101 protein-coding genes and 3 tRNA genes (2 of these 104 cut by a window edge) are annotated in these 115,343 nt (G+C 62.0%); 65 read left to right on the plus strand and 39 right to left on the minus strand.

Annotation, left to right across the window (positions count from 1 at the left end; all coding sequences use genetic code 11):
• From M1E16_RS16085 to M1E16_RS16095, 3 genes are all read left to right on the plus strand, one after another.
• Positions 1-1,618, plus strand: partial view of an autotransporter family protein gene (locus M1E16_RS16085; protein ID WP_458127855.1) — the 3' portion only. It extends 806 nt beyond the left edge of the window; the window shows 1,618 of its 2,424 coding nt (coding positions 807-2,424); the start codon falls outside the window, past its left edge; it ends in the stop codon at positions 1,616-1,618.
• Positions 1,619-1,910: 292 nt separating this feature from the next.
• The gene (locus M1E16_RS16090; protein ID WP_458127856.1) at positions 1,911-2,813 is read left to right on the plus strand and encodes an autotransporter domain-containing protein; all 903 of its coding nucleotides are present in this window, start codon (positions 1,911-1,913) and stop codon (positions 2,811-2,813) included.
• A gap of 195 nt (positions 2,814-3,008) precedes the next feature.
• The gene (locus M1E16_RS16095; protein WP_458127857.1) at positions 3,009-4,634 is read left to right on the plus strand and encodes an NADP-dependent glyceraldehyde-3-phosphate dehydrogenase; all 1,626 of its coding nucleotides are present in this window, start codon (positions 3,009-3,011) and stop codon (positions 4,632-4,634) included.
• A gap of 13 nt (positions 4,635-4,647) precedes the next feature.
• Here M1E16_RS16095 and M1E16_RS16100 read toward each other — a convergent pair whose 3' ends face one another.
• The gene (locus M1E16_RS16100; RefSeq protein ID WP_434573777.1) at positions 4,648-5,541 is read right to left on the minus strand and encodes a DMT family transporter; all 894 of its coding nucleotides are present in this window, start codon (positions 5,539-5,541) and stop codon (positions 4,648-4,650) included.
• A gap of 133 nt (positions 5,542-5,674) precedes the next feature.
• Here M1E16_RS16100 and M1E16_RS16105 point away from each other — a divergent pair, with 133 nt between their 5' ends.
• Entirely contained in the window at positions 5,675-6,112 is a 438-nt protein-coding gene (locus M1E16_RS16105; RefSeq protein ID WP_434600994.1) for an Lrp/AsnC family transcriptional regulator, read from the plus strand.
• A 289-nt stretch (positions 6,113-6,401) separates the two neighbouring features.
• Here the strand turns inward: M1E16_RS16105 and M1E16_RS16110 are convergent, their stop codons facing one another.
• A complete protein-coding gene (locus tag M1E16_RS16110; protein WP_434630496.1) occupies positions 6,402-7,073 on the minus strand; it encodes a Bax inhibitor-1/YccA family protein in 672 nt (223 codons plus the stop codon).
• 124 nt (positions 7,074-7,197) lie between these two features.
• On the opposite strand from M1E16_RS16110, the gene M1E16_RS16115 reads away from it, so the two are divergent.
• From M1E16_RS16115 to M1E16_RS16125, 3 genes are all read left to right on the plus strand, one after another.
• Positions 7,198-7,285, plus strand: a tRNA-Ser gene (locus M1E16_RS16115).
• 122 nt (positions 7,286-7,407) lie between these two features.
• The gene (locus tag M1E16_RS16120) at positions 7,408-8,265 is read left to right on the plus strand and encodes an SPFH domain-containing protein (RefSeq protein WP_305501228.1); all 858 of its coding nucleotides are present in this window, start codon (positions 7,408-7,410) and stop codon (positions 8,263-8,265) included.
• 134 nt (positions 8,266-8,399) lie between these two features.
• Positions 8,400-10,226, plus strand: coding sequence for a DAHL domain-containing protein (locus M1E16_RS16125; RefSeq protein WP_458127858.1), 1,827 nt, complete (start codon positions 8,400-8,402; stop codon positions 10,224-10,226).
• A gap of 58 nt (positions 10,227-10,284) precedes the next feature.
• Here M1E16_RS16125 and M1E16_RS16130 read toward each other — a convergent pair whose 3' ends face one another.
• On the minus strand, positions 10,285-10,476 hold the full coding sequence (locus M1E16_RS16130) for a DUF2188 domain-containing protein (protein ID WP_305500606.1): 192 nt from the start codon (positions 10,474-10,476) through the stop codon (positions 10,285-10,287).
• Between the two features lie 102 nt (positions 10,477-10,578).
• The gene (locus tag M1E16_RS16135; protein ID WP_434698326.1) at positions 10,579-11,478 is read right to left on the minus strand and encodes a polysaccharide deacetylase family protein; all 900 of its coding nucleotides are present in this window, start codon (positions 11,476-11,478) and stop codon (positions 10,579-10,581) included.
• A 237-nt stretch (positions 11,479-11,715) separates the two neighbouring features.
• On the opposite strand from M1E16_RS16135, the gene M1E16_RS16140 reads away from it, so the two are divergent.
• The 3 genes from M1E16_RS16140 (at position 11,716) to M1E16_RS16150 (ending at position 12,899) form a co-directional block, all read left to right on the plus strand.
• Positions 11,716-11,970 (plus strand): DUF6555 family protein, encoded by a 255-nt coding sequence (locus M1E16_RS16140; protein WP_305500602.1) that lies wholly within the window; start codon positions 11,716-11,718, stop codon positions 11,968-11,970.
• Between the two features lie 153 nt (positions 11,971-12,123).
• Complete coding sequence (locus M1E16_RS16145; protein WP_305500600.1) at positions 12,124-12,354, plus strand: hypothetical protein; 231 nt, start codon at positions 12,124-12,126, stop codon at positions 12,352-12,354.
• Positions 12,355-12,473: 119 nt separating this feature from the next.
• Positions 12,474-12,899: a hypothetical protein gene (locus M1E16_RS16150; RefSeq protein WP_458127859.1), complete on the plus strand. Its 426-nt coding sequence runs from the start codon at positions 12,474-12,476 to the stop codon at positions 12,897-12,899.
• Between the two features lie 25 nt (positions 12,900-12,924).
• Here the strand turns inward: M1E16_RS16150 and M1E16_RS16155 are convergent, their stop codons facing one another.
• Complete coding sequence (locus tag M1E16_RS16155; RefSeq protein ID WP_434601000.1) at positions 12,925-13,152, minus strand: PLD nuclease N-terminal domain-containing protein; 228 nt, start codon at positions 13,150-13,152, stop codon at positions 12,925-12,927.
• Positions 13,153-13,245: 93 nt separating this feature from the next.
• Positions 13,246-13,431, minus strand: coding sequence for a hypothetical protein (locus M1E16_RS16160; RefSeq protein ID WP_434630485.1), 186 nt, complete (start codon positions 13,429-13,431; stop codon positions 13,246-13,248).
• 259 nt (positions 13,432-13,690) lie between these two features.
• On the opposite strand from M1E16_RS16160, the gene M1E16_RS16165 reads away from it, so the two are divergent.
• Complete coding sequence (locus M1E16_RS16165; RefSeq protein ID WP_434573765.1) at positions 13,691-14,053, plus strand: NUDIX hydrolase; 363 nt, start codon at positions 13,691-13,693, stop codon at positions 14,051-14,053.
• A gap of 42 nt (positions 14,054-14,095) precedes the next feature.
• Here M1E16_RS16165 and M1E16_RS16170 read toward each other — a convergent pair whose 3' ends face one another.
• From M1E16_RS16170 to M1E16_RS16190, 5 genes are all read right to left on the minus strand, one after another.
• Positions 14,096-14,311, minus strand: a complete 216-nt coding sequence (locus M1E16_RS16170; protein WP_305500591.1) for a hypothetical protein — start codon at positions 14,309-14,311, stop codon at positions 14,096-14,098.
• A gap of 491 nt (positions 14,312-14,802) precedes the next feature.
• Positions 14,803-15,240, minus strand: a complete 438-nt coding sequence (locus tag M1E16_RS16175) for a hypothetical protein (RefSeq protein ID WP_458127860.1) — start codon at positions 15,238-15,240, stop codon at positions 14,803-14,805.
• A 93-nt stretch (positions 15,241-15,333) separates the two neighbouring features.
• The gene (locus M1E16_RS16180; RefSeq protein WP_434573760.1) at positions 15,334-15,777 is read right to left on the minus strand and encodes a hypothetical protein; all 444 of its coding nucleotides are present in this window, start codon (positions 15,775-15,777) and stop codon (positions 15,334-15,336) included.
• A 378-nt stretch (positions 15,778-16,155) separates the two neighbouring features.
• A tRNA-Leu gene (locus M1E16_RS16185) sits at positions 16,156-16,242 on the minus strand.
• A 193-nt stretch (positions 16,243-16,435) separates the two neighbouring features.
• Positions 16,436-16,509, minus strand: a tRNA-Cys gene (locus tag M1E16_RS16190).
• Between the two features lie 340 nt (positions 16,510-16,849).
• Here M1E16_RS16190 and M1E16_RS16195 point away from each other — a divergent pair.
• The 10 genes from M1E16_RS16195 (at position 16,850) to M1E16_RS16240 (ending at position 29,082) form a co-directional block, all read left to right on the plus strand.
• Positions 16,850-17,689 (plus strand): SRPBCC family protein, encoded by an 840-nt coding sequence (locus M1E16_RS16195; protein WP_458127861.1) that lies wholly within the window; start codon positions 16,850-16,852, stop codon positions 17,687-17,689.
• Entirely contained in the window at positions 17,689-18,861 is a 1,173-nt protein-coding gene (locus tag M1E16_RS16200; protein WP_458127862.1) for a zinc-dependent alcohol dehydrogenase, read from the plus strand. The genes M1E16_RS16195 and M1E16_RS16200 overlap by 1 nt, the downstream gene beginning before the upstream one ends.
• 243 nt (positions 18,862-19,104) lie before the next feature.
• Complete coding sequence (locus tag M1E16_RS16205; protein ID WP_458127863.1) at positions 19,105-20,328, plus strand: MFS transporter; 1,224 nt, start codon at positions 19,105-19,107, stop codon at positions 20,326-20,328.
• 98 nt (positions 20,329-20,426) lie between these two features.
• The gene (locus M1E16_RS16210; RefSeq protein ID WP_305500585.1) at positions 20,427-20,942 is read left to right on the plus strand and encodes a sigma-70 family RNA polymerase sigma factor; all 516 of its coding nucleotides are present in this window, start codon (positions 20,427-20,429) and stop codon (positions 20,940-20,942) included.
• Complete coding sequence (locus M1E16_RS16215; RefSeq protein ID WP_458127864.1) at positions 20,943-21,908, plus strand: FecR domain-containing protein; 966 nt, start codon at positions 20,943-20,945, stop codon at positions 21,906-21,908. It begins immediately after the preceding gene.
• A gap of 88 nt (positions 21,909-21,996) precedes the next feature.
• On the plus strand, positions 21,997-24,432 hold the full coding sequence (locus M1E16_RS16220) for a TonB-dependent siderophore receptor (protein ID WP_458127865.1): 2,436 nt from the start codon (positions 21,997-21,999) through the stop codon (positions 24,430-24,432).
• Positions 24,433-24,494: 62 nt separating this feature from the next.
• Positions 24,495-25,667 carry an ABC transporter substrate-binding protein gene (locus M1E16_RS16225; protein WP_458127866.1) on the plus strand — a complete coding sequence of 391 codons (1,173 nt, stop codon included), beginning with the start codon at positions 24,495-24,497 and terminating at the stop codon, positions 25,665-25,667.
• Entirely contained in the window at positions 25,664-26,722 is a 1,059-nt protein-coding gene (locus M1E16_RS16230; protein ID WP_458127867.1) for a FecCD family ABC transporter permease, read from the plus strand. The genes M1E16_RS16225 and M1E16_RS16230 overlap by 4 nt, the downstream gene beginning before the upstream one ends.
• Positions 26,716-27,471: an ABC transporter ATP-binding protein gene (locus tag M1E16_RS16235; protein WP_458127868.1), complete on the plus strand. Its 756-nt coding sequence runs from the start codon at positions 26,716-26,718 to the stop codon at positions 27,469-27,471. The genes M1E16_RS16230 and M1E16_RS16235 overlap by 7 nt, the downstream gene beginning before the upstream one ends.
• 831 nt (positions 27,472-28,302) lie before the next feature.
• Positions 28,303-29,082, plus strand: coding sequence for a TSUP family transporter (locus M1E16_RS16240; RefSeq protein ID WP_305500574.1), 780 nt, complete (start codon positions 28,303-28,305; stop codon positions 29,080-29,082).
• On the opposite strand, the gene nudC is transcribed toward M1E16_RS16240, so the two are convergent.
• The 12 genes from nudC to M1E16_RS16300 all read right to left on the minus strand — a co-directional run bounded on the left by nudC (position 29,050) and on the right by M1E16_RS16300 (position 45,695).
• Complete coding sequence (gene nudC / locus M1E16_RS16245; protein ID WP_434573743.1) at positions 29,050-29,880, minus strand: NAD(+) diphosphatase; 831 nt, start codon at positions 29,878-29,880, stop codon at positions 29,050-29,052. The two genes, M1E16_RS16240 and nudC, sit on opposite strands and share 33 nt — an antisense overlap.
• Positions 29,881-29,886: 6 nt before the next feature.
• Entirely contained in the window at positions 29,887-30,699 is an 813-nt protein-coding gene (locus M1E16_RS16250) for a crotonase/enoyl-CoA hydratase family protein (RefSeq protein WP_434601012.1), read from the minus strand.
• A gap of 254 nt (positions 30,700-30,953) precedes the next feature.
• Positions 30,954-32,435, minus strand: coding sequence for an efflux transporter outer membrane subunit (locus tag M1E16_RS16255; RefSeq protein WP_434697526.1), 1,482 nt, complete (start codon positions 32,433-32,435; stop codon positions 30,954-30,956).
• Positions 32,432-35,536 (minus strand): efflux RND transporter permease subunit, encoded by a 3,105-nt coding sequence (locus M1E16_RS16260; protein ID WP_434630454.1) that lies wholly within the window; start codon positions 35,534-35,536, stop codon positions 32,432-32,434. Before M1E16_RS16260 ends, M1E16_RS16255 begins: the two co-directional genes overlap by 4 nt.
• 148 nt (positions 35,537-35,684) lie before the next feature.
• Positions 35,685-38,780, minus strand: coding sequence for an MdtB/MuxB family multidrug efflux RND transporter permease subunit (locus M1E16_RS16265; RefSeq protein ID WP_458127869.1), 3,096 nt, complete (start codon positions 38,778-38,780; stop codon positions 35,685-35,687).
• The gene (locus M1E16_RS16270) at positions 38,777-40,093 is read right to left on the minus strand and encodes an MdtA/MuxA family multidrug efflux RND transporter periplasmic adaptor subunit (RefSeq protein WP_458127870.1); all 1,317 of its coding nucleotides are present in this window, start codon (positions 40,091-40,093) and stop codon (positions 38,777-38,779) included. Before M1E16_RS16270 ends, M1E16_RS16265 begins: the two co-directional genes overlap by 4 nt.
• A 204-nt stretch (positions 40,094-40,297) precedes the next feature.
• Complete coding sequence (gene tpx / locus M1E16_RS16275; protein ID WP_434630446.1) at positions 40,298-40,798, minus strand: thiol peroxidase; 501 nt, start codon at positions 40,796-40,798, stop codon at positions 40,298-40,300.
• Positions 40,799-40,904: 106 nt separating this feature from the next.
• Complete coding sequence (locus M1E16_RS16280; protein ID WP_305500564.1) at positions 40,905-41,576, minus strand: DUF3313 domain-containing protein; 672 nt, start codon at positions 41,574-41,576, stop codon at positions 40,905-40,907.
• Positions 41,577-41,660: 84 nt separating this feature from the next.
• The gene (locus M1E16_RS16285) at positions 41,661-42,155 is read right to left on the minus strand and encodes a hypothetical protein (RefSeq protein WP_434573732.1); all 495 of its coding nucleotides are present in this window, start codon (positions 42,153-42,155) and stop codon (positions 41,661-41,663) included.
• A gap of 382 nt (positions 42,156-42,537) precedes the next feature.
• Positions 42,538-43,335, minus strand: coding sequence for a transglutaminase family protein (locus tag M1E16_RS16290; protein ID WP_434601019.1), 798 nt, complete (start codon positions 43,333-43,335; stop codon positions 42,538-42,540).
• Positions 43,332-44,282, minus strand: a complete 951-nt coding sequence (locus M1E16_RS16295) for an alpha-E domain-containing protein (RefSeq protein WP_305500558.1) — start codon at positions 44,280-44,282, stop codon at positions 43,332-43,334. The genes M1E16_RS16290 and M1E16_RS16295 overlap by 4 nt, the downstream gene beginning before the upstream one ends.
• Before the next feature lie 3 nt (positions 44,283-44,285).
• On the minus strand, positions 44,286-45,695 hold the full coding sequence (locus M1E16_RS16300; protein ID WP_305500557.1) for a circularly permuted type 2 ATP-grasp protein: 1,410 nt from the start codon (positions 45,693-45,695) through the stop codon (positions 44,286-44,288).
• A gap of 678 nt (positions 45,696-46,373) precedes the next feature.
• Between M1E16_RS16300 and M1E16_RS16305 the strand changes: the two genes are divergently transcribed.
• The 7 genes from M1E16_RS16305 (at position 46,374) to M1E16_RS16335 (ending at position 51,738) form a co-directional block, all read left to right on the plus strand.
• The gene (locus tag M1E16_RS16305) at positions 46,374-46,964 is read left to right on the plus strand and encodes an amino acid synthesis family protein (protein ID WP_305500555.1); all 591 of its coding nucleotides are present in this window, start codon (positions 46,374-46,376) and stop codon (positions 46,962-46,964) included.
• Positions 46,965-47,009: 45 nt separating this feature from the next.
• Positions 47,010-47,843, plus strand: a complete 834-nt coding sequence (locus M1E16_RS16310) for an alpha/beta fold hydrolase (RefSeq protein WP_434697520.1) — start codon at positions 47,010-47,012, stop codon at positions 47,841-47,843.
• Complete coding sequence (locus tag M1E16_RS16315) at positions 47,840-49,321, plus strand: aldehyde dehydrogenase (RefSeq protein ID WP_434573723.1); 1,482 nt, start codon at positions 47,840-47,842, stop codon at positions 49,319-49,321. Before M1E16_RS16310 ends, M1E16_RS16315 begins: the two co-directional genes overlap by 4 nt.
• Before the next feature lie 12 nt (positions 49,322-49,333).
• Positions 49,334-49,819 (plus strand): flavin reductase family protein, encoded by a 486-nt coding sequence (locus M1E16_RS16320; protein ID WP_305500551.1) that lies wholly within the window; start codon positions 49,334-49,336, stop codon positions 49,817-49,819.
• A 134-nt stretch (positions 49,820-49,953) separates the two neighbouring features.
• Positions 49,954-50,358, plus strand: coding sequence for a carboxymuconolactone decarboxylase family protein (locus tag M1E16_RS16325; RefSeq protein WP_305500549.1), 405 nt, complete (start codon positions 49,954-49,956; stop codon positions 50,356-50,358).
• A 61-nt stretch (positions 50,359-50,419) separates the two neighbouring features.
• Positions 50,420-51,172 (plus strand): GntR family transcriptional regulator, encoded by a 753-nt coding sequence (locus M1E16_RS16330; protein ID WP_305500548.1) that lies wholly within the window; start codon positions 50,420-50,422, stop codon positions 51,170-51,172.
• A gap of 2 nt (positions 51,173-51,174) precedes the next feature.
• Positions 51,175-51,738, plus strand: a complete 564-nt coding sequence (locus M1E16_RS16335) for an NUDIX hydrolase (RefSeq protein WP_305500547.1) — start codon at positions 51,175-51,177, stop codon at positions 51,736-51,738.
• A 9-nt stretch (positions 51,739-51,747) separates the two neighbouring features.
• Here M1E16_RS16335 and M1E16_RS16340 read toward each other — a convergent pair whose 3' ends face one another.
• The gene (locus tag M1E16_RS16340; RefSeq protein ID WP_434697516.1) at positions 51,748-52,041 is read right to left on the minus strand and encodes a DUF1330 domain-containing protein; all 294 of its coding nucleotides are present in this window, start codon (positions 52,039-52,041) and stop codon (positions 51,748-51,750) included.
• Positions 52,042-52,123: 82 nt separating this feature from the next.
• On the opposite strand from M1E16_RS16340, the gene ribBA reads away from it, so the two are divergent.
• The 7 genes from ribBA to M1E16_RS16375 all read left to right on the plus strand — a co-directional run bounded on the left by ribBA (position 52,124) and on the right by M1E16_RS16375 (position 59,082).
• Positions 52,124-53,233 carry a bifunctional 3,4-dihydroxy-2-butanone-4-phosphate synthase/GTP cyclohydrolase II gene (gene ribBA / locus M1E16_RS16345; RefSeq protein WP_458127871.1) on the plus strand — a complete coding sequence of 370 codons (1,110 nt, stop codon included), beginning with the start codon at positions 52,124-52,126 and terminating at the stop codon, positions 53,231-53,233.
• Positions 53,234-53,551: 318 nt separating this feature from the next.
• A complete protein-coding gene (locus M1E16_RS16350; protein WP_434573712.1) occupies positions 53,552-54,577 on the plus strand; it encodes an ABC transporter substrate-binding protein in 1,026 nt (341 codons plus the stop codon).
• Positions 54,574-55,497, plus strand: coding sequence for an ABC transporter permease (locus M1E16_RS16355; protein ID WP_458130339.1), 924 nt, complete (start codon positions 54,574-54,576; stop codon positions 55,495-55,497). The genes M1E16_RS16350 and M1E16_RS16355 overlap by 4 nt, the downstream gene beginning before the upstream one ends.
• A gap of 6 nt (positions 55,498-55,503) precedes the next feature.
• Entirely contained in the window at positions 55,504-56,313 is an 810-nt protein-coding gene (locus M1E16_RS16360) for an ABC transporter permease (protein WP_458127872.1), read from the plus strand.
• 17 nt (positions 56,314-56,330) lie between these two features.
• Complete coding sequence (locus M1E16_RS16365) at positions 56,331-57,482, plus strand: ABC transporter ATP-binding protein (RefSeq protein ID WP_434601026.1); 1,152 nt, start codon at positions 56,331-56,333, stop codon at positions 57,480-57,482.
• A gap of 40 nt (positions 57,483-57,522) precedes the next feature.
• The gene (locus M1E16_RS16370; RefSeq protein WP_458127873.1) at positions 57,523-58,008 is read left to right on the plus strand and encodes a flavin reductase family protein; all 486 of its coding nucleotides are present in this window, start codon (positions 57,523-57,525) and stop codon (positions 58,006-58,008) included.
• A 30-nt stretch (positions 58,009-58,038) separates the two neighbouring features.
• Entirely contained in the window at positions 58,039-59,082 is a 1,044-nt protein-coding gene (locus M1E16_RS16375; protein WP_434697512.1) for an LLM class flavin-dependent oxidoreductase, read from the plus strand.
• Between the two features lie 208 nt (positions 59,083-59,290).
• Here M1E16_RS16375 and M1E16_RS16380 read toward each other — a convergent pair whose 3' ends face one another.
• Complete coding sequence (locus M1E16_RS16380; protein ID WP_458127874.1) at positions 59,291-61,342, minus strand: TonB-dependent siderophore receptor; 2,052 nt, start codon at positions 61,340-61,342, stop codon at positions 59,291-59,293.
• 355 nt (positions 61,343-61,697) lie between these two features.
• On the opposite strand from M1E16_RS16380, the gene M1E16_RS16385 reads away from it, so the two are divergent.
• Positions 61,698-63,494, plus strand: coding sequence for a methyl-accepting chemotaxis protein (locus tag M1E16_RS16385; protein WP_458127875.1), 1,797 nt, complete (start codon positions 61,698-61,700; stop codon positions 63,492-63,494).
• 701 nt (positions 63,495-64,195) lie between these two features.
• Here M1E16_RS16385 and M1E16_RS16390 read toward each other — a convergent pair.
• Both M1E16_RS16390 and M1E16_RS16395 read right to left on the minus strand, forming a co-directional pair.
• Positions 64,196-64,393 carry a YbdD/YjiX family protein gene (locus M1E16_RS16390; protein ID WP_003201656.1) on the minus strand — a complete coding sequence of 66 codons (198 nt, stop codon included), beginning with the start codon at positions 64,391-64,393 and terminating at the stop codon, positions 64,196-64,198.
• 15 nt (positions 64,394-64,408) lie between these two features.
• On the minus strand, positions 64,409-66,469 hold the full coding sequence (locus M1E16_RS16395) for a carbon starvation CstA family protein (protein ID WP_458127876.1): 2,061 nt from the start codon (positions 66,467-66,469) through the stop codon (positions 64,409-64,411).
• 329 nt (positions 66,470-66,798) lie between these two features.
• On the opposite strand from M1E16_RS16395, the gene M1E16_RS16400 reads away from it, so the two are divergent.
• Together M1E16_RS16400 and M1E16_RS16405 are read left to right on the plus strand one after the other, a co-directional pair.
• A complete protein-coding gene (locus M1E16_RS16400) occupies positions 66,799-68,160 on the plus strand; it encodes a cache domain-containing protein (protein WP_434601032.1) in 1,362 nt (453 codons plus the stop codon).
• Positions 68,161-68,191: 31 nt separating this feature from the next.
• On the plus strand, positions 68,192-68,824 hold the full coding sequence (locus M1E16_RS16405) for a response regulator (protein WP_305500528.1): 633 nt from the start codon (positions 68,192-68,194) through the stop codon (positions 68,822-68,824).
• Here M1E16_RS16405 and M1E16_RS16410 read toward each other — a convergent pair.
• Entirely contained in the window at positions 68,821-70,044 is a 1,224-nt protein-coding gene (locus M1E16_RS16410; protein ID WP_458127877.1) for an arabinose transporter, read from the minus strand. The genes M1E16_RS16405 and M1E16_RS16410 overlap by 4 nt on opposite strands.
• Before the next feature lie 141 nt (positions 70,045-70,185).
• On the opposite strand from M1E16_RS16410, the gene M1E16_RS16415 reads away from it, so the two are divergent.
• Complete coding sequence (locus M1E16_RS16415; protein WP_458127878.1) at positions 70,186-70,839, plus strand: TetR family transcriptional regulator; 654 nt, start codon at positions 70,186-70,188, stop codon at positions 70,837-70,839.
• Positions 70,840-70,927: 88 nt separating this feature from the next.
• The gene (locus M1E16_RS16420; RefSeq protein ID WP_458127879.1) at positions 70,928-71,719 is read left to right on the plus strand and encodes a transporter substrate-binding domain-containing protein; all 792 of its coding nucleotides are present in this window, start codon (positions 70,928-70,930) and stop codon (positions 71,717-71,719) included.
• A gap of 505 nt (positions 71,720-72,224) precedes the next feature.
• Here the strand turns inward: M1E16_RS16420 and M1E16_RS16425 are convergent.
• Genes M1E16_RS16425 through M1E16_RS16435 form a run of 3 tightly spaced genes read right to left on the minus strand, consistent with a single transcriptional unit; the run spans position 72,225 to position 75,123 of the window.
• Positions 72,225-73,244: a TRAP transporter substrate-binding protein gene (locus M1E16_RS16425; protein ID WP_458127880.1), complete on the minus strand. Its 1,020-nt coding sequence runs from the start codon at positions 73,242-73,244 to the stop codon at positions 72,225-72,227.
• Between the two features lie 56 nt (positions 73,245-73,300).
• Positions 73,301-74,581: a TRAP transporter large permease subunit gene (locus M1E16_RS16430; RefSeq protein WP_434601037.1), complete on the minus strand. Its 1,281-nt coding sequence runs from the start codon at positions 74,579-74,581 to the stop codon at positions 73,301-73,303.
• Positions 74,578-75,123, minus strand: coding sequence for a TRAP transporter small permease (locus tag M1E16_RS16435; RefSeq protein WP_458127881.1), 546 nt, complete (start codon positions 75,121-75,123; stop codon positions 74,578-74,580). Before M1E16_RS16435 ends, M1E16_RS16430 begins: the two co-directional genes overlap by 4 nt.
• Before the next feature lie 501 nt (positions 75,124-75,624).
• Here M1E16_RS16435 and M1E16_RS16440 point away from each other — a divergent pair.
• On the plus strand, positions 75,625-75,840 hold the full coding sequence (locus tag M1E16_RS16440) for a phage infection protein (RefSeq protein WP_434657240.1): 216 nt from the start codon (positions 75,625-75,627) through the stop codon (positions 75,838-75,840).
• Between the two features lie 169 nt (positions 75,841-76,009).
• On the opposite strand, the gene hpaR (M1E16_RS16445) is transcribed toward M1E16_RS16440, so the two are convergent.
• Positions 76,010-76,432 carry a homoprotocatechuate degradation operon regulator HpaR gene (gene hpaR / locus M1E16_RS16445; protein ID WP_305500516.1) on the minus strand — a complete coding sequence of 141 codons (423 nt, stop codon included), beginning with the start codon at positions 76,430-76,432 and terminating at the stop codon, positions 76,010-76,012.
• Between the two features lie 111 nt (positions 76,433-76,543).
• Positions 76,544-77,455, minus strand: coding sequence for a 4-hydroxyphenylacetate catabolism regulatory protein HpaA (hpaA, locus tag M1E16_RS16450; protein WP_458127882.1), 912 nt, complete (start codon positions 77,453-77,455; stop codon positions 76,544-76,546).
• 184 nt (positions 77,456-77,639) lie between these two features.
• Here hpaA and M1E16_RS16455 point away from each other — a divergent pair, with 184 nt between their 5' ends.
• The 8 genes from M1E16_RS16455 (at position 77,640) to hpaI (ending at position 85,001) form a co-directional block, all read left to right on the plus strand.
• Complete coding sequence (locus tag M1E16_RS16455) at positions 77,640-78,317, plus strand: fumarylacetoacetate hydrolase family protein (protein WP_434697504.1); 678 nt, start codon at positions 77,640-77,642, stop codon at positions 78,315-78,317.
• A complete protein-coding gene (locus M1E16_RS16460; RefSeq protein WP_458127883.1) occupies positions 78,314-79,084 on the plus strand; it encodes a fumarylacetoacetate hydrolase family protein in 771 nt (256 codons plus the stop codon). The genes M1E16_RS16455 and M1E16_RS16460 overlap by 4 nt, the downstream gene beginning before the upstream one ends.
• Before the next feature lie 5 nt (positions 79,085-79,089).
• Positions 79,090-80,550 (plus strand): 5-carboxymethyl-2-hydroxymuconate semialdehyde dehydrogenase, encoded by a 1,461-nt coding sequence (hpaE, locus tag M1E16_RS16465; protein ID WP_434601046.1) that lies wholly within the window; start codon positions 79,090-79,092, stop codon positions 80,548-80,550.
• A gap of 205 nt (positions 80,551-80,755) precedes the next feature.
• Positions 80,756-81,613 (plus strand): 3,4-dihydroxyphenylacetate 2,3-dioxygenase, encoded by an 858-nt coding sequence (gene hpaD / locus M1E16_RS16470; RefSeq protein WP_434601047.1) that lies wholly within the window; start codon positions 80,756-80,758, stop codon positions 81,611-81,613.
• A 22-nt stretch (positions 81,614-81,635) separates the two neighbouring features.
• On the plus strand, positions 81,636-82,028 hold the full coding sequence (locus M1E16_RS16475) for a 5-carboxymethyl-2-hydroxymuconate isomerase (protein ID WP_458127884.1): 393 nt from the start codon (positions 81,636-81,638) through the stop codon (positions 82,026-82,028).
• 42 nt (positions 82,029-82,070) lie between these two features.
• Positions 82,071-83,375: an MFS transporter gene (locus tag M1E16_RS16480; protein ID WP_458127885.1), complete on the plus strand. Its 1,305-nt coding sequence runs from the start codon at positions 82,071-82,073 to the stop codon at positions 83,373-83,375.
• Positions 83,376-83,386: 11 nt separating this feature from the next.
• Complete coding sequence (gene hpaH / locus M1E16_RS16485) at positions 83,387-84,190, plus strand: 2-oxo-hept-4-ene-1,7-dioate hydratase (RefSeq protein ID WP_434573671.1); 804 nt, start codon at positions 83,387-83,389, stop codon at positions 84,188-84,190.
• Between the two features lie 13 nt (positions 84,191-84,203).
• The gene (gene hpaI / locus M1E16_RS16490) at positions 84,204-85,001 is read left to right on the plus strand and encodes a 4-hydroxy-2-oxoheptanedioate aldolase (protein WP_458127886.1); all 798 of its coding nucleotides are present in this window, start codon (positions 84,204-84,206) and stop codon (positions 84,999-85,001) included.
• A gap of 63 nt (positions 85,002-85,064) precedes the next feature.
• Here the strand turns inward: hpaI and hpaR (M1E16_RS16495) are convergent, their stop codons facing one another.
• Positions 85,065-85,487, minus strand: a complete 423-nt coding sequence (gene hpaR / locus M1E16_RS16495; RefSeq protein WP_458127887.1) for a homoprotocatechuate degradation operon regulator HpaR — start codon at positions 85,485-85,487, stop codon at positions 85,065-85,067.
• Between the two features lie 145 nt (positions 85,488-85,632).
• Positions 85,633-90,501 carry an NAD-glutamate dehydrogenase gene (locus tag M1E16_RS16500; protein ID WP_458127888.1) on the minus strand — a complete coding sequence of 1,623 codons (4,869 nt, stop codon included), beginning with the start codon at positions 90,499-90,501 and terminating at the stop codon, positions 85,633-85,635.
• Between the two features lie 431 nt (positions 90,502-90,932).
• Here M1E16_RS16500 and M1E16_RS16505 point away from each other — a divergent pair, with 431 nt between their 5' ends.
• The gene (locus M1E16_RS16505; protein ID WP_434630368.1) at positions 90,933-91,286 is read left to right on the plus strand and encodes a hypothetical protein; all 354 of its coding nucleotides are present in this window, start codon (positions 90,933-90,935) and stop codon (positions 91,284-91,286) included.
• Between the two features lie 150 nt (positions 91,287-91,436).
• Here M1E16_RS16505 and M1E16_RS16510 read toward each other — a convergent pair whose 3' ends face one another.
• Positions 91,437-93,590, minus strand: coding sequence for a WG repeat-containing protein (locus tag M1E16_RS16510; protein WP_458127889.1), 2,154 nt, complete (start codon positions 93,588-93,590; stop codon positions 91,437-91,439).
• A gap of 242 nt (positions 93,591-93,832) precedes the next feature.
• Between M1E16_RS16510 and M1E16_RS16515 the strand changes: the two genes are divergently transcribed.
• The 15 genes from M1E16_RS16515 (at position 93,833) to M1E16_RS16585 (ending at position 114,537) form a co-directional block, all read left to right on the plus strand.
• Positions 93,833-94,858, plus strand: coding sequence for a LacI family DNA-binding transcriptional regulator (locus M1E16_RS16515; RefSeq protein WP_458127890.1), 1,026 nt, complete (start codon positions 93,833-93,835; stop codon positions 94,856-94,858).
• A gap of 152 nt (positions 94,859-95,010) precedes the next feature.
• Positions 95,011-95,793 (plus strand): sugar phosphate isomerase/epimerase family protein, encoded by a 783-nt coding sequence (locus M1E16_RS16520; RefSeq protein WP_458127891.1) that lies wholly within the window; start codon positions 95,011-95,013, stop codon positions 95,791-95,793.
• The gene (locus M1E16_RS16525) at positions 95,786-96,766 is read left to right on the plus strand and encodes a sugar kinase (protein ID WP_458127892.1); all 981 of its coding nucleotides are present in this window, start codon (positions 95,786-95,788) and stop codon (positions 96,764-96,766) included. The genes M1E16_RS16520 and M1E16_RS16525 overlap by 8 nt, the downstream gene beginning before the upstream one ends.
• Before the next feature lie 83 nt (positions 96,767-96,849).
• The gene (locus M1E16_RS16530; protein ID WP_458127893.1) at positions 96,850-98,148 is read left to right on the plus strand and encodes an MFS transporter; all 1,299 of its coding nucleotides are present in this window, start codon (positions 96,850-96,852) and stop codon (positions 98,146-98,148) included.
• Between the two features lie 12 nt (positions 98,149-98,160).
• On the plus strand, positions 98,161-99,138 hold the full coding sequence (locus M1E16_RS16535) for a 2-hydroxyacid dehydrogenase (RefSeq protein ID WP_458127894.1): 978 nt from the start codon (positions 98,161-98,163) through the stop codon (positions 99,136-99,138).
• Positions 99,139-99,522: 384 nt separating this feature from the next.
• A complete protein-coding gene (locus M1E16_RS16540) occupies positions 99,523-101,307 on the plus strand; it encodes an ATP-binding cassette domain-containing protein (RefSeq protein ID WP_458127895.1) in 1,785 nt (594 codons plus the stop codon).
• 733 nt (positions 101,308-102,040) lie between these two features.
• Positions 102,041-103,000, plus strand: coding sequence for an AAA family ATPase (locus M1E16_RS16545; protein WP_039589986.1), 960 nt, complete (start codon positions 102,041-102,043; stop codon positions 102,998-103,000).
• A gap of 9 nt (positions 103,001-103,009) precedes the next feature.
• A complete protein-coding gene (locus tag M1E16_RS16550; protein WP_434573652.1) occupies positions 103,010-103,954 on the plus strand; it encodes a DUF58 domain-containing protein in 945 nt (314 codons plus the stop codon).
• Entirely contained in the window at positions 103,951-104,445 is a 495-nt protein-coding gene (locus M1E16_RS16555; RefSeq protein WP_458127896.1) for a DUF4381 domain-containing protein, read from the plus strand. The genes M1E16_RS16550 and M1E16_RS16555 overlap by 4 nt, the downstream gene beginning before the upstream one ends.
• Complete coding sequence (locus M1E16_RS16560; protein WP_458127897.1) at positions 104,438-105,517, plus strand: vWA domain-containing protein; 1,080 nt, start codon at positions 104,438-104,440, stop codon at positions 105,515-105,517. The genes M1E16_RS16555 and M1E16_RS16560 overlap by 8 nt, the downstream gene beginning before the upstream one ends.
• A complete protein-coding gene (locus tag M1E16_RS16565) occupies positions 105,514-107,247 on the plus strand; it encodes a tetratricopeptide repeat protein (protein WP_458127898.1) in 1,734 nt (577 codons plus the stop codon). The genes M1E16_RS16560 and M1E16_RS16565 overlap by 4 nt, the downstream gene beginning before the upstream one ends.
• A complete protein-coding gene (locus M1E16_RS16570; RefSeq protein WP_434573645.1) occupies positions 107,244-108,881 on the plus strand; it encodes a BatD family protein in 1,638 nt (545 codons plus the stop codon). The genes M1E16_RS16565 and M1E16_RS16570 overlap by 4 nt, the downstream gene beginning before the upstream one ends.
• A gap of 174 nt (positions 108,882-109,055) precedes the next feature.
• Positions 109,056-110,300 (plus strand): exonuclease SbcCD subunit D C-terminal domain-containing protein, encoded by a 1,245-nt coding sequence (locus M1E16_RS16575; protein ID WP_458127899.1) that lies wholly within the window; start codon positions 109,056-109,058, stop codon positions 110,298-110,300.
• Complete coding sequence (locus tag M1E16_RS16580) at positions 110,297-113,938, plus strand: AAA family ATPase (RefSeq protein ID WP_458127900.1); 3,642 nt, start codon at positions 110,297-110,299, stop codon at positions 113,936-113,938. The genes M1E16_RS16575 and M1E16_RS16580 overlap by 4 nt, the downstream gene beginning before the upstream one ends.
• Entirely contained in the window at positions 113,935-114,537 is a 603-nt protein-coding gene (locus M1E16_RS16585; protein ID WP_458127901.1) for a glutathione S-transferase, read from the plus strand. Before M1E16_RS16580 ends, M1E16_RS16585 begins: the two co-directional genes overlap by 4 nt.
• Positions 114,538-114,671: 134 nt before the next feature.
• Here M1E16_RS16585 and M1E16_RS16590 read toward each other — a convergent pair whose 3' ends face one another.
• From M1E16_RS16590 to M1E16_RS16600, 3 genes are all read right to left on the minus strand, one after another.
• Positions 114,672-114,929, minus strand: coding sequence for a hypothetical protein (locus tag M1E16_RS16590; RefSeq protein WP_458127902.1), 258 nt, complete (start codon positions 114,927-114,929; stop codon positions 114,672-114,674).
• On the minus strand, positions 114,926-115,111 hold the full coding sequence (locus M1E16_RS16595; RefSeq protein ID WP_434630333.1) for a hypothetical protein: 186 nt from the start codon (positions 115,109-115,111) through the stop codon (positions 114,926-114,928). The genes M1E16_RS16590 and M1E16_RS16595 overlap by 4 nt, the downstream gene beginning before the upstream one ends.
• Before the next feature lie 114 nt (positions 115,112-115,225).
• Positions 115,226-115,343, minus strand: partial view of a hypothetical protein gene (locus M1E16_RS16600; protein WP_305500469.1) — the 3' portion only. 8 nt of this gene lie beyond the right edge of the window; the window shows 118 of its 126 coding nt (coding positions 9-126); the start codon falls outside the window, past its right edge; its stop codon occupies positions 115,226-115,228.

Consider the following 115,343-nt stretch of genomic DNA (forward strand, 5'->3'; position numbering starts at 1 on the left):
GGCCAGCACGACCGGCGATGGCGCCCGTTACCTTAACTGGGAATCGGTCAGCCTCACCCAAGGCTCGCGCCTGGACTTGGGCGACACGCTGGTCTTGGGCGACGGTATCACCGGCACCGGCACGCTGAACATCGACGCAAGCAGCCTGTTGACGGCCAGCCAGGGCAGCATTCGCCCGTTCACCGCTGGCCAGATGGCGACGCTTGAAAATGCCGGAACCATCGACCTCGGCGCAGGCAACACCCGCACCAGCGACACCCTTACCGTACAAGGCAACTACGTCGGCAATGGCGGCCAGTTGCGCCTGCAGACGCTGCTTGGTGCAGACGACTCGCCGAGCGACAAGCTGATAGTCAACGCCGGCACGCTTGGCGGCAGCACGGCCATCACCGTCACGAACATCGGCGGTGCAGGTGCCTTGACTGCCCGCGACGGTATCGAGCTGGTCCAGGCTCAGGGCGGCGCCGTCAGCGACAGCGGGGCTTTTTCATTGGCGCGATCGGTGTCGGCCGGCGCGTTCGATTACCGTTTGTTCAAGGGCGGCGTGACCGGAAATGAAAACAGTTGGTATCTGCGCTCGACCGTGGTCGCCGGTCCGATCGCCGTGGCCAGCCCCACGCTGCCGGCCTTGCCCGTCGCCGTGCCGGGCGCAGCGCCCATTGCGCTGTACCGTCCGGAAGTACCCGTCTGGTCGGCGTTGCCTCCCGTCGCCGCCCAACTGACCCTGATGGCCCTGGGCACGTTCCATGATCGCCAGGGCGACCAACGCCTGCTGACGGAAACCGGCGCCTTCGGGGCCGGTTGGGGCCGAGTCTACGGCAAGGACCTCGATCAGACCTGGGCCGGCACGGTGACACCGAGGTTCGACGGCTCCATCAAGGGCTTCCAGGTGGGTAACGACCTTTACAGCGCGCCGGTCTTCGACGGCCAGACCCAGCGCATCGGTTTTTTCGTTGGCCATAGCGAATTGAACGGCAACGTCGACGGCTACAACCTGGGGTTCGAAGGGCGGCGCGCCGGCAAGGTTGAACTCGACGGCGACAGTTATGGCTTGTACTGGACGCTGACCGCTCCCTCCGGTGGTTACATCGACACGGTGGTCATGGGCACCCGGCTGCATGGGGACAACCGCTCCGAACGCGGCCTCAAGCTGGATAATCGCGGGCATGCGCTGACCCTTTCGGCGGAAGCCGGCTACCCATTTGCCGTGGGCAGTGGCTGGGTCGTCGAGCCACAGGCACAGATCATCCATCAGAAGATCTCCCTGGACACCCAGGATGATGGGATTTCCAAAGTCGAATTCGATTCCGACAGCGCCTGGACCGGCCGGCTCGGTGCCCGTCTCAAGGGTCGCTATCTGATCAGCGACACGCCGGTGGAGCCGTACCTGCGGGCCAATGTCTGGCACACTTTTTCCGGCACCGACACGGTGACATTCGACGACGCCCAACGGATCGAGACCCAACAACGCAGCTCAACCGCCGACCTGGGCGCGGGCGTCATCGTCAGCCTTGCGCCTGCGGTCAGCGCCTACGCCGGAGTGGACTACGGCAATAACCTCGACAGCAACCAGCAACGCAGCGTGGCCGGAAATGTCGGCGTGCGAATCAGTTGGTGATCGAGGATGGCGACTAATTGACGCCTGATAAGAGTCAAAAATAACCAACTGTAATCAACCATTTACTGAACACTGATTTCAGCGTGCCACTGGTCGGCCATTTTCTTGACGCACCCGCATCAGTCCTCTTGACTACAACGTACTACCCCCGGAAACACAGTCAGGGGCAGGCCTCTGGAATCCCGTTACGACGGGCTGCCAGAGGCTTGCCCCAACCCATTCGGTCGCCCCTCATTCGGGGTAGGAGAGACGCCCTGAGCGAGAGATACATGCGATTGCAAGGCAGGCCCCCATGAAAACGTCCCAGCGCCCCCAAGCTCTTCAAGCTACCCTCTGCACCGTCTCCACTTCGTTATTGCTGTGCTCCTCCATGGAGCTCCAGGCCGAGCCCGCCGGGCGGCCGGCTTCCCTTTGGTATGACCGAATGCCAGCCGACGGCCAGACGGACAACGACGCCGTAACGGGCAGGAGCCCCGCCCTGCTTACCCTGCGAAACGACAGCGGTCACACCCAACGGATGGGTTTGATCAGTGCTCGACACCAGATCACTGCCAACCATGGCGGACTGCTGGTGACACCGGCCATGAGCGATCCCGGCAAGGATGCGCTGAACCTGCAGGGCCCCAGCCTCGGCGCCTTCTGGAGCCTGACCGGTCCGGCAGGCTGGCACCTGGATTTGAGCGCGAGCGGCGGACGCGTCAATGGTTACAGCCTGACCGAACAAGGCCAGCGCCAGGCCACCGAGGGCAACGCCGTCACGCTGTCGGTCGAGGGCGGATTTCCCATCGGCATCAGCGATAACTGGATCGTCGAACCCCAGGCCCAACTGATCAACCAGCGCATCACACTCGACACACCGAATGCCGGCAATGGCAACAACAACAAACTCAACAGCTGGAGCGGCCGCGTCGGCGCCCAACTCAAAGGTACGTACCAGGTCAACGGCCTGGGCGTGGAGCCTTACGTGCGCACGAACCTGTGGCACACGGTCCAGAGCGCCGACACCCTGAGCCTGGACAAGGTCGAAAAAATCAGCAGCAGCCGCAAGTCTTCTACCGTTGAGGTGGGCCTGGGGCTGGTGGCCCGGGTGACGCCGGTGGTAAGCCTGTATGTCAGCGCTGACTACAGCAGCGACGTCGACGACAACGACCTCAATGGCGTCATTGCCAGCCTCGGCGTGCGGATGCGCTGGTAAGTGCTCGCCGTTCACACCCGCTCCCTCGTGGCGAGAAACCGGCATCCTCGCCACGCGGGCATTGCGCTCGGCGGAGTGAATGGCATGGCCTCGCGTCCCGGCACACTTAAAAAACACCTCCATTAAGGCGTATAACGCTAAAAGCGATTCATGCCTGCCGCAGCCCATGGCTCATTTCATTGATGGAGTAACGACATGACCACAGCCACCTTCCTTGCCAATCTGTTCCCCGGTGCCGCCGACATCCCGCCAGCCTACCGCCTCGAAGGCCAGGTGGAGCAGCGTGAATACCTGGTCGATGGCATCCTGAAGACCTGGCAGGGTCCGCTCGCCACGGTGCGCAGCCCGGTGTACCTGGCCGGCGCCGATGGCGATGAACAGGTCATTCTCGGCAGCACGCCATTGCTGGATGCCGAGACCGCCCTCACGGCCCTTGACGCTGCCGTCCGGGCCTATGATCGCGGCCAGGGCCAATGGCCGACCATGCGCGTCGCTGAACGCATCCGTCATGTCGAGACTTTCCTGGCGCGGATGCGCGAGCAGCGTGAGGCGGTGGTCAAGCTGCTGATGTGGGAGATCGGCAAAAACCTCAAGGATTCCCAGAAGGAATTCGACCGCACCTGCGACTACATCGTCGACACCATCAATGCCCTCAAGGAACTGGACCGTCGATCCAGCCGCTTCGAGCTGGAACAGGACACCCTCGGACAGATCCGTCGCGTGCCATTAGGCGTGGCCCTGTGCATGGGCCCTTACAACTATCCGCTGAACGAAACCTTCACCACGCTGATTCCGGCGCTGATCATGGGCAACACGGTGGTGTTCAAGCCGGCCAAGCTCGGCGTACTACTGGTTCGTCCGCTGCTGGAAGCCTTTCGCGACAGCTTCCCCGCCGGCGTGATCAACGTGATCTACGGCAGCGGTCGGGAAACCGTCAGCGCCCTGATGGCCAGCGGCAAGATCGACATATTCGCCTTCATCGGCACCAACAAGGCCGCCAGCGACCTGAAGAAACTCCATCCGCGCCCGCATCGCCTGCGTGCCGCGCTGGGGCTGGACGCGAAGAATCCTGGCCTGGTGCTGCCCGACGTCGACCTGGACAATGCCGTCAGCGAGGCGCTGACCGGTTCGCTGTCCTTCAACGGCCAACGCTGCACCGCGTTGAAGATCCTCTTCGTCCACGAAGATATCGCTCCGGCGTTCATCGAGAAATTCAATGCAAAGCTCGCTGCGCTGAAACCCGGCATGCCGTGGGAAGACGGCGTCGCACTGACGCCATTGCCCGAAGCGGGCAAGGTCGATTACCTGCATTCGCTGGTAGCCGATGCGATCGCCAAGGGTGCCGGCGTCATGAACCAGCACGGCGGCGAATCCCGGGCTTCGTTTTTCTACCCGGCGGTACTCTATCCGGTGAACACCGCCATGCGGGTCTATCACGAAGAACAGTTCGGCCCGGTCGTGCCCATCGTGCCGTACCGCGACGTCAATACCGTGATCGATTACGTCCTCGAATCCGATTTTGGCCAGCAACTGAGCATTTTCGGCACCCACCCGGCCGAAGTCGGCAGGCTGGTGGACACCTTCGCCAATCAGGTCGGACGCATCAATATCAACGCCCAATGCCAGCGTGGCCCGGACACCTTCCCGTTCAACGGCCGGAAAAACTCCGCCGAGGGCACATTGTCGGTTCACGACGCACTGCGGACCTTTTCGATCCGCACACTGGTTGCGACCAAGTTCCAGGACAACAACAAGGCGCTGATCAGCGACATCATTCGTGAGCGGGATTCGAATTTCCTGACCACCGATTACATTTTCTGATCAACACCGACCCTCAACTCAGGGCTGGGCGGCGCGACTTGATGCCCCAGCCCTGTTGCATGCCGGCAGCCGCCAGCAGGATCGCCGCCACACCCAGCCATTGCAGCGGCTCGAGGCGATGGCCGAAGGCAAACCAGTCAACGAAGATCGCCGCGATCGGGTAAATAAAGGATAGAGCGCCCGTCACGGCAGTCGGCAAGCGTTGGATCGCGCTGTACAGCAGTACGTACATCACGCCGGTGTGAATCATGCCGAGGGTCAGCAGGCTGGCCCAGGCCTCGGGTTGCTGCGGCAAGGCCGAGAAATTCGCCCATGGTGCCAACAAGAGAATGCCGGTGGCGACCTGGATCAACGCGATCAAGTGCGGCGGCGTGCCGGTCAGGCGCTTGATGATCAACGCCGCAACGGCGTACAGGAATGCCGCCCCCAGCGCCAGGGCGATGCCCACCAGATAATCCTCGCCTCCCTGCCCCTGCTCGCCGTGGGCGCTGACAATGGCCAGCATCCCGAGAAACGACACCGCCAGCCAGAACAGCTTCTGCGCAGTGATCTTCTCTCCCAGGAACAGCGCGGCCAGCCCCACCAGCATGAAGGGCTGGACGTTGTACACCGCCGTACCGATGGCGATCGAAGCGCGGGAGTATGAAGCGAACAACAACACCCAATTACCAACGATCGCAACACCACTGAGCACCGCCAGCAGGAAGGTCGTGCGGGTCAGGATATCCCGGCGCAGGAAACCGAAACCGGCGCAGATCAGCAACAACGTGCCGGCGCCAAACACGCAGCGCCAGAACACCACATCCAGCACCGGCAGGCCGGACACCAGCACGAACCAGCCGATGGTTCCGGAAATCAGCATGGCGGCGGTCATTTCGAGCGAACCGCGGCGTAGGGTCTTGTCCATCTTCAGGCTCCTTCAGTGAATGGACACAGTATGCCGACCCGCCTGGGTGCTTCTCCATGGTTTGAAAAAGGCTAGACTGGCTTTCGACCTTTTTTATCAAGGCAACTTCGCGCATTTGCCTAACGGAGCGAAAATGACTGACGACATCGACCAGATCCTCATCAGCGCCTTGATGGAAGACTCACGACGTTCCCTGAAGGCCTTGGCGAGCCTGAGCGGCCTTTCATCCCCCAGCGTTGCCGAACGCCTGCGCCGGCTGGAGGAACGTGGCGTGCTCAAGGGCTACACCGTCGAGGTCGATCCGAAGTGCTTTGGTTACCAACTTCAGGCCATCGTGCGCATCCGTCCGTTACCGGGGCAGTTGCAAGAAGTGGAGCGGCAGATCCAGGCCATCGGCGAATTCACCGAATGTGACAAGGTGACTGGGGAAGACTGTTTCATTGCGCGACTGCACGTGCGCTCGATGGAGCAGTTGGATGTGCTGCTGGACAAGTTGAATGTGCTTGCCGAAACCAATACGGCGATCGTCAAGAAGACACCGGTCAAGCGGCGTTTGCCGCCGATGGAGTAAGGGACTGGCTGTCAGTTGAATAGGTAGCGTGTCCGCTGTTGCGAGCCGGCCACTTTAAACTTGTGGGAGCGGGCTTGCCCGCGAAGGCGGCGTCACAGTCGATGAAGATGTTGAATGTGCTGGCCCTTTCGCGGGCAAGCCCGCTCCCACAGGGATTTGGTATGTACTTGAAATTCAGTAACTATTGTCGCTGTAAAGGCGAGCGCAAAAAAAAAACGGCGCCTTCCCTTTCGGGAAAGCGCCGTTTTTTACTTGAACAGCTCAGGCCATGACAGCCGTCACCGCCCTATCAGTCGTCGCGGCTCATCAACCCGAACAGTTGCAGCAGGCTGACAAACAGGTTGTAGATCGATACATACAGGCTGACGGTCGCCATGATGTAGTTGCGCTCGCCGCCATGGATGATGGCGCTGGTCTGGTAGAGGATGCAGACCGACGAGAACAGCACGAAGCCGGCGCTGATCGCCAGTTGCAGGCCGCTGATCTGGAAGAAGAAGCTGGCCACTACCGCACCCAGCAACACGAAGAAACCGGCGGTGATGAAACCGCTCAGGAAGCTCATGTCCTTACGCGAGATCAGCACGTAGGCCGACAGACCACCAAACACCAACGCCGTCATGGCGAAAGCCGAGCTGACCACTTCGGCGCCGCCCTGCATGCCCAGGTAGCGGTTGAGGATCGGGCCGAGCAAAAAGCCCATGAAACCGGTCAGGGCGAAGGCCGAAACCAGGCCCCAGGCCGAATCGCGGAGCTTGTTGGTGAGGAAGAAAAGGCCGTAGAAACCGATCAGCACGACAAAGATGTTCGGGTAGCCGACACGCATCTGTTGTGCGACGAAGGCCATCACACCGCTGAAAGCAAGCGTGAGAGCCAGCAGGCCATAAGTGTTGCGCAGGACGCGGCTAACCTCTAGCTGCTCAGCCTGCACGCTGTTGTTCACTGCGTAATCCTGTTCGCGCATGGCGACACTCCTCCGGGTTTGAAACATTCAGTGGCAAGGATAATAACAGACGCTCTGTAACAAGCTACGTAGAGAGTTTGACAGTGTGTTTCATTCGGGTATTATGGCGCCCGCAACGCAGTACGGAGGTGTGGCCGAGTGGTTTAAGGCAACGGTCTTGAAAACCGTCGACTGTAACAGGTCCATGAGTTCGAATCCCATCGCCTCCGCCATCTTCTAACGTTAAAGCCCTGATCATTCAGGGCTTTTTCGTGTCTGGCGTTTGAAAAAACAGTGACGGTCTTCACAAAGGAAACAGTGCATGCCATCCCCTACCCCACTCAAGGAAAGTAAAGTGACCAGCAAAACCATCGGTTCGATCGTCGCGGCAATTATCGGCGTGGTCCTGTTATGCGTGTTCTTTGGCAGCTGGTACACGGTTGATGAAACCGAGCGTGGCGTGCTTTTGCGCAACGGCGCGCTGGTTGGGGTGGTTGAGCCGGGCCTGTCGTTCAAGACGCCTTTCATCGAGTCGGTCCGCCTGATCAGCACACAGAGCCAGGTGACGTCCTATGACGACCTGCAGGCGTACAGCAAGGACCAGCAATCGGCCGAGCTCAAGGTGTCCGTGTCCTGGCATATCGCGCCTTCCGATGTGGCGAAGGTGTATACCCAGTTCAAGGACCTGGAAGGCATTCGCGACCGGATGATCAGCCGCCAGGTGCCGACTCAGGTGGAAAACGTGTTCGGCAAGTTCAACGCCGTCGCCGCCGTGCAGAACCGCGTGCAACTGGTCAATGATATTTCGGCGGCGATCAAGGCAACGATCACCGGGCCGGTGATCATCGACAGCGTCCAGGTTGAAAACATCGATTTCAGCGACGCCTACGAAAAAGCCATCGAAGCGCGCATGGCCGCTGAAGTGCAGGTCAAGACTCGTGAGCAGCAGCTCGCCACCGAGCAGGTCCAGGCTCAGATTCGGGTGACCCAGGCCCAGGCGGAAGCCGATTCGCAAGTTGCCCAGGCCAAGGCCGACGCGCTGGCCACCGAGCTGCGCGGCAAGGCTGAAGCCGAGGCGATCAAGGCGCGCGCCCAGGCGCTGGCCAGCAACCAGAACTTGGTTGAGCTGACCAAGGCCGAGCGTTGGAACGGTGAACTCCCCACCACCATGCTGCCCAACACCGCGCTGCCCTTCATCGATCTCAACAAGTAATGCCCCTCGGCGCGGCCAGTCCTGGCCGCGCCTCCTCGCAGCGCAGTGTGCCCGGAGCACATCCGTCCGCCTCGTTGACGCTACACTTTGCTCACTGACGCATCCGACGTTTGAACGTTAGCAGGGAGCTCTACGTGTACCCAGGCCAAAGCAGCTCGACGAAACACCCCGTCTCCCTTATCAAGAAATACAAATGGCCCGCCCTGTTGGCCACCGCGCTGGTTGTGTTTTCAGCCCTGATATTCTTCCTGATCAAGTCCTACACGGGCGACACCGCGACCTTCTTCGAATCACGCGACTTCATCCGCCAGCTCAAACAAGCCGACGCCAACTGGAACGTGAAGATTCTCAGGAAAAAAATAGGCGTCAGCAATAACCTGTCACTCGCTCCGCCAGCCGACGCGCAAAGCCGATGGGAGCAATTGGAGCAACTGAACAGTTCCGGTCCACTGGCTGCACTTTGGGCGTCGAGACGCAACGGTTACATGGACGCGGTCAGGAACAAGACCCTGTTGGTGGAACAGTTCGAGCAGCACAATGCCAATCTGCGCGCCTCTCTGGATGCACTTCCAACGGTAGAGGATGAAATTCAGACGCTGCTGCAACAGATGAAGGATGACGGAGAAATCGCTCGGCTGACGGCAGCCTCCAGCGTTCTCGACCTGGCGCTGACCACACTGGAATACGCGCTTTATGTCACCTCGGACAAAGCCAGCGAACTGCAAGAACAGCTAAGCGAACTCGAACATCGGATCGACCAGTTGCCCTCGTCCTATCGGCCGGCTTTCACCTCACTGACCCGGCACGTCAAGACCGTCATCCAGGAACAGCCGGTGGTCAACGATCTGCTGGATCGCATCAGCGTCATCCCCGTCGCCCAGGAACTGGACAGCATCAACGAGCTGCTCAACGAAACGCAGCGCAGGACGGCCGCGACCGATCGCAAATATCATATGTACCTGGCCGTCTGCGCCAGTCTGATGGCGCTCTTGATGATCTACCTCGCCGTACGGCTGGTGCGCAGTTCTTCGCTCATCAACCAGATCAACCATGAGCTGCAAACGTCCAACGACAAGCTGGAGCAACGCGTGGAGGAGCGTACGCGCGAGTTGAAGGAGGCCGAGCGTGAGCTGGTGGACGCCGCGCGCATGGCAGGCATGGCCGAGATCGCCACGAACGTGTTGCACAACGTTGGCAACGTCCTCAACAGCGTCAACATCTCAGCGGAGCTGGTGACGCGCAAGTTAAAGAACAGCAAGACGCAAGGGCTGGGCAAAGCGGTAAGGATGATGAATGAACATGCCACGGACTTGGGTCAGTTCATCACCGAGGATGAAAAAGGCAAGTTGTTGCCCCGGTATTTCAATGAACTGGTGGATTCCATCGCCACCGAACAGGGGTTGCTGATTGAAGAACTCGCGCAACTGACCAAAAGCATCGACCACATCAAGGAAATCGTCACGACTCAGCAGACCTATGCCGGGGCTGCGCGGCTGATCGAGCCGCTGAATGTGGCCGACCTGTTCGAAGATGCATTGCGCATGAATTCGGGGGCGCTCAGCCGACACCAGGTCACCGTGATCAAGGATTATCAGCACATTCCGATGATCATGGGCGACAAGCATCGCCTGCTGCTGATCCTGATCAATCTGATCAGCAATGCCAAGGCCGCCATGTCCAACGTCGAGCCGCCAAGGGAAATGACCCTGGGGGTCCGCATCGTCGATCAGACAACGCTCTGCGTCAGCGTCAGGGATCGTGGCGAAGGGATCGCGCCTGAAAATCAGGCGAGGATCTTCAACCACGGATTCACCACCCGCAAGGATGGCCACGGTTTTGGCCTGCACAGCTGTGCCCTGGCGGCGGTGGAGATGAACGGTCGCCTGCAGGTTCAAAGCGACGGACCGGGGCAAGGCGCCCTGTTCACTTTGGAAATCCCGTTGGAACTGGCAACTTCATGAGACAGGTTGACTTCGCGGCGAACGTCTACGCCCGCCGCGAAGTCAACGGAACGTCTGTCTACCTGACGTTCGCGGACGCAGCGCTGCGGCGTCTCCTGGCGGGCAACGCGGCGGCATAGGCCAACGCTTCCTCACGCGAAGCAAAGGAACCCAACCGGTCCGCCTGGGTGCAGACCCTCCAGGGCCCGCTGTTCACGCTGAGCACGTCATAGCCGTTGATGTGCATTTTGGTCAGCATCGCAGTACTCATGATCGTCACCTCCTCAAGAAAACGGGGTTACCGCGCCTACCTTACTCCCGGTGCGCCCATAAGGGCCAACCGAGCGTCGCCACGCTGGCTCGTCAACGCCCCTCAGTCAGGATCGCGCTTCCATAACCAATCCCACAGACCGGGCAGGCGCACCGGCTGGGTGGCGTCCTTCAGGGTCCGGGCCATCGCTGCGCGCTCCAGCGCCTGGCGATCGTCATAGAAAGGTTTCGCGTAGGTCTTCAATCCGGTGGCCTGGGCGCTGTCGATCAGGATCTGCAGATATTCCCGCGCATGACGGGCGGTATAGCGGTTGAGGTCATGGAAGGTCACCACCACCGGAATCACTCCATCCACCGCAGGCAACTGCCCGGCGGCGATGCGCTCACGCACCTCCGAGAGCTGGCGTAGCAGGTTTATCCGCCGGCGAGGACTCAGGGTAATGCCCCAGACCTTGCCATCGTTGGCGCTCAGGTCAGTCAGCAAAACGTGCATGCCATGCCGTTGGTAGGCGGCGAAGGTGCGCTGGTCGTAGCTCCAGAATGGCGGCCGGACCAGGGTCGGCGGTGCCCCGGTAACCGCGGCGATGTCGGCTGCACCGTGGGTAAGCGACAGCTCCAGCTCATCGGGATCGAGGGATCGATGGTTGGTGTGCCAATGGGTAGCCGTGTGAAAACCCAGGACATGCCCCTCGCGCTGCTCACGCTGCAGCACCGAGCGACCGATGTCGCTGCCACCGGCCCGTGGCGCTCGCGTCTGGACAAAAAACAGCGCCTTGATTCCCGGCTGCACCGGGTTGTCCGCAAGGGCGTCGAGCACGTCCAGGCTCGGGTTCCAGAAGGATGACGCGCTGGGACCGTCATCGAATGTCAGGAGGAAACGGATCGGCGGCTGGACGCGCAAGCGTTGCTCGGTTTGCGCGGTCAGCTCGATGGGCGGGCCGATACATCCCGACAGGCCGTTGGCAAGCAGCACCACAAGCAGTGCCTTGGCGATCTTATTCATGTCCTGCCTTTATTCAGTGCCAAACCTGCGTCGCCTTCGATCCCTGGCACCGGTGTTGAAGCCCACCTTGGAGAAGGTTAACCGGGTTTGGTTCCTCACCATAAGCGCCTTCATTCACGGTGTGTGATACATCTCACGCGGCAGCCCTGCCCGCCCCGATTTTGACCGTCCGGAAATTCGATGGAATTTTCCGAACGCCTCCGTATCCATCCGTATAGGATCAATTAGGGAGGATTTATGGGCGGTCCATCGCTTTACATCATCGACTACGTGCTCCATGGCGAGCCCAAGTCTTTCATCATTCGTGCAGAAGTGATGAATAACTCCGAAGCTTGGCACTGGGCCAGTTGCGATGCGGGTGTCGGACGTATACCCAAATTCGGCAGGGAAAAAGTCAAGCGGGTCTCCAAACCCATGGCGGAAAAATATGGCATTACCGATGTGCGCTGGCGAGCTTCCGTCGCGCCGTCCTGGGTCAGGGAGTCAGGCTGAAATAGACATGAACACGTCCGGCGTACCGATTGTCCAGTCGTGCGCCGGATATCGACCGATCAGAAATATCTCAACTACGCTTAACTGCAGCATGGCCCGCCGTCACTGGCGGGTTTTGTGCTGCCCCATCCTGACCTTTAACGGAGGTGTGACATGTCTGAAAAAGAGTCCATCACCACCCTGTTGACCTTACTGGAATCGCGCCAGGCGCGGCTGACAGCCGCCTGCAAGGAAATTGCCGACTGGGTCGACCACCAGGGCGGGCACCCCGCCGCCGTACGAATCCGCGACCGACTCAATGATATCGAGAAGGACGCCCCCACGATCCAGAGCGCGCTGTCCTCATTGAAGCCCGCGGAACCGCCACTGCCCAAGTTCCGTTAGCCATCGCCCCAGGCAGGCCTCCCCTGTTCCACGGTTGCAAAACCAATGGAACGAGCACGTCTTTTGCGCCTCGATATCGTTAGGTATCGGTGCAAAATCGTCTTGAAAGGGAGAACATCATGAATGCCAAGGTCCTGCTTCTGATCGCCTGTGCCAGCCCTGCGACTGTCCTGGCGCAAGGTTGTGACGTCATCACCCGGTCCCAGAGCCAAGCGGTGCCGGAAATCGAAACCCGCAGTTGCTATGAGTACAAGGGTGTTCCTGCCGAAGCCATCGGCTGGTCGTGCAGTAACGAAAGCAAAGGCACGCTAAGCACCGAGAAGAAACCCGTCGAACGCTGCGCCGAGGGTTATGTAGCCACCTGCCAGGCGAGGCTGACCCAGGAGGCCCTGGCCAATCCCCGTTCCACCAGCAAGGACCGCAGCGGCAGCTCGGCGAATCTTCCAGACAATGCGCAGGTCACCCGGTACTACTACGGCGCAGAACAGCTTCAGCAAGCGAAAAAGGACTGCGAAACCACCGGCGGCCAATGGAAAAACCGTTGACCGGGGTGGCCCGCATGTCCCGATGTCAGCCCTTGCTGTGCTCGGGCGACGAAGGCGGATTCTTCATGCCTCGCGGCCCGGCCACACCCCAGATAATCAAGCCCAGCACCGGCAGGATGACCAGCAGCAATGCCCAGCCCGCCTTGGTCCCGGCCGATTTGTCGCTGCGAAAGACGCTGACGATCGCCCACAGATCCAATAGCAACACGATTACCGCAACCGCGATCCAGAAATAACTGGCTAGTTCAGACATGGCCTTATCCTCTTGTCAGTCTATGGATTAGGCATGACCGCTGCGGGACCGTTCAAAGAATCTGCCTGTTACCTGCGGCGAGAGGCGATGCAGCTACGCGCGTTCATTCAGATAGGCGACCCATTGCTCATAGGCCTCATGTTGGCGCCGGACGGCCTCATCCCAGGCAGTCCCGGACATCTGATGGACACAGATCAGCGCCATCATTTCTGAGGTCGCTGTGTCGAGCTCGACTAAAAGTTCGTGGGATTTGATTTTGAAGTCTTCAACGGTGGTCATCTCTTCTCGCTCCCCCATTACCGGGACCGGATCGTCCACCCAACATTGATACGTTTTTCAGGCGCTGATTCATTTTTTGCGATGACCGGTCGATGCCGCGCAACACCGATAGCCATTGGAGAAATAAACGCAGCCTTTCATGGCAGCCCACGGTCCCAGCGGTATGAGCCGAAATACTTTTTGAACGTGCGGATGACGCAAGGCTCAAATATTGCAGTTATATTGCAATTTAATGACAGTCAGTAATTGGGCAACGTTTATGAAAATTCGAGCGACCGTCATTTGCGAAGAAAACCGCCACATCCTCCTGGTCCGTAAGCCCAAAAGCCGCTGGGCCTTGCCTGGCGGCACCGTCGAGCGTGGCGAGACGCATGCCGATGCTGCCTTGAGAGAACTGGCGGAAGAAACCGGACTGAGCGCCGAAAACCTGCTCTACCTGATGCGGGTCAGCGATGGCGACACCGAACATCACGTCTTTGAGGCTTCGGTCAACGACTCGAAGGGCGCCAGGCCGCAGAATGAAATCAGCGACTGCCTGTGGCACCCCCTGGATGCCCTCGCCCAATTGCAGATGAAAAAAGGCATGCGGGAAATACTCGAGGCGTTTCGGCGCAGGTTGTAAAAACCCGGCACAGCGGCCGGGTCCTGTGAAGCCCTTTGCAAACTACTTCGCCCCGCCATTCTGGCGGTTCGTCTGGGCGTCCTGATCGGATCCGGGGTTTCCCGGTGGAGGATTCCAGTCTTCCGGCCTCTCGCCAGTGCCCTGCTTTGGCTCGGATTCAGCTTGTTCAAGACCGGAATCATGACCTTCGCCAGTCTCAGGCGTCTTTTCATCAGGTCCCGGATATGGCGCTTCTGGACCGTTGTTGTCGATTACCATGATGTGTCTCCCGTTCTGGAGCGCAGGATCTGCGCCTACCTGTGAGAGGGCCCGCTCGGGCAGGAAGTGCTATGGCGTCGACGAGCGGATGAAAAACGGCTGGTCGGCCTGATGCTGCTCACTCTCAATGGAAACGACAGACCCGTGGCGAGGGAGCTTGCTCCCGCTCGGCTGCGAAGCAGTCGTAAGCCAGCGGATGCGGTGTCAGACGCTCCGTGCTTGGCAGGTTTTGGGGCCGCTTCGCGACCCAGCGGGAGCAAGCTCCCTCGCCACGGGTCTGTGGTGAACTTGGCTGGTACACGCCAAGCGCTTGCTGAGCTGATAGTGTGAAGTGGCATCGAGGAGATGGGCGGGGCGATCACGTTGATAATTCATCACCTGCACGGCCTTGGCCCAAGCGGCGCCCTCCCCTTACTGACACCTCACGATATCGCCGTCTGTGGCGCGGAAGCTTGAAAACTTAAGGGTGCGCGAGGTGCTACGGATCGGAACTAGCCGCAAGCCGGAATAGTTTGTTCCAGCACTTTTTTCAGAATGCCCATGAATGTTTTAACGCTCATCAGGCTATCGAAATCGCCGCTGGGAATCTCGTAGTTATCCGCTAAATCGCCGTTACGATCCACATTGAATCGGGATATCTCGCTCTCTTTGCCAGCAAGATTGGGAATGGTGACCACGACCTCAAGTCGTCCCCTGCCGTCGATTACAAGAGGGCTTATAAGCAACGAAAAAGGCTTACCCAACACCGATCCAACGAAGCCGCGCTGCTCAGGTAGATGATCGATAGTTACCAGTTGACCGTATTTACGATCCGCGAGATTCTTCCAGTGATCTAACCGATCAAGAAAGTTAGTTCTCGCATGAGTTATGTCTCTGGCAGCTTGCCCAAGGTAGCTGCCGAAACTGTCGGGGTCTTGCTGAAAATCCATTTTAAATCCTCCCGTTTAATTGTCTCGCTCGACTGGGCAAGAACGTAATCCCCCAACCCAAAAAAAATTGCCACTGGGCGCAGCATCAGGCGGTTAGGGGCGCGGAACGTCCTCATCCACTCGCTCCCCGGTGCTCGTGTCGACAATGATAATGTCCCACCAGGTGTCACTGGGGGCGGTTGTAAGCTTGTATGAGCGACCAGCGACAAGATCAACATCTCGGAGCTTTCGATCCAAAGAACTGGCAGTGCCTACCCAATACCTGAGTTCCAGTCGATGCCTACCCGCAGTGAGTCGATATTCTGTTTGGGTAGCGAGTGCGAAATTGGTTTTCCTGCCGTCAACAGTGGCAATGAACAGTGACTTGTTGGTTAGGCCGATACGCGCAACGTCAGAATCCGGCAACCCTTCAGCTGCTTTTTCGGTGTAGGAGATACAGCCACTGGTGGCAGTAACCATCAGGGCAATTGCTAAGACTCGTAATGCCCGTGCTTTTGACATCTCTGCATCCAGAACCATGTGGAATGAACGCAGCATTCAACCCCAAATCCAATCAAATTGCCATCACCGGTCACGGGAGGGCGGCGCCATCTCGACAACAAGCGCGAACTGAAACCTGATCGTGTTTTTGATGAATCCGCCGGCGCCACTGAAAACAATCGAGCCGCTCCACTTAAGGCAGTACCTTTCCTGGCGGAAGGCTGCGCCGATCAGAGCGAACCGTGAGAAGGCTTTGCTCAGTGCGATATGGAACTTCGCCAGGGATAAAGGCGGTCGTTATGACCGAACGATGCATCCACAACCGGATAGGCAAAAAGGTATCGCCACCAAGTAATTGCGGACCATCGTCAAATTGCGGACCAGAAACGAAAAAGGGCTTGCCTCAGCTTTCGCTCGCAAACCCTTGATCTTGGATGGTGCCCGAAGCCGGAATCGAACCGGCACGCCCTTACGAGCGGGGGATTTTAAGTCCCATGCGTCTACCAGTTTCGCCATTCGGGCGGTAGCGCGGTCAAGCCGGGTGAAACTGTAAGATATGCATCTGACAGGATCCAGGCTGGTGCAACAGAGCGGGAAATATATACATCCCTCCCCTGTGAAGCAAGGTTGGCATTGGCCTTTTCAAGACAAAACCTTTCCTTGCCTGGAAATAAAAAAGCTCTGTAGATCAATAATCTACAGAGCTTTTAAAAAGTGGAGGCCGAAGTCGGAATCGAACCGGCGTAGGTGGATTTGCAATCCACTGCATAACCATTTTGCTATTCGGCCTCAAGACGCCTGATGCACTACAACCACATCAACCGCATACAAACTGTATCGGAGCCCAGTTCGCTTACAGCGCTCTATCTCCTTGAAAACATTGAAGTTTTTTACGCTCCGATGCATTCGATGGGCGCAATTATGTACTCATTTGCCCAGGCTGACAACCCCTTGATTTCAAAAAAAATTTACCTGACGGCCAGGCCAAAGCGGCTTTTCCACGGGGTAGCGCAACGAGCTGGACCCTTGTCCTCCTGCTCATCGGGAAACCATCGACTTAAACGGAACAACCTCCTTCACCCTCGGTTCATTCGTTATGTCGTCCTTGAATCAGTAAAGGAGAACCATCATGACTGAACGCCCACAACTGGTGGCGAGCCGGGCTCCGGTGCCCACGCCTTCGCATCCCAATCTCGGCAAGCCGGAGCGCCTGATGTCGCTGGCGGCCGGTTCATTGTTGATCGCCAACGGCCTGCGCCAAGGCGGCCTCAAGGGCTGGCCGCAGGTATTGCTTGGCGCGTGTGCTGCCTGGCGTGCCTATTCCGGCACGTGCCGGGTCAAGCGGGCGCTGACTCATAGTCCGTTCGAACAGACCTTCGAACAGGATCGTGACTGGGGCGGCAGCAAGGCGATTTCCCGCAGCATCACGGTCGGCAAGCCCAGGGAGGAAGTGTTCGCGTTCTGTCGCGACCCCGCCAATCTGGGTGCGCTAATGCCTTGGATCGACGCCATCGAGCAGACCGGCGAACGCAATTATCGCTGGGTCGCCCATGGCCCGATGGACAAGACGTTGCACTGCGACCTCGAACAGTGCGAGCCCAAGGAAGACCGCAAACTGCACTGGATCGCCGGGCCGGACACACGATTCAAGCACGATATCCAGATGCATTTCAGCGATGCTCCGGGCGGGCGCGGTACGCAGATCAAAGTCATTGTCGCTTGCCAGACGCCGCTCGGCGCGGCTGGCTACGCGCTGGCGGCGGCGATTTCCCGGTTTTCGGACAAAGCCTTGTTGAATGTGCTGCGCAGCATCAAGCAGCAGCTTGAAACCGGAGAAGTCAGCACCAACAAGATGCGCCCGGAGCAGACGCAGGACTTCCTCTTCGTGCACCCCGCCAACAGCGCGACCCAGGCACCCGCCAATGACTCATCCACTGACAAGCCCGAACTCAACGGAGGAACCGTCTGATGCGCGCATTGACTTGGCAAGGCCCCAACAAGCTTCAGGTCGAGACGGTCGACGACCCGTCCATCCTCAACCCTCGTGACGCCATCGTACGGGTGATCCTGTCCTCGGTGTGCGGCTCGGATTTGCATCTGCTGGGCGGGTACGTACCGACCATGCAGGCCGGTGACATCATTGGTCACGAGTTCATGGGCGAAGTGGTGGAGACCGGATCGGCCGTCACCCAGTTCAAGAAAGGCGACCGGGTTGTCACGGTGTCGATTGTCGGCTGCGGAGAATGCGAGCATTGCCAGCGCTCGGACTTTTCCTGCTGTGACAACTCCAATCCGAACCCCACGGCGACAGACATTGCCTACGGCCAACCGGCGTGCGGCATCATCGGCTACAGCCATGCCTTCGGCGGTTATGCCGGCAGTCATGCGACCTATATCCGCGTGCCCTACGCCGACGTCAATCTGTTCAGCATTCCCGAAGGCGTCAGCGATGAGCAGGCCGTGTTTGTCTCCGACGCAGTGCCTACCGGTTATTTCGCCGCCGACAACGCCGACATTCAGCGCGGCGATACGGTAGCGGTCTGGGGCTGCGGCGGGGTCGGGCTGATGGCAATCACCAGTGCCTACCTGCTGGGCGCCGAACGGGTGATCGCCATCGACCGTTTTGCCGATCGCTTGCGCCTAGCCGAGGAAAAAGCCGGGGCCATCGCTCTCAACTACGAGACCACCGATGTGCATGCCGCCTTGCTGGAGCTGACCGGCGGCCGTGGTCCGGATCGCTGCATCGATTGCGTCGGCATGGAGGCCCACGGCACCGAAGTCGATTATTTCTACGACAAGACCAAGCAGATGCTGCGCCTGCACACCGAGCGCGGAACCGTGCTGCGCCAGTCGATCCGCGCCTGCCGCAAAGGCGGGACGGTGTCGGTGGTCGGGGTCTATGGCGGCTTGCTGGACAAATTCCCGATGGGCGCGATCGTCAATAAATCCCTGACCCTGCGTTCCGGCCAGCAACCGGGCCAGCGCTACGTGAAGCGCTTGTTCGAACACATTCAGAACGGTGAGCTCGACCCGTCCTACCTGCTGACCCATCCCATGGGGCTTGAGCAGTCGGTGGACGGCTATGGGATGTTCAAGGAAAAACGCCAGGATTGTTTACGGGCGGTATTTCGGCCGGAGTGAAGCTCGTGGCGAGGGAGCTTGCTCCCGCTCGGCTGCGCAGCAGTCGTAGATCGGCGGGCGCGGTTTGCCTGATGCACCGTGTCGGGCCATCTGGGGCCGCTGCGCAGCCCAGCGGGAGCAAGCTCCCTCGCCACGAGAGCGAGTGCGCGCCAGCGGCGGGATTGATTGTCGGAGCATTTTCCCCTTGCCCCGATCGACGCACTGGTGGATAAGACACAGCTTTGTCGCCTTGCGAATGTGTCCATGCCCCGTATAGGTCTCCCCCAGGCTTCCAGTGTGCGCCTGCTCGTCTTCCTGCTGTTCTCCATCCAGCTGGTTTCCATGGGCGCGATGGAAATGAGCGGGCCGTTCTGGCCTGTGCATTTGCGGCAACTGACCAGCAACGACGCGCTGTTCAGCTTTGCCAGCACGGCGGTGTATGTCGGCCCGATGCTGGGCATCATCCTGACCAGTGCCTTCTGGGGCCGGATCGGTGATCGTTACGGTCACAAGCTGATGATGATCCGCGCGCTGGCGGGGCTCTCGTTGACCCAGCTCGGGCTGGCATTGAGCAGCGATATCTGGACGATCCTGGTCCTGCGTTTCCTGCAAGGCGCCTTTGCCGGTTATATCGCGCCGGCCCAGGCCTATGGAGTGAGCATCGAGGCACCGTCGCGGCGGGCCAGGCTGTTTGCGATCCTGCAGATTTCCACCAACGTCGGTTCGTTGCTCGGGGCGGTGGTCGGCGGGCTGATTCTCGATCATGCGACGTTTTTCTGGATCAACATCGTCGCCTCGGGCCTCTGCGCCGCATGTACCGTCGTCGCGGCGCTGGCGTTGCCCAACGTGGCGCCAGTAAAAAAAGCACCGCTGGCAGGCAAGCCGCCCCTGCCGCCCAGGCTGTTCGACCCGGCGATCAATTGGCTGCTGGGCATCATGGGCCTGCTGCTGCTGGCGCGAATGCTGCCGCAGACTTCGTTTTCCTTGTACGTGGGGGCGACCTTCGAGGTCAGCAATGCCATGGTCGGGCTTTGCTACGGCTTGCTAGCCCTGGGCTTCATTCTTTGTGCGACGTCCTGGTCGCGCTACTTCGAACGGCGCAACCCGGCGCAAACGCTGCAGGCCATGGCGAGCATTGTCATCGGCCTAGTCATCGTCACCGCCGTGGCCGGCCTGACGCGCCAGCCGGTCGTCTTCGCCCTTGCCTATTTGATCTGGGGCCTGCTGTTGGGCGCAACCACGCCGGTGCTGACGGCGCTTATCTCCAGAAGCGTCGACAACAGTCGCCAGGGCCAGGTGCTGGGGTTGGCCCAGGGCGTTTCACAGACGGCATCGATCATTGGCATCTCCCTTGGCGCATTGCTCAGCCAGGTGTATGGCCTGAAGCACATTTTCCTTTATGTCTGCCTCGCCTACGCAATCGCACTGGTGCCGTTGATGCTGCTGCGCCACAAACCACTCGGAATGGCCGACAGGGCTGGCGAATAGCGACACAAACCAAAATGCCCGCCTATCAACCTTGCGCGGCACTGAGCGCCTCCACTACTATTGGGAATAATTCTCACTATCAAAAAAATACAACAGCCATGAGCGATCCAGGGTCAGCGGTCAACGATTGTCACCTGCGCACCGTCGCAGACCTCTACAGCGGACACCATGGCTGGTTGTACGCCAGGCTTTATCGAAAACTGGGCAATGCGCTGGACGCCGCCGACCTGGCCCATGACACGTTCATTCGCATCCTCGCCTCGAAGGTGGCGGTGATCGAGGAACCGCGTGCGTACCTGAGCTGCGTCGCCGGGGGCATCCTGGTCAACTGGTTCCAGCGCAAGGCACTCGAACGCGCCTACCTCCAGGCACTGGCGACATTGCCCGAGCCCGAGGCGCCATCGCCCGAACGGCGCTTGCTGGTGCTCGAGACACTGCATGAAATCGACGCCATGCTCGACACCCTGCCGCCCTTGGTAAAGCGTGCGTTCCTGCTGTCGCAGATCAACGGCTTGAAATATGACGACATCGCCACGCAACTCGGCGTTTCGCTGATCACCGTCAAGCGCTACATGAAACAGGCTTTCCTGCACTGCCTGATGCTGGTGGACTGAATGCCCGCCCATGACCGCCACGCCCTCGACCCGACCATTCTCAACGAAGCCGCCGACTGGCTGATGCGCCTGAGCGAAGGCAGCGTCAACGACGCCGAACGCCTGGAGTGGGAACGCTGGCGTACCAGCAGCCCGGCCCACCGCCAGGCCTGGGCGCGGGCCGAACTGCTGCTGAGCAAGCTGCAAGGCTTGCCGCCCGCGCTGGCGATGCCGGCGCTGGACCGCCCGAGCAATCCGGCGCGCCGTGCCGCCATGGGCAAGCTGGCCGCCCTGCTCGCCCTGGCGCCATTGGCCTGGGGCAGCTGGAAGCTCAACGACTGGCAACAGTGGACCGCCGATTACCGCGCTCCGGTGGGCGAGCGGCGCGACCTGACCCTGACCGACGGCACCCGCCTGACGTTGAACACCGACACCGCAATCGATGTGTTTTTCGACGAACACCAGCGCCTGCTGCTGTTGCGCCGAGGCGAAATACTGGTCCAGACCGCAGCGGACCCATCAGCGCTCGCCCGGCCATTCCGGGTGCAGACCGACGAAGGCCGGATGCAGGCGCTGGGGACGCGCTTCAGCGTTCGCGAAGACACCGGCCATACCCGCCTCGTCGTGCTGGAAGGCGCGGTGCGCATCGAGGTCAAGGGCATCGGCGAGCAAGTGGTCGGGGCTGGCCAGAGCAGCGGTTTTACCGCCCGGGGCATCGACGCCCTGAAACCTGTCGACAAGTCGGTGCTGGCCTGGACCCAGGGCATGCTGATGGCCGACAACATGCGCCTGGCGGATTTCGTCAACGAACTGAGCCGTTATCGCAACGGCGTCCTGCGTTGCGACCCGGCGATCGCCAACCTGCGGATATCCGGCGCCTTTCCCCTGAACGACAGCCGGCAGACCCTGAACATGCTCGCCCGAACCTACCCCATCCGCGTCACATCCCGCCTGGGCGATTACTGGGTCATGCTGGCGCCGGCTTGAGCCCTGAAAAAATAATCGGGCGGGGCTGATACTTTTTTCAATCCTGGCTGGCTTAGAGAGCAAACCCTCTGCACAGGATCACCCCGCCATGCCCGTTGCCCGCCCCCTGCGTTCGGATCGCAAGCTGAATCTGGCGATTCGCAGTGCCATGCTCAGCGTTGCACTTTCCACCTTGAGCCCGTGCACCTGGGCGGCACCGGGCGCGCCGCTGGACAACGTTGCCAGCCAGTCCTACAACATCCAGCCAGGTCCCTTAGGTGCCACGTTGTCGGCGTTCGCCGTGCAGGCCGGCATCGCATTATCGTTTGAACCCTCCTTGACCCAAGGCTTGAACAGCCCGGGCCTTTCAGGGCAGTTCACCGCGCGTGAAGCGTTTACCCGATTGCTCGCCGGCAGCGGCCTGGAGCTGGTCGCCCGCGACGATGGCAGCTACACCCTGGAAAAATCCGCCGGCGACGGTGGGCTAGCCCTGGCGCCAACCACCATCAATGCCGCCGAGGTGCGCCCCGGGGATTTGCCGGCGACCTACAGCGGTGGCCAGGTGGCCCGTGGCGGCCGGGTTGGCCTGCTGGGGAACAAGGACCTGATGGACACGCCATTCAGCGTCAGCAACTACACCTCGACCCTGATGAAGGACCAGCAGGCCGTGACCGCCGCCGACGTGCTGGAGCGCGACTCCTCGGTGCGCTCCACCGGCCAGACCGGCGGCATCGTCGATTCGTTCTTCATTCGCGGTTTCCCGGTGGGCGAAGGCAATCTGGGTGAGCTGGCGTTCGACGGCGTGTACGGCGTGGCGCCGAACTACCGGGTGTTCACTGAATACGCCGAGCGCATCGAGGTCATCAAGGGCCCGGCTGCGCTGCTGTACGGCATGTCGCCCAACAGCGGCGTCGGTGGCGTGATCAACATCGTGCCCAAGCGCTCGCTGGACCAGGACCTGACTCGCGTTACCGCCAGCTACGCCATGGACACCCAGGCAGGCGGGCATGTCGACATCAGCCGCCGCTTCGGCGAGGAACGCCGCTTCGGTGTGCGCATCAACGGCAGCCTGCAGGGTGGCGACACCGCGATCGACAAGCAGTCCCGGGATGTCGGCATCGGTGCGATCTCCCTGGATTACCAGGGCGACCGGTTCAGGACCAGCCTGGACCTGATCAGCCAGGAAGAACAGTGGGACGCACCCTCCCGGCCGTTTGCCATCGCCAGCGGTGTCGAGGTGCCTTCGGCGGCCAACGGGCGCAGCAACGTGACCCAGGAATGGGGCTGGTCCGAAACCCGCGACAAGTCGGCGCTGCTCAGTGGCGAATATGACCTGAGCGACAACCTGACGGTATTCGGCCACGCCGGGGGTGGCAAGTCCGATGTGGCACGACTGTCGGACCAGACCCCGACGATCCTCAACAGCGCCGGCGACACCCGCTCGATACCGGGCTACTACAAGTTCGAGGTGGAGCGTTACACCGTCGATGCCGGTGCCCGTGCCCGCTTCGAAACCGGTCCGGTCAGCCACAGCGCCACCTTGCAGGCCAGCCGCTATCGCGATGAATTGCGCCGAGGAATCAATTCCGGCGCCCCGGTCTTTTCGAATATCTATCACCCGGTGGCGCGCGACAAACCGTCCATCGCCTCGCCCGATGTGGCGAAGGTCTCGGATACCGAGCTGTCCGGCGTGGCCCTGGCCGATACCTTGTCGATCCTCGATGAACGGGTCCAGGTAACGCTTGGCCTGCGCAAGCAGAGCATTGAATCAAACAACTACAACACTCTGGGAAATGTCACCAGCGCCTATGACGAAAGCGAAACCACGCCTTTGTTCGGCGCGGTGGTCAAGCCCTGGGAACATGTGTCGTTCTACTACAACTACATCGAAGGCCTGAGCAAGGGCGACACCGCGCCGGCCACTGCGAGCAACTCGGGCGAAATCTTCAAGCCCTACATCTCTCGCCAGCAGGAGGTCGGGGTCAAGGTCGACTACGGCACATTCACTTCGACCCTGGCGCTGTTCCAGATCAAGAAGCCCGCCGGCGAATTGACCAACGGCACGGCCGGTGGCGTGTATTCGGTCCAGGGCGAGCAGCGCAACCGCGGCATCGAACTGAACATGTTCGGCGAACTGCGCGAGGGCACGCGTCTGCTCGGTGGCGTCACCTTGCTCGACGGCGAACTCACCAAAAGCGGGACCGCCGCCAATCGCGGCAACAAACCGGTGGGCGTGCCCGAAGTGCAGGCCAACCTCTGGGCCGAATGGGACACCCCCTGGGTCCAGGGCCTGACGTTGACCAGTGGAGCGATCTACACCGGCAGCCAGTACGTCAACCAGGCCAATACCCAAGAGCTCGATCCGTGGACACGCTTTGATGCCGGCGCCCGCTACAGCACGGTACTCGATGGCCGGCCGACCACGCTGCGCGCCACGGTGCAGAACGTGTTTGACCGGGAATACTGGTCCGGCGTGGCCTCCTACGGCGCGTTCTCCCAAGGCGCGCCACGCACCCTGTTGCTTTCAGCGACGGTCGACTTCTGATTGCGCCTCGCCCCAACAGCGCGTGCACCGCTGGCGGGGCGATCCCTGACAAGGTTCCAACCATGCAGATTCAATCTCTGACGCGCTCATCGCTCATCGCCTGGCTGCTGGGTGCTGCCACCCTGTTGCTGAGCGGCCTGTGTTTTTCAGGCACATCGCCTGTCACCACAACCACCGTCACCGACTTGCTCGGCCGCCAGGTCCAGGTGCGCGTTCCGGTGCAACGGGTCATCCTCGGCGAAGGTCGCCAGTTGTACCTCGTCGCGGCACTCGACACCGACAACCCGATCCGCCGCATCGTCGGCTGGCGCAAGGACCTGATCCAGTCCGACCCGGACACGTACGGCGCCTACCTGCGGCGGTATCCGGCAATTGCCCGGATTCCGACCTTCGGCGGTTTCGAAGACGGCTCCTTCGACATCGAGCAAGCCATCAGCCAGCAACCGGACGTGATCGTCCTGAACATCGAGGCCCAGCACGCCACCGAAGACGCGCGCTACATTGAGAAACTCGATGCATTGGGCATTCCGGTGGTCTACGTCGACTTTCGCAACAACCCGATGCAGAACACCGAACCGACCATGCGCCTGTTTGGCCAGCTGTTCGGCGAAGAGGCACGCGCCGAGGCGTTCATCGCCTTTCGCAACCAGCAGATCCGTCGCGTCACCGATGTGATCCAGGCCCGCCAGCCGCCCCGCCCGAAAGTGTTCATCGAACGCATCGGTGGCTACACCGACGATTGCTGCCTGAGTTTCGGCAACGAAAATTTCGGCCGTTTCGTCGAGCTGGCCGGGGGCCGCAACATTGCCAGCGCAATCATTCCCAACACCTTTGGCCAGTTGAACGCGGAACAGGTGATCGTCGCCAACCCGGAACAGGTGGTGGTCACCAGCGCCAACTGGGAGGCCTTTGCGCCGGGCGGGCACTGGGTCGGTGTCGGGCCCGGCGCCGATCTGGCCGAGGCGCGGCGCAAATTGCAGTGGTACACCACCCGCCCGGCCTATGCCGGGATCAAGGCTCAGCAGACCCAGGGCTTTCATGCCATCTGGCACCAGTTCTACAACAGCCCTTACCAGTTCATCGCCATCCAGCAACTGGCCAAGTGGTTCCATCCAGAGCTGTTCACCGACCTGGACCCCGACGCGACGTTTCGCGAGTTCCACCAGCGCTTCCTGCCCGTGCCCTATGAGCCAGGCTATTTCGTCAGCCTCAAGCCCGCGCAGGCCCAACCATGAATGGCCGTATCGAGGGTATCGCCCTGGGCACGATTTACCGCGAGCAGGTCTGGCGCAAACGCTTGATCCTGATCGGTCTGGCCCTGTTGCTGTTGTTCAGCGTGCTGCTCGACCTCGCCCTCGGCCCGGCCAGCTACAGCCTGGATGAAGTGCTGGGCGCGCTGTTCTCTCCGGATGCCGCGGCGCCGCAAGTGCGGGTGGTGATGTGGGATATCCGCCTACCGGTGGCGCTGATGGCCGTGGCCGTGGGCGCCGCGTTGTCCCTGGCCGGCGCCCAGATGCAGACCATCCTCAACAACCCGCTGGCGAGCCCATTCACCTTGGGCATCTCGGCGGCGGCCAGTTTCGGCGCGGCCCTGGGCTTGGCATTCGGCGTGGCCCTGGTGCCGGTGATCGCCCAATACATGGTGCCGCTCAATGCCTTTATCATGGCGATGCTCTCGGCGCTGCTGATCCATGTCCTGAGCCTGCGCCGAGGCATGTCCAGCGAAACCATCGTGCTGCTCGGTATCGCCCTGGTGTTCACCTTCAATGCGCTGTTGGCGCTGGTGCAGTTCTTCGCCACCGAGCAGGCCGTGGCCGCCGTGGTGTTCTGGACCATGGGCAGCCTGACCAAGGCCACCTGGCCGAAACTCGGCGTGATCTGCCTGGTAATCCTCGTCACCTTGCCGATTTTCGCCCGCCGCGCCTGGGCCATGACCGCCCTGCGCCTGGGGGATGAAAAAGCCGCGAGTTTCGGCATCAACGTGCGCAAGTTGCGCTTGCAGACACTGGTCATGGTCAGCCTGCTGGCCGCGTTTCCAGTGGCATTTGTCGGCACCATCGGCTTCATCGGCCTGGTGGGGCCGCACATCGCCAGGATGCTGATCGGCGAGGACCAGCGTTTCTTCCTGCCGGCCTCACTGCTGACCGGCGCGCTGATCCTGTCGGCCAGTTCGGTGGTGAGCAAGACCCTGATACCCGGGGCGATCTTCCCGATCGGCGTGGTCACGTCGCTGATCGGCGTGCCGTTCTTCATTTCTCTCATTCTGGGCGGCAGGAAACAGTCATGGTGACGATCGAGCTGCAAGGTGTCGGCGCTCGTTATGGTCGTCGGTCGATACTGGACGGGATCACTACGCCGGTGCTTACGGGTGGCGAGGTGGTGGCGGTGGTAGGGCCCAACGCGGCCGGAAAATCGACCCTGTTCAAACGCATCGCCGGCCTCATCGACGGCCCCGGCCATGTTCGCCTGGAAGGCTCGCGCAGGGGCCAGCAGGGCATTTGCTACATGCCGCAGAACCTCAACGCCAACGCCCGGCTGACGGTCTACGAATCGGTGCTGCTCGCGCGCAAACAGCAGGCGCCCGGCTGGACAGTGCAAGCCGATGAGCTGGAAGTGGTGGACCGCATCCTCGCGTCCCTGGGCATCAGTGATTTGTCGTTTCGCAACCTCGGTGAACTGAGCGGTGGGCAACAGCAACTGGTGTCGATCGCCCAGACGCTGGTGCGCGAGCCCGAAGTCCTGTTGATGGACGAACCCACCAGCGCTCTGGACATGCACCGCCAGGTCCAGGTACTGAGCTTCATGCGCGCCCTCGCCCGCCAACATTCGATCATCGTGTTCATTGCCATTCACGACCTGAACCAGGCGTTGCGCTTTGCCGACCAGGTGCTGGTCGTCGCCGAGGGCACCCTGCAAGGCTGCGGCCGAAGTGAAGAAGTGATCACCGAGCAGATGCTGCGCAACGTGTACCGGGTCCAGGCCCGGATCGAACGCTGTTCAAGGGATGAGCGGCACATCATCGTGGACGACGTGGTTTGAGTGGGTAGCGTGGCGAGGGAGCTTGCTCCCGCTCGGCTGCGCAGCAGTCGTAGACCGGCGGGTCCGGTTTGCCTGATATGCCGTGTGCGGCAATTGGGGCCGCTGCGCAGCCCAGCGGGAGCAAGCTCCCTCGCCACGAGAGCGGGTGTGCACCCGTGTATCTTCGCAGCTTGCGCCGCCGCTGCTTTCTGCAGGATCAAATTCGCTACAGTCGATCCACGCTGGCAAATACAACGCATCACCGTGGCGAGGGAGCTTGCTCCCTCGCCACGAGAGTGGGTGTGCACCCGTTTATCTTCGCAGCTTGCGCCGCCGCTGTTTTCTACAGGATCGGATTCGCCAGAGTCGATCCACGCTGGCAAATACAACGCATCACCGTGGCGAGGGAGCTTGCTCCCGCTCGGCTGCGCAGCAGTCGTAGACCGGCGGGTCCGGTTTGCCTGATATGCCGTATGCGGCAATCTGGGGCCGCTGCGCAGCCCAGCGGGAGCAAGCTCCCTCGCCACGAGAGCGGGTGTGCACCCGTTTATCTTCGCAGCTTGCGCCGCCGCTGTTTTCTGCAGGATCAAATTCGCGGCAGTCGATCCGCGCTGGCAAATACAACGCATCACCGTGGCGAGGGAGCTTGCTCCCGCTCGGCTGCGCAGCAGTCGTAGACCGGCGGGCGCGGTTTGCCTGATATACCGTGTGCGGCAATTGGGGCCGCTGCGCAGCCCAGCGGGAGCAAGCTCCCTCGCCACGATTTGGGGCAGTCGCGGCCCGGCGTTGTTATGGGTAACATAGCGGCCTTTCCCGCAGTCTTTCTGCGCCCTGCCGAATAAGCCCCATTCCATGCCTTTTGAACTCAGCGTCGACCTTTCTACCCTCGCTATCCTTGCCGTCGTCGCGTTCATCGCCGGCTTCATCGATGCCATCGCCGGCGGCGGTGGGCTGCTTACCACGCCGGCGTTGCTGACCGCCGGCCTGCCACCGCACCTGGTGCTGGGCACCAACAAGCTCAGCTCGACCTTCGGCTCAGCCACGGCCAGTTTTACCTTTTACAAGCGCAAGCTGTTTCACCCACGGCAATGGACCCACGCCCTCGTCGGCACGCTGGTCGGTGCCTTGGTCGGCGCCGTCGTTGCTCATTACCTGCCCGCCGAGTGGCTGAACAAGATGCTGCCGGTGATTGTCTTTGCCTGTGGCCTGTACCTGTTGTTCGGCGGCACGCCCAAGGCGCCGCTGGACAGCAATGCGCCGATCAAGAAGACGTGGCAGTCATCCCAGGGTTTCACCTTGGGATTCTACGACGGCGTGGCCGGCCCGGGCACCGGTGCGTTCTGGACCGTCAGCAGCCTGCTGCTCTACCCCATCGACCTGGTCAAGGCCAGCGGCGTGGCCCGCAGCATGAACTTCGTCAGCAACATTGCGGCGCTGTCGGTGTTCATCTTTTCGGGCCAGGTGGATTGGATCATCGGCCTGAGCATGGGCCTGTCGGTGATGGTCGGCGCGTTCTTCGGCGCGCGCACCGCCATCAGCGGCGGCGCGAAGTTCATCCGCCCGGTATTCATCACCGTGGTGCTGGGCCTGACCGTGCGCCTAGCCTGGCAGCACTGGTTCAGCGTGGCCTAGACGTCGGGCGACATACAGGTCGATCAGGTAGCGGGCGATGGAGCGCGAGGCCGGCAACGGCGGCAGGTCATGGACGCTGAACCATTGGGCGTCCTCGATTTCGTCTTCCTGGGGCACGATCTCACCGCCGGCATACTCGGCATGAAAACCCAGCATCATCGAATGGGGAAACGGCCAGCACTGGCTGCCCACGTACTGGATGTTCTTCACTTCGATGCTGACCTCCTCGCGCACCTCCCGGACCAGGCAATCCTCGGCCGACTCGCCCGGCTCGGCAAACCCGGCCAGGGTGCTGTAGACACCGGTGACAAAGCGCGGCGAACGCGCCAGCAAGACCTCATCGCCACGGGTAATCAGCACGATCATGCTCGGCGAGATTCGCGGGTAATGCCGCAGATCGCATGCCTCACAGTACATCGCCCGCTCTCGCGGTACCTGGGTCATGCGCTGGCCGCAACTGCCACAAAAGCGATGTTCGCGAGCCCAGGTGCCGATCTGCGCCGCATAACCCAGCACCTTGAACAGCGTGTGGTCGTCCTCGAGCATGAAGGCCCGCAGGCCTTTCCAGTTGCAGCCGGGAATCTCCAGCGAGCTATGCAGTTCAAGCAGGTAGACCGGCTCGCCGTCGAGATGGCCAATGCCGTGCTCGGCGAGAATCGACACATCCTGGCGCTTCAGCCACTCGCGGGGAAACAGTGCGCCGTTGTCGTCGTAGAGAAAGCCCTCCGGGCTGCGGGCCACGGCCCAGCCGCCCGCGAGGTCGGTGTCGAGTACTGCGGTGGTCCAGCGTGAAATCATGATCGATCAATCCAGAAATTCGGGTTTCTGTTTGCTCATATGGGCGGCCATGGCCACGCGCAGGTCATTCGATTGCAGCATGGCGGCATTCCACGTGGCGACGTATTCCAGCCCGTCGTCGATGCCGTGGTCACGCATGTAGCCAATCATTTCCTTGGTGCCGGCTATGGCGATCGGCGACTTGGCGGCGATTTCCCGGGCGATGCCCATCACTCCGTCAAGCAGGCTGGCGGTATCGCTGTAGACACGATTGACCAGGCCAATGCTGCGCGCTTCGTCGGCACCAAAGGTGCGCCCCGTATAAGCGAGTTCACGCAGCATGCCGTCCCCGATGATCCGGGGCAAGCGTTGCAATGTGCCAACATCGGCCGCCATGCCGATGTCGATTTCCTTGATGGAGAACTGCGCATCCTCGGCCGCGTAGCGCATGTCGCAGGCAGAAATCAGGTCGATGGCACCGCCCAGGCAATAACCCTGGATCGCCGCGAGAACCGGTTTGCGGCAATTGTCCACGGCGTTGAACGAGGCTTGCAGTTCGAGGATCTTGCGCCGCAGCACACGGGCATTACGGCCGACATCCTTGCCCAGTTCGTTCGCCACGCCGGCCAGCATCATCAGGTCGATACCCGAGGAAAAATGCTTGCCGGCACCGCTCAGGACCACCACCCGCACTTCGTCGGTATCGTCGATCCACTGGAAGATCTCGATGATCTCGCTCCAGAACGCGGCGTTCATGGCATTGATCTTGTCGGGGCGATTGATCTGCACATGGGCGATTTTGTCTGCAAGTTCGACGTGGAACGCTTGGTATTGCGACATGGCAGTGATCCTTTACCGGTTGAAAAGAGGCCTGAACTATACCAAGCCATCGCCAAGGGACGTAGGCAGCGCATCGGCCAAAAGCGGGACTGATGGCCTGCGAATCCCCGTGGCGAGGGAGCTTGCTCCCGCTGGGCTGCGCAGCGGCCCCAAAAAGCTGAACGCTAGCTGACTGACACACCGAGGTGGCAGATCCAGGGGCCGCTGCGCAGCCCAGCGGGAGCAAGCTCCCTCGCCACAAAAGTCTGGCGCGATTATGGTTTGTCGCTCGCCTGCAACTGCCCATCCCACCCGCCGCCCAGCGCCGCGATCAGTTGCACGCTGGCGATCAACCGGCTCTGTTGCAGGCTCAGCATGCTGCGTTCGTTGCTCAGGGCGGTGGCCTGGACGGTTACCACGTCGAGATAGCCGATCAAGCCGGCCCGGTACTGGTTCTGGGTCAGGCGCAGGGACTCGCGGGCGGCGTCGAGTGCTTCCTGGCGCACGCGGGCTTCGTCTTCGAGCACCTTGAGCTGGATCATGTAGTTCTCGACTTCGCGAAAACCGTCGAGCACGGTCTGCCGATAGGTCGCCACGGTCTGGTCGTACGCCGCGACGCTGCGGTCGACTTCCGCCGAGCGCTGGCCGCCGTCGAACAGCGTCATCGCCAGCTGTGGCCCGACCGACCAGAAGCGGTTCGGCACACTTATCCAGTTATCGTAGGTACTGCTGCTGTAGCCGCCACTCAGGCTCAGGGTCAGGTCCGGATAATAGGCCGCCTTCGCCACGCCAATGTTGGCGTTGGCGGCCATCACCGAGCGCTCGGCCGACGCGATGTCCGGACGTCGTTCGAGCAATTGCGAGGGCACCGCCACCGGGACCTGCGGCAGCGCCGGGACGTCCTCGGTTTCGGCCAGGCTGAATTCGGCGGGAGGCAGGCCGATCAGCACGGCGATGGCATTTTCGAACTGCGCCCGCTGCCAGATCAGGTCGATCAGGTCGCCCTGGGTGGTCTTGAGCTGGTTCTGCGCCTGGGCCACCGCGTCCTTGCCCGACACCCCGGCGCGGTACTGGTTTTCGGTCATTTTTAATGAGCGCTGATAGTTATCGACCGTGGTCTGCAACAAGCGCTTCTGTTGGTCGATGACCCGTAACTGCAAGTAGTTCTGCACCAGCTCGGACTGCTGGCTCAGGCGCATCGCCGCCAGGTCGGCAAAGCTGGCTTGCGCGCTGGCTTCATCGGCTTCCAGGGTGCGGCGCAACTTGCCCCAGACATCCGCTTCCCAACTCACCCCGGCCTGGGCGCTGTAGGTGTCGCGAATGCCGCTGGAAGAACTGCTCAGGCTCGAACTGCTGCTGCCGGTGCCTTGGCTGGAGCGGTTCTTGCCGACGGTAAGGTCGACCGTTGGGAAAAAAGCTCCCCGCGCACTGCGCGCCAACGCCTGGGCCTGACGATACTGGGCTTCGGCCTGGGCCACGGTCTGGTTGGATGCGTTGAGCTTTGCCACCAGCTCATTCAGCCGGGCGTCGCTGTACAGCTCCCACCAGGCGCCCCGGGCCAAGGCGTCGCTGGGGTTGGCCTGGCGCCACCCTTGGGCTTCCTTGTACTGCACCGGCGCAGCGGCCGCCGGACGCTGGTAATCCGGGCCGATCGCGCAAGCACTGAGCAGCGCCACACACAGCGCCAGGCTCAATACCCGCGAGCCACGGGCGGCTGCCAGCGGTGCGGCAAGGTTGAAAAGCGAACGGTCGGTCATAGCGGAGTTTCCAGGGCAGCATCGGTGCGCACCCCACGCCAGCGGTTGAAGCGGTGGCGCAGGTTATCGAGATAAAGGTAAACCACCGGCGTGGTGTAAAGCGTCAGGACCTGGCTGAACACCAGGCCGCCGATGATGGTCAGGCCCAGCGGCTGGCGCATCTCCGAACCTTCGGCACCGCCGAGCAACAGTGGCAAGGCACCGAGGATCGCCGCCACCGTCGTCATCAGGATCGGCCGCAAGCGCAACAGGCAGGCGCTGCGGATCGACTCCAACGGCGTCTGGCCGGCGCGCTCCAGTTGCAGCGCGAGGTCGATCATCAGGATCGCGTTTTTCTTCACCACGCCAATCAGCAGGAACAGCCCCAGCAGCGAGATCAGGCTGAACTCGCTGCCCAACACGTAGATCGACAGCAACGCGCCAACGCCGGCCGAAGGCAACGTGGACAGGATGGTCAACGGGTGGATGTAGCTTTCATACAGCACGCCCAGGACCAGATACACCGCCAGCAGCGCCCCGAGCACCATGAACGGCTGGCTTTTCTGGGTGGCGGCGAAAGCGTCGGCGGTCCCGGCCATTTTCGCGATGACGTCTTCGGGCATCCCCAGCTTGGCGATCGCCCGTTCAATGGCGGCCGTGCCCTGCTCCACGGTTACGCCTTCGGCCATGTCGAAGGAGATGCCCTCGGAAGCGAACTGGCCTTCGTGGCTGACCCGGTCGTCTTCCAGGCTGTTCTCGTAATGGGCAATTGCGGACAGCGGGACCCGCGCGCCATCGGCGGTAATCACCTGGACCTGTTCGAGGGTATTGGGGTCCTGGGCATATTTGGGATTGACCTCCATGACCACCTGGTACTGGTTGAGGCTGTCGTAGATGGTTGATATCTGCCGCTGGCTGTAGGCGTTGTTCAACACCGATGTGACCATGTCCATGTCGATGCCCAGGCGCTTGGCCTGGTCGCGGTCCACAATCAGGGTTACCTGCTGTGCGCCGCCACCGTCACGGGCATCGATGGCGGTAAGCTCCGGCAAGGCGCGGAACGCAGCGACGACCTTGGGGTACCACTCGCGCAGCGACGCCAGGTCGGCGCTCTGCAGAATGTAGGAATATTGCGAGGTGGTCTGCTCGCGGCCGCCACCAAATTGCAGGTCCTGGTCGGCCATCAGCATCAGCTGGCCGCCGGGCACCTTGGGCATTTCCTTGCGCAGGCGCTCGATGACTTTCTGTGCGGAAATCCGGCGCTCGTTGATCGGCTTGAGGCGCACCAGCATGAAGGCATTGTTGGTGCCGTTGTTGCCGCCGATAAAACCGGCCACGCTCTGTACGGCCTCGTCCTTGAGCACCGCGCGACGGAAGATCTCCATCTTCGGTTGCATCACGTTGAACGACAGCCCGTCGTCACCGCGCACGAAGCCGATCAACTGGCCGGTGTCCTGCTGGGGCATGAAGGTTTTCGGCACCACTACATACAACGCGATGTTCACGCCAATGGTCACCAGCAGGCTGAGCAAGGTCAGGCGCCGATGGCGCAGCACCCAGTCCAGCGTGCGCGCATAACCACGGACCATTCTTTCGTTGGCGCCCTGGCTCCAACGCTGCAAACGGTTCTCCTGCCCTGGCACGTGAGGCTTGAGCCAGCGCGCGCAGAGCATCGGCGTGAGCGTCAGGGACACTATGAGCGAGACGACGATAGCCGCCGCCAGGGTGATGGAAAACTCCCGGAACAGGCTCTCGACGATTCCGCCCATGAACAGGATCGACAGGAACACCGCCACCAGCGAGGCGTTCATCGACAGCAGCGTGAAGCCCACCTCCTCGGCCCCCATATACGCGGCCTTCAGCGGCGGCACGCCCTCATCGATGTGCCGGGAGATGTTTTCCAGCACCACGATGGCATCATCCACCACCAGCCCGGTGGCGAGGATCAACGCCATCAGCGACAAGTTGTTGAGCGAGAAACCGTACAGATACATCACCGCGAACGTGCCCACCAGCGACACCGGCACCGCCAGGGTCGGGATCAGCGAGGCGCGGAAATTGCCGAGAAACAGGAACACCACCAGTACCACCAGGGCGACGGCGATCAGCAAGGTCATTTCCGCTTCGTGCAGGGTCGCCTTGATCACCGGCGAGCGATCCATCGCCAGGTTCAGCTTGACGCTGGCGGGCAACACGGCCTGCAAGGCCGGCAACTGGGCCTTGATCTCGTTGACGGTCTCGATGATGTTGGCGCCGGCCTGGCGATTGATCACCAGCAACACGGCGGCATCATCGTTGAAGAAACCGCTGTTGTAGCGATCCTCGACGCCGTCGCTGACCTTGGCCACGTCCTTGAGCCGCAACACCGAGCCATCCTGGTAGCGGATGATCAGTGTTTCGTAATCCTTGGCCTTTTCCAGCTGGTCGTTGGCCTGGACTTGCCACATCCGCTGGTCGTCCTCGACCGAACCCTTGGGCCGGCGCACGTTGCTGTTGGCAATCGCCGTTCGCACGTCGTCCAGCGCCACGCCGTACTGATTGAGCAATTGCGGCTCCAGTTCGATGCGCACCGCCGGCAGCGAACTGCCGCCGATCTGCACCTCGCCCACGCCCGACACCTGGGACAGGCTCTGGGACAGAATGGTCGAGGCCAGGTCGTAGAGCTGGCCTTTCTCCAGCACATCCGAGGTCAGCGACAGCACCATGATCGGCGCCTGGGACGGGTTGACCTTCTTGTAGGTCGGCATGCTGCGCATCCCGCTGGGCAGCAGGTTGCGCGAGGCGTTGATGGCCGCCTGCACCTCCCGCGCCGCACCGTTGATGTCGCGGTCCAGGTCGAATTGCAGGATCACCCGGGTCGAGCCCTGGCTGGACCGGCTGCTCATGGTGTTGACCCCGGCGATCGCGCCGAAGGAACGCTCCAGCGGCGTCGCCACGGTAGAAGCCATCACCTCGGGACTCGCCCCCGGCAGGTTGGCCTGGACCACGATCACCGGGAAATCCATCTGCGGCAGCGGCGACACCGGCAGCAAGCCAAAGCACACACCGCCGAGCAGCATGATGGCGAAGCTCAGCAGCATGGTTGCTACCGGGCGGCGGATGAAGGGGCCGGAGAGGTTCACTGGTCGCCGCTCCAGCTTTCAACCAACAGGCTCTTGTGGCGAGGGAGCTTGCTCCCGCTGGGTCGCGCAGCGGCCCCTTTTGTGAGCGCTGCGCACTCAAGCGGGAGCAAGCTCCCTCGCCACGGAAAGCACCCACGGAGTCCGGACGTCATACCCGCACCTCTTTCCCCTCAGGCCGGGCAAACCGACGGCCCAGACGATCGAAGTACAGGTAGATCACCGGGGTGGTGAACAAGGTCAACACCTGGCTCACCAGCAATCCCCCCACCATCACCAGGCCCAACGGCTGGCGCAACTCGGCGCCGGAGCCGGTGGCGAGCATCAGGGGCACCGCGCCAAACAGCGCCGCCAGCGTGGTCATCAGGATTGGCCGGAAGCGCAGTAACGCGGCCTGGTAGATGGCCGTCTGCGGATCCAGACCCTGGTTGCGTTCGGCGTCCAGGGCGAAGTCGATCATCATGATCGCGTTTTTCTTGACGATGCCGATCAGCAGGATAATGCCGATGATCGCGATCATGCCCAGGTCATTGCCGGTGAGGATCAACGCCAGCAAAGCGCCGATGGCCGCCGAGGGCAAGGTGGACAGGATGGTGATCGGGTGGATGTAACTTTCGTACAAGACCCCCAGCACGATGTACATGGTCACCACCGCAGCCAGGATCAGCAGCAAAGTGCTCGACAACGATGCCTGAAACGCCTGCGCCGCGCCCTGGAACTCGGTCTGCACGCCCACTGGCATGCCGATGTCCTGCTGGACCTTTTCGATCACCTCCACCGCGTGCCCGAGGGCTACGCCCGGCGCCAGGTTGAACGACATCATCACCGCCGGGAACTGACCGATGTGGGCGATTGCCAGTTGCGCCTGACGCTCTTCGACACGGGCCAGGCTCGACAATCGGACCTGCCCGCCGTCAGTGGTCTTGACGTGGATCTGGTCCAGCGCCTGCGGCCCGAGCTTTTCCCCGGCCTGGGCCTGAAGCACCACACGGTACTGGCTGGCCTGGGTATAGATGGTGGATATCTGTCGCTGGCCGAAAGCGTCGTACAGCGCATCGGTGATGTTCGACACCGACACGCCCAGGCGTGACGCGGCGTCGCGGTCGATGACCAGGTAGACCTGCAGGCCTTTGTCCTGCAGGTCACTGGCGACATCGGTAAGTTCCGGCTGTTGGGCCAGGGCCTCGACCAGGCGACCGCTCCACAGGCTGAGCAACTCGGCGTCCGGCGAAGACAGGCTGAACTGGTACTGGGTGCGGCTGACCCGGTCTTCGATGGTCAGGTCCTGCACCGGCTGCATGAACAGGCGAATGCCCACCAGCCGGTCGAGCTGCGGTTGCAAGCGGGCGATGATCTCGCTGGCGCTGTCGTCCCGCTCGCTGTGGGGCTTGAGGTTGATCAGCAGGCGTCCGCTGTTGAGCGTGGCGTTGTCGCCGTCGACACCGATGTAAGAGGACAGGCTCTGCACCGCCGGGTCGGCGAGGATGACCTTGGCCAGCTGCTGCTGGCGCTCGCTCATGGCGGCGAAGGAAATTGACTGCGGCGCTTCGGAAATGCCCTGGATCACGCCCGTGTCCTGCACCGGGAAAAAGCCCTTGGGCACGGCCAGGTACAACACCACCGTCAGCACCAGGCTGCCCACCGCCACCAGCAGGGTCAGCGGCTGATGCTTGAGCACCCATTGCAACTTGCGCCCGTAGGCGGCGATCAACCAGTCGATCCAGGCACCGCTGGCCCGATAGAAACGGCCCTGCTCCTGTTCCTTGGGCTCGCGCTTGAGCAAGCGGGCGCACATCATCGGCGTCAGGGTCAGGGACACCACCAAAGAAATCAGGATCGCCACCGCCAGGGTGATGGCGAACTCGCGGAACAATCGGCCGACCACGTCCGCCATGAACAACAGCGGGATCAGCACCGCGATCAACGACAGCGTCAGGGAAATCAGGGTGAAACCGATCTGCCTGGCGCCCTTGAGCGCGGCTTGCATCGGGCTGTCGCCCTCCTCGATGAAACGCGCAATGTTCTCCAGCATGACGATGGCATCGTCCACCACAAAACCGGTGGCGATGGTCAGGGCCATCAGGGTCAGGTTGTTGACGGAAAACCCGGCCAGGTACATCACGCCGAATGTACCGATCAGCGACAGCGGCACGGCCACCGACGGAATGATCGTGGCGCTGACCCGCCGCAGGAACAGGAACGTCACCATCACCACCAGGGCAATCGCGATCAGCAGTTCGTGCTGCACATCGGTGACGGAGGCGCGGATGGTCTGGGTGCGGTCGGTCAGCACGGTCACGTCGAGGCCGGCCGGCAGGTTATCGGTGATGCTCGGCAGCAGCGCCTTGATCCGGTCCACCACCTCGATGACGTTGGCCCCGGGCTGGCGCTGGATGTTCAGCAGCACGGCCTGGTTTTCGTTGGCCCAGGCGGCGAGGCGTTCGTTCTCCGCGCCGTCGACGATCTGTGCCACGTCCTTGAGCCGCAATGGCGCGCCGTTGGCGTAGGCCAGGATCAGCTCGGCGTAGTCCTTGGGCGAGGTCAGCTGATCGTTGGCGTCGAGCATCGAGACCCGCGTCGGGCCGTCGAAGTTGCCCTTGGGCTGGTTGACGTTGGAAGCGCCGATCAGGGTCCGCACATCGGCCAGGTTCAGCCCGGCGGCCGCTAGTGCCTCCGGGTTGACCTTGATCCGCACGGCCTGGCGCTGGCCGCCGGCGATGGTCACCATGCCGACGCCGCTGATCTGGGCGATCTTCTGCGCCATGCGCGTGTCCACCAGGTCATTGAGCTTGGGCAGCAGCATGGTCTTGGAGGTGATCGCCAGCGTCAGCACCGGGGTGTCCGCCGGGTTGACCTTGTTGTACACCGGCGGCGCCGGCAGATCGGTTGGCAACAGATTGGTCGCGGCGTTGATCGCGGCCTGCACCTGCTGCTCGGCGACATCCATGTTGATGTCCAGATTGAAACGCAGGGTGATTACCGACGCACCACCGGAACTGGTGGAAGCCATTTGGGTGAGGCCCGGCATCTGCCCGAACTGCCGCTCCAGGGGCGCGGTCACGGCGCTGGTCATGACGTCGGGACTGGCGCCCGGGTACAGCGTCATCACGCGGATGGTCGGGTAGTCGACCTGGGGCAGTGCCGACACCGGCAGCAGCCGATAGGCAATCAGGCCGGCCAGGACAATCGCCAGCATGCTCAACGTGGTGGCGACCGGGCGAAGGATGAACAGCCGCGAGAGATTCATGCGCCGCCCTTTTTCGCCTTGTCGGCCGCGGTCGGCTCAGTCGGGGCCGCGGCCGTCTTGCCTTGCAGGTGTTCGGTCGGCGTGGTCGGCACCTCCTGGCTGTCGTTGACCACTTCCACCTCGCTGCCCTCCTTCAAGCGGTCGGTGCCTTCGAGCACCACCCTGTCGCCGGCGGCCAGGCCCTCGGTGACAATGGTTTTTTCGCCATCGCTGGCACCGATCTTGAGCTTCCTGATGGTGACTTTCTTGTCGCCATCAAGGGCGTAGACGAAGGTGCCGTTGGTGCCGAACTGGATGGCTGCGGTCGGCGCCAGGACCACGCCCTTGAGGGTGTCGGCCAGCAGGCGCACGTTGACGAACTGGTTGGGAAACAGTGACTGGTCGCGGTTTTCGTAGCGCGCCTTGAATTTCAAGGTGCCGGTGGTGACGTCGATCTGGTTGTCCAGGCTTTGCAGAACACCGCTGGCCTGGAGTTTCACATCGCCACGGTCCCAGGCCTCGACCGGTAGTTTCGCTCCGCTGCGATAGCGGGCGAGCACGGTTTCGAGGTTGTTTTCCGGCAGCGTGAACACGACGCTGATGGGCTGGGTCTGGGTGATGACGGCCAGGGCCGTGGTGTCGTTGGCGGCCACCAGGTTGCCGATGTCCAGTTGACGCAAACCTACGCGGCCGCTGATCGGCGCGCGGATCCTGGTAAATTCCAGGTTGAGCTTGGCGTCGTTGACCGCCGCCTGGTTGGTCTTGACCGTCCCCTGGTACTGGCCCACCAGCGCAGCGGCGGTGTCGAGGGTCTGCTTGGCGATACTGTCTTCGGCGTACAGGCCGCGATAGCGTTCCAGGTCGACCTGGGCATTTTTCAGTTGGGCCTGGTTTTGCAGCAGCGTGCCTTCGGCCTGGAGCAAGGCATTCTGGTAAGGACGTGGGTCGATTTCCGCCAGCAGGTCGCCGGCCTTGACCATCTGCCCTTCTTCAAAGGCGATCTTCACCAACTCGCCGCCGACCCGGCTGCGAACGTTGATCGTATTGAGCGCGGTGACCGTGCCCAGCGCCTTGTAATACAGGGGAAAATCCCCGGTGACCGCTGGCGCCACCCGAACCGGAATCGGCCCCGCCGCACTGCCAAACCCCGGCCGCATGCCACCCGAGCGTCCCGCGTGTCCAGCCGCGGTTTTCTGCTCTGCGCCGTTTTTCGGGTCGGTACTGGCGGGCCAGAACTTCCAGGCCAGCAGCGCGATGACCAGTACGACAAACAGGCCGAACAGCCAGCGACGGGATTTGCGGGAAACAGAGGATTGCATGGAGTGGTCAACCATTGGGCGCGTGAGCTTCTTTTACAGGAGGCTGAACGATAAGCACTGGCGGATATTTAGCAAAGCGCCTTTACCGGCAATTTACCTTGGGCTTACATTCCGCCCGGTTAGCTAAAGCCTTGAAACACAAATGAAAACGGCCTGGTCAGGCCAGGCCGTTAACAATTGTAATAAATACTTTATTTCAGAGCAGTTATTTCAAAGCACTTACTTCAGGACAGCCAGCGCCGCGTCGTAGTTCGGCTCTTCGGCGATTTCCTTGACCAGCTCGCTGTGCAGCACGGTGTCGTTTTCATCCAGCACCACCACGGCACGGGCGGTCAGGCCTTTGAGCGGGCCGTCGGCAATGGCTACGCCGTAGTTCTCAATGAACTCGGCACCGCGCAGGGTCGACAGGTTCTGCACGTTTTCAAGGCCTTCGGCACCACAGAAACGGGCCTGGGCGAACGGCAGGTCGGCGGAGATGCACAGCACTACGGTGTTGTTCAGATCGTTGGCCTGGGCGTTGAACTTGCGCACGGAAGTGGCGCAGGTCGGCGTGTCGACGCTTGGGAAAATGTTCAGCACTTTGCGCTTGCCGGCGAAATCCTTCAGGGAAACGTCCGACAGATTGCCGGCAACCAGGGAAAAGGCTGGCGCCTTGGAACCGGCTTGGGGCAACTGGCCGTTGACTTGGACAGGGTTGCCTTTGAGAGTGACTTGAGCCATGAACGGATTCCTTCTGACAGGTTTGAAAATGGTGAGGCCGGAGTTAACCATGAAATGGTGCTCCGACCTATGCCTGCACACAAAAAGTCACGAGTGACCGGGCCTGCTATTTAGCCTTGAGCTGCAAATATGACTGATGCAGATCCGCCGCCCAGCCATCGATGACTCCTTTGACATCATCGGGCTTCATGACCTGGGACTCGTTCGACAACGGTTTACCCGTGCCCTTGCGCACCACCTGGGCGATTACCGCATTATTGCCGCCGTCGAGAAACACCGCTTCGGTGCCCAGGGTGGTTTCCTGGTCACGAATGCCGCTGGCGGTACTGACCGCGGCGGCCACCAGGGCGATCGGAATCACTTCGTAGGGTTTCAGGCCCTCGGTCTTGCTGCTGACCGCGGTGATCGCCGCCCGCACCACCAGGACACCCGGGCCAGGGCTGGTCGCCAGCGGCAGGGACTTGCCGGCTTCACGCTTGAGCGCCTGGTCGTAGTAGCTGGTGATGCCGGCCAACGTTGCCGACGGGATTTTCACCGTCGCTTGCGGCTTGGGGTACAGCTGGGTCGGTTCGATATAGATGCGGGAGTACTTCGCCAGATCGATCTTCGGATCGACCCAGCGCATCACCTCGGCCCCCGACGGCGATTTTTCTTCCTTGAGCCGGCTGTAGTCCCCCAGGAACCCGGAATACTCGTCCGGCTGGGTGACTTTGCTGGAGCAGCCCGCGAGCGCGAGCGAGGCGATGCAAACGGTGCCGATCATGGAGGCGAACTTCATGCTGTTACTCCTGTAAGCCACACCCGACGGGGGGCGGAACTACAGGTATAGCCAATGCGCGGGGTTTTGCCCGGCCAAGCGTATTCAGCTTCGCTCGCGCGGTATAAGACTCTGCAACTGCTGGGCGAGGAAATTTGCATCGAAGACGTAGGTGTCCGGATCTTTCAGCCCGTTGGTCCTGCGCCATTGCCACTGCGTTGATGGCGGCTGGCAAACCAGGGAAATGCTGCCGTGGCGAGTGGCGGTCAGGCCGATGATCGACAAGGAAATCAACCCGCCCGCGCCCATCACATCCGGCACAAACTCAACCGGTTTACCGGTAATGGACAACGTCAGTTTTTCCGTCTTGAAAGTCGACGTCTCGGCAGGAACACTCGGCCCATGGGCGACATACGCGCCACGGCTCAACTCCAGCAGGTTCGGCGCAAGGACCGGCGCCAACCATTGCTCGATCTGCCCGTACAATGCCTCGATTCGCTCAGCCCATACCGCCGAGTGGGCCTGGTGCTGCTGCTTCTTGTGCGCTTCGCTGTCGGCGTAGTGGCGGAGCATTTCGCCCAATTGCTGTACATCGTCCATGGCGCTGTTCCTTTATCAAGGGGGTGTTGCGAAGCGCGATGATGACAGGTTCCCACGGCTGCGTACGTAAAAGAACCGTGCCGCCACCTTCGCGAGCAGGCTTGCTCCCACAACGGACCGAAGGCACCGACGATCATGCCCTCCTGCCTCGATTGCCCAGCTTTTGTGGCGAGGGAGCTTGCTCCCGCTGGGTTGCGAAGCAGCCCCAATTGTCGAATGCGTTCTGCCTGATGCACCGAGGTTCTTGGTTTCAGGGCTGCTGCGCAGCCCAGCGGGAGCAAGCTCCCTCGCCACGGTTTTAGGATGGCTGCGCAGTACGTGACTCCGTGTCCCCGTGGGAGCGAGCCTGCTCGCGAAGGGGCCTCAGGCTTTATTGGATAAATTACTGATGCTGCACCTGCACCATCGAGCTCACCTGCACCCGCGCGTGCATCTGCTCCGCTCCGCCGCCCCGGCGCATGCCGCGCACCGGGCAGGCGTCGAGATAGTCCAGGCCGATCGCCAGTTTCAGGTGGCGATCGGGACGGGTCAGGCGATTGGTTACGTCGAAACTGTACCAGCCATCCCCCAGCCAGGCTTCAGCCCAGGCATGGCTCGCCAGGTGGTTTTCGTCTTCGGTGCACAGGTAGCCGGACACATACCGCGCCGGCACGCCCAGGCTGCGGGCACACGCCACGAATGCATGGGCGTGGTCCTGGCAGACGCCGGCACCGCCGGCAAACGCCTCGGCCGCCGTGCTGCTGACCGCGGTAGTGCCGGGAAGGTAGGCCATGCGATCGGCAAGGCCATTCATCAAGTCGGCCAGCGCCGAACGATCACGCCGTGCCCCGCACCGGGCCACGGCGAAAGCGCTGAGGCTCTCATCGGCCTGGCTGAGACGGCTGGTGCGCAGGAACGGCAGCGGTGACTGGCTGTCAGGCTCCATCTCGACGGTCTGGTCGATCTGCACTTCACCGTAAGCGGTCAGTACCAGAGCCCCATGAGGCTCGTCCATGGTCATGACATGCAGGATGTTGCCGTAAGGATCGAGCTGGCTGCGCACCAGGCGTGGCAACTCCAGGTGCCATTGCAGAATGCGCTGGCGCGGGCTGTCCTTGGGCGTCAGGCGCAGGAACTGGATGCTGGTGCAGACTTCGTCGGCATAGCTGTAGGTCGTGTCGTGGCGAATGGACAATTTCATACCACCTCCAGGTAGGCATCGTGGACGGTCTGGCCCAGGTGGCGGATCTGGCCGATGAGTTCGGTCAGCCATTGATGCAGGCCCGACGCGAGAATCTCGTCGATGCCGGAATAACGCAGGCGCGCATTCAATTCCGCGGCCAGGCGCTGGGCCGGACGACCGTTGTTGCCAGGCAGGCTGGCGAGGATATGGTCCAGTTCTTCGATGCACGCATGCAGCGAGCGCGGCACGTCGGCCCGCAGCAGCAACATCTCCGACACCTGCTCGGCGTTGGGTGCGTTACGGTAGATCTCGTTGAACGCCTCGAACGAAGACAGCGCCCGCAACAAGGCACTCCATTGGTAATAGCCGCGCGCCGAGTTGTCGCTGACCTCCTCCGACTCCTCGCCGAACATCTCGTAACGCGCGTCCAGCAGGCGCAAGGTGTTGTCCGCGCGCTCGATGAAGGTTCCCAGGCGAATGAAACTGTAGGCGTCGTTGCGCATGATCGTGCCCGACGTCGCGCCGCGGAACAGGTGCGAACGCTCCTTGACCCATTCGCAGAAATGGCTGATGCCGTAGCGGCCCAGGCCGTTACTGGCGATGTTGCGCATCTCCAGCCAGGTGGCGTTGATGTTTTCCCACATGTCGGCAGTGATGCGTCCGCGCACGGCGTGGGCATTGGTGCGCGCGGCACGCAGGCAGCTATAGATACTGCCGGGGTTGGCTTCATCCAGAGCAAAGAAATGCAGCATGCGCTCGCTGTTGAGCGCGTCATAACGGGCGTTGTAATCGTCCAGCGTACCGGCCGCCAGCAGCGACATCGCCAGCTCGGCATGCCCGTCGCTGCGCCCGGCCTGGGGCATCAACGACAGCGAATAACTGACTTCGAGCATACGCGCCAGGTTCTCGGCGCGCTCCAGGTAGCGGGACATCCAATAGAGGTCCGAAGCGGTTCTTGAAAGCATGTCTTAGTCCTCCACTACCCAAGTGTCCTTGGTGCCGCCACCCTGGGACGAGTTCACCACCAGCGAGCCTTCGCGCAGCGCCACGCGGGTCAGGCCGCCCGGTACCAGGCGGGTTTCCTTGCCGGACAGCACGAACGGACGCAGGTCGATGTGGCGCGGGGCGATGCCGCTTTCGACAAAAGTCGGGCACGTGGACAGGCTCAAGGTCGGCTGGGCGATGTAGGCCTCGGGCCGGGCCTTGAGACGGGCACGGAAATCCTCGATCTCCGCTGCGGTGGCCGCCGGCCCCACCAGCATGCCGTAGCCGCCGGAGCCCTGGGTTTCCTTGACCACCAGGTCGGGCAGGTTCGCCAGTACATGGGACAGGTCCTGGGGTTTGCGGCACTGCCAGGTGGGCACGTTCTTCAGGATCGGCTCTTCGGTGAGGTAGAAGCGGATCATCTCGTCGACATAGGGGTAGATCGACTTGTCGTCCGCCACGCCAGTGCCGACGGCGTTTGCCAGCACCACGTTGCCGGAACGATAGACCGCGACCAGCCCGGGCACGCCGAGCATCGAATCGGGATTGAACGACAGCGGATCAAGGTAGGCGTCGTCAAGGCGACGGTAAATCACATCCACCTGCTGGGGGCCAGCGGTGGTGCGCATATAAACGTGGTCGTCACGCACGAACAGGTCGGCGCCCTCTACCAGCTCCACGCCCATTTCCCGGGCCAGGAACGCATGTTCGAAATAGGCACTGTTGAAACGCCCTGGGGTCAGCACCACGGCGGTAGGGTTGTCGAGTGGACTTGAGCTTTTGAGGGTATCGAGCAGCAGGTTCGGATAGTGGTCGATGGGCGCCACGCGCTGGGCGGCGAACAATTCTGGGAACAGGCGCATCATCATCTTGCGGTCTTCGAGCATGTAGCTCACGCCGCTGGGCGTGCGCAGGTTGTCCTCCAGCACGTAGTAGCTGCCGTCGCCGTCGCGAACCAGGTCGACACCGGCAATGTGCGCGTAGATGCCACGGTGCAGGTCCAGGCCCTGCATTGCGATCTGGTAGCCCTCGTTAGCCAGCACTTGCTCGGCCGGGATGATGCCTTCCTTGAGGATGCGTTGCCCGTGGTAGATATCGGCCAGGAACATGTTCAGGGCCTGGACCCGCTGGATGCAGCCACGCTCGACCGTCTGCCATTCGCTGGCCTTGATGCTGCGGGGGATGATGTCGAAGGGGATCAGGCGCTCGGTGCCCTGCTCGTCGCCGTAGAGGGTGAACGTGATGCCCGCGCGATGAAACAGCAGGTCGGCTTCGCGGCGGCGTTGCTCCAACAGCTCCAGCGGCGTATCCGCCAGCCAGCGCGAGAAGGCTTGGTAATGCGGGCGGCAGTCACCCTGTGCGTCATACATTTCATTGAAAAAAGCGTGGGGCATAGCCAACTCCCAGCCGTGTCGTACACGGCATTTCTTATGACTTCGTCATTTCACCAGTCTGGCCTTGCCTTGTTTGATGAGCCTGTTCCTTGGAGCACCTCTTGGTTCTTGCGTCTTTGAGCCGTAGCAAACGCTGTGCCTAAGCGCGGGGGGCATCCACACAATGCTGGAAAAAACGGCGCGCAACGCTGAAAAAGCGAAATTTCTTTTCTATTTGACGGCAAAAATCGGTTTGCAGGCTGAAACGTTTATTTCAGTGCCCGGCGTCGATGCCACAAACGGGTCGAATCGGTGCAGTCGGGCGGGAAGTTGGCCTCGGATGCCCTGAAAAGGGGAAATTTATACCCAGCGGCAAAAATGGCCGGGTTTACCCAACGATAGCTCAAGCGCCGAGATTTCGCGGGAAAGCACATCGTGGCGAGGGAGCTTGCTCCCGCTGGGGCGCGAAGCGGACCCGGCAACCTTCACCTGTTAAACCGAATGGGCTTCTTTGCGGCGACTGCGTCGCCGAGCGGGAGCAAGCTCCCTCGCCACGGGGTTCCCTGGCATCCTCAAGACCTCCTGCCCGCCCCCAGCCTTCCGTCGCCTCCCCTCGCACAAATCCTAAGTCGCCACTTGCACCAACAGTATTATGGTATACCATCATACGCACAGACACTTTCCCCCACGGAGCAGCTCATGAGTTTCGAAATTCGCAAGATCGTCAGCTATGTCGAAGAAACCTTCATCGAAGGTGGCAAGGCTACCGACAAGCCGGTGACCATGGTCGGGCTGGCGGTGGTCATGAAGAACCCTTGGCTGGGCCGTGGTTTTGTCGAAGACCTGAAACCCGAGATCCGCGCCAATTGCTCCGATCTCGGCGCGCTGATGGTCGAGCGCCTGGTGGGCATCATCGGCGGTGCGCAAAAGATCGAAGCCTATGGCAAGGCCGCGGTCGTCGGTGCCGACGGCGAGATCGAGCACGCCTCCGCCGTGATCCATACCCTGCGTTTCGGCAACCATTACCGCGAGGCGGTCAAGGCCAAGAGCTACCTGAGCTTCACCAACAAGCGCGGCGGCCCCGGCACCTCGATCCAGATCCCGATGATGCACAAGGACGACGAAGGCCTGCGCTCTCACTACATCACCCTGGAAATGCAGATCGAAGACGCTCCACGCGCCGACGAAATCGTCGTGGTGCTGGGCTGCGCCGATGGCGGGCGCCTGCATCCACGCATCGGCAATCGTTACATCGACCTGGAAGAGCTGGCCGCCGAACAGGCCCAGTGATCCCACCGGGGCAACCACAATAAAAAAGGCATGCAGGAGCGCTCCATGATTCGGCTCACCGCTGAACTCACCCCGGCCGGCACCAGTTACCTGGCAACCGGCCAAGGCCAGCCCGTGGTCCTGATCCACGGCGTGGGCCTGAACAAAGAAATGTGGGGCGGCCAGGTCGTTGGCCTGGCCACGAAGTATCGCGTCATCGCCTACGACATGCTCGGCCATGGCGCCAGCCCGCGCCCTGCCACCGACACTGGCCTGCTCGGGTACGCCGATCAGCTGCTGGAGTTGCTGGACCACTTGCAACTGCCCCAGGCCAGCGTGATCGGCTTTTCCATGGGCGGCCTGGTGGCACGCGCCTTCGCCTTGCACTATCCGCAACGCCTGCAAGGCCTGGTGGTGCTCAACAGCGTGTTCAACCGCAGCGCCGAACAACGCGCGGGGGTCATCGCCCGCACCGCCCAGGCCGCCGAGCATGGGCCGGACGCCAACGCCGAAGCCGCACTGTCGCGCTGGTTCAGCCGCGAATACCAGGCGGCCAATCCGGCGCAGATCGCCGCGCTGCGCCAGACCCTGGCGCAGAACGACCCCCAGGGTTACCTGACCACCTATGAGCTGTTCGCCACCCAGGACATGTACCGCGCCGACGACCTGGGCAGCATCCAGGCGCCGACGTTGATTGCCACCGGCGAACTGGACCCCGGCTCGACCCCGGAAATGGCCCGGCAACTGGCCGAGCGGATTCCCGGCGCCACGGTTGCCGTGCTCGCCGAGCAACGGCATATGATGCCGGTAGAGTCGCCGCGCCTGGTCAACCAGTTGCTGCTGGAATTCCTCGACACGGCCAATACCCGACAAAATCCAATAAAGGGGATCGTTGCATGACACTCGCACGCTTTTCGATGTGCATCGGCGGTGAATGGGTCGATGCGCTGTCCGGCAAGACCTTCGAGAGCCTGAACCCGGCGCTGGCCGAGCCCTGGGCCGAGCTGCCCGATGCCGACGAAGCCGATGTCGATCGCGCCGTACAAGCCGCACAAACGGCTTTTGACAGCCCGGCCTGGCGCGGACTGACCGCCACTGCTCGGGGCAAACTGCTGCGCCGTCTCGGTGACCTGATCGCCGAAAACAAGGAAAAACTGGCCCAGCTCGAAAGCCGCGACAACGGCAAGCTGATCCGTGAAACCCGTGGCCAGGTCGGCTACCTGCCGGAATTTTTCCACTACACCGCAGGGCTCGCCGACAAGCTCGAAGGCGGCACCCTGCCCCTCGACAAGCCGGACCTGTTCGCCTACACCGTGCACGAAGCCATGGGCGTGGTCGCCGCGATCATCCCCTGGAACAGCCCGCTGTACCTCACCGCCATCAAGCTCGCCCCGGCGCTGGCGGCCGGCAACACCATCGTGATCAAGCCGTCCGAGCACGCCTCGGCGACGATCCTGGAACTCGCTCGCCTGGCCCTGGAAGCCGGGATCCCGCCGGGCGTGGTCAACGTCATCACCGGCTACGGCCCGAGCACCGGCGCCGCCCTCACCCGCCATCCGCTGGTACGCAAGATCGCCTTCACCGGCGGCGCGGCCACGGCCCGGCATGTGGTGCGCAGCAGCGCCGAGAACTTCGCCAAGCTGTCATTGGAGCTGGGCGGCAAGTCGCCCAACATCATCTTTGCCGACGCCGACCTCGACAGCGCCATCAACGGTGCGATTGCCGGGATCTACGCCGCCTCCGGCCAGAGCTGCGTGTCCGGCTCGCGATTGCTGGTACAGGACGAAATCTACGACGAGTTCGTCTCGCGCCTGGTCGAGCGCGCCCAGCGCATTCGCATCGGCAACCCCCAGGAAGACGCCAGCGAAATGGGCCCCATGGCCACCGCGCAGCAACTGGCCGTGGTCGAAGGCCTGGTGGCCGACGCGATTGCCGAAGGCGCGCGCTTGCGCTTGGGCGGCAAGCGTCCGCCGAACCTGGGAGACGGCTGGTTCTACGAGCCGACCCTGTTCGAGTGCGATCGCAATTCGATGAAAATCATGCAGGAAGAAGTCTTCGGCCCGGTGGCGTCGGTCATTCGTTTCAAGGACGAAGCCGAAGCCCTGGCGATCGCCAACGACTCGCAGTTCGGCCTCGCCGCCGGCATCTGGACCCGTGACCTGGGCCGCGCCCATCGCCTGGCCCGGGACGTGCGATCCGGGATCATCTGGGTCAACACCTACCGCGCGGTCTCGGCCATGGCGCCAATCGGCGGGTTCAAGAACAGTGGCTACGGACGCGAAAGCGGCATCGATTCAGTGCTGGCCTATACCGAGCTGAAGACGGTGTGGATCAACCTTTCCCAGGCGCCCATGCCTGACCCGTTCGTGATGCGCTAGGAGTCCTGAGAAATGATCGAACCCGGCATCTACAAAGAAGTCATGAGCTCGTTCCCGTCCGGCGTCACGGTGGTTACCACCCTGGACCCGGAGGGCAATATCGTCGGCATCACCGCCAGCGCTTTCAGCGCCTTGTCCATTGACCCGGCGCTGGTGCTGTTCTGTCCCAACTATGCCTCCGATACGTACCCGATCCTGCGCGACAGCAAGCAGTTCGCGATCCACTTGCTGTCCGCCGACCAGACCGCCGAAGCCTACGCCTTCGCCGGCAAAGGCAAGGACAAGGCCAAAGGCATCGACTGGCACCTGAGCGATTTGGGCAATCCGTTGCTGGGTAAAGCCACGGCAATCATCGAGTGCGAGCTGTGGCGTGAATACGACGGTGGCGATCACGCGATCATCGTCGGCGCGGTGAAGAACCTGATCCTGCCCGCGCAACCGGTCACGCCGATGATCTACCACAAAGGCAAGCTGGGCCCGCTGCCCGCGCTGGCTTGAGGGCTGCACATATCCCCCTGTGGGAGCGAGCCTGCTCGCGAAGGCGGTGGATCAGCTGGTGATGATGCGTCTGACACAGCGCTTTCGCGAGCAGGCTCGCTCCCACAGGTCCATCAGTATTTTCGGGGATTCGTATGAGCAACGAAAAATACCAGCAAGGCCTGAAGATCCGCACCCAGGTGCTGGGACAGGACTACGTCAACCGCGCCATCGAGAACGCCGACGATTTCACCCGGCCGCTGCAGGAAATGGTCACGGAATATTGCTGGGGTCATGTCTGGGGCCGCGAGGGTTTGTCGCTCAAGGAGCGCAGCATGATCAACCTGGCGATGATCTCGGCGCTCAATCGTCCGCACGAACTCAAGCTGCATGTGCGCGGCGCCTTGCGTAACGGACTGAGTCGTGAGCAAATACGCGAAATTCTGCTTCAGGTCGGCATTTATTGCGGCGTCCCCGCTGCCGTAGACAGTTTCCGGCTTGCCCGCGAAGCCTTCGCCGAAGCCGACGCCGAGGCCTCCAGTCAACCCTCGGCTGTTTGAACTGAACGAGCATGGATGTTTGCCCGTTTTGCATGGACAGCCACATCACAGAGCGGACCCCATGAAACGCCTGCCACTCGACGACAGCTTCAAGGTCAATCGCAACCCCGTTACCCTGCGCGAGATCGTGCTGGATAAACTGCGAAGCGCCATCATGAACTTCCAGCTGCTGCCGGGCGATCGCCTGGTTGAACGCGACCTGTGCGACCGCCTGGGCGTGAGCCGTACGTCGGTGCGTGAAGCCCTGCGTCACCTCGAATCCGAAGGCCTGGTGGAGTTCGCCGATGCCAAGGGTCCACGGGTGGCGATCATCACCCTGGCCGACGCCGGTGACATCTATGAGCTGCGTTGCGTGCTCGAAGGCCTGATCGTCCAGTTGTTCACCCTGCGGGCCAAGGCCAAGGACATCAAGGCGCTGGAAAAAGCCCTCGAGGAAAACCGCAAGGCCCTCAAGGACGGCGAGCTGCAGCAGGTGCTGGATTCGGTCCAGGGTTTCTACGACGTACTGCTTGAAGGTTCCGGCAATCATGTTGCCGCCACCCAGTTGCGCCAGTTGCAGGCGCGCATCAGCTACCTGCGGGCGACGTCGGTGTCCCAGGAAAACCGCCGTGGCAGCAGCAACCAGGAAATGGAACGCATGGTCGAGGCGATCAAGAGTGGCGATCCGCTGGTGGCCCACCAGGCCTGCGTCGATCACGTACGCGCCGCCGCCAAGGTCGCGCTGGAATACCTCAAGCGCCAGCAGGAAGAGACCGGCAACATCCCGGAAATCACCGCGCCCATCGCGTTGAAAGAACCGCGCATAGGACGCTGATCATGTTCAGCCCGAGCTTTTGTCCAAAGTGTGGCGGCACTGACTTGAGCCAGCGCCTGCCAGCGGGCGATACCCATGAGCGGCTGATGTGCGGCGGCTGCGGCTACATCCACTACGTGAACCCGAAGATCATCGCCGGCTGCATCATCGAACAGGACGGCAAGTACCTGTTGTGCCAACGCGCCATCCCGCCACGCCCCGGCACCTGGACACTGCCGGCCGGCTTCATGGAAGGCAACGAGACCACCGAGCAGGCGGCCCTGCGTGAAGTCTGGGAAGAGACCGGCGTGCGCGCCGAAATCATCTCGCCCTACTCGATTTTCAGCGTGCCGAAAATCAGCGAGGTGTACATCATCTTCCGCGCCATCGCGCTGGAAATCACCGGCGAGTTCGGCGCGGAAACCCTCGCCTGCCAATTCTTCGCTGCCGAAGACATCCCATGGGACAGCATCTATTACCCGGCCATCCGGCAGATCCTCGAACGTTACATCGAGGAACGCCAGGCCGGGGTCTACGGCATCTACATGGGCAACGACGACAGCGGCAAGATTCACTTCATCCGCTGACGCCTGCGGTCAGGGCGCCACGCCCTCGACGATGATCACCTCGGCCCGCGCCACACCTTCACGGTGCTTCTTCGCCTGCTGATACTCCTCGCAGTGATAGCAGGCCAGCGCCTGTTCGTAGGAATCGAATTCGATCACCACGCTGCGCTGCGGCGTGGCCCTGCCTTCCATCGCTTCGCTGCGTCCGCCTCGGGCGAGCATCCGTGCGCCATACAAGGCAAACGCCGCTGGCGCGCGCTGGGTGTATTGGCTGTATTGATCGGGGTCGCTGACATCCACATGAGCAATCCAGTACGCCTTCATAGTGACCTCTGTGTTTGTTTTGTATTATGGTATACCACAAGCTGTTTCCATCCTGCACCCTCCAAAACAAAGAGAGCCCGCCATGGCCTTTAACAGCATTGAGGAAATCATCGAAGACTACCGCCTGGGCAAGATGGTGTTGCTGGTGGATGACGAAGATCGGGAAAACGAAGGCGACCTGCTGCTCGCCGCCGATTGTTGCAATGCCCAGGCGATCAGCTTCATGGCCCGCGAAGCACGCGGGCTGATCTGCCTGACCCTGACCGACGAACACTGCCAGCGCCTGGGCCTCGAACAGATGGTGCCGAGCAACGGCAGCGTGTTCAGCACCGCGTTCACGGTGTCCATCGAGGCCGCCACGGGTGTGACCACAGGTATCTCCGCCGCTGACCGGGCGCGCACCGTCGCCGCCGCTGTTGCTCGTGACGCGGGGCCGGCCGACATTGTCCAGCCGGGGCATATCTTCCCGCTGCGGGCCAAGGAAGGCGGCGTACTGACCCGCGCCGGGCATACCGAAGCCGGATGCGACCTGGCGCGCCTGGCAGGCTTCACGCCGGCATCGGTGATTGTCGAAGTCATGAACGATGACGGCACCATGGCGCGCCGGCCGGACCTGGAAATTTTCGCCCGCAAGCACGGGATCAGGATCGGCACCATCGCCGACCTGATCCACTACCGCCTGAGCACCGAGCACACGGTGGTGCGCATCGGTGAACGGGAACTGCCGACGGTGCATGGCACCTTCCGCTTGTTCACCTTCGAAGACCGCATCGAAGGCGGCGTGCATATGGCGATGGTCATGGGCGATATCCGTCGGGAAGAGCCGACGCTGGTGCGCGTGCATGTGATCGACCCACTGCGGGACCTGGTGGGTGCCGAGTACAACGGGCCTTCCAACTGGACGTTGTGGGCGGCCCTGCAGAGAGTGGCGGAGGAAGGTTGCGGCGTGGTGGTGGTGCTGGCCAACCACGAGTCATCCCAGGCGTTGCTCGAGCGTGTGCCGCAGCTCACCCAGCCGCCCCGCCAGTTCAGCCGTTCCCAATCGCGCATCTATTCTGAAGTAGGCACTGGCGCGCAGATTCTGCAGGACCTGGGTGTTGGCAAGCTGCGGCATCTCGGGCCACCGCTTAAGTATGCCGGGTTGACCGGGTACGACCTGGAGGTGGTGGAGAGCATTGCTTTTACCGGATAGCCGGGAGGATACACATAGGCCCTGTGGGAGCGAGCCTGCTCGCGAAAGCGGCATGCCAGGCAACATTGAAGTCGACTGAACGACCGCTTTCGCGAGCAGGCTCGCTCCCACAGTAGATCACCGCAAAATTCCGTCAGGCAGATAGCCGGTACGGCAAAACCCTTGCAGAAAGCTTGGAATACCATAATATGATATTCCATCGACCGAACGCTTCTGCCTACCCTGGCGCGGTCACTTGCAAGACTCGCTTGACCCAAAGCTCCCGATAAGTGGGCGAACAGAAGCCCACTCAATAAACACAACAATGAGGGCGTGAACATGGTGTTGAAGAAAAGTGCAGCCGCAATTCTTTTTGCCGGCCTGCTGAGTGTCACCAGCCAGGCGACGATGGCCGCTGAAAGCGTCAATTTCGTCAGTTGGGGCGGCAGCACCCAGGACGCGCAGAAGCAGGCCTGGGCCGATCCGTTCAGCAAGGCCAGCGGCATCACCGTGGTCCAGGATGGCCCGACCGACTACGGCAAACTCAAGGCCATGGTCGAAAGCGGCAACGTGCAATGGGACGTGGTCGATGTCGAGGCCGACTTTGCCCTGCGTGCCGCCGCCGAAGGCCTGCTCGAACCTCTCGATTTCTCGGTCATCCAGCGCGACAAGATCGACCCGCGCTTCGTCTCCGACCACGGTGTCGGCTCGTTCTATTTCTCCTTCGTGCTCGGCTACAACGAAGGCAAGCTCGGTTCGGGCAAGCCAACGGATTGGTCCGCGCTGTTCGACACCAAGACCTACCCAGGCAAGCGCGCCCTCTACAAATGGCCAAGCCCTGGCGTGCTGGAACTGGCTCTGCTGGCCGATGGCGTGGCGCAGGACAAGCTCTATCCGCTGGACCTGGACCGCGCCTTCAAGAAACTCGACACCATCAAGAAAGACATCGTCTGGTGGGGCGGCGGCGCCCAGTCCCAGCAATTGCTGGCGTCCGGCGAGGCCAGCATCGGCCAGTTCTGGAACGGTCGGATCTATGCCTTGCAACAGGACGGCGCGCCGGTCGGCGTGAGCTGGAAGCAGAATCTGGTCATGGCCGATATCCTGGTTATCCCGAAAGGTGCGAAAAACAAGGCCGCCGCCATGAAGTTCCTGGCCAACGCCAGCAGCGCCAAGGGCCAGGCCGATTTCTCCAACCTGACCGCCTACGCCCCCGTCAACGTTGACAGCATCGCGCGCCTGGATTCGGTGCTCGCCCCCAACCTGCCGACCGCCTACGCCAAGGATCAGATCACGCTGGATTTTGCGTACTGGGCCAAGAACGGTCAGGACATCGCGACACGGTGGAATGAATGGCTGGTCAAATGAAAATGGCGGCAGCGGCAACCCCTCGCACCGGGAGCGCCGTCGGCGCTGCCGGTCCGGCCGTGGTGCGCAAGCAGACGCCGTCGTTGATGCAACGCTGGCGCGGCGCCGGCAACCTGATTCCTGCGCTGCTGTTCCTCGGCCTGTTCTTCCTGGCGCCACTGATCGGCCTGCTGCTGCGCGGCGTGCTGGAACCCGTGCCGGGCCTGGGCAACTACGAGCAGCTGTTCGCCAACTCGGCTTACGCCCGGGTGCTGTTCAACACCTTTTCGGTGGCCGGGCTGGTGACGTTGTTCAGCCTGCTGCTGGGCTTCCCGCTGGCCTGGGCCATCACCCTGGTGCCCCGTGGCTGGGGCCGCTGGATGCTGAACATCGTGCTGCTGTCGATGTGGACCAGCCTGCTGGCCCGCACCTATTCCTGGCTGGTGCTGTTGCAGGCCTCGGGCGTGGTGAACAAGGCATTGATGGCCCTGGGCATCATCGACCAGCCGCTAGAGATGGTGCACAACCTCACCGGCGTGGTGATCGGCATGAGCTACATCATGATCCCGTTCATCGTCCTGCCGCTGCAGGCGACCATGCAAGCCATCGACCCGATGATCCTGCAGGCCGGTTCCATCTGCGGCGCCAGCCCCTGGACCAACTTCTTCCGGGTGTTCCTGCCGCTGTGCCGGCCGGGGCTGTTTTCCGGCGGGCTGATGGTCTTCGTGATGTCTCTCGGTTACTACGTGACCCCGGCGCTGCTGGGCGGCGCGCAGAACATGATGCTGCCGGAATTCATCATCCAGCAGGTGCAGTCGTTCCTCAACTGGGGCCTGGCCAGCGCCGGTGCCGCCTTGTTGGTGGCGATCACCCTGGTGTTGTTCTACTTCTACCTGAAGCTCCAGCCGGAATCCCCGGTGGGCGCCAGCAACGCGAGGTAAGCCGTCATGCTCCTGACTCCCAATGCCATGAGCCGGCGCATGCGGTTCGGCCTGTATTTCACCACCGGGCTGATCGCGCTGTTCCTGCTGCTGCCCATCGTGTTCATCGTGCTGCTGTCGTTCGGCTCGTCGCAGTGGCTGGTGTTTCCGCCGCCGGGCTGGACCTTCAAATGGTACGGCCAGTTCTTCTCCAACCCCGACTGGATGAGCGCCGCGCTGACCAGCCTCAAGGTCGCGCTGCTGACCACCGTCTGCGCCGTGGCCCTGGGCCTGCCTACCGCATTTGCCCTGGTACGTGGACGCTTTCCCGGCCGGGAAATGCTCTACGGCCTGTTCACCCTGCCGATGATCGTGCCGCTGGTGATCATCGCCGTGGCGGTCTACGCGCTGTTCCTGAAACTCGGCTACACCGGGACGATGTTTGCCTTCGTGGTCAGCCACGTAATCGTCGCGCTGCCGTTCACCATCATCTCGATCATCAACTCGCTCAAGCTGTTCGACCAATCCATCGAAGACGCGGCGGTGATCTGCGGCGCCTCGCGCCTGCAAGCGGTGTTCAAGGTGACCTTCCCGGCGATTCGCCCGGGCATGGTCGCCGGCGCCTTGTTCGCATTCCTGGTGTCGTGGGACGAGGTTGTGCTGAGCGTGATGATGGCCAGCCCGACCCTGCAGACCTTGCCGGTAAAAATGTGGACCACTTTGCGCCAGGACCTGACGCCTGTGATCGCCGTCGCTTCGACGCTGCTGATCGGCCTCTCGGTGCTGGTAATGGTGATCGCCGCCGCCCTGCGCCGGCGCAACGAAATCAGCGCCTGAGCGCCTAGGAGAATACGATGAGTGCCGTCAAAGACCCCGCACAGCAGAACAACAAAACCCTGGTCAGCCTGCGCAACCTGAACAAGCACTACGGCGACTTTGCCGCCGTGGACGATATATCCCTGGAGATCCAGGACGGTGAATTCCTGACCTTCCTCGGCTCCAGCGGCTCGGGCAAGAGCACCACCCTGTCGATGCTGGCCGGTTTCGAAACCCCCAGCAGCGGCGAGATCCTGGTGGATGGCAAATCCCTGGTCAACGTGCCGCCGCACAAGCGCGACATCGGCATGGTGTTCCAGCGCTATTCGTTGTTCCCTCATCTGTCGGTGCGCGACAACATCGCCTTCCCGCTGGCGATCCGCAAACTGGCCAGCGCCGAACGCGAACGCCGGGTCGACGCCATGCTCAAGCTGGTGCAACTGGGAGAGTTCGCCCATCGGCGCCCTTCGCAACTGTCCGGCGGCCAACAACAGCGCGTGGCAATTGCCCGGGCGCTGGTCTATGAACCGCGCATCCTGCTGATGGACGAACCTCTCGGCGCGCTGGACAAAAAGCTGCGCGAAGATTTGCAGGACGAACTGCGCCAGTTGCACCGCCGGCTGGGCATCACCATCGTCTACGTCACCCACGACCAGGAAGAAGCCATGCGCCTGTCCCAGCGCATCGCGATCTTCAGCCACGGCAAGATCGTCGGTCTGGGCAGTGGCTACGACCTCTACCAGAATCCACCGAACGCCTTTGTCGCCTCGTTCCTGGGCAACTCCAACTTCCTCAAGCTCAAGGCCCAGGGCAATGCCGCGGCGACCTTCGAAGGCCAGTCACTGTCGATCCGCCTGACCACCGGCCTGCAAACCGACCAGGACGTACTGCTGATGGTCCGCCCGGAAAAAGCCCTGGCCCTGAGTGTCGAGCAGGCGACCCAGGACACCCTGCCGGCCGGCTGGAACGAAGTCTCGGCCAAGGTCGTGGAGGTGCTCTTTCTTGGCGAAAGCCAGACCTGCAGCGTGGTCACCTCCGGCGGCACCCAGATGACCGTCAAGGCGCTGTCCGCCGCGGGCATGCCGCTCAAGGCCGGCGACCCGGTGCGGGTGCGCTGGGCCGCCGCCGATGCCTGCGTCTACACCCAATGGGCCGAGAGCGACCTGAACAAGGCCGCCGGCGCCCACTGAGAACACTGCGTCATAACCGCCTGCGAGCGAGGACTGCGAAATGATCGATGCCAACCTCTACAAACAAGTCATGGGTTCGTTCCCGTCCGGCGTGACGGTGATCACCACGCTGGACGATGACGGGAAAATCGTCGGGCTGACCGCCAGCGCCTTCAGTTCATTGTCGATGGACCCGGCCCTGGTGCTGTTCTGCCCCAACTACAGCTCCGATTCCTATCCGGTGCTGATCCGGAACAAACGCTTCGCCATCCACGTGCTTTCCGGCGGCCAGCAGAACGAAGCCTACGCGTTCGCCCGCAAAGGCAAGGACAAGGCCCAGGGCATCGAATGGACCTTGAGCGAGCTGGGCAATCCGTTGTTGGGCAACGCTACCGCCATCATCGAATGCGAACTGTGGCGTGAATACGAGGGTGGCGACCACGCCATCATGGTCGGCGCCGTGAAGAACCTGATCGTGCCGCAACACACACCGGGGCCGCTGGTTTATTGCCACGGCAAGATGGGCGCCCTGCCCGTCCTCGCCTGAACCGATCGTCAACAATAAAGAGAAAGCGCCATGAAATTTTCCCTGTTCGTACACATGGAGCGCTGGGACGAAAGCGTCAGCCATCGCCAGTTGTTCGAAGACCTCAGCGAGCTGACGCTGATGGCCGAAGCCGGCGGTTTCAGTACCGTGTGGATCGGCGAACACCACGCCATGGAATACACCATTTCGCCAAGCCCGATGCCGCTGCTGGCGTACCTGGCCGGCAAGACCACGACCATTCACCTCGGCGCCGGCACCATCATCGCGCCGTTCTGGCACCCGCTACGGGTGGCTGGCGAATGCGCGTTGCTCGACGTTATCAGCAACGGCCGCATGGAAGTCGGGCTGGCCCGGGGCGCCTACCAGGTAGAATTCGACCGCATGGCCGGCGGCATGCCAGCTTCTTCCGGCGGCCAGGCATTGCGGGAAATGGTCCCGGTGGTGCGCGCACTGTGGCAAGGCGACTACGCCCACGACGGCGAGATCTGGAAATTCCCCACTTCCACCTGCGTGCCCAAGCCAATCCGCAAGCCTCATCCGCCGATGTGGATCGCCGCCCGCGACCCTGACTCGCACAACTTCGCCGTCGCCAATGGCTGCAACGTGATGGTCACGCCTTTGATGAAAGGCGATGAAGAAGTCCTCGACCTGAAGAACAAATTCCAGGCCGCCCTGGACAACAATCCCGACGTGCCACGTCCGCAATTGATGGTGCTGCGCCACACCCATGTGCACGCCGAGGACGATCCCGAGGGCTGGAAGATCGGTGCCCAGGCAATCTCGAAGTTCTATCGCACCTTCGACGCCTGGTTCGGCAACAAGCAGGTGCCGGTCAATGGCTTCCTGGCGCCAAGCCCGGAAGAAAAATTCGCCGAGCGCCCGGAGTTCCAGCTGGAGAACATCCGCAAGAACACCATGGTCGGCACGCCGCAAGAGATCATCGAGCGGATCAAGTACTACCAGGAACTGGGCGTGGACGAGTTCAGCTTCTGGTGCGACAACAGCTTGCCGCATGCCGAGAAGAAAAAATCCCTGGAGTTGTTCATCCAGCAGGTGGTGCCGGCGTTTCGCTGATCCTGTGGGAGCGGGCTTGCTCGCGAAAGCGTAGTGTCAGTCAGTATCAATGTTGAATGTGCCACCGTCTTCGCGAGCAGGCTCGCTCCCACAGGGTCTGGAACACCCGCAGCCTATGTGGGAGCGAGCCTGCTCGCGAAGGCGGATTGAAGCTGAAAAAAAATGCCCGGACATTTGATGCCCGGGCATTTTTATTCAAGCACTGCGATCAGAACGTCACGCTGGCGCTCAATCTGGCAGTACGCGGCTCGCCGACGTTGACCTGCAACTGGCTCCCGGTAGACGACGGGTAGTACTGCTTGTCGAACAGGTTGTCGACGTTCAACTGCAACGAGGTCTTTTGTCCGAACACCGGCGACTCCCAGCGCAGGAACGCGTCGGCGACGGTGTAGCTGCTGAGCCAGAAATCGTTGGCGTTGTTGGCGGCGCGTTCGCCGACATACCGCGCTCCGGCCCCGGCGTGCCAGGCGCCGAATTCGGCCGGCACGTTCAGATGGTGGCTCAGGTACAGGCTGGCGGTGTGCTTGGGAGCATCGGCCAGACGGTGGCCTTCGTCCTCCGGATCGTCGAGGATTTCCGTATGGGTGTAGGCGTAAGTCCCGATCAGGTCCCAGCGGTCGGCGAGGCGGCCCGTGATGTCGAGTTCCAGACCCTGGGAACCTACCTTGCCGGCGGCTTCCGCCAGCGTCACGCCATTGACCGTGGAGGACGTCACGACGTTTTTCTTCACGATGTCGAACAGCGCAAGGTTGATATTCAAGCCTGGGAGCGGATCGTACTTTGCGCCGATTTCATAGCTGCGGCCCTCTTCCGGATCGAAGGTATTGCCGGCGTCGTCAACGTCGTCGTTCGGCTTGAAGGAGCGGCTGTAGTTGCCATACAGCGACAGGCTGTCGGTGGCTTTGTAAACCAGGCCGAGGAATGGCACGAAGGCGTCGCCGTTGTCATCGCGATTGATTTCGTAATCCCTGCCTACGCCTTGATCGCTGTATTGGTCGTAATGTTGATAACGACCACCGACTACAAGAATCCAGCGGTCATCCAAATGCCAGTTGTCTTTCAGGTACACGGAACTGGAGTTCAATTGGTTTCGCAGATCACTGTCGGTAGTGCTGACCAAACTCGGCTCTGGCAGGTTGCCGTAAACCGGTGAAGTTATGTTGAAGCCGGGCTGCGGGTTGCCACGATAGGTCTTGCCCCGGAATTGATCGGATACCTGATTATCGATGCCGAGCAACAGGTCATGACGCTGGCCGAGCAGCTCTTGCTTACCCATGAAATCCCAACTGGCGTAACGGGTCTCATCATCGTAATGGGCGCCATTGGCCCTGCGGCGCAGAACATTTCCTGTGAGCGTAGCGGGCTGGGCAATCGCAAGACTGTAGCGGTCATTGTTCCAGCCGTAGGTCACCCGGGTTTTCCACGCCTCGCTCAGCTCGTACTCGAACCGTGCGGTGGCCGTCTCGCGGATCCCGACGCTCTTGGCCCAAGGCTCGTCCAGGCGCTTGTCATAGTCGATGTCGGCCGGATGTCCATTCTTGAACACCGTGCCACGGTCAAACGGGTTGGAATATTCGTTGTACTCATAACTCAGGTTCAACGAAGCACGCTCACCGGTCCAGGCGAGCGATGGCGCCACCAGCGTGCTCTCGTTGACGCCGTAGTTGCGCCAGTAATCCTCATGGCCGCGTTCGGCGATCAGGCGATAGGCCAACCCGGTGTCGCCCAACGGCCCGGTGGTGTCCAGGGCCATGGTGCCGCCGCCCTCGCTGTAGGCGGAACCGCTCAATGTGGTGCTCTGGGTGTATTCGGGCTTCTTGCTGATGACGTTGATCAGGCCACCCGGTTCCAGCGCGCCGTACAACATAGAGGCCGGGCCCTTGAGCACTTCGACTCGCTCAGTGGTGGCGCTGAAGTTATGGCCCAGGTTCGAACGCACACCATCGCGCAGGATCGAACCGTCATCGTTGGTGCCAAAACCGCGCTTGACGAGCGAGTCCCGGGAGCCCCCCAGGGTGTTGCCCTGGCTGACGCCGCTGACGAACTTCATCGCGTCGTTCAGCGAGCGCACCTGGTAGTCCGCCAGGGTCTGCTGGGTCACCACGTTGATCGACTGCGCCTCTTCCTTGATCGGTACATCGCTCTTGCTCGCCGTGCTGGCTTGCGTCGCCGTGTAGCCTTCGTCCTGAATGATCCGACTGCCTTGCACATCCGTGGTGGGCAGTTCAAGGGTGTCCTGGGCCTTCAAGGGGCTTGCCATGAAACAGCAGGACAACGCAGGTAAAACACATTTGACGAGGGCATTGCGGTAAGCGAGGGGGGTGGAACGATTCAAGACGCTGCACTCATGGGGGGGATGTGAATGAGAGCGAATATACTTTGAGAATCATTCCCAGTAAATCTTTTGTATCAAATTGATAGCGCTATACACCCTGTAGGAGCGAGCCTGCTCGCGAAAGCGGTGGGTCTGCCAGCATTGATGTTGGCTGTACCTGCGCCTTCGCGAGCAAGCTCGCTCCCACAAAGTGATATCAAATCGCCCTGCTACCCTAAAGCTTTGGCGCCAGCGGTCGAATGTATTCCATTCAGTGATTTTTTTGCCCAGGAGCAGCGGCATGCAGACGTTAAAGGCCTTGTACGAGTCTATCGAGATGCAATTCTTCGATACCCTCACCAAAAAGCTTTCAAGCCTTTTCCTGCTGGTCGTCGTCAGTGGCCTGCTGTACTGGGTCGCCGTCAGTGCCCGGGCCGATATTCTCGTGCAGTTGCGCACGGCCCAACTGGACGCCGCGCTGCTGGGCCAGATCGAAGATCGCCTCGACAGCCTCACCCATGCCCTGCTCTTCGGCGCGCTCCTGACGTTCGGCATGATCAGCTTCATGGTCTGGTATTTCCGCCACCTCATCGTGCGCCCCGTCACTGTGATGACCAAGGCGCTGGAAGAGATCGCCAACGGCGAAGGCGACTTGTCCAAGGACTTGCCGCTGGTCACCCATGACGAGATCCGCACGCTGGCCGCCACCTGCAACCGCTTCCTGGCCAAGCAGCGCGAGATCATCAGCAACGTCCAGGCCTTGACGGTGCACATTGCCGTGGAGTCGGCCCGTTCATTGAAGAACATCAGCGACTCCAGCGACAGCGCGACCCACCAGGCGCGCTTCGCCAAGGAAGTGATGGACCAGAGCAACACCGCCGTGGGCCGTATCGAAGAAGTCTCGCGCCAGACCCAGGGCATCTCCAGCACCACCGCGCAGAACCTGAACATGGCCCGCGACTCCTATGCCGAGTTGCTGGAAGTGACCGGCAACATCAGCGAGATCTCCAGCAGCCTGGGTGAGTTCGCCACGCTGGTGGACGCGCTGAACCAGCGTTCGTCGAGCATCAAATCCATCGTCGGGCTGATCCAGCAGATTTCCGCCCAGACCAACCTGCTGGCGCTCAACGCCGCCATCGAAGCGGCGCGCGCCGGGGAAAGTGGCCGTGGCTTCGCCGTGGTCGCCGATGAAGTGCGCACCCTGGCGCAGAACGTCAGCCGGGCTACCGACGATATTTCGCGCAACATCGACGCGATGCTCCAGGAGGTCAGTTCCACCCACGAGCAGACCACCCAGATCAGCCACAGCGCCCGGGAGACCCAGAAGGTAGTGGAACGCGCCTCTGGCCATTTCGAGAGCATGATCGTCGACTTCGAGTCCACCAACGGCAAACTGGCGGATATCGCCGACCACATCCAGCAGTTCGCCGACTCCAACACCGGTATCAACGAACGCGTCACCCAGATCCATGCCGACAGCCAGTCGATCGACCAGCGCATGCAGCAGTCGGCGACCGCCACCCGCGATCTGTCCGGTGTTGCCGAGAAGGTCCAGACGCTGCTGGGCCGCTTCGTGCTCGGCCACGGCAAGCTGGACGCCGCCATCACCCGCGCCAGCGAATGCCGCGACACACTCCAGGTTCAGCTGCAGGCGCTACAGGAACAAGGCGTCAACCTGTTCGACCAGAATTACCAGCTGATTCCGGGTACCGATCCCAAGCAGTACATGACCAGCTACACCGAACGCTTTGCCCGGGTCTGCCAGGAAGAATGCGACAAGCTGACCCGCAGCACGCCGGGCGGCAAGGTCTCGTTCATCGTCGATACGAAGGGCTATTGCCCGGTCAACAACAGCTGGGTGTCCAAGCAACCCACCGGCGACCGCGCGGTCGACCTGCCGGTGTGCCGCAACAAGCGGATCTTCAACGACCCGATCGGCCTGCGCGCGGCGGGCAACGTCCAGCGCTTCCTGCTCCAGACCTACCTGCGCGACACCGGGGAAATCATGACCGAGATCGACGTACCGTTCTTCTTTGGCGGCCGTCACTGGGGCAACCTGCGGGTGGGGTTTGATGCGGCGGTGTTGCTGGCTGACTGATCAAAGGATCAAGCCAGACAATTGTGGCGAGGGAGCTTGCTCCCGCTCGGCTACGCAGCAGTCGCAAGACGGGCGATGCGGTCAGCCTGAAGAACCGCCGGGGCCTGCTGCGCACGCCAGCGGGAGCAAGCTCCCTCGCCACATTGGCCTTTCTGCGCACATACAATCCTGAATTCACCCCAAACAACTGTGGGAGCGAGCCTGCTCGCGAAGGCGCCAGGTCAGTCGACATCTTCATCGACTGACACTCCGTTTTCGCGAGCAGGCTCGCTCCCACAAGGGCATCTGTGGCGCATGCAAATCCTGAGTCCAACCCAAAACAACTGTGGGAGCGAGCTTGCTCGCGAAGGCGCCAGGTCAGTCGAAATCATCCTTGACTGACACTCCGCTTTCGCGAGCAGGCTCGCTCCCACAAGGGGATCTGTGGCGCATGCAAATCCTGAGTCCAACCCAAAACAACTGTGGGAGCGAGCCTGCTCGCGAAGGCGCCCAGTCAGTCGACATCTTCATCGACTGACACCCCGCTTTCGCGAGCAGGCTCGCTCCCACAGGGGCATCTGTGGCAAACGCAAATCCTGGGTCCAACCCAAAACAACTGTGGGAGCGAGCCTGCTCGCGAAGGCGTCAGGTCAGTCGACATCTTCATCGACTGACACTCCGCTTTCGCGAGCAGGCTCGCTCCCACAGGGGATTACTTCAGTTCAACAGCATTTGGGGCCACCCTTGCCACCGTAGCGGGCTTCCTGGCGTTCTCGGAAGAACGCCTCGTAGTCCATCAGCGGCTTGTCGGGGTGCTTGGTTTGCATGTGCTCGACGTAGTTGTCGTAGTCGGGCATGCCGACCATCAGGCGGGCGGCCTGACCGAGGTATTTACCGAGGCGACTCAAGTCATTGAACATCGTTGCAATCCCCTATCAAGCGTCCGGCAGCGCCTGGAATGGCGCTTCCTTGTCCGTGCGTTCTTTCGTGCCCCAGGCGGCGATGCCGACCTTGAGCGCGTAGAACAGGATGCTGAAGACCACGAACAGGAACAACACCGTCAGCGTTGCGTTGGTGTAGGCGTTGAACACCACGTGCTGCATCTGCTCGATGCTCTTGGCCGGGGCCAGGATCTGGCCGGCGGCCAGGGCATCGTTGTATTTGCGCGCCAGGGCCAGGAAGCCGATCGCCGGGTTGGCGTCGAACAGCTTGATCAGGCCTGCGGTGGTGGTGCAGATCAGCAGCCAGCTGGCCGGCAGCAGCGTGACCCAGACGTAGCGCTGGCGCTTCATCTTGATCAGCACCACGGTGGCGAGCATCAGCGCGATACCGGCCAGCATCTGGTTGGAGATGCCGAACAGCGGCCACAAGGTGTTGATGCCGCCCAGCGGATCGATCACGCCCTGATACAGCAAGTAACCCCACAGCGCGACGCAGCCGGCGGTGGCGATCAGGTTGGCGGTCCACGATTCGGTGCGCTTGAGGGCCGGGACGAACGAGCCGAGCAGGTCCTGCAGCATGAACCGCCCGGCACGGGTGCCGGCGTCTACCGCGGTGAGGATGAACAGCGCTTCGAACAGGATCGCGAAGTGGTACCAGAACGCCATGGTGTTCTCACCCGGCAGCACCGAATGGAGGATCTGCGCGATACCCACCGCCAGGGTCGGCGCACCGCCGGCACGGGCCAGGATGGTGGTCTCGCCGATGTCCTTGGCCACCGCTTGCAGCGCGTCGGGGGTGATTGCAAAACCCCAGCTGCTGACGGTCTGGGCCACGGCCACCACGTCCGAACCGACGATCGCCGCCGGGCTGTTCATGGCGAAATACACGCCCGGCTCGATCACCGAGGCCGCGACCATCGCCATGATCGCCACGAACGACTCCATCAGCATGCCGCCGTAACCGATGTAGCGCGCGTTGGTTTCGTTATCCAGCAGCTTGGGCGTGGTGCCCGAGGAGATCAGCGCGTGGAAACCCGAGACCGCGCCGCAGGCGATGGTGATGAACAGGAACGGGAACAGACCGCCCTTCCACACCGGTCCGGTGCCGTCGGTGAACTGGGTCAGCGCCGGCATTTTCAGCTCGGGCATGGTCACCAGGATGCCGATCGCCAGGGCGATGATGGTGCCGATCTTGAGGAAGGTGGACAGGTAGTCCCGTGGCGCCAGGATCAGCCACACCGGCAGCACCGCGGCGACAAAACCGTAGCCGATCAGCATCCAGGTGATCTGGATCCCGGTGAAGGTGAAGGCCTTGGCCCAGACCGGGTCGGCGGCGATCTGCCCGCCCAGCCAGATCGAACCGAGCAGCAACAGCACGCCGATGAGCGAGATTTCACCGATGCGGCCCGGGCGGATGTAGCGCATGTAGATGCCCATGAACATCGCGATCGGGATGGTCGCCATCACCGTGAAGATGCCCCACGGGCTCTCGGCCAGGGCCTTGACCACGATCAGCGCCAGCACCGCGAGGATGATGATCATGATCAGGAAGCAGCCGAACAGCGCGATGGTACCGGGGATGCGGCCCATTTCCTCGCGCACCATGTCGCCCAGGGAGCGACCGTTGCGGCGGGTCGACAGGAACAGGACCATGAAGTCCTGCACCGCACCGGCCAGCACCACGCCGGCGATCAGCCAGAGCGTGCCGGGCAGATAACCCATCTGCGCCGCCAGCACCGGCCCGACCAGCGGCCCCGCGCCGGCAATGGCCGCGAAGTGGTGGCCGAAAAGGATGTGCTTGTTGGTCGGGACATAGTCCAGGCCATCGTTGTTGAGCACGGCGGGCGTGGCCCGGCGCGCATCGAGTTGCATCACGTTGTTGGCGATGAAGAGGCTGTAGTAGCGGTAGGCGACCAGGTAGATGGCCACAGCCGCGACGACGATCCAGAGGGCGTTGATCGGCTCTCCGCGGCGCAGGGCCACGACGCTCAACGCACACGCTCCCAGAACAGCCACGGCAAACCAGGCGAGGTGTTTAACCAGACGGGTTGTCATTGCATGTCTCCTGCCGATATCCAATGGATTGCGGCGATTGTTTTTATAGTGTGGCCCCGGCAATTCGGAGCTGGCCCAATATCCCTGCTGGCCGTCAATAAATAAATCCGTAGTACTACGTAGATGCCAATTCCTCCTGTGTCCCCCTGTGGGAGCGAGCCTGCTCGCGAAGGCGGTGTGTCGGGTAACGATAATCCTGACTGACCCGACGCCTTCGCGAGCAGGCTCGCTCCCACACAGGCTCGCTCCCACAGGTTTTATGTTTCGCCCATGGGTTTGGCATATGATGCCGCCATTCGCCTCCCCGCCGGATCCGGACAGGAGTACAGATGCTGCTCAAACACAAGATCGTCGCTCTCGGGATCCTGCCGCTGGTCCTGGCGATTGCCGTTATTGGTGCCTTGGTCATCTCGCTCAATCGCCAGTTGGGTGACCAACAGGCGCAGCTGATCGAAGACAGTATCCTGGCCAGTAAACGCGCCGAGCTGAAGAATTACGTAGAGATGGCGCAGAGCCTGATCGCCCCGTTGTACAACGACGGCCAGGGAGATGCGCGGGCACAGCAGCAGGTGCTGGAAGAACTGCGCAAGCTCAGCTTTGGCATCAACGGTTATTTTTTCGTCTACGACCGCCAGGGTCGCAGCCTGATGCATGCCCGCCAGTCGGAGCTGGTGGGGCAATATCTCTGGGACATGAAGGATCCTCAAGGCCTGCCCGTCATCCAGGCTTTGCTCAAGAGCGCCGAATCAGGCGAAGGCTTTCAGCGCTATGCCTGGAACAAGCCCTCCTCCGGCCAGGTAACCGACAAGCTCGCCTACGTCGTGATGCTCGATCGTTGGGGCTGGATGCTGGGCACCGGGATCTACCTGGAAGACGTCGAACGCGCCACCCAGCAGGCTCGCGCCGAAGTGGCCCAGGGCATCCACACCACCATGCAGGCCATCGCCGCCATCGCGTTGGTCGCGGTGCTGCTGGTGTTTGCCGGCGGCATCACCCTCAATGTCAGCGAGCATCGCCTGGCCGACAAGAAACTGCAGCGCTTGAACCAGCGTATCGTCAGCTTGCAGGAGGAAGAGCGCTCGCGGGTGTCTCGCGAACTCCACGACGGCATCAGCCAGCTGTTGGTTTCGATCAAGTTCCAGTTCGAACTGGCCAGCCATGTGATCGAGAACGGCCAGGAAAATGGCCTCGGCATCTTGAAGAATGCCACCGATCGACTGGGCGAAGCGATCGGTGAAATCCGTAGCATTTCCCATGATTTGCGTTCCTCGTTGCTCGATACCCTGGGCCTGCCCGCCGCCATCGGCCAGCTCGCCGCCGAATTCGAACAGCGCAGTGGCCTGGAAGTGTCCTACCGAAGCAACGAATTCGACTGTCGCCTGGAAAACGGCGCCCCGGTCTCGCTGTTCCGGATTGCCCAGGAGGCGCTGACCAACATTGAGCGACACGCCGGGGCGAAACGAGTCGCCATCACCCTGTTCGGTTCGGGCCAATCCCTGCGCCTGACCGTGGTGGATGACGGGATGGGCTTCAACGTCCCGCAGGTCGAGCGTGGTCACACCGGCATCGGCCTGCGTAATATCCGCGAACGGGTCGAGCATTTTGGCGGGCGGCTGGAAATGACCTCGGTTCCGGGACGAAGCGAACTGGATATCCTGTTGCCCATGACCCTGTCGGCCACGGAAAGTTGATGCGCGTTCATTTCCACAAGAGCACCTGCCCATGACCCTGCCCCCCGCCATACGCGTCGCCCTGGTCGACGATCACTCGCTGGTTCGTGACGGCATTCGCGCGCTGCTGTCCGTCATGCCCCGCCTGGACGTGGTCGGCGAAGCGGAGAACGGCGCGCAGGCGATCGACATGGTCGGGCGCTGCCAGCCGGACCTGCTGCTGATGGACATCGGCCTGAAGGACATGAACGGCCTCGAGCTGACCCGGCTGCTGGGCAAGCAATACCCCGGCTTGAAGATCCTCATCCTGAGCATGTACGACAATCATGAGTACATCAGTGAATCCGTGCGCGCCGGTGCCAGCGGTTACGTCCTGAAGAATTCACCTTCCAAGGAGATCATTGCCGCCATCGAAGCCATCATCGGCGGCGGCACCTTCTACAGCGCCGAGATCGCCCAGCGCCTCGCCACCGACCCGAACACCGACAGCGAACTGACGCCGCGCGAGAGCCAGGTCCTGGCGAAAATGGTCGAGGGGCTCAACAACAAGGAAATGGCCCGTGAACTGGACATCAGCGTACGCACCGTCGAAACCCACCGCCTGAGCATCCGCCGCAAACTCAATATCGACAAGCCTGCGGCGCTGGTGAAATACGCGATCGATCACGGACTTGTTTCCCGCTAGCGAGGGAGCTTGCCTGGCTGCCCTCCGAGCAACACCAAAGCCACTCCAAACGACAGCGCCACGGCGATGGCGCCGCCCAGGTAAACCGCACCAATGCCCCAGCCACTCGCCAACAGGCCGGCCAGCGGGCTGGTGATGCCCAAGGCAATATCGAGAAAGGCGACATAGGCGCCCATGGCGAGACCGCGAGCCTGTGGTGGTGCGCGCCGTACCGCTTCCACGCCAAAGCCGGGAAACGCCAGGGAATAACCGAAACCGGTGAGTGCCGCCCCCAGGTAGGCGCTGGTCGCGCTGTCGGCGCTCCAGATCAGCAGCAGCCCAACGCTTTCGATCAATACACAGACCAGAGCCACACGGGCGCCGCCGATCTTGTCCGGAAGGTGCCCGAACAGCAGCCGCGCACCGATGAACGCCACGCCGAACGCGGTGAATGCCAACGAAGCGTTGCCCCACTCCCGGGCCGCGAACAACAGCGCGATAAACGCCGTGAGAACACCAAAACCGACGCTGCAGAACGCCAACCCCAGGCCGGGAACCCAGACAGCGCCGAGCATCTTGTAGAACGGTGTACGCCGGGTCGCCGTAGGGGCGACGGCGCGCACGCCGGCGACAATCGCCAAGGCCAGCAGCGGCACGAACATCGAGGCCAGGACGATGCCCACGAAGCCCCAACCGGCATTCAACGCAACACCGAGCGGCGCACCCAGTGCGTAGGCGCCGTACATGGCGATGCCGTTCCAGGCCATGACCTTGCCGGCATGCTGCGGCCCCACCAGGCCGATGCCCCAGCCCATCGCTCCGGTGACGATGAGGCTTTCCCCGATCGCCAGCAGCACGCGGCCGCCCGACAAAAGCCAGACCGACGTAACCGGCTCGGCAACGAACGCCAGGGAAAGCAGATAGACCAGCCCGGAAACGGCGGCCGTCACCAGCCCGGCCATGACCGCGCGCTTGCCGCCACGCAGGTCGGCAAAGTTGCCGGCCCAGGCCCGTGACAGCAGCGCCGCGGCGAACTGTGCCCCGACCACCAGGCCAATCACCAGCGTGCCCATGCCCAGCGTGTCATGCAGGTGCAGCGGCAAGACCGGCAATTGCATGCCGATGGTGAGGAAACCGACAAACACGGTCAGTGTGAGCGGCAACAGCTTGAGCGCCGGATTGGCCTCGACGGTTGCCCCGAGCGCCGATGCGGCGCCGAGATGAAGTTTTTCTTGAGTCATGACCCTACCCATGGAAAGGAAGCGAAGTGAAGTTGAACGGCGTCTGTGCAGCCGACTAGAATGCGATCAATTAGTCGCATTCAAGATACGAATAATCCGTCGCATTGCCTATTCGCATTCCTTTCGAGGTGCATGACCTTCATGTCCGAACGCCCAAGCCCGCAGATTTCCTCGCGCAAACAGCCGAGACAGGCCCGCTCCACCGAACTCGTGGCGGCCGTCCTGGAGGCGGCTGTTCAGGTTCTGGCAAGCCACGGCGCCCCGCGTTTCACCGTGGCTCGTGTGGCGGAGCGCGCGGGCGTCAGCGTCGGGTCGGTGTATCAATACTTCCCGAACAAGGCGGCGATCCTGTTCCGGTTGCAGAGTGACGAGTGGCAACAAACCACCGCCATGCTGCGGGACATCCTCGAGGACCAGGGCAAGCCACCTCTGCAGCGATTGAGGGATCTGGTGCAGGCGTTCATCCAGTCCGAATGCGACGAGGCGCAGATACGCATCGCCCTCAATGACGCCGCCCCGCTCTACCGCGATGCCCCCGAACATCAGACGGCGCGAATCTCGGTGCAGCAATCGGTGGACGCTTTCATGCAACAAGTGCTGCCGGAAGCCAGCACGCAGACCCGCGCCCTGGCCGGTGACCTGATCATCACCACGCTCGGTTCCGTGGGTAAGCGATTTTCGGCAACGCCACGCTCCGGCGAGGAAATCCGGGCCTATGCCGATGCCATGGCCGATATGTTCTGTGCCTATCTGGAGAGTCTGCGCCAGAAAGCCGTCGAGATCGCGCCAGGCTGACTGCTCGTCCCGACGATCCGGTGACAGCCCGCCGACACTTTTACTACACTCGCCCGTCTTGTCCCTCCCTTTGCGAGACGTCCGATCCATGAAAACCATAACAAGCACGATGACGTTCTGTGGCCTGCTGGCGTTCTGCGGCAGTGCCCTGGCCGAGCCAACCCCTTCGCACCTGGACAAGGTCCTGCAACAAGGTGAACTGCGGGTGTGCACGACAGGCGACTACAAGCCCTATACCTACAAGGCCGCATCGGGTGAATACGAGGGCATCGACATCGACATGGCCCGTTCCCTCGCCAGCAGCCTCGGCGTCAAGGTGCAATGGGTCCAGACCACCTGGAAAACCCTGATGCCAGACATGTTGGCCGGCAAATGTGACATCGGGATGGGCGGGATTTCGGTGACCCTGGAACGGCAGAAAAAAGCCTATTTCAGCAGCACCCTGGACGTTGACGGCAAGATCCCCCTGGTGCGTTGCGAAGACCAGTCGCGCTACCAGACCATCGAGCAGATGAACCAGCCTTCGGTGCGTCTTGTCGAGCCGGCCGGCGGCACCAACGAAGCCTTCGTGCGGGCATTCCTGCCCAAGGGCCAGCTGGCTTTCCATGACAACGTGACCATCTTCCAGGAACTCCTGGAAAAACGCGCCGACGTGATGATCACCGACGCCTCCGAAGCGCTCTACCAGCAGAAACTCAAACCGGGCCTGTGCGCCGTCAACCCGACCCAGTATCTGCAATACGGCGAGAAGGCCTACCTGCTGCCGCGCGATGACTACACCTGGAAAATGTACGTCGACCAGTGGCTGCACCTGAGCAAGGCCAATGGCAGCTACCAGAAAGTGATCGGACAGTGGCTGGCCGTCCCCGGCGCCCAGTGATTTATCTGCAAATATAAAACCTGTGGGAGCGAGCCTGCTCGCGAAGGCGCCAGATCAGTCGACATCTCCATTGACTGACACACCGCTTTCGCGAGCAGGCTCGCTCCCACACGGGATCTGTGACGCACGCAGATCCTGAGTCCAACCCAAAACAACTGTGGGAGCGAGCCTGCTCGCGATGGCGCCAGATCAGTCGACATTTTCATTGACTGACACACCGCTATCGCGAGCAAGCTCGCTCCCACAAGAGCATCTGTGGCGCATGCAGAACCTGTGTCCAACCCAACAACTGTGGGATCTGTGGCACATGCAGATCCTGAGTCCAACCCAAACAACTGTGGGATCTGTGGCGCCTGCAGATCCCGAGTCCAACCCAAAACCACTGTGGGAGCGAGCTTGCTCGCGATGGCGTCCGCTCAGTCGACATCATCATCGACTGACACTCCGCTTTCGCGAGCAGGCTCGCTCCCACAGGAATAGCACGGTCAGGCGTGTTCCCCTGACCTCACTGCCCCGCCCGCACCTTGGCGATTTCGGCGTACATCATCTTCACTAGCTCACCGTCCAGGGATTTGGCGAATTTATCGATCACCGGCTGCACACGTTCGCGGAAACGATCTTTCTCGGCCGGGGTGATTTCGTTGACAGTCATGGCGCCCGCCAGCGTCGCCTTGGCCTTGTCCATGCTCGCCGCGGTGACTTCACGCTGGAACTTCTGCGCCTCGCTCGCGGCCTCGCGGATCAGCGCCTTTTCATCGTCGTTGAGGCGGTTCCAGGTTTTCTGGCTGATGATCAACGACTGCGGATTGAAGATGTGGCCCGTCACCGAAAGGTACTTCTGCACCTCGTAGAATTTGTTGCCTTCGATCACCGTGAACGGGTTTTCCTGACCATCAATAGTGTGTTGCTCCAGGCCGGTATAGACCTCCGGGAAAGCCATCGGCACCGGGTTGGCACCCAGGGCACTGAAGGTTTCCAGATAGATCGGCGACTGGATGACACGAACCTTCAAGCCCTGCATGTCTTCAAGTTTCGCCACCGGATGCTTGCTGTTGGTCAGGTGACGAAACCCCAGGTCCCAGTAACCCAGGCCGACCAGGCCCTTGCTGTCCAACTGCGCCGCGAGTTTCTGGCCGACCGGCCCGTCGATGACCGCGTGGGCTTCCTCGGCGTTGTTGAACAGGAACGGGAAATCGAGCATGGCGAAATCCGCGGCCTGGGCAGCGAGGATGCCAGAGTTCAGCACCGTGATATCCAGCGTGCCGCCTTGCAGGGCCGAGACGGTCTGCACGTCGCCGCCCAGGGTTCCGCCAGGGAACAGACGAACCTTGAGCTTGCCGCCGCTATTTTCACTGAGCAGGTCGGCAAACTTCTGCGCGCCCTGCCCTTGCGGATGTTCCTTGACGTTCTGGAAGGCAAAACGCAGGGTGCGCTCGCGGATCTCAGCGGCGTGGCCGGCCACGCTGCCGAGCAGCAAGCCTGTTGCGCAGGCCCCGGCCAGCAGGGTTTTCATCAGTTTTTGCATGTCAGTCTCCGATCTTTATTGTTGTTGGTTTCGAGCTGCTACGGATTGCACCGGCATCAACCGGTGAAGAACTTCAACGGTCCCAGGACGAGCTGAGGGAACAGCACCAGCAGGAACAGCACCGCAAATTGCGCAAGCATGAACGGCCACACGCCACGCACGATTTCCTCGAATTCCAGCTTCGCCACGCCGCAGACCACGTTGAGCACCGTGCCCACCGGCGGCGTGATCAGGCCAATCGCGGTGTTGATCAGAAACAGCACGCCGAAGTACACCGGGTCGATGCCCGCCTGGATCACCGCGGGCATCAGCACCGGCGTGAGGATGAGGATGGTCGGGGTCATGTCCATCACCGTGCCGACCAGGATGATCAGCGCCATCATCACCAGCAGCAGGAGGGTCTGGTTGTCCATGAACGGCGCCAGCAGGTCGGCCAACTGGCCCGGCAGGTCGGCGATGGTCACCAGCCACGACGAGACCATCGCGGCCGCCACCAGCAACATCACCACCGAGGTGGTCCTGGCCGATGACAGGATCACTTCGTACAGCTGGCTGATCTTCATTTCCCGGTAGATCACCAACGACACGAACAGCGAATAGACCGCCGCGACCACCGCCGCTTCCGTGGGGGTGAAGATGCCGAACTTGAGGCCGAGGATGATGATCAGCGGCAGGCCCATCGCCCAACTGCCGTCCAGCAATGTGCGCAGTACCTCGGCACGGGAGCGCTTGGGCGCCGTCTCGACATTCTCGCGGCGGGAGATGAACCACCAGGCGATGGCGAGCCCGGCACCGAGCATGAGCCCGGGCACAATTCCGGCCAGGAACAGCTTGGAGATCGATACCCCGGAGGCCACGCCAAAAACGATGAAACCGATGCTCGGCGGAATGACCGGCGCGATGGTGCTGCCAGCGGCGATCAGCCCGGCCGAACGCCCTCGGTTGTGCCCGGCCAGCACCATCATCGGCACCAGCAGCGCTGCCAGCGCCGCGGCATCAGCCACCGCCGAACCGGAAAGCGAGGCCAACAGGCAGGAGGCGATGATCGCGACATAACCCAGGCCTCCGCGCTTGTGCCCCACCAGCGCCATGGCAATGTTGACGATGCGCTTGGACAGGCCGCCGACATTCATGACTTCGCCGGCCAGCATGAAGAACGGCACGGCCATCAACGGAAAGCTATCAGCGCCATTGAGCAGGTTCTGCGCGATGATCTGGGCATCGAACAGGTCCAGGTAGAACATCAGCGCGACGCTGACCACCAGCAAGGCAAAGGCAATCGGCATACCCAGCGCCATGCTGCCCATCAACGACCCGAGGAAAATGGCCAAGGTCATGGGCGGCTACCTTTGAGGGTGTCGTGGTTGGTTGCCGAAGCATTGCTGGCTTCGACCATCACCAGCTCGTCATCCGCGAGTTTGCCGAACAGCGCCAGGTACAGTTCATACAGCAGAATGGCGGTGGCGCTGACGCCGAACACCAGGCCGGCGGCGTAGAACAGCGCCATCGACAGGCCTGAAGCCGGCGCGACCACGTTCAGGTTGATCACTGCCTGTTGCCAGCTGCCGCTGACGATCAAGCCGCAGATATACAGCATCAGCAAGTGGCTGATGACCAGGCAGGCACGCTTGCCGGCGGGCGGCAAGCGCTTGACCAGGCTGTTCATGCCCAGATGGGCGCGGTCCTTTAGCGCCACCAGGGCCCCGAGGAAAATCATCCAGACGAAGAACCAGCGCGACAGTTCTTCCGAAACGCTGATGCCGGAGTTGAACGCATAGCGCAGCACGACGTTGCCGAACACCAGCACGATCATCGCGACCATGCACAGGACAATCAGCAGCTTCAGCAGCTTGAAATACAGATCGACGACTTTTGTCATCTTGAAGACCTCACAGGTTGACCGAGCGCCGACATGCATCCGGCGCGACAGAGCGCAAACGCGTGCGCTATCGGATCGAAACTGAAACGTCCCGGCAGATACCGGAGCTGGAGGCGTGGGACGGGGCGAAAGCCATTGGACGGGAGCGCATGAGGACCTCTGTTTTTTATTATGGCCTTGCCTGGGCATGGCGAGGCTGAGTGCCAGCTAAAATGTACTACCCAGTTAATCCGGTCAATAACCTTGCAACGCCTCAGCACGGATCAAGACGGAACTAGCGTGCGATTATCGGTCACTGGTCAGTGGATTACGGGGTCAAACCCGCTGGTCACGGGGGGATTTGTATCGCTGTGTATATGGGCAGCGAATTGATACGAATTCGCCGATTTCACGCCTTTCCGGCACACATCGCCGATACACCTGCGCGTTTAACTGCACACACCGGACAGCAGCACACAGGCGCTGCCACGGCCCACTCAATAACGCGCAAGGAGAATCACCATGTTCAATTTCTCGAAACTTTCATCCCTCGCAATCGCCCTGACGCTGGTTGGCGGTGTCGGCTTGTCGACGGCGGCCTCGGCCAAGAGCTCCCCTTCCCATGGCCATGCTGCGCAGCAGCTGGCTGAGGGTGGCTCTGATCGTCTGATTCAGAATCGCGTCGCTGAAGGCGGGGCTGATCGGTTGCAGGAGCTGCGTGAACGCAGCACCGCATGAAAGCGCTGTTGTGGCGAGGGAGCTTGCTCCCGCTCGGCTGCGCAGCAGTCGTCAATCTGCCAGCCGGTTTTTCCTGGAGAACCGGGTTGAATGGTTTTGGGGCTGCTGCGCAGCCCAGCGGGAGCAAGCTCCCTCGCCACGAAAAGCTCTAAGGGCAAAGGCTCAAGGTTCAGGGCTTGATGTTTTTCAACTCATTGAGCAAACCCAGCAGCTGCTGCATTTTTTCTTCGCCGAACTGTTCCTCGATCCGCCGGTAGTTGCTTTCCATGCCTTCGCTCATGGACACGAAACACTGCTGGCCGCGCTCGGTCAGGCCAACGAAAACCCGACGCTGGTCCTGGCTGGATTTCTGCCGCCGCACCAGCCCGTCGCGCTCCAGGCGAGTGAGCACGCCGGTCATGCTGGGCTTGAGGATGCAGGCCTGATGGGCGAGCTGGTGGCTCTCCAACTCACCTTGCTGGTGCAGAATGCGGATCACTCGCCACTGCTGCTCCGTAAGATCATGCTGGTTCAGCGCCGGACGAAAAAAAGCCATCGCCGCTTCGCGGGCTTGCAGCAGAGTCAGCGTCAGTGAAGGTCTCGGGTTGGCCATGTTCTAACTGTATGGATGGGCGAGTCGGCAGCTTAGTGTCGCCGGCAGGCTGCTGCAAGCGCCTCGCTTTTGTGGCGAGGTAGCTTGCTCCCTCGCCACGGGTCCATCGGTCTATTTGAACAACATGCCCGACTGCCGCTGCCGATACTCCCCCGGTGTCAGCCTGGCGTAACGCTGGAAGAACCGGCTGAAATACGCGGGGTCCTTGAAGCCGAGCTGGTAGCAGATTTCATTGGCAGAGCTGCCGGTGAACAACAGCAGCCGCTTGGCCTCCTGCATCAGGCGCTCCATGATCAAGCGCTTGGAAGGCAGGTCGGCGATTCGTCGACACACGTCGTTGAGGCGCGCCTCGGTCACGCCAATGTCCGCGGCATAACGCGACAGGGGCCAGTGCTGGAAATAATGCGCTTCGATCAACTCATTAAAACGGTGGAAGATCTTCAGGTCTTCATGCCGCGCCGGCCTGGCTTCCAGGGAGTTGGAGCACAGCCGCAGCAGGCTGATCATGATCAGCCGCGTCAAGCCGTCCAGCGCCGCGCTGCGCCCCGGCCGCCCGGCCGTCACCTCTTCGCTCAATTCCTCGAACAGGCAGTCCAGCCGCCGCACCTCCCCCGTCTGCTCCGGCCCCAACTGCGCCAGCGCGACGCAGGACGCCGGCATCTGCACGCCCGCCGGCGCCAGGCTCGGATCGGCATCGATCAATTGCCACACCAGTTGCTGACGCACCGTCAGCACGTGTCCGTCGCTGTTGGCTTCGGTAACAAAAGCGTGGGGAATGGTCGGCGGCGTGAGAAAAAACATCGGCCCTGATTCGACGTATTGCCGATCATCCAGATACACCCGCACGGTGCCGCTCTTGACGTAGTGAACCTGGAAGAACCGGTCATGCCGATGGACCGGCATGTTGCGCCCAAAAAAGCCGGCCAGGTTGGCGAGCCGGTCGTAATGCACTTCGGCATCGCTGTAGCGCTGGTCATACACCTGACCAATGTTGATGTTCGGGATTGGCTGCCGGTCGGTCATCACGCATTACTCGTTTTTATTCTGATTCAGGCCACTGCCTGCGCTCATGCTGCGCCGAAATCGGCAGGGCAACCAGTGCCGGAAGATTCTGCCACGCTTGACGATAGTTAACATCTTAATTATAACTGTTAACACATTAACAATATCCGCAGAGCACTGGTCTCTGCCATCCCAGGAGACAAGCATGAGCCGTGCCCTGCATGACGTCGCGACCGGCACCCTGTTCGGGGTCGCGCTGAACTACCAGGGGCTGCTGAAGCAGCGCCTCGCCGAGTTCGAGCAAGCGCCTTACCAGAAGCCGCCGCTCAAGCCCGTGCTGTTCATCAAGACGCCGAACACCCGCAACCAGCACGAGGCCGAGGTGATTCATCCAGGCCAGGGCGAGCGCCTGCAACCCGGGCCGGCGTTGGGTGTGGTGATGGGCAAGTCCGCCAGCCGCGTCAGCGCCGACGAGGCGTTGAACTACGTCGCCGGCTACACCGTGGTCAATGAATTCAGCCTGCCGGAGGACAGCTACTACCGCCCCGCCGTCAAGGCCAAGTGCCGGGATGGCTTTTGCACCATCGGTCCCGACCTGGTGCCCAGCGCCAACATTGCCGACCCCCACAGCCTGGCGGTCACGCTGTACGTCAACGGCGAGGTTCGCCAGCAGAACAACACGGCCAATTTCGTTCGCGACATCCCCCGCTTGATCGCCGAGATCAGCGAGTTCATGACCCTGCATGCCGGCGATGTCTTGATCACCGGCACGCCCGAGGGCCGGGTCGATGTACTGCCCGGCGATCGCGTCGAAGTGGACATCAGCGGCATCGGCCGACTCGTCAATACCATCGTGGCCGAGGAAACAGGAGCCGCCTCATGAAACGCGCACGCATTCACTTTGAAGGCCGGGTCCATGCCGTCACGGTCGAGAACGATAACGCCGTGCGCCTGGCCGACGGTCGGCTGCTGGCCGAAAACCAGGTGCAGTGGCTGCCCCCGGCCACCGGCAGCATGTTCGCCCTGGGCCTGAACTATGCCGATCACGCTACGGAGTTGGCGTTCAAGCCGCCGACCGAACCGCTCGCCTTTATCAAATCCCCCGGCACCTACACCGGCCACAACCAGATCACCTGGCGCCCCGACAACGTTGCCTACATGCACTACGAGTGCGAGCTGGTGGCGGTCATCGGCAAACCGGCGCGCAACGTCAAGCGTGAGGACGCGCTGGGCTACCTGGCCGGCTACACCGTCTGCAACGACTACGCGATCCGCGACTACCTGGAAAACTACTACCGCCCCAACCTGCGGGTGAAGAACCGCGACGCCACGACACCGGTCGGTCCGTACATCGTCGACGTTGCCGATGTAGCCGACCCCGGCAACCTGACCTTGCGCACCTGGATCAATGGCGAGTTGCGCCAGCAAGGCAGCACCAAGGACATGATCTTCGACATTCCCTACCTCATCGAATACCTGTCCAGCTTCATGACCCTGCAACCCGGCGACATGATCGCCACCGGCACGCCCGAAGGCCTGGCCGATGTGGTGCCGGGCGATGAAGTGGTCGTGGAAGTGGAAGGCGTCGGTCGCCTGGTCAACACAATCGTCAGCGAAGCCGAGTTCTTCGCGTCCCGGAAAGAGGCTTGAGCAGCATGATCAAACACTGGATCGATGGCCGTGAGGTCGAGAGCAAAGACGTCTTCGTCAACTACAACCCCGCCACCGGCGAGGCCATTGGCGAAGTCGCAAGCGGCGGCGCCGAGGAAGTCGCCCAGGCTGTCGCGGCGGCCAAGGCAGCGTTTCCGAAATGGGCCAACACCCCGGCGAAAGAACGGGCCCGGCTGATGCGCAAACTCGGCGAGCTGATCGAACAGAACGTGCCGAAACTGGCCGAACTGGAAACCCTCGACACCGGCTTGCCGATCCACCAGACCAGGAACGTGCTGATCCCAAGGGCCTCCCACAACTTCGATTTCTTCGCCGAAGTCTGCACCCGAATGGACGGCCACACCTACCCGGTCGACGACCAGATGCTCAACTACACCCTGTACCAGCCGGTGGGTGTCTGCGCCTTGGTCTCGCCGTGGAACGTGCCGTTCATGACCGCGACCTGGAAGACCGCGCCATGCCTGGCACTGGGCAATACCGCCGTGCTGAAAATGTCCGAGCTGTCGCCGCTGACCGCCAACGAACTCGGGCGCCTGGCCGTCGAGGCCGGCATTCCCAACGGGGTGCTCAACGTGATCCAGGGCTACGGCGCCACGGCCGGCGATGCGTTGGTGCGTCACCCGGACGTGCGGGCGATTTCTTTCACCGGCGGCACCGCCACCGGCAAGAAAATCATGCAGACCGCTGGCCTTAAAAAGTACTCGATGGAACTGGGGGGAAAATCACCGGTACTGATTTTCGAAGACGCCGATCTTGACCGTGCCCTCGACGCGGCACTGTTCACCATCTTCTCGTTGAACGGCGAGCGCTGCACCGCCGGCAGCCGGATCTTCATCCAGGAAAGTGTCTACCCGCAGTTCGTAGCTGAGTTCGCCGCCCGCGCCAGACGCCTGATCGTCGGCGACCCGCAGGACCCCAAGACCCAGGTCGGCTCGATGATCACCCAGGCCCATTATGACAAGGTCACCGGCTACATCAGGATCGGTCTCGAAGAAGGCGCCACCCTGCTCGCTGGTGGCCTGGAGCGTCCGGCCAATCTGCCGGCGCATCTGAGTCGCGGCCAGTTCATCCAGCCGACGGTGTTCGCCGACGTGAACAACAACATGCGCATCGCCCAGGAAGAAATCTTCGGCCCGGTGGTGTGCCTGATTCCGTTCAAGGACGAGGCCGAAGCCTTGCGGTTGGCCAACGCTACCGAATATGGCCTGGCGTCCTATATCTGGACCCAGGACATCGGCAAGGCCCATCGCCTGGCTCACGGCATCGAGGCCGGCATGGTGTTCATCAACAGCCAGAACGTGCGCGACCTGCGCCAGCCTTTCGGTGGCGTAAAGGGTTCCGGAACCGGCCGCGAAGGCGGACAGTACAGCTTCGAAGTCTTCGCCGAGATCAAGAACGTGTGCATCTCCATGGGCAGCCATCATATTCCGCGCTGGGGGGTGTAGCCCAAGCCTCTTTGGCGACGATGGCCCCGTGGCGAGGGAGCTTGCTCCCGCTCGATTGCGCAGCGATCGCAAAAAAATGGGGCCGCTTCGCCCGAAGCGTCGGACCGTCCCAGCGGGAGCAAGCTCCCTCGCCACGAGAGCTGATCGGCAAGACCTGCTTCACCGTTTTGAAGATCAACAAGAACAACATTTCAGGAGAATCATCATGGGCGAAGTCGTCCTGGCTGCGAAGATCTGCCACGTTCCCTCGATGTACCTGTCCGAGCTGCCCGGCAAGCATCATGGCTGCCGCGCGGCAGCGATCGCCGGGCACAAGGAAATCGGCCGTCGCGCCCGTGAACTGGGCGCCGATACCGCCGTGGTGTTCGACGTGCACTGGCTGGTCAACAGCGCTTATCACGTCAACAGCGGCGCGCATTTCAAAGGCATCTACACCAGCAACGAACTGCCGCACTTCATCAAGAACATGGAGTACGAATACCCGGGTTGCCCGGAGCTGGGCGAGTTGATCGCCGCCGAAGCCAATGCCGCCGATATCAGGACCCTGGCCCACAACATCCCCAGCCTCGAACTGGAATACGGCACCTTGGTGCCGATGCGCTACATGCACATGGATGTACCGGCGGAGCAGAAATTCAACGTGGTGTCGATTGCCGCCTGGTGCGCCTGGCACCGCCTGCAGGACAGCTTCGCCTTCGGCGCCGCCGTGCGCCGGGCCATCGAGAAGAGCGACCGCAAGGTCCTGGTCCTGGCCTCCGGCTCGCTGTCCCACCGTTTCTCCGACGACCGCAACGCCGAAGCGAACATCCACAACTGGACGCGGGAATTCGACAAGCAGGTCGATCTGCACGTCGTGAAGTTGTGGCGCGAAGGCCGCTGGAAAGAGTTCTGCGCCATGCTGCCGGACTACGCCGAACATTGCTTCGGCGAAGGCAAGATGCACGACACGGCGATGCTGCTGGGGCTGCTCGGCGGGCCGGACTACGCCAAACCCGCCGAAATCATCACCGAGCCCTTCGGCAGCTCCGGCACCGGCCAGATCAACGCGATTTTTCCAGTCTGAACAGTAGCTGCAGGAGGCCCCCATGCCCCATTTCATCGCGGAATACACCGATAACATCGAGCAGCAGGCCGACCTGCCCGGCCTGTTTGAAAAGGTCCACCTGTTGCTAGGCGACAGCGGCGTGTTTCCCTTGGGCGGCATCCGCAGCCGTGGCATGCGCCTGGACACCTGGCGCATGGCCGACGGCAAGCACGACTACGCCTTCGTCCATATGACGCTCAAGGTCGGCCATGGTCGCGACCTGGCCACCCGGCAAAAGGTCGCGGAAAAACTCTTCGAACTGATCACGACGCACTTCGCCGACTTGCAGGCCCAACGCCTGCTGGCGTTGTCGTTCGAGATGATCGAGCTGCACGAGCAGCTCAACTTCAAGGCCAACAACGTCCACGCCTTTCTCAAGGGCCAGCCCAGCTAGCCCGTTCGTCCCATCGGCCTCTCAGACAAAAAGTACAAGATCATGAGCACAGCCAATACTGCCGACACCGGCGGCACCCTCGCGCACGACCGCACCCATGCCAGCATCACCTGGCGGCTGATGCCGCTGTTGCTGGTCTGTTACCTCTTTGCCCACCTGGACCGCATCAACATCGGCTTCGCCAAGATGCAGATGAGCGCCGACCTGCAATTCAGCGACACGGTCTATGGCTTCGGCGCCGGTCTGTTCTTCATCGCCTATGCGCTGTTCGGCGTGCCGAGCAACATGGCCCTGGACCGGGTCGGCCCACGTCGCTGGATCGCCACGCTGATGGTGGTCTGGGGCGCGTTGTCGACCGGCATGTTCCTCATCGAAAGCGCCAGCGGGTTCTACGTGTTGCGCTTCTTGCTGGGCGTCGCCGAGGCCGGGTTTTTCCCAGGCATCCTGGTCTTTCTCAACCGCTGGTACCCGGCGCGGCGCCGGGCCCAGGTCACGGCGCTGTTTGCCATTGCCGTGCCGATGGCGGGCGTGATCGGCGGGCCGTTGTCGGGCGGCATACTGGAACACTTCCATGACTTCGGCGGCCTGCGCGGCTGGCAATGGATGTTCATCATCGAAGGCTTGCCGGTGATCCTGCTCGGCCTGGTGGTGCTCAAGTGCCTGCCCGACAGCTTCGAGACGGTCAACTGGCTCAGCATCGACGCCAAGCAGCAACTGCGCGAGCAACTGAGCCACGAAGAACAGCGCAAATCCATCACCTCGTTCTCGGCCATTCTCGGCAACCCGCAGGTCTGGCTGCTGGTGGCGGTGTATTTCGCGGTGATGCTGGCGGTCAACACCCTGGCGTTCTGGATGCCCACGTTGATCCATGGCGCCGGCATCGGCAGCGATGGCAAGGTCGGGCTGCTCAGCGCCGTGCCTTACCTGGCTGGCTGTTTCTTCATGATCGGTTGCGGACGCTCGTCCGATCACCACCGCGAACGCCGCTGGCACCTGTGCGTGCCGCTGTTGATGGCGGCGGCCGGCATTGCCGTCGCCGGGCTTTCCCCAGCTAATCCGACCCTGGTGCTGGGCGGCCTGATCCTCGCCGGCATGGGCGCCAGTGCCGCGTTGCCGATGTTCTGGCAACTGCCACCGGCGTTCCTGTCCAACAGCACCCAGGCCGCCGGCATCGCACTGATCAGTTCCTTCGGCAGCATCGCTTCGTTCTTCGCGCCCTACCTGATCGGCTGGATGCGCGACACCACCCAGAGCGCCAGCCTGGCCCTTTACGTCCTGGCACTGCTCATCGCCCTGGGTGGCCTGTTGGTGCTGCGCACCCGGGCGGCCATCGTCAATCCACAATAGAGACCCTTGTCATGCTCGATCAAAGCCTCATCCAGCAAGCCGCCGCGCGCCTTGACCAAGCCGAACGCTCCCGTGAACAGGTGCGGCAATTTTCCCTCGACCATCCAGGCATCACCATCGATGACGCCTACGCCATCCAGCGCGCCTGGGTCGCGCAAAAAATCAACGACGGGCGCAAGCTGGTCGGCCACAAGATCGGCCTGACTTCCCGCGCGATGCAGGTCTCGTCGAATATCACCGAACCGGATTATGGCGCGCTGCTGGACGACATGTTTTTCGATGAAGGCAGCGACATTCCGTTCGAACGCTTCATCGTGCCGCGCGTGGAAGTCGAGCTGGCGTTCATTCTCGGCAAGCCGCTCAAAGGCCCGAACGTGACGCTGTTCGACGTGCTTGATGCCACCGAATGGGTGATTCCGGCGCTGGAAATCATCGATGCGCGTATCCAGCAGATCGACCCGCAGACCAAGGTCACCCGCAAGGTCTTCGATACCATTTCCGACAACGCCGCGAATGCCGGCGTGGTCATGGGCGGCCGTGCCGTGCGGCCCACCGAGATCGACCTGCGCAAAGTGCCGGCAGTGCTCTATCGCAACGGCGTGATCGAGGAGTCCGGCGTGTCGGCGGCGGTGCTCAATCACCCGGCCAAGGGCGTGGCCTGGCTGGCGAACAAACTGGCGGCGTACGACGTCACGCTGCAGCCGGGCCAGATCATCCTGGGCGGCTCTTTTACCCGCCCGGTGGCGGCCAATCCGGGCGATACCTTCCATGTCGACTACGACATGCTCGGCTCCATCGCCTGCCGCTTCGTCTGACCGGAGAGTTTTCATGGACATGCCCGTCAATACCTTCAAGCAACGCCTGCGCAGCGGTGAAGCACAAATCGGCCTGTGGCTGGGCCTGGCCGACGCCTACTGCGCGGAGCTGGCGGCCAATGCCGGATTCGACTGGTTGCTGATCGACGGTGAACACGCGCCCAACGACCTGCGCACCCTGCTTGGCCAGCTCCAGGCCATCGCGCCCTACCCCGGCCAACCGGTGATTCGCCCGGTGATCGGCGACACGGCACTGATCAAGCAACTGCTCGATATCGGCGCGCAAACGCTGCTGGTGCCGATGGTGGAAAGCGCCGCCCAAGCCAGCGAACTGGTGCGCGCCATGCATTACCCGCCCCACGGTGTACGCGGCGTCGGCAGCGCACTGGCCCGGGCCTCGCGCTGGAACAGCATTGCCGGCTACCTCGACCACGCCGACGAGCAGATGTGCCTGCTGGTACAGATCGAGAGCTGCGAGGGACTCGCCAACCTGGACGCCATCGCCGCCATCGAGGGCGTCGACGGGGTGTTCATCGGCCCAGCGGACTTGAGCGCATCGATGGGCCATCGCGGCAATCCCGGCCACCCGCAAGTGCAAGCCGCCATCGAGGACGCCATCGCGCGCATTCGCCAGGCGGGCAAAGCGGCCGGGATCCTCAGCGCCGACGAGACACTCGCCCGACGCTACATCGAACTCGGCGCAGCCTTTGTCGCCGTGGGCGTGGACACGACGGTGCTGATGCGCGGGTTACAAACCTTGGCCGCGACGTTCAAGAACACTCCAAAACCATCGACCGGTGGCGTCTACTGACTCACCGTCACCTTGTGGTGAGGGAGCAAGCTCCCTCACCACAAGGTGAACCACTCGCGCCTTCTAGCGTTTGATTGTCTTGAGATCTTCAAGCAACCCCAACAACGTCCGCAATTTCTCCTCCCCCAACCGCCCCTGTAGACGCTGGTAGTTTTCCTCCATGCTCTGGCTCATCGAGTCGAAGCATGCCTGGCCCTGGGGTGCCAGGCGCACCAGCACGCGGCGCTGGTCCTGTTCGGCCTTGCGCCGCACGACCATGCCCGCTGCTTCCATGCGCACCAGTACGCCGGTCATGCTCGGCTTGAGGATACAAGCCAGTTCGGCCAGGCGATTGATTTCCAGCTCGTCATGCTGGCTGAGGATGCGGATGACCCGCCACTGTTGCTCGGTCAACCCGTGCTGGTTCAGCGATGGACGGAAAAAAGCCATGGCCGCTTCACGGGCCTGCAGCAGGGTCAAGGTCAGGGATTGCCGGGGTTTGGGCATGACATGTTTTCGCGGAAAAATAGTTAATGAGTTAACCAAATCTTATCAGCTTCACGCTGGAACACTCAGCTTTGTGCGAAGTGTTTGAAAACCCATAAAAAAGCCCCGCTTCTCTCGAGGCGGGGCTTCTTCATTCAGCGGTGTATCAGTTGGCCGTGACGACCGCCTGACCGCTCAACGCCAGGTCGAGCAGTTCGCGGTTGGCGACTGCGTACATGGCGTAGTCGGTGCCGCTGGCGGCACGAATGTCCACCAGCATGGCGCGCCAGCGCTCGACCATCTCGTGGTGCTGCTCCAGCCACAGCGCCAGACGGGTTTCCACGTCCTGGCTACCGTCGCCTTCCTGCAGGACCGAGATGGTGATCGCCCGCTGCTGCCAGTCTATGTCATCGCGGAACGCTTCACGGGCCAGGGCCTGCCAGTTGTTTTCAACCGGCAAGGCGCTGATCTGTTGCAGGTACCAGGTGATGTCCAGCGCACTGCCCACGGCGAAGTAGGCCTTGGCCACATCGGCGGCGTTCTGGCCGGTGACGTCGGACGCCTCGATGATCGGCAGCAAGGTGTACAGGTGCGTGGTGCCGGCAACCATGCGCGCCAGCAACTCCGGCACGCCGGCGGCCACGTAGGCCTGGTAGCGGGTCTGCCAGCCTTCGCGGGTCGGGCCTTCCAGCAGTTCGTCGAGCTTGAGGCCCAACGCCGCCAGGTGCGGACCGAAGTGAGCGACGTCACGGGCAGCATTCTGCTCGTTGCGGCGGCTGCGCAGGAACCAGCGCGTGGCGCGACGGCCCAGGCGCATCAGCTCGTCCATCAGCTCCAGTTGCACGTCGGCGGAAACCTGGTGGTCCAGGGCTTCGATCTGACGGAACCAGTGCGGGAGATGGAAGATGTCCCGAACGATTACATAAGCACCGGCCACGTTCGCCGGGCTCATGCCGGTCGACTCTTTCAACCGCTGGACGAACGTGATGCCCATGTGGTTGACCAGGTCGTTGGCGATCTGGGTGCTGACGATCTCGCGTTTCAGGCGATGGCGACGCATGGCCTCGGAGAACTTGCTCACCAGCGTTGGCGGGAAAGCCGTCTCCATGTCCCGGGTCAGGTAGTCATCGTCCGGCACCAGGGAGTTGAGCAGCGCTTCCTTGAGGTCGATCTTGCTGTACGAGATCAGTACCGAAAGCTCGGCACGGGTCAGGCCCTGGCCTGCCGCGACACGTTCGGCCAGTTGGTCTTCGGTCGGCAGGAACTCGATGGCACGGTCCAGCTTGCCGCGAGCTTCCAGGTCGTTCATCAGACGCTTGTATTCGGCGATCCGCACAAAGGCGCGACGCGCCGCCAGGGACAGGGCCTGGGTCTGCTTGTAGTTGTTGCCCAACACCAGGCCGCCGACTTCGTCGGTCATGCTCGCCAGCAACTGGTTGCGTTGCTTGTCGGTCATGTCGCCGGCCTGCACCACTTCGTTGAGCAGGATCTTGATGTTCACTTCGTGGTCGGAGCAGTCCACGCCGCCGGCGTTGTCGATGAAGTCGGTGTTGGTGGCGCCGCCATGCAGGCCGAACTCGACGCGACCGAGCTGGGTCATGCCTAGGTTGCCGCCCTCGCCCACCACCTTGCAGCGCAGCTCGTTACCGTTCACGCGCAACGCATCGTTGGCCTTGTCGCCGACATCGGCGTGGCTTTCGGTGCTGGCCTTGACGTAGGTGCCGATACCGCCGTTCCACAACAGGTCTACCGGCGCCTTGAGCAAGGCGTTCAGCAGCTCGGTCGGGGTCAGCTTGTCGGCCTTGATGTCGAAGCGCTCTTTCATCTGCGGCGAAATCGCGATGCTCTTCGCGCTGCGCGAGAAGATACCGCCGCCTTCGGACATGATGCTGGCGTCGTAGTCGGTCCAGGCCGAACGCGGCAGGTCGAACAGACGCTTGCGCTCGGCGAAACTGCTGGCAGGCTCCGGGTTCGGGTCGATGAAGATGTGCAGGTGGTTGAAGGCCGCGACCAGTTGCAGCTTGTCGGACATCAGCAAACCGTTGCCGAACACGTCGCCGGCCATGTCGCCGACGCCCACCACGGTGATGCTGTCTTCCTGCACGTTGATGCCGCGCTCGCGGAAGTGACGCTGTACGCCAACCCACGCGCCCTTGGCGGTGATGCCCATTTTCTTGTGGTCGTAGCCGGCCGAACCGCCGGAGGCGAACGCGTCACCCAGCCAGAAGCCGTAGTCGATGGCAATGCCGTTGGCGATGTCGGAGAAGGTCGCGGTGCCTTTGTCCGCCGCCACCACCAGGTACGGGTCATCATCGTCATGCCGCACGACGTTGGCCGGCGGCACCAGGGCGCCGTCCTTCAGGTTGTCGGTGATGTCCAGCAGGCCCGAAATGAAGATGCGGTAGCAGGCGATGCCCTCGGCCGCGATCTCGTCCCGGCTGCCGCCCAATGGCAGGCGACGCGGCAGGAAACCGCCCTTGGCGCCCACCGGCACGATCACCGAGTTCTTCACTTGCTGGGCTTTTACCAGGCCGAGTACTTCGGTGCGGTAGTCTTCCTCGCGGTCGGACCAGCGCAGTCCACCGCGAGCGACGTTGCCGAAGCGCAGGTGCACGCCTTCGACCCGTGGCGAGTAGACGAAGATCTCGAACTTGGGCACCGGCTTCGGCAGTTCCGGAATCAGGTGCGGGTTGAACTTGAAGCTGAAGTACGACTTGTTATGGCCGTTGGCGTCGGTCTGGTAGAAGTTGGTCCGCAGGGTCGCCTTGATCAGGTCCAGGTAACGACGCAGGATGCGGTCTTCATTGAGCACCTGCACATCGTCGAGGGCGGTGAGGATCGCCTGTTCCAGACGCTGTTGCTTGTCTTCCAGGTCATCGCCGCTGAGCTTGCGCGCCAGGTAGAAACGCGTCTTGAACAACCGGGTCAGCTCGCGAGCGATGTCGGTGTGGTTGTTCAGGGTGCTGGCGATGTAGCCGAGGTCGAAGCCCAGGCGGATCTGCTTCAGGTAGCGGGCGTAGGCACGCAGCAACGCCACGTCGCGCCATGGCAGGCCGGCGGTCAGCACCAGGCGGTTGAACGCATCGTTCTCGGCATCGCCACGGACGATGTGGACAAAGGCGTCCTGCAGGGTGTCGTTGAGTTGCTGGATGTCGAGGTCGAGGCCTTCGGCGGCGGTGAACGCGAAATCGTGAATCCAGAACTCGCGGCCGTTGGTGTGGCGCAGGCGATACGGGAACTCGCCCAGCACGCGCAGGCCGAGGTTCTCCAGGATCGGCAGCACGTCGGACAGCGCCAGCGGCGTGTCGGCGTGATACAGCTTGCAGTGCAGCTCACGCTGGCCGGACACCTGGCCCAACGGCTGGTAGAAGCTCATCACCAGCGGATTGGTTTCATTCAGGCTCAGCAGGTGTTGCATGTCCACTACAGCCGAGTGCGCGGCAAAACGCTCGCGGTAGCCGGCCGGGAAGCCTTTCGGGAAGTCCGACAGCACGTTGGTGCCCTGGGCTTCGCCGAAGCTCTCGATCACCAGGCTGGCGTAGTCGTCTTTCCAGCTGCGGCAGGCCTGCACGACTTCTTTTTCCAGCAGGACCGGGTCGATGTCGAGACGGTTTTTCGGGTCCACGCGCAGGATCAGTTGCACGCGAGCCAGTACGGATTCAGAGAAGAACGTCCAGAACTCGCAGTCCGACGCCTTCAGGCGATCCATCAGCACTTGCTGGATCTTCTGGCGCACTTCGGTGGAATAGATGTCACGCGGCACATAGGCCAGGCAGTAGCAGAAACGACCGTACGGGTCCTTGCGCAGGAACACGCGGATCTTGTTGCGTTCCTGGATCTGCACGATGGACATCACGGTGCTGAACAGCTCGTCCACCGGGGTCTGGAACAGGTCGTCACGGGGCAGCACTTCGACCACCTGGGCCAGTTCCTTGCCCAGGTGCGCCTTGGCCTGGAAGCCCGAACGACGTTCGATTTCCTCGACCTTGCGACGGATATACGGAATGACCCGCACGCTTTCGCCGTACACCGAAGAGGTGTACAGGCCCATGAAACGGCATTCCTTGATGACCTTGCCGTTGGCGTCGATTTCACGGATCGACACGTAGTCCGGGTAGGCCGGACGGTGCACGCGGCTTGGGTGCGCGGCCTTGGCGAACGACAACACGGTCGGTTCGCGCAGGTAATTGACCGCGTAGTCTTCGATGCGCAGGTCTTCGGCGGTCAGGCCGGCGCGCAGCAATTTGGTCAGGCCGAGGAACGATTCAGGATCGTATTCGATGTGGCCGCCGTCGGCTTCATCGCGAACCACGAACTCTTCATAGCCGAGGAAAGTGAAGTGGTTGCCCACCAGCCATTCCAGGAAGCTCTTGATTTCGGCTTTTTCGTCGGCATCGGTGGTGTAGGCGCTGTTGTCCAGGCTCGCGAGGATTTCCCGGACCTTGGCTTTCATCGGCTCGAAATCGGCCACGGCCACGCGCACTTCGCCCAGCACCTGCTCAAGTTCCTTGCTCAGGACATTGAGTTCAGCGGCATTGGCGCAGCGATCGATCTCCAGGTACATCAACGACTCTTGCAGCACGTCGTCGCCCTGGGTGCCTTTGGGCAGGATTTCCAGCAACTCGCCCTTGCTGCCGCGACGCACGCTCAGGACGGTGGTTTGCAGGGTATGGATGCTGTAGCCGCGACGGTTCAGCTCGGTGCGGACCGAGTCCACCAGAAATGGCAGGTCGTGGTGCAGCACTTCGACGGCGGTGTGGGTCGACTGCCAGCCGTGACGTTCATAATCGGGGTTGTAGACACGCACCTGCGGTTGCGCGTGATCGAAGCGCTCAAGCAGGCGCCAGGCGGACAGGGTGCAGCCGGCGAGGTCGGACAACCGGCGCTGGGTGAGTTCATCGAGGGAAATGATGCCGAAGAATTGTTCAGCGAACAGCGCCACTTGTGGCAGTGCCTGTTCACTGATGTGCTGCGCCAGTGCCGCTTGCAGTTGGTGCTGGAAGTCGGCTTTGCTGGCTGCGGTGAAGAACGCCATCTGTGGTACTCCGCTTGGGCTTGTTATTGATGGTAGCGTCGCGTGCAACCCCTTTCGGGGCCGTCGGCCATCCTGTTCCTGATTCTCGGGCAGAGGAAACAGGATGACAGGTGGGTGAAGCTGGACGAGACCCGCAGGTCACATCCTTTTCCATGTAATTCCATGTCATGGACACCTGCAAAAAACACCCTCGGGTGGCCTTTGCAGGTGCACATCCGTTGCGCAGCTTAACGAGTGCGACAATGTGCCTGCTTGCAACGCTGCGACATATTCGGTCATCGGCTAGCGTTATGACCGCTCTGCATCGAACAACCCTAGCAGCCTGGAGCCCAAACGGCACCCGAAGGTGGTAATCCTGCAGAAAATCGTCCGGACTGGCAGAATTCCCTTTTTCACCCCCGCAAGGCTCATCGAGCCAGGAGCCCTCCCCCATGCAAATGACCACCGCCCTGCTGATCGCCAACCCGTGCGACGAAGAAGAGGACAACATGGCCATGCTGTGCTGCCACAGCAACCAGGGCGACATGTTCCTGATGACCCGCTATCCCGACGAAGACGAACTGGAGATCACCCTCGACGGCGAGCCTTCGACGTTGGAAGGCGTCAAGGTCACCCTCAGCCCAACCTTGTTGAAAATCGAAATCGCCGCGGCGGATGCCGATGCACTCAACGGTGATGACGTGCTGGAGATAACCTACGACGCAAACGTGACGGATCTGGCGGAAGTGGAACTGACGTTGCAGAACATCCTCAAGGGAACCGGTACTTACCTCAGCCAGCTCTGAGATCCCCGTGGCGAGGGAGCTTGCTCCCGCTGGGTTGCGCAGCAACCCCAAAACCAGGCACCACAAATCCGGCAGGCAAACCGCGCCGGCCGATTTGCGACTGCTGCGCAGCCGAGCGGGAGCAAGCTCCCTCGCCACAGGGGGGCGGCTTTATTCGCCCTCCTTCACCAGATTGCCATCCGCGTCATACACCAGATATTCATCGCTATCACCCGGTCCCCTTACATAATAACGGGCGTCATTGCCGTTATCCGGCACCTTCATGCTGGTGTAGGAGCCCAGTTTCTTGAACAGTTTGTTGTCTTGACTGATCAACACCAGGGCAGAACCACCACCGGCCCGGGTGGCGGCTGCGTAGCGGGTCTGGAAGGCGTTGAGCCGGTCGTACTCCAGCGGCACCTTCAGCCTGCCGGCCAGGTCGATGGCACCGTAGCTGCCATCGCGCCCGACCACCGCCATGCCGTTGGAAAACGGCTCCACCTCGTCATACGGCAATTTGATAGGCAGCCGCACGCCCTGGCGATTGATAAACGCGAACTTCTTGCTTTTAACCTCCTGCACGAGCAGCGGTTGCTGCCCCACGAAGCGACCTGACGTGTTGTATCCCTCGGGGTTGATCCGCTTGCCGTCCAGGTTGTAGACATCCTGCCGGGTCCGATCGGCGGGACTGGCGTAGAGGTAACCCTCGCTGTGCTCGATGCCGGAAAACTGCGCTGGCAGGATTTCCTTACCCTCCAGGGTATAGGCGCCGTACAGGCCTTCCATGAGATCGGTGCGCTTGCCGAGACGGGCAATGAACACCTTGCCGGCCACGGTGGGGTTGACGAATTTCATCGGCAAGATGAAACGATGCTTCCTGGCATCGTAGAGCCCGTAAGGGCCGTTGGTCTCTCGCTCCACCAGCAGCAGGCCATCGCTCAATGCCTCGGCGATGTACTCGAATGGCAGATCGACGAGCTTGTTGCCGCCCGCGGGAAAATAGGCGAACTGGCTGCGCAACGCCTGCCCGTCCGACTCCGGGTCGCTGGGCTTAGCGGCCGAAAACAGCGTGTAGGCATCCGCCATCAGGCTGTCCTGTATCTGTACCCAACGGGGCTTGGTCAGCCACTGGCCGGCCTCATCGATGAAGCCGTAGCGCTCGGTGCCCCGGTCAAGAGCGATGTAACGCGCCTGTGGCGCAAGGACGTTGTCGACCTGGCCGAACTCAACGCTGTTGTCTTCCAGCGGCTCGAGCACATGAATGACGATACGTTGCGGGGTGGCCTCGAACTGGTACTCGACCTCGGTGTTTTTCAACGGCCCCACCTGGGCGACAAGCGCTTCGGTCAGGCGCTCCAGCTGTTGTTGCACCGCCTGGCCGGTCTTGAGTTGCTTAAGATCATCCTTGGTCTGCTGCAGCGCTTTGTAATAGTCCTGCAACGCTGCGATATCGCCCTCGGAGGGAAACGTCCGCGAACTGCTGCCGTTGCTGTAGAGCGCCTTGCCCGTCCCATCCAGGCCCTGCACGACGAAAGTCGACGACTTCGGCGTGCTCAAGCGCACGGAGGCGCTCGCGTCGCCCAAGGCGGTAAGCTGGAAGGATTGGCCGTCGTCCAGCGTTACTTTCGGCTGATCCTTGTCCAGTTGCACTTTCCTGAACGCCGGATAGCTGCGGTAAGCAACCGTCAGGCCGATACTCGCCAATGGCTTGTTGACATCGATCCAGAAGGCGTCATGGGACGCGATCATGTCGTCAGACTCAATTTCGGAGGGTGCCTTGAGTTCGGCGAAGGCTTTTTCGCTGCCATCACGAAAGCGCAGGCGTTGCGGCAGGTACCGCTCGGCCACTGGCTCATCCGGGGTGGCGGCGCGCTTCCAGAGCGGATCGAGGCGGCTGGTGTCGAGCCTTACTTCGGAGCCATCGGCAAGCAGCCCCTGGGCAAAACGCAGGCCTTGGATCGTCGCCAGTTCAGCTTTCAGTTGCGCGCTGGTGAACGGGACAAACAGCGGCTCGTATTGCAACGACTGCTCGCCAGCAGACTCGCTCGTTTCGATGGACAAGCTCAGTTGCGCATCACTGACCAACTCCAGGGACCGCAGGGTTTGCCCGGTGTCCTGAAGCAAATAGTTGAGGCGCTTTTCCACCTCGGGCCACGCCAGCGTGCCGATGTCTTCCAGGCCCCCTTCGTTGATTTCCGCGGCGACAAAACCTTCGTCTTGCGGCGCGCCGCTGTGACGAAACAGGGCGTAGGACGTACCGCCTACCACCAATACGATCACACTCAATATCGACAGCAATCTCAAACGAGGCTGGGTAAGGTTCATGGTGGCTTCGGCAGTCAGGGGGCTGGGAACGTCAGGCAGCTAAACACACGGCCCGGCGCGCTGCAAATCGCCTGCCTGGCCCGGTTCTGACAAGACCTGCCTGAAGCGCCGCCACGGCCCCGCTGCTGCGAAGCACCGTTGGTCGCTCCTGTGACGCGCCGCCCTTGACGCCCGATGAGCTTCTGGTGTTTCCTGAAACCGGTTTCAGAACCGCTAATAAATCCAATAAGCAGGTTTAATCCGTGACTTCTTTTTCCGCCGCCCAGCGCAGCCGCGTGACCATGCTTGATGTTGCCGAGCGCGCCGGGGTCTCCAAGGCCAGCGTCTCGCGCTTCATTGGCGAAGGCCGCGCCCTGCTCTCCGAAGCCATCGCCCGGCGCATCGAGCAGGCGATCGACGAGCTGGGCTACCGGCCCAACCAGATGGCCCGCGGCCTCAAGCGCGGGCGCACCCGCCTGATCGGCATGCTCGTGGCCGATATCCGCAACCCTTATTCGATTGCCGTGATGCATGGCGTGGAAACCGCTTGCCGTCGCCACGGCTACAGCCTGGTGGTGTGCAACACCGACCGCGATGACGAGCAGGAACGCCAGCACTTGGCGCTGTTGCGCGCCTACAACATCGAAGGGCTGATCGTGAACACCCTGGGTCATCACCGCGACGAACTGTTCGAGCTGCGCAGCGAAATGCCCATGGTGCTGGTGGATCGCAAGGTCGACCGGCTCGACACCGACCTGGTCGGGCTGGACAACCCGGCGGCCGTCGAGATGGCCCTCGATCACCTTGACCAGCGAGGCTACCGCGACCTGCTGCTGGTGACCGAGCCATTCGATGGCACCAGCTCGCGGATCGAACGGGTCGAGAGTTTCAAGACCGGCATCGAAAGGCGTCCAGCCCTGGCCGGGGCCGTGGTGGAAACCGGCGATCAACTCCTTGCACGCATCAGGACCTTTCTCGCCCAGCCGGACCGGGGCCCCAAGGCACTGTTCTGCGCCAACGGCATCGCCGCACTGGCCGCCACTCAGGTACTGCGCGACCTCGGTTGCCATTTGTTCAACGACATCGGCCTGATCGCCCTGGATGACCTGGACTGGTACCCGTTGGTGGGCAGCGGCATCACCGCCCTCGCCCAACCCACCGCCGAAATCGGCGCCCGTGCATTCGAATGCCTGCTCAAGCGCTTGCGCGGGGACAACGGGCCGGTGCAGACCCTGGATTTTGCGGCGCGGTTGATTGAGCGCGGGTCGACACGGAGAAATTTGCGGTGATCGGGCTGGCCCCTTCGCGAGCAGGCTCGCTCCCACACTGGATCGGCGTCGCACTGGAGATCCCAGTGGGAGCGAGCCTTCTCGCGAAGCGACCCTGAAGCAAAACCCTTTTTTTGAACAAAACTGAAACCGGTTTCAGAGGTACAACAACAATGACCAGACCACACGTTTCCATCAGCCTATCCAGCTTCGGCGCCGACCTCGTGCGCCAACGCGGCCAAGGCAGCTTCGTCGAACTGCTGGCCGCCGCCGGTGCCTCGCGCATCGAATGGCGCGAGGAACTGTTCACCCACGAACAGCCCGACGAGCTGGCTGCTGGCGCCCGGGCTCAAGGGCTGGCAAGCATCTATTCATCGCCACTCGAACTCTGGCTGCCCGGCCAACCCAGGCCCAATCCCGCTCTGCTGGTCGCCTTGCAACGTTGCGAGGCGTTCGGCTCGTCCTGGCTGAAAGTGTCCCTAGGCCACTTCACCGATTCCCATGACCTCTCGGCCCTGGCGCCAATATTGGCGACCAGCGCGGTACAACTGCTGGTGGAAAACGACCAGACCCTGCAGGGCGGACGGATCGAACCCCTGCAGCGTTTTTTCACGGCAGTTGAAGCACAGGGGTTGCCCGTCGCCATGACCTTCGACATCGGCAACTGGCAGTGGCAGGACCAATCGGCCACCGTGGCGGCGCGCCAACTCGGACGGCATGTGGCGTATGTGCACTGCAAGGCCGTGGCCCGACGTGACGACGGCAAGCTGATCGCCGTGCCCCCGGCGCTGGCAGACCTGCACCTTTGGGAGCAATTGCTCAAGCACATGCCCGTCGGCGTGATGCGCGCCGCCGAGTATCCGCTGCAAGGCGACGACCTGGCGCAACTGACCGCTGAACATGTCGCCACCCTGTCCCGCCTCGGACAATCGCGTCGGGAGAGTGCTCATGCCTGAGTTCGATGTATTGTCGTTCGGCGAAACCATGGCGATGCTGGTGGCCGACCAGAGCGGCGACCTGGCCAGCGTCGACCAGTTTCACAAACGCATCGCCGGGGCCGACAGCAATGTCGCCATCGGCTTGGCGCGGCTGGGTTTCCAGGTGGCCTGGCTCAGCCGGGTCGGCGCCGATTCCCTGGGACGTTTCGTGGTGCAGACGCTGGAGAAAGAAGGCCTGGATTGTCGCCACGTGGCGGTCGATCCGGCGCACCCCACCGGATTCCAGTTCAAGTCCCGCACCGATGACGGCAGCGATCCGCAGGTCGAGTACTTCCGTCGCGGCTCGGCGGCCAGTCACTTGTCGATCGATTCCATCGCACCGCCCCTGCTCCGCGCCCGTCATCTGCACGCTACCGGCATCGTCCCGGCGCTGTCGGACACAGCCCGAGCAATGTCTTTCGAATTGATGAGCCGCATGCGCGAGGCCGGCCGCAGCCTGTCGTTCGACCCCAACCTGCGCCCGAGCCTGTGGGCCAGCGAAGCGTTGATGATCAGCGAGATCAACCGCCATGCCGCCCTTGCCCACTGGGTCTTGCCGGGCCTCGGCGAAGGTCGGTTGCTGACCGGTTTTGACGACCCGGCCGACATTGCTGCCTTTTACCTGGACCAAGGTGCCGAAGTCGTGGTGATCAAGCTTGGCCCGGACGGCGCCTACTACCGCACCCAGCTGGGCCAGGGATTTGTCGCCGGCGTGCCGGTGTCCAGAGTAGTGGACACCGTCGGTGCCGGCGATGGTTTTGCCGTCGGCCTGATCAGCGCGTTGCTCGAAGGCCGCGACGTCAGCGAGGCGGTACAGCGCGCCAACTGGATCGGCAGCCGCGCGGTGCAGAGCCGCGGGGATATGGAAGGCTTGCCGACACGCCAAGAATTACTGGCCGAATTTGAAACTGCCGATCGCGAGCAGGCTCGCTCCCACAAGGGCCGCCGCTGACCCTGTGGGAGCGAGCCCGCTCGCGAAAAAAGCCACCGCAAACGCACCTGCTGAACAAAAACAACAAGCTCAGGAGTCACAACATGCAAACGCTCAATCTCGCCACCCGCCGCTGGTGGTACATCATGCCCATCGTGTTCATCACCTACAGCCTGGCCTACCTCGACCGCGCCAACTATGGCTTCGCCGCCGCGTCGGGCATGGCCGAGGACCTGATGATCACCCCGGGGCTGTCCTCGTTGCTCGGCGCACTGTTTTTCCTCGGCTATTTTTTCTTCCAGGTGCCGGGAGCGATCTACGCGCAAAAGCACAGCGTCAAGAAGCTGATCTTCGTCAGCCTGATCCTCTGGGGCTCGCTGGCGACCCTCACCGGGGTGGTGTCCAACGCGTACTGGCTGATCGTGATCCGCTTCATGCTCGGCGTGGTGGAAGCCGCCGTGATGCCGGCGATGCTGGTCTATCTGTGTCACTGGTTCACCCGGGCCGAACGCTCGCGCGCCAACACTTTCCTGATCCTCGGCAACCCGGTGACCATGTTGTGGATGTCAGTGGTCTCAGGCTATCTGGTGGAGCAATTCGACTGGCGCTGGATGTTCATCATCGAGGGGCTGCCGGCGGTGCTCTGGGCCTTTGTCTGGTGGCGCCTGGCCGATGATCGCCCGGCCCAGGCCAAGTGGCTCAGCGACCAGGAAAAACAAGACCTGGAAACCGTGCTGGCGGCCGAACAGGTCGGCATCAAGGCAGTGAAAAACTATGCCGAGGCCTTCCGCTCGCCCAAGGTGATCATCCTGGCCCTGCAGTTTTTCTGCTGGAGCATCGGCGTCTACGGGTTTGTGCTGTGGTTGCCGTCGATCCTCAAGGCCGGCCTGAAAATGAACATGGTCGAGGCCGGATGGCTGTCATCGCTGCCTTATCTGGCGGCGGTGATCGCCATGCTGATCGTCTCCTGGGCGTCGGACAAGGTGCAGAAGCGCAAGCGTTTTGTCTGGCCGCCGCTGCTGATCGCCTCCATCGCCTTCTACGCCTCCTATTTGCTCGGGGCGGAACATTTCTGGGGGTCCTACGCCTTGCTGGTGCTTGCCGGCGCGTGCATGTACGCGCCCTACGGTCCGTTTTTCGCCATCGTTCCGGAAATCCTCCCGGCCAACGTCGCCGGCGGCGCCATGGCGCTGATCAACAGCATGGGCGCGCTGGGCTCGTTCGGCGGCTCGTATCTGGTGGGTTACCTCAACGGCTCCACCGGCTCCACCGGCATGTCCTTCCTGCTGATGAGTGGCGCGTTGCTGCTGTCGGTGGTGCTGACCCTCGCCCTCAAGCCCGGCGCCAGTGACCGGGTCGTGTCCAAAACCGCGACGCCAAACCCGGCGCCAGCACGTTCCTGAATGAGGCTTCCCATGAAAAAACACGTGGTGTTGTACAAAACGCTGTCAGCGCAACTGATGGAGCGCCTGCAAGCGCAGGCCCAGGTCACCCTCATCGAACGCCTCGACGCCCAAGGCCTCGCGCAATTGCGCGAGGCCCTGCCCAGTGCGCATGGCTTGCTGGGCGCGAGCCTGAGGCTCGATGCGCCGCTGCTGGACCTGGCGCCTGACCTTGAGGCCATCGCCAGCGTTTCGGTCGGGGTCGACAACTACGACATCGATTACCTGAGCGAACGCCGGATCCTGCTCACCAACACGCCGGATGTACTGACCGAAACCACCGCCGATACCGGGTTCGCCTTGATCCTGGCTACGGCCCGACGCGTCGTCGAACTGGCCAATCTGGTTCGGGCCGGCCAATGGCGGCAAAGTATCGGCCCGCGGCATTTCGGCAGTGATGTCCATGGCAAGACCCTGGGCATCGTCGGCATGGGCCGCATTGGCGAAGCCCTGGCCCAGCGCGGCCACTTCGGCTTTGGCATGCCGGTGCTCTATCACAGTCACTCGCCCAAGCCTGCGGTGGAACAACGTTTTAATGCGCGCTACTGCGACCTCGATACACTGCTGCACGAAGCCGATTTCATCTGCCTGACCTTGCCCCTTACTGCTGAGACCCAAGGGCTTATCGATGCGCAGGCATTTGCACGGATGCGACCCGAAAGCATCTTCATCAATATCTCCCGGGGCAAGGTCGTGGACGAAGCGGCGATGATCGAAGCCCTGCGCAGCGGGCAGATCCGTGGCGCCGGGCTGGATGTGTTCGAACATGAACCCCTGAGCCCGGCCTCGCCACTGCTGCAGATGGACAACGTGGTGGCGACGCCGCACATGGGCTCGGCGACCCACGAGACACGCGAGGCCATGGCGCGCTGCGCCGTGGACAACCTGCTGGCGGCGTTGGCGGGTGAGCGGCCGATGAATCTGGTGAATCCGGGGGCCTGGAAAGGCTGAGCGGTTTTTTCCACGTGGCGAGGCGCTCTCCTCGCCACCGTTCCACCTATGCCGAATATTGATGACTGACTGGCGTTGCTCAGGCCTAAATCACCCTAATTAATCTCGCACCCTCTCCTTTCGAGAATGAGTAAACATCTCAACCCATTGAATTGGACAAGCAAAAAGAACAGTTTCAACAGAAAACCGGTTTCTTACAGGCGCGTCCTACTGTTTACCAAGACCAAACCTACGCAAGCATCGGAAGTTGCACCCTAGCCCATCCATAACCCTACTGTTATTAATTATGCGCTTGCACATAACCGTGCAAGTCAGGTGATCGCGACGCGACTCTGAACAGAGGAATAAAATATCTGGACAGCAAATGTTCTGACAAAACACTCTATGGAATTCCGTCAAGAAAATTGCGCAATTGCTGATCGTCGAACCCTCCAAAAACCCGCAGATGGTCGTACGCACCCTATGCAAACATTTATTAGAACAGCCTGCAAAAAACATACGACACTTCTGTTAACGACCATCGCAACAATAATAACCCTCAAGTTAGTAGCGCTCGCCCCGCCCCTGCTTCTAGGGACCATCATCGACACGTTATATGGCAAAAGTGATGCAACGGCGAACACATTACTCATGCTAACGGCGGGCCTTGTCGCCGCCGGATGCGCCCAAGCGATTATCAGCCCACTGCAAATCCATTTTCTATCAAAACTGGTTCAACAGGTTGTCATGGCCGCGTCTATTGAGTGGCTGACAAACCTGATGCGAAAGGAGTTTGCTCGATTCAACTCATGGCGAATAGGCCACTTCATAAAATCAGTCGAGCGTGGGATTAACGCTCACGAGCAACTATTGACATTTTTTGTCACCGTGGGACTGCCGTTGTGCCTGGAATTCCTGATTGTTGGCGGTGCGTTTTTTTACATGGGTGGCAGTGAAGTTTTTGCGGGAATGACCGGTTTAGGAATCATCTATCTAGCTGCTACCCACAGGATTATCAGATGGCGCAGAAAACACATTGATGCCGTCAACGAGCAGGAAGATGAATTGAGCGCTCATTTGTACAACACCCTCAATGCCGGCAAAGCAATAAAGCTGGAAAATGCCGAGCCCACCGCGATACAACCGTTAAACGAGGCTTTTAAAGGCTACGCCGACGCTGCGGTGGGCGCGGCAACCTCGGGTGGTTTTCTGAGTGCCGCCAAGATTCTGTTCGTTAGCCTCTCCACGGGTGGATTGCTGGGATGGGGGGTTATTGATCAACTTTCGATCCAGCCCAGTATCAGTGTCGGTCAACTGGTCGCCGTTTTTTCAATCGCCGGCAGCTATTTATTGAATATCACAGCGTTGACGGAGGGCTATCGAGTAACGGATCAGTTTCTTGCCGATCAGCGTCGACTTCAGAGCCTGCTTTCGCTCCCGAACTTTGACCATTGCGATCGGAAATCGGAGGTCTCTTTTCGGGAGTCATCGACACTGACTCTGCTGCCATGCGGACTCACCGAAAACGACGACGTACGCCTGTCGATTACGCAAGCGCTGACTTTCATTCAGAATCAATCAGTGGCAATCATCGGTCAGAGCGGTGCAGGCAAGTCTACGTTATTGGAAGTTCTTGCCGGTCTGGACCTGGAAACGCGAAATCAGCTCAGTATCGATGGCACCCCGATTTCCCTATTGAACCCTCGCGTTCATTTGAATGCGTTGAGGTACTGCCCTCAACAACCGCGTTTTTTGGAAGGTCCCTTTGAACGCTCCGTTCTATTCGGTGCTAAATCGTCGCCTCGCCTCGACCGGGCAATACGGCGACTGCAGCTTCAAACAATCGTTTCTGACCGGACCATCGGTGAGCACGCATCGAATATTTCCGGAGGTGAAGCCAAGCGTCTGTCGCTGCTGCGTCTTATCAACAAGCCTGGACGATTCAACTTGTTCGACGAGCCTAGTGCATCAATCGAGCCCGGGCTGACCAATGCCTTATGGGACCTGCTGTTTGATATTTTCTCAAAACGCGGGTTGATCTGTGTCACCCATGATCTTGATCATCTGTTGCGCTTTGATCGGGTGATTGTCCTGCACAACGGTGCAATCGTCGACGACGGACACTGGCGGGAGCTGGTCAACAGGCCAGCAATCAAATTGTTGCTTGATGACATCAAGACCGGACCCTAGCCGAAATACGGGAAATAGACCTGAACTCCAGCTTTCTTTAGAAGCTCGGCTCCCTCGTATTAGCGGTGGTTCAGGCGATATGGAGGCTGAATGGTCGGCCGTCTTCGCGAGCAAGCTCGCTCCCACAGTGGGATTGGAACATAGCCGAGAGACAGGTCGGCCCTAAGGCCGCCTCGCGGTGGACGTTGATTTCGGCGCCCCGTTAACCACGCTGGCCGAACGCAGGCGTTGCGCAGTGGGCATCCCGGCATGGATGCCGGGATAGCCGCGCTGGGCCAGGGACGGCCCTTCGCGGCGGCCCACGGAGCAATGCCGGAGTGAGGGCACACCGAGCGTGAGCGAGGTGCCGAGTGGTGGGGCAAAAGCGTTTTGCTTACTTTTGACTGGGCCGGCTTCCGGGCTTCATAAAAGTGAGCCGCTGTAAAAGCGGAACCATAAGCAGCCATTACCGCAGCAACGGATATGTTCCCAGTCAACAAACCCCAGGCCAGCTGTCAGACCGCCATCGCGAGCAGGCTCGCTCCCACAATGGGATCGAAGTATGCCGTGAGAAACAGGCCGGCTGAATAAACCATCCAGGGTAGTTGTTTCCACACCACACCGAAGCCGATCACAAATCCGCACGCTCCATCAAAATCCCGTTAGTCGCCACCCCCCGCCATGCATTAAAGTATCGCCCCCAGCCCCGGCGTTATCGGAACGCCTGGGCCACCCTTTCCAGGAACAGTCACCGATGGAACATCGTGAAGCGCTGCTGGCGCTGCGAACCTTTCTTTCAACGCAGATTCTCGGCCAGGAAAAACTCATCGAGCGCCTGCTCATCGCCCTGCTCGCCGACGGCCACATGCTGGTGGAAGGCGCGCCCGGGCTGGCCAAGACCAAGGCGATCAAAGAGCTGGCCGAGGGCATCGAAGCGCAGTTCCATCGCATCCAGTTCACCCCCGACCTGTTGCCCGCCGACATCACCGGCACCGAGATCTATCGCCCGGAAACCGGCAGCTTCGTGTTTCAGCAAGGGCCGATCTTCCACAACCTGGTGCTGGCGGACGAAATCAACCGTGCCCCGGCCAAGGTCCAGTCGGCCCTTCTCGAAGCGATGGCCGAGCGGCAGGTCAGCGTCGGGCGCAGTACTTATGAGCTGTCGCCACTGTTCCTGGTGATGGCCACGCAGAACCCGATCGAGCAGGAAGGCACCTACCCGCTGCCCGAAGCACAGCTCGACCGGTTCCTGATGCACGTCAAGATCGGGTTTCCGGACGCCGCGGTCGAGCGCCGGATCCTGCAGCAGGCACGCGGTGAGGCGTTGAATGGCGAAACCAAGCCTGAACGTCGCGTCAGCCAGCAGGCAATCTTTTCGGCGCGCAAGGAGATCCTCGGGCTGTACATGGCCGACGCCGTGGAGGAGTACCTGGTGCAACTGATCATGGCCACTCGCAACCCGGCCAAGTTCGACCCGGAGATGGCCGAGTGGATCGCCTACGGTGCCAGCCCGCGGGGCTCGATTGCCCTGGACCGCTGCGCCCGGGCCCACGCCTGGCTGGCCGGACGCGACTTCGTCAGCCCGGAAGACATCCAGGCCGTGCTGTTCGACGTGCTGCGCCATCGCATCATCCTGTCGTTCGAAGCCGAAGCCGCCGGCATCGACCAGGACCGGGTCGTGCAGCGGATTCTCGACGTCGTCGCTGTCGCTTGAGCATGAATCATGAATAACCCACTGGCGCCCGTCCCGGGCATCCGCGTCAGCCTCTCGGAGCTGATCGAGATGCGCCATCGCGTGCGCGAAGTGCAGTTGTTCTCCACCCCTGGCCAGCGCAGCCCGCTGATCGGCCTGCATCATTCCAAGCTGCGCGGGCGCGGAGTGGACTTCGATCAGGTGCGGGTCTACCAGGCCGGCGACGATGTTCGGACCATTGACTGGCGCGTCACCGCACGAACCCAGGAACCCCATACCAAACTGTTCCATGAAGAACGCGAGCGGCCGATCTTTATCATGATCGAGCAAAGCCACCGCCTGTTCTTCGGTTCCGGGCAGGTCTTCAAGTCGGTACTTGCCGCCCAGGCCGCCAGCCTGATCGGCTGGGCCGCGCTGGGCCATAACGATCGGGTCGGCGGGCTGGTGTTCGGCAATAACAGCCATTACGAGGTCAAGCCTCGGCGCAGCAAACAAAGCCTGCTGCAACTGCTCAACCGCCTGGTGCGCGTCAATCAGTCGTTGCACACCGAAGGCGAGTCGGACCGTGATTCCTTCGGTGTCGCCTTGCGCCGGGCCCGGGAAGTCCTGCGGCCCGGCAGCCTGGCGATCGTGATCTGTGACGAGCGCGCCCTCTCCGACGGTGCCGAGCAGCAGTTGAGCCTGCTGTCGCGTCATTGCGACCTGTTGCTGCTGCCGCTGTCCGACCCGCTGGACCACGCCCTGCCCGCCGCCGGCCTGCTGCGGTTTGCCCAGCGCGGTGAGCAATTGGAGCTCGACACGCTGAACCTGGAACTGCGCCAGACCTACCGCGCCCAGGCCGAGGCGCGCCTGGAGCGCTGGGAAATGCTGGCGCAGAAGCTGCGGATCCTGATGCTGCCCTTGAGCACTCAAGGCGACATGGTCGAACAACTGCGCGAGTACCTGAACCCCAAGCGCCCAGGGAAAACCCGATGAGCAGCCTCGATCAGCTGCAACCGCTGATGGCGCCGCCGCCCATCGGTTTCTGGCCGCCCGCGCCGGGCTGGTGGATGTTGTTGGTGTTATTGCCATTGCTGGGCCTGGGCTTGTGGCAGTTGCGCCGTTTCGTTCCCGCCAAGCGCACCCACGACCGCGCCGAACAACCCCTGGATCCGGTGCGCCTGGCCGCGCTGGCCGAGCTGGCGCTGTTACCCAAACCCTACGACGGCGCGCCGGCCGGGGCCTGGCTGCAACAACTCAACGGGCTGCTCAAGCGCCTGTGCCGCAACCATTATCCTTACAGCCAGAGCCATACTCTCAACGGGCGCAAATGGCTGGCCTTCCTCGACAACCGCTGCCCGGCCGCCGGTCTGACCCGCTGGATGATCCTTGTAGAAGGTGCCTACAAGCCCGAATGCAAGCTTGACGACAAAGCCATCGCCGGCCTGACGCAAGCGGTCGAGACGTGGATTCGCAAACATGTTTGAGTTCGCCTGGCCGTGGATTTTCGCCCTGCTGCCGCTGCCCTGGCTGATGCGCATGGTGCTGCCCGCAGCGGACAGTGGCGAACCGGCACTCAAAGTGAGTTTCCTCGAGGACCTCGAAGGGCTGGTCGGGCGCCGGGCCCGGGCCAATCTGCCGACATGGCGCCAGCAGGCGCCTTTCATCCTGCTTTGGTTGTTGCTGCTGATCGCCGCAGCCCGCCCGCAGTGGCTGGGCGAGCCGTTGCCGATTGCCGCCAGCGGTCGCGACCTGCTGGTGGCGGTGGATGTCTCCGGGTCCATGGATTTTCCTGACATGCAGTGGAAAGACGAGGACATCAGTCGCCTGGCGCTGGTCCAGCACATGCTCGGGGATTTTCTCGAAGGTCGGGAAGGTGACCGGGTCGGCCTGATTCTGTTTGGCAGCCAGGCCTACCTGCAGGCGCCGCTGACCTTCGACCGCCGCACCGTACGCCACTGGCTCGACGAGGCGCGCATCGGCATTGCCGGCAAGAACACGGCGATCGGCGATGCGGTTGGCCTGGCCCTCAAACGCCTGCGGCAACGCCCGGCCAACAGCCGCGTGCTGATCCTGGTCACCGATGGCGCCAATAACGGCGGCGAAATCGACCCGCTGACTGCCGCCCAGCTGGCTGCCGACGAAAGCGTGAAAATCTACCCGATCGGCGTGGGTGCCGATCCGGAGCAAAGTGGCACGGCGGGATTTCTCGGCGTCAACCCCAGCCTGGATCTCGATGAAGCGACACTCAGGGAAATCGCTCAGGTCACCGGCGGGCGATATTTCCGCGCCCAGGATGGCGAGCAGTTGCTGGCGATCAAGACCACCCTCGACCAACTCGAACCGGTGACCCAGCAGCCGACCCAGGCCCGTCCCGCCCAGGCGCTTTATCATTGGCCGCTGGCCGTTGCCTTGCTGTTGAGCATGTTGCTGGTGGTTCGTGAGCGCTGGCCGGACAACCCCTTGCAACGCTTGTTCACCCAGCCGCTGTTTCAACCCTCGCAAACCTCTGAATGGCGCCAGCGGCTCAAGCGCCTGCGACTGCGGAGGCGCCGATGATCGCGCTCTGGCCGCATTGGCTGCGTCCCGCTTTTATCTTGCTGCTGCCCCTGTTGGGCTGGCTGCTCTGGCAACTGTGGCACCGACAGAAACGCGTGGGCCGCTGGCAGATGATCCTGCCGCCGGCGTTCCATGCCGTGCTGCTCACCGGTGGCAGTGGTCGCGAAAGCAAGCTGCCGTGGATCGCCCTCGGGCTGGGCTGGCTGCTGGTGGTGCTGGCCTTGCTCGGCCCCAGCTGGACGCGGGTCGAACAGACCAGCCAGAAACCCGCCGATCCGCTGGTGGTTATTCTCGAACTGACGCCAGAGATGCTCGCCACCGACGTCCCGCCCACGCGCCTGGAACAGGCCCGGCGCAAAGTGCTCGACGTGCTGCAGAACCGCAGCGACGCGCAGACCGCAATCATCGTCTATGCCGGCAGCGCTCATACGCTGGTGCCGCTGTCCGACGACCTGGCCACCAGCGCCAACCTGCTCGAAGCCCTGGCGCCATCGATCATGCCGCAAGGCGGCCACCGTGCCGACCTGGCCGTCAACAAGGCCATGGCGCTGCTGGACCAGGCCGGGCTCGGCCACGGCCGGATCCTGTTGATCGGTTCATCCCTGAACGAGCAGGAACGCCTTGGCATAAGCCAGGTGCTCGACGGTTCCGCCACACGTTTGCTGATGCTCGGCATCGGTACGCGTGAAGGTGCGCCCGTGGCCCAGGAAGACGGCAGTTACCTGAAGGATGCCCAAGGCGCGATCCTGGTGCCGCGCCTGGACAGCCCAAGCCTCAAGTCATTTCTCGATGAGCTGGACGGCCGTTACCGTCCCGCGCACCTGGACGACAGCGACCTGCGCGGCCTGGGCCTGCTGGACGGTCCGCGCCGCCTGCGCAGCGATGGCCAGAAACTGCGCCTGGACACCTGGGCCGACCAGGGTTATTGGCTGCTGTTGCCGCTCCTGCTGCTGGCCGCCTGCGCCGGGCGTCGGGGCTGGCTGTTCTGCCTGCCGCTGCTGTTTGCGCTGCCGCAGACCAGCCATGCCTTCGAATTCGAGGACCTGTGGCTGCGCCCCGATCAACAGGGCCAGCACCTGCTCAAGCAGAAACGCCCGGCCGAGGCCGCCACTCGCTTCGAGGACAGCCAATGGCAAGGTGTCGCCCTCTACGAGGCCGGCCAGTACAGCGAGGCCGCCCGGCGTTTCGCTGAAGGCAACGATGCCCGCGCGCATTACAATCGCGGCAATGCTCTGGCCCGCAGCGGCGAACTGGAGGCCGCGATCGATGCCTATGAGCAAGCGCTGGAATTACAGCCGGACCTGCGCCCGGCGCAGACCAACAAGGCCTTGGTGGAAAGCCTGCTGAAGGAGCAGGCTGCGCCACCGGACACCGCCAAGCCTGACGAAAACCAGGACCCCGCGCCCACCGAGCAATCGCCGGATAGCGATACCCCGAATCAGTCTTCCGAGCCGGGCCAGCCTTCTTCCGAGGCGCCAGCGACGCCGGAGCAATCCCCGGGGTCCCAGGCGCCACCGACCCGCGCCGAGGACGTGCCCGGCAGCGAACTGCCCGACGAGCAGACCACCACCCCGCCGCTGCGCCCGGCCGCGGGCCAGCGCAATGCCGAAGAGCAGCGCCAGGCACTGGAACAATGGCTGCGCCAGATCCCGGACAACCCGGGCGAACTGCTCAGGCGAAAATTCTGGTATGAACAGCAAAGCCACCAGGCTCAGGAAAAACACCAATGACCCGCTTCACCGCCTATCTCCTCGTCTTGCTGCTCTGGGCTGCTGGGTCCCAGGCCGCGCAGCTGACTGCCAGCGTGGACCGCAGTCGCCTGAACTCCGGGGAGACCGTCGAGCTGACGCTGGAGTCCAACGATGCCACGCTGTTCGGCAAACCTGACCTGAGCCCGCTCCAGGCACTGTTTGATGTGCGCGGTACCCGCCAGGTCAACCAGTTGACCACCCTTGACGGCGAGAATCGCGCCACTACCCGCTGGATCGTCACGCTGCTGCCGCGTCAGAGCGGCACGGTGGTGATCCCGCCGCTGCAACTGGGCGAAGTCAGCAGCCAGCCGATCACTTTGCAGGTGATCGAAAGCGAAACCCGCAACGCCTCTGGCACCCTCGCGCCGGTGTTCATCGAAGCCAGCCTCGACCAGCGCGAGGTGTATGTGCAGGCCCAGGCCATCCTGACGCTGCGCATCTACCATTCGGTGTCGCTGTACGACGACAGCAGCCTGACACCGCTGCACATTCCCGATGCGCGCACCGAGCAACTGGGCGAATCGCGCACCTACGAAAAAGTCATCAACGATGTGCGCCACGGCGTCATCGAGTTGCGTTACGGCATCTACCCGCAGCGCAGCGGCGAACTGGCGATCCCGGCCCAGACCTTCAGCGCCACGCTGGTTGAACCAACGGCCCAGGGCACCGCAGCACCGGGCGCCAAACCCGGCCAGTTGATGCGCGTCAGTTCCACGCAACTGCAACTGACCGTCAAGCCCAAGCCCGCCAGTTACCCGGCCGACCTCCCCTGGTTGCCGGCGCGCAGCTTGTCCTTGAGCGAAAGCTGGAGCCCGGAACCGACTCACAGCCAGGTCGGCGATTCGCTCACCCGCAGCCTGACCCTGGAGGCGGAAGGCTTGACCAGCGCCCAGTTGCCGCCGCTTCCGCCTACCGAAATCAATGGCCTGCGGCGCTACCCCGACCAGCCGGTGCTGAGCAGCCGCAGCAGCGAGCGCGGCCTGGTCGGCAGCCGCGAAGACCGCGAAGCCCTGGTGCCCAATCGTAGCGGCACCATCGAGCTGCCGCCGGTGGAAGTGGTCTGGTGGAACACCCTGGAAGACCACCTGGACCGCACCAGCCTGCCGGCCCGGACCCTGCAAGTGGCGAACAACCCGAGCCTGATGGTCGACACACCGGCAGGCACCACTCAGATCGTCACCACTGTCGACAGCGAAACCCTCTGGTACTGGCAACTCAGTACGTTGATCCTGGCCTGCACGACGTTGCTCGGCTTCGGCCTGTGGTGGCGCGCGCGCTGGCAGCCGGCGATCCTGCGCTCGGCCCAGGCCGGGCCGAGTCCACGCACACTGCTGGATGACCTCAAGCGCGCCTGCCTGGCCAACGACTCGCACGCCACCCGCCAGGCGCTGGATGCCTGGGCTCGACAGCAACCGGAAACCCTGGCCGACATGGCGGCGCGTTTCGTGCCACTGTCCGACGCCCTCGACGGCTTGAACGGCGCCCTCTACAGCGAAACCGGCCAGTATTGGCAAGGGGAAGACCTGTGGCGGGCGATCCGGACCATTCCGCCTCTGGAAGGAACGCCGGACGCTGCCAGTGATTCCAGCCTGCCGCCGCTCTATCCCAAATAACCCGGTTTTGTTGCGCAGGGCTTTTTGTGGCAAGGGAGCAAGCTCCCTCGCCACAACAGCCGCGCCGGTCCATCCGACAAAGTTGGGCAGCCCCTCCCCCGCGTTTCCCAGTAAACTCTGCATTTTTGCGCCGCCTCTCCTCCCGCGGCCATCGTCTGTATTCTGGAGTCTGCCTTGCGTCTGTTTCACACCTCCGACTGGCACCTGGGGCAAAACCTCCACGGCCAGGATCGCGACTTCGAACACGCCTGTTTCCTCGACTGGCTGCTGCGTCAACTGGGCAGCGAAAAGCCCGATGTGCTGCTGATTGCCGGCGATATCTTTGACACCGTCAACCCACCGGTCAAAGCCCAGGAGCGGCTGTACGACTTCATCGTCAGCGCCCACGAACAAAACGCCAACCTGACCATCGTCATGATTGCCGGCAACCACGACTCCGGCTCACGCATCGAACTGCCGGCGCCGTTGATGCGGCGCTTGCGCACCCATGCCCTGGGCCGGGTGCTGTGGCTGGATGATGGACAACTGGACGTCGAGCGCCTGTTGCTGCCGTTGCCCGACGCCAAGGGTAAGGTCCGCGCCTGGTGCCTGGCGCTGCCGTTCCTGCGGCCGGCGGAAGTCACCGGCGCGCAGTTGGGGGATGATTACCTGCGCGGCATCGGCCAGGTCCATGAATGGCTGATCGCCGCTGCCAATGACAAACGCAAGAAAGGCCAGGCACTGATCGCCGTCAGCCATGCGCACATGGCCGGCGGCTCGGTATCGGAGGACTCCGAGCGCAGCCTGATCATCGGCAATGCCGAAGCGCTGCCCGCCAGCCTCTTCGGCCCGAGCATCAGCTACGTTGCCCTCGGCCACCTGCACAAGCCGCAGAAGGTCAACGGTGAAGAGCGCATCCGCTACAGCGGCTCGCCGATCCCGCTGTCGTTCTCCGAGATCGGCTATCAGCACCAGATCCTCGACGTCACCCTGGACGGCGAAACCCTGGTAAACGTCGAACCCCGGCTGATTCCCCGCGCCGTCAACCTGCAGCGCCTGGGCCCGGCGCCGCTGGCCGATATCCTCCTGCAACTGAAGGACCTGCCGGACATCGACCTGCTGGCGGACGTGCAGCGCCAGCCCTGGCTGGAGGTTCGAGTGCGCCTCGACGAGCCGCAGCCCGACTTGCGCCATCAAGTGGAGACGGCATTGCAAGGCAAAGCCGTGCGCCTGGTGCGCATTGCCGCCGAGTACGCCGGCACTGGCGGCTCCAGCGGTGTCGAGGACGGCACCGCGCTGGTCGAACTGGACCAGTTGAGCCCGCAGGAATTGTTCAGCCGTGCCTGGCAGGACACCTACGGCAACGAAGTGGACGAACAGACCCTCAAGGATTTTGCCGTGCTGTTGCAAGACGTGCAGATGGAGAGCGAGCAGCCATGAAGATCCTCGCGATTCGCCTGAAGAACCTCGCCTCCCTCGCCGGGCCGTTTGAAATCGATTTCACCGCCGAGCCGTTGGCCAGCGCCGGCCTGTTCGCCATCACCGGCCCCACCGGCGCCGGCAAGAGCACGCTGCTAGACGCCTTGTGCCTGGCGCTTTTTGGTGCGGTGCCGCGCCTGAACAACACCGGTCGTGACGCCAAGGTACCGGACGCCGACGGCGAGATCGCCACGGGCGATCCGCGCACGCTGCTACGCCGTGGCACCGGTGACGGTTATGCCGAAGTGGATTTTCGCGGTATCGACGGGCGCCGCTACCGGGCTCGCTGGGAGGCCAATCGCGCCCGGGAAAAAGCCGGCGGCAAATTGCAGGCCAGCCGCCAGAGCCTGCGCGACCTGGACAATAACCAACTGCTGGCCAGCCAGAAAGGCGAATACAAGACCCAGCTCGAAGCCGCCTTGGGCCTGAACTTCGAACAGTTCACCCGCGCGGTGCTGCTGGCCCAGAGCGAGTTCAGCGCCTTTCTCAAGGCCGACGACAACGACCGCAGCGAGTTGTTGGAAAAGCTCACCGACACGGCCCTGTATACGCGTCTGGGCCGCCGCGCCTTCGACAAGGCCAAGCAGGCCAGGGAAACCCACAAGCAGTTGCAAGACCAGGCCACCGGCGTCACGCCGCTGGCCGCCGAAGCCCGCGCCGAGCTGGACCAACGCTTCAACGACGCCCAGCAACTGCTCAAGACCCAGCAGGCACAGCTCAAGCAATTGGAACAGCAGCACACCTGGCTCAGGGACCTGCGCCAGTTGCAGGACGAACAGGCCAGCGCCGCTGAACAACTGCAACAGTCACAGGCCGATTGGGCTGCGCTGGCCGACGAGAGCCTGAAACTGACACGCCTGGAACAACTGGCGCCCCAGCGGCACCAGTTCATCCGCCAGGCGGAATTGAACCGCCAGCTGGAGCCGCTGGCAGTCAGGATCCAGCAACTGACCCAGCAGCAAGTCGAATTGCATGAGCAACAGGCCGAACTGGAGAAAGGCCTGGGCGTGGCGCAATTGGCCTTGGCCGCCGCCCGCCAGCAGAGCGCCGACAACGCACCGCTGCTACGCCAGGCATTCGATGAACAGAGCAGCCTCGCCCGCCTGGCCAGGGAAACCGGCCAAGGTGCCGAACAGTTGCAACAGGTCCAACAGGCTTGCACCGACGGCCAGCGCAGCATCGACACCCTGCTCGAACAGCAACGGCAGGTTGATGAGCGCCTGCAAAGGATCGCCGGCGAACTGGAACAAAGTACCGATCTCGCACCGCTGGGCGACGCCTGGTCCGCCTACCGCGATCGCCTGCAACAGTTGATGTTGATCGGCAACCGGCTGAACAAGGGCCAGGACGAACTCGCGCTGCTGGAACAAAGCGCCACTCGCGCCGCCGATGACCTGGCAACCCGCCGGCAAAACCTCGAAGTGCTCTACAAGGAAGCCGGGGCCGAACCGCAAGCGGTGGCGGAACAGATCCAGTTGCTCGGCAACCTGCTGCAAGACAATCGCAAACAACTGCGCGCATTCGAAGAACTGACCCGGCTTTGGGCCAGCCAGCAAGAGCTGGACAAACGCAGCGCAGAGCTGGAGCTACGCCAGCAGCAAGCCTTGCAGGAACGCGACCGGCTGGGGCGCGAAGGCGGCGAAGCCAAGGCCGAGCTGACCATTGCCGAACAGACCCTGACTGTCACCCGTGAACTGCTGGAACGCCAGCGCCTGGCTCGCAGCGAAAGCGTCGAGCAACTGCGCGAACAGTTGCAGGACAACCAGCCGTGCCCGGTCTGCGGCAGCGTCGAACACCCCTACCATCAGCCCGAAGCGCTGCTGCAAAGCCTCGGCCGATTCGATGAAAGCGAAGAGGCCAATGCGCGCAGAGCCGTCGACCTGCTCAATGAAAAAGTCATCGATCTGCGAGCGCAATACAGTGGGGTCATTGCCCAGCTTAAGGAATTCAAACAGCAACAGGAACAACTCGCCGCCCAGCAACAAGGCCTTGCGCCAAGCCTCGAAGCCCATCCGTTGTCGGAGCAGTTGCTGGCTCAGGCGCCAGACCAGCGCGACGCCTGGCTGGCCCAGCAAAACAGCCAGTTGAACCTGCGCATCAGCCAGGACGAACAACGCCAGGCCGCCCTGCTCACCCTGCAACAGGACGCCATGCGCCTGGCGCAGCAACTGCGCGAAGCGGAAACCGCCAGCCAGCAGGCGTCACTGCACCTGGGCAACCAGCAACAGGAAATGGCTCGCGACCGCCAGCGCCTGGACGAAGAGCTCGGGCATTTCAGTGCGCTGCTGCCGGCCGAAACCTTGCAGGCCCTACGCAGCGATCCCGCCGCGACGTTCATGCGACTCGACCAGCGGATCACCCAGCGTCTGGCGCAACTGGAACAGCAACGCGAAGAACTCGGCGAACAACTTCAACGCCAGCAAGCCCTGGAGAAAGAGCAGGACCGCCAGCAGACCCGCGTGCAGCAACTCGAAGCGGCGCAGCAGCAATTCAACGCACTGAATGAACAACAGCAGACCTGCCAGCAAAAGCTCACGCAACTGCTGGGCGAACATTCCAGTGCCGAACAATGGCAGCAACAACTCGACCAGGCCCTGGAACAGGCCCGCCATGCCGAGGCAGCGGCCGGTCAGCAGCTACAGGAGTTGCGCAACACCCTCGTGCAACTGGCTGCCGAGCTCCAGGCCCGGCATGAGCAGGCCCAGTCGCTTGAGGCCGAACAGCAGACGCTCGCCGCCGGCATCGCCCAATGGCGCGCTTCTCATCCGGAACTCGACGACGCCGCGCTCGATGCCCTCCTCGGCCTCGACGAGCAACAGGTCAGTCAACTGCGGCAACGCCTGCTCACCAGCGAAAAAGCCATCGAGCAGGCCCGCGTCCTGCTCACCGAACGCGAGCAGCGCCTGCACAACCACCAGGCCCAACACAACGGCAATCTGCCGCCTGAAAAATTGACCCAAGCCTTGGCGGTGCTGCAGGAGCAGTTTGCCGCCAGCGAACAACGCTGCGCCGAGTTGCGCGCCGAACAGGCTGAAGACCAACGTCGGCAGAATGCCAACCAGGCCCTGGCCCGACAGATCGAGCAGGCCTATGCCGAATACCAGCGCTGGGCGCGCCTCGACGCCTTGATTGGCTCGGCCACCGGCGACCGCTTCCGTAAACTGGCCCAGGCGTACAACCTTGACTTGCTGGTCCACCATGCCAACGCCCAGTTGCGCCAACTGGTTCGCCGTTACCGGCTCAAGCGCGGCGGCAGCATGCTTGGCCTGCTGGTAATGGACACGGAAATGGGTGATGAACTGCGCTCGGTGCATTCGTTGTCCGGCGGCGAGACCTTCCTGGTCTCCCTTGCCCTGGCGCTGGGCCTGGCTTCGATGGCGTCCAGCACGCTGAGAATCGAATCGTTGTTCATCGACGAAGGCTTCGGCAGCCTCGACCCCGAATCGCTGCAACTGGCGATGGACGCCCTAGACGGCTTGCAGGCCCAGGGCCGCAAGGTCGCGGTCATCTCCCATGTGCAGGAAATGCATGAGCGGATCCCGGTGCAGATCCAGGTCCGTCGCCAGGGCAATGGGCTTAGCACGCTGGAGGTGAAATGAGCCGTGCCACGCTGTACTCCTTCCGCCGCTGCCCCTATGCCATGCGTGCACGCATGGCGTTGGGTTACAGCGCGGTCGAACTGACGATCGTCGAAGTCAGCCTGAAGGCCAAGCCCGCCGAGATGCTAACGCTGTCGAGCAAAGGCACGGTGCCGGTGCTGCAAGTCGATGGCCGGGTGATCGATGAAAGCCTGGAGATCATCAGCTGGGCCTTGGCCCAACACGATCCGCAGGACTGGCAGCTACGGGACGATGCCAAGGCCCAGGCGTTGACGGCAGCGTTGATCGAGGAAAACGACCAGGTATTCAAGCTTCACCTGAACCGCTACAAATACCCGGAGCGACATCCCGAATACACGCAGGAACACTACCGCAGCGAAGGCGAAGTTTTTCTGCGCAAACTGGAAGGACTGCTTGAAACCCGTCCGTTCCTGGCGGCGGAGCATCAGAGCCTGGCCGACGTGGCGGTGATGCCCTTCATACGCCAGTTCGCCCATGTCGATCGCGACTGGTTTGCCCAGGCGCCCTATCCGCGATTGCAAGGTTGGTTGCAGAAATTCCTGGATTCCGAGCTGTTCGTAGCGATCATGGCCAAGTGAGCTGCATCGCCGTCGTGGCGAGGGAGCTTGCTCCCGCTGGCCTGCGCAGCAGGCCCATTCGGTCTACACCCAAGGCGTCTGCTGCGCAGCCGAGCGGGAGCAAGCTCCCTCGCCACAAAAGCCCGTAGATCCCTTCAAGCGGCGACGCTGCACATGCGCACCACCGCGCAATCAACCTGAAACGGCCCAAACTCAGCCACCCTCGGTGCCGACGGCGGATTACCCACCAACACCCCCAATGCCCTGGCGGTGAGGATGTTATGGGCGATGTTGTGGTTGCACTCGATCGTCCGCGCCAACGACCCCGCCGACGCCTGCCCCAATCCAAGCAACGAAAACCCGTTGGTGATAAACGCCAGGAAGGCAATCACCCAGAACTTGCATCTGCTCATGCGCCGACAGCCCCTTTGCCTGCGCCGCGTTCGGCGGCGACGGTGGAAACCGACGCATGCAGCGATGCATCAACGAAGCCTTGGTATTGGGCGCCGACGCTGACTACCAGCACCAATGCGACGTAAAGGCCGATGGCTATGTAGGCGCCGTGCCTGGCGGAAGAAAGGATTGCGCGGGCCATGGGGTTCTCCGTGGGCATGTTTCGATGCCCACAGAATCAATCAAATAAACCGTGATGAATAGCGACGATTATGCATAGTCACCATCAGATTTATTGATTGATGAAGCCCTGAAATCAGTCGTTGACCAAGCTCAACAATCGCTCGCGAGCCACTTCCAGCTCTCCGGGAATTGGCTGGGCCGCCGAGACAATCGGAGTGGAGTAGAGAAACAGCAGCATCACTGCCAGACGC

It is taken from the genome of Pseudomonas sp. Z2-11, assembly GCF_054161305.1.

Coding starts and splice junctions, on each gene's coding strand:
- M1E16_RS16090 (WP_458127856.1), top strand. CDS start 1,911: ATGAAAACGTCCCAGCGCCCCCAAGCTCTTCAAGCTACCCTCTGCACC.
- M1E16_RS16095 (WP_458127857.1), top strand. CDS start 3,009: ATGACCACAGCCACCTTCCTTGCCAATCTGTTCCCCGGTGCCGCCGAC.
- M1E16_RS16100 (WP_434573777.1), bottom strand. CDS start 5,541: ATGGACAAGACCCTACGCCGCGGTTCGCTCGAAATGACCGCCGCCATG.
- M1E16_RS16105 (WP_434600994.1), top strand. CDS start 5,675: ATGACTGACGACATCGACCAGATCCTCATCAGCGCCTTGATGGAAGAC.
- M1E16_RS16110 (WP_434630496.1), bottom strand. CDS start 7,073: ATGCGCGAACAGGATTACGCAGTGAACAACAGCGTGCAGGCTGAGCAG.
- M1E16_RS16130 (WP_305500606.1), bottom strand. CDS start 10,476: ATGAGTACTGCGATGCTGACCAAAATGCACATCAACGGCTATGACGTG.
- M1E16_RS16135 (WP_434698326.1), bottom strand. CDS start 11,478: ATGAATAAGATCGCCAAGGCACTGCTTGTGGTGCTGCTTGCCAACGGC.
- M1E16_RS16140 (WP_305500602.1), top strand. CDS start 11,716: ATGGGCGGTCCATCGCTTTACATCATCGACTACGTGCTCCATGGCGAG.
- M1E16_RS16145 (WP_305500600.1), top strand. CDS start 12,124: ATGTCTGAAAAAGAGTCCATCACCACCCTGTTGACCTTACTGGAATCG.
- M1E16_RS16150 (WP_458127859.1), top strand. CDS start 12,474: ATGAATGCCAAGGTCCTGCTTCTGATCGCCTGTGCCAGCCCTGCGACT.
- M1E16_RS16155 (WP_434601000.1), bottom strand. CDS start 13,152: ATGTCTGAACTAGCCAGTTATTTCTGGATCGCGGTTGCGGTAATCGTG.
- M1E16_RS16160 (WP_434630485.1), bottom strand. CDS start 13,431: ATGACCACCGTTGAAGACTTCAAAATCAAATCCCACGAACTTTTAGTC.
- M1E16_RS16165 (WP_434573765.1), top strand. CDS start 13,691: ATGAAAATTCGAGCGACCGTCATTTGCGAAGAAAACCGCCACATCCTC.
- M1E16_RS16170 (WP_305500591.1), bottom strand. CDS start 14,311: ATGGTAATCGACAACAACGGTCCAGAAGCGCCATATCCGGGACCTGAT.
- M1E16_RS16175 (WP_458127860.1), bottom strand. CDS start 15,240: ATGGATTTTCAGCAAGACCCCGACAGTTTCGGCAGCTACCTTGGGCAA.
- M1E16_RS16180 (WP_434573760.1), bottom strand. CDS start 15,777: ATGCTGCGTTCATTCCACATGGTTCTGGATGCAGAGATGTCAAAAGCA.
- M1E16_RS16195 (WP_458127861.1), top strand. CDS start 16,850: ATGACTGAACGCCCACAACTGGTGGCGAGCCGGGCTCCGGTGCCCACG.
- M1E16_RS16200 (WP_458127862.1), top strand. CDS start 17,689: ATGCGCGCATTGACTTGGCAAGGCCCCAACAAGCTTCAGGTCGAGACG.
- M1E16_RS16205 (WP_458127863.1), top strand. CDS start 19,105: ATGCCCCGTATAGGTCTCCCCCAGGCTTCCAGTGTGCGCCTGCTCGTC.
- M1E16_RS16210 (WP_305500585.1), top strand. CDS start 20,427: ATGAGCGATCCAGGGTCAGCGGTCAACGATTGTCACCTGCGCACCGTC.
- M1E16_RS16215 (WP_458127864.1), top strand. CDS start 20,943: ATGCCCGCCCATGACCGCCACGCCCTCGACCCGACCATTCTCAACGAA.
- M1E16_RS16220 (WP_458127865.1), top strand. CDS start 21,997: ATGCCCGTTGCCCGCCCCCTGCGTTCGGATCGCAAGCTGAATCTGGCG.
- M1E16_RS16225 (WP_458127866.1), top strand. CDS start 24,495: ATGCAGATTCAATCTCTGACGCGCTCATCGCTCATCGCCTGGCTGCTG.
- M1E16_RS16230 (WP_458127867.1), top strand. CDS start 25,664: ATGAATGGCCGTATCGAGGGTATCGCCCTGGGCACGATTTACCGCGAG.
- M1E16_RS16235 (WP_458127868.1), top strand. CDS start 26,716: ATGGTGACGATCGAGCTGCAAGGTGTCGGCGCTCGTTATGGTCGTCGG.
- M1E16_RS16240 (WP_305500574.1), top strand. CDS start 28,303: ATGCCTTTTGAACTCAGCGTCGACCTTTCTACCCTCGCTATCCTTGCC.
- nudC (WP_434573743.1), bottom strand. CDS start 29,880: ATGATTTCACGCTGGACCACCGCAGTACTCGACACCGACCTCGCGGGC.
- M1E16_RS16250 (WP_434601012.1), bottom strand. CDS start 30,699: ATGTCGCAATACCAAGCGTTCCACGTCGAACTTGCAGACAAAATCGCC.
- M1E16_RS16255 (WP_434697526.1), bottom strand. CDS start 32,435: ATGACCGACCGTTCGCTTTTCAACCTTGCCGCACCGCTGGCAGCCGCC.
- M1E16_RS16265 (WP_458127869.1), bottom strand. CDS start 38,780: ATGAATCTCTCGCGGCTGTTCATCCTTCGCCCGGTCGCCACCACGTTG.
- M1E16_RS16270 (WP_458127870.1), bottom strand. CDS start 40,093: ATGGTTGACCACTCCATGCAATCCTCTGTTTCCCGCAAATCCCGTCGC.
- tpx (WP_434630446.1), bottom strand. CDS start 40,798: ATGGCTCAAGTCACTCTCAAAGGCAACCCTGTCCAAGTCAACGGCCAG.
- M1E16_RS16280 (WP_305500564.1), bottom strand. CDS start 41,576: ATGAAGTTCGCCTCCATGATCGGCACCGTTTGCATCGCCTCGCTCGCG.
- M1E16_RS16285 (WP_434573732.1), bottom strand. CDS start 42,155: ATGGACGATGTACAGCAATTGGGCGAAATGCTCCGCCACTACGCCGAC.
- M1E16_RS16290 (WP_434601019.1), bottom strand. CDS start 43,335: ATGAAATTGTCCATTCGCCACGACACGACCTACAGCTATGCCGACGAA.
- M1E16_RS16295 (WP_305500558.1), bottom strand. CDS start 44,282: ATGCTTTCAAGAACCGCTTCGGACCTCTATTGGATGTCCCGCTACCTG.
- M1E16_RS16300 (WP_305500557.1), bottom strand. CDS start 45,695: ATGCCCCACGCTTTTTTCAATGAAATGTATGACGCACAGGGTGACTGC.
- M1E16_RS16305 (WP_305500555.1), top strand. CDS start 46,374: ATGAGTTTCGAAATTCGCAAGATCGTCAGCTATGTCGAAGAAACCTTC.
- M1E16_RS16310 (WP_434697520.1), top strand. CDS start 47,010: ATGATTCGGCTCACCGCTGAACTCACCCCGGCCGGCACCAGTTACCTG.
- M1E16_RS16315 (WP_434573723.1), top strand. CDS start 47,840: ATGACACTCGCACGCTTTTCGATGTGCATCGGCGGTGAATGGGTCGAT.
- M1E16_RS16320 (WP_305500551.1), top strand. CDS start 49,334: ATGATCGAACCCGGCATCTACAAAGAAGTCATGAGCTCGTTCCCGTCC.
- M1E16_RS16325 (WP_305500549.1), top strand. CDS start 49,954: ATGAGCAACGAAAAATACCAGCAAGGCCTGAAGATCCGCACCCAGGTG.
- M1E16_RS16330 (WP_305500548.1), top strand. CDS start 50,420: ATGAAACGCCTGCCACTCGACGACAGCTTCAAGGTCAATCGCAACCCC.
- M1E16_RS16335 (WP_305500547.1), top strand. CDS start 51,175: ATGTTCAGCCCGAGCTTTTGTCCAAAGTGTGGCGGCACTGACTTGAGC.
- M1E16_RS16340 (WP_434697516.1), bottom strand. CDS start 52,041: ATGAAGGCGTACTGGATTGCTCATGTGGATGTCAGCGACCCCGATCAA.
- ribBA (WP_458127871.1), top strand. CDS start 52,124: ATGGCCTTTAACAGCATTGAGGAAATCATCGAAGACTACCGCCTGGGC.
- M1E16_RS16350 (WP_434573712.1), top strand. CDS start 53,552: ATGGTGTTGAAGAAAAGTGCAGCCGCAATTCTTTTTGCCGGCCTGCTG.
- M1E16_RS16355 (WP_458130339.1), top strand. CDS start 54,574: ATGAAAATGGCGGCAGCGGCAACCCCTCGCACCGGGAGCGCCGTCGGC.
- M1E16_RS16360 (WP_458127872.1), top strand. CDS start 55,504: ATGCTCCTGACTCCCAATGCCATGAGCCGGCGCATGCGGTTCGGCCTG.
- M1E16_RS16365 (WP_434601026.1), top strand. CDS start 56,331: ATGAGTGCCGTCAAAGACCCCGCACAGCAGAACAACAAAACCCTGGTC.
- M1E16_RS16370 (WP_458127873.1), top strand. CDS start 57,523: ATGATCGATGCCAACCTCTACAAACAAGTCATGGGTTCGTTCCCGTCC.
- M1E16_RS16375 (WP_434697512.1), top strand. CDS start 58,039: ATGAAATTTTCCCTGTTCGTACACATGGAGCGCTGGGACGAAAGCGTC.
- M1E16_RS16380 (WP_458127874.1), bottom strand. CDS start 61,342: ATGGCAAGCCCCTTGAAGGCCCAGGACACCCTTGAACTGCCCACCACG.
- M1E16_RS16385 (WP_458127875.1), top strand. CDS start 61,698: ATGCAGACGTTAAAGGCCTTGTACGAGTCTATCGAGATGCAATTCTTC.
- M1E16_RS16390 (WP_003201656.1), bottom strand. CDS start 64,393: ATGTTCAATGACTTGAGTCGCCTCGGTAAATACCTCGGTCAGGCCGCC.
- M1E16_RS16395 (WP_458127876.1), bottom strand. CDS start 66,469: ATGACAACCCGTCTGGTTAAACACCTCGCCTGGTTTGCCGTGGCTGTT.
- M1E16_RS16400 (WP_434601032.1), top strand. CDS start 66,799: ATGCTGCTCAAACACAAGATCGTCGCTCTCGGGATCCTGCCGCTGGTC.
- M1E16_RS16405 (WP_305500528.1), top strand. CDS start 68,192: ATGACCCTGCCCCCCGCCATACGCGTCGCCCTGGTCGACGATCACTCG.
- M1E16_RS16410 (WP_458127877.1), bottom strand. CDS start 70,044: ATGACTCAAGAAAAACTTCATCTCGGCGCCGCATCGGCGCTCGGGGCA.
- M1E16_RS16415 (WP_458127878.1), top strand. CDS start 70,186: ATGTCCGAACGCCCAAGCCCGCAGATTTCCTCGCGCAAACAGCCGAGA.
- M1E16_RS16420 (WP_458127879.1), top strand. CDS start 70,928: ATGAAAACCATAACAAGCACGATGACGTTCTGTGGCCTGCTGGCGTTC.
- M1E16_RS16425 (WP_458127880.1), bottom strand. CDS start 73,244: ATGCAAAAACTGATGAAAACCCTGCTGGCCGGGGCCTGCGCAACAGGC.
- M1E16_RS16430 (WP_434601037.1), bottom strand. CDS start 74,581: ATGACCTTGGCCATTTTCCTCGGGTCGTTGATGGGCAGCATGGCGCTG.
- M1E16_RS16435 (WP_458127881.1), bottom strand. CDS start 75,123: ATGACAAAAGTCGTCGATCTGTATTTCAAGCTGCTGAAGCTGCTGATT.
- M1E16_RS16440 (WP_434657240.1), top strand. CDS start 75,625: ATGTTCAATTTCTCGAAACTTTCATCCCTCGCAATCGCCCTGACGCTG.
- hpaR (WP_305500516.1), bottom strand. CDS start 76,432: ATGGCCAACCCGAGACCTTCACTGACGCTGACTCTGCTGCAAGCCCGC.
- hpaA (WP_458127882.1), bottom strand. CDS start 77,455: ATGACCGACCGGCAGCCAATCCCGAACATCAACATTGGTCAGGTGTAT.
- M1E16_RS16455 (WP_434697504.1), top strand. CDS start 77,640: ATGAGCCGTGCCCTGCATGACGTCGCGACCGGCACCCTGTTCGGGGTC.
- M1E16_RS16460 (WP_458127883.1), top strand. CDS start 78,314: ATGAAACGCGCACGCATTCACTTTGAAGGCCGGGTCCATGCCGTCACG.
- hpaE (WP_434601046.1), top strand. CDS start 79,090: ATGATCAAACACTGGATCGATGGCCGTGAGGTCGAGAGCAAAGACGTC.
- hpaD (WP_434601047.1), top strand. CDS start 80,756: ATGGGCGAAGTCGTCCTGGCTGCGAAGATCTGCCACGTTCCCTCGATG.
- M1E16_RS16475 (WP_458127884.1), top strand. CDS start 81,636: ATGCCCCATTTCATCGCGGAATACACCGATAACATCGAGCAGCAGGCC.
- M1E16_RS16480 (WP_458127885.1), top strand. CDS start 82,071: ATGAGCACAGCCAATACTGCCGACACCGGCGGCACCCTCGCGCACGAC.
- hpaH (WP_434573671.1), top strand. CDS start 83,387: ATGCTCGATCAAAGCCTCATCCAGCAAGCCGCCGCGCGCCTTGACCAA.
- hpaI (WP_458127886.1), top strand. CDS start 84,204: ATGGACATGCCCGTCAATACCTTCAAGCAACGCCTGCGCAGCGGTGAA.
- hpaR (WP_458127887.1), bottom strand. CDS start 85,487: ATGCCCAAACCCCGGCAATCCCTGACCTTGACCCTGCTGCAGGCCCGT.
- M1E16_RS16500 (WP_458127888.1), bottom strand. CDS start 90,501: ATGGCGTTCTTCACCGCAGCCAGCAAAGCCGACTTCCAGCACCAACTG.
- M1E16_RS16505 (WP_434630368.1), top strand. CDS start 90,933: ATGCAAATGACCACCGCCCTGCTGATCGCCAACCCGTGCGACGAAGAA.
- M1E16_RS16510 (WP_458127889.1), bottom strand. CDS start 93,590: ATGAACCTTACCCAGCCTCGTTTGAGATTGCTGTCGATATTGAGTGTG.
- M1E16_RS16520 (WP_458127891.1), top strand. CDS start 95,011: ATGACCAGACCACACGTTTCCATCAGCCTATCCAGCTTCGGCGCCGAC.
- M1E16_RS16525 (WP_458127892.1), top strand. CDS start 95,786: ATGCCTGAGTTCGATGTATTGTCGTTCGGCGAAACCATGGCGATGCTG.
- M1E16_RS16530 (WP_458127893.1), top strand. CDS start 96,850: ATGCAAACGCTCAATCTCGCCACCCGCCGCTGGTGGTACATCATGCCC.
- M1E16_RS16535 (WP_458127894.1), top strand. CDS start 98,161: ATGAAAAAACACGTGGTGTTGTACAAAACGCTGTCAGCGCAACTGATG.
- M1E16_RS16540 (WP_458127895.1), top strand. CDS start 99,523: ATGGAATTCCGTCAAGAAAATTGCGCAATTGCTGATCGTCGAACCCTC.
- M1E16_RS16545 (WP_039589986.1), top strand. CDS start 102,041: ATGGAACATCGTGAAGCGCTGCTGGCGCTGCGAACCTTTCTTTCAACG.
- M1E16_RS16550 (WP_434573652.1), top strand. CDS start 103,010: ATGAATAACCCACTGGCGCCCGTCCCGGGCATCCGCGTCAGCCTCTCG.
- M1E16_RS16555 (WP_458127896.1), top strand. CDS start 103,951: ATGAGCAGCCTCGATCAGCTGCAACCGCTGATGGCGCCGCCGCCCATC.
- M1E16_RS16560 (WP_458127897.1), top strand. CDS start 104,438: ATGTTTGAGTTCGCCTGGCCGTGGATTTTCGCCCTGCTGCCGCTGCCC.
- M1E16_RS16565 (WP_458127898.1), top strand. CDS start 105,514: ATGATCGCGCTCTGGCCGCATTGGCTGCGTCCCGCTTTTATCTTGCTG.
- M1E16_RS16570 (WP_434573645.1), top strand. CDS start 107,244: ATGACCCGCTTCACCGCCTATCTCCTCGTCTTGCTGCTCTGGGCTGCT.
- M1E16_RS16580 (WP_458127900.1), top strand. CDS start 110,297: ATGAAGATCCTCGCGATTCGCCTGAAGAACCTCGCCTCCCTCGCCGGG.
- M1E16_RS16585 (WP_458127901.1), top strand. CDS start 113,935: ATGAGCCGTGCCACGCTGTACTCCTTCCGCCGCTGCCCCTATGCCATG.
- M1E16_RS16590 (WP_458127902.1), bottom strand. CDS start 114,929: ATGAGCAGATGCAAGTTCTGGGTGATTGCCTTCCTGGCGTTTATCACC.
- M1E16_RS16595 (WP_434630333.1), bottom strand. CDS start 115,111: ATGGCCCGCGCAATCCTTTCTTCCGCCAGGCACGGCGCCTACATAGCC.